At 67.2% G+C, this 109,322-nt stretch carries 106 protein-coding genes and 1 tRNA gene (2 of these 107 running past the window's edge); 45 read left to right on the forward strand and 62 right to left on the reverse strand.

Annotated features, from left to right (window positions below):
• The 3 genes from ACODTJ_RS16275 to ACODTJ_RS16285 form a co-directional block, all read right to left on the reverse strand.
• Window positions 1-414: the start of a magnesium transporter CorA family protein gene (locus ACODTJ_RS16275; RefSeq protein ID WP_454657795.1), read on the reverse strand. Its footprint begins 576 nt before the window's first position; 414 of the gene's 990 nt are visible here — the first part of the coding sequence; the start codon lies at window positions 412-414; the stop codon falls past the left edge of the window.
• 103 nt (window positions 415-517) lie between these two features.
• Window positions 518-1,378, reverse strand: coding sequence for an SDR family oxidoreductase (locus tag ACODTJ_RS16280; protein WP_454657796.1), 861 nt, complete (start codon window positions 1,376-1,378; stop codon window positions 518-520).
• Complete coding sequence (locus ACODTJ_RS16285; protein WP_454657797.1) at window positions 1,362-2,234, reverse strand: SDR family NAD(P)-dependent oxidoreductase; 873 nt, start codon at window positions 2,232-2,234, stop codon at window positions 1,362-1,364. Before ACODTJ_RS16285 ends, ACODTJ_RS16280 begins: the two co-directional genes overlap by 17 nt.
• 242 nt (window positions 2,235-2,476) lie before the next feature.
• On the opposite strand from ACODTJ_RS16285, the gene ACODTJ_RS16290 reads away from it, so the two are divergent.
• The gene (locus tag ACODTJ_RS16290) at window positions 2,477-3,271 is read left to right on the forward strand and encodes a class I SAM-dependent methyltransferase (protein WP_454657798.1); all 795 of its coding nucleotides are present in this window, start codon (window positions 2,477-2,479) and stop codon (window positions 3,269-3,271) included.
• 17 nt (window positions 3,272-3,288) lie between these two features.
• On the opposite strand, the gene ACODTJ_RS16295 is transcribed toward ACODTJ_RS16290, so the two are convergent.
• A complete protein-coding gene (locus ACODTJ_RS16295; protein WP_454657799.1) occupies window positions 3,289-5,064 on the reverse strand; it encodes an acyl-CoA dehydrogenase family protein in 1,776 nt (591 codons plus the stop codon).
• 175 nt (window positions 5,065-5,239) lie between these two features.
• Here ACODTJ_RS16295 and ACODTJ_RS16300 point away from each other — a divergent pair, with 175 nt between their 5' ends.
• A complete protein-coding gene (locus tag ACODTJ_RS16300) occupies window positions 5,240-6,220 on the forward strand; it encodes an L-threonylcarbamoyladenylate synthase (protein ID WP_454657800.1) in 981 nt (326 codons plus the stop codon).
• A gap of 218 nt (window positions 6,221-6,438) precedes the next feature.
• Entirely contained in the window at window positions 6,439-7,338 is a 900-nt protein-coding gene (locus ACODTJ_RS16305) for a LysR family transcriptional regulator (RefSeq protein WP_454659024.1), read from the forward strand.
• 185 nt (window positions 7,339-7,523) lie between these two features.
• Here ACODTJ_RS16305 and ACODTJ_RS16310 read toward each other — a convergent pair whose 3' ends face one another.
• Complete coding sequence (locus ACODTJ_RS16310; protein ID WP_488849435.1) at window positions 7,524-8,756, reverse strand: MFS transporter; 1,233 nt, start codon at window positions 8,754-8,756, stop codon at window positions 7,524-7,526.
• 316 nt (window positions 8,757-9,072) lie between these two features.
• Between ACODTJ_RS16310 and ACODTJ_RS16315 the strand changes: the two genes are divergently transcribed.
• On the forward strand, window positions 9,073-10,383 hold the full coding sequence (locus ACODTJ_RS16315; protein WP_488849437.1) for a cell wall hydrolase: 1,311 nt from the start codon (window positions 9,073-9,075) through the stop codon (window positions 10,381-10,383).
• A gap of 55 nt (window positions 10,384-10,438) precedes the next feature.
• Here the strand turns inward: ACODTJ_RS16315 and ACODTJ_RS16320 are convergent, their stop codons facing one another.
• Window positions 10,439-10,621 carry a hypothetical protein gene (locus ACODTJ_RS16320; protein WP_454657802.1) on the reverse strand — a complete coding sequence of 61 codons (183 nt, stop codon included), beginning with the start codon at window positions 10,619-10,621 and terminating at the stop codon, window positions 10,439-10,441.
• Between the two features lie 330 nt (window positions 10,622-10,951).
• On the opposite strand from ACODTJ_RS16320, the gene ACODTJ_RS16325 reads away from it, so the two are divergent.
• Window positions 10,952-11,545 (forward strand): hypothetical protein, encoded by a 594-nt coding sequence (locus ACODTJ_RS16325; RefSeq protein WP_454657803.1) that lies wholly within the window; start codon window positions 10,952-10,954, stop codon window positions 11,543-11,545.
• 240 nt (window positions 11,546-11,785) lie between these two features.
• On the opposite strand, the gene ACODTJ_RS16330 is transcribed toward ACODTJ_RS16325, so the two are convergent.
• The 7 genes from ACODTJ_RS16330 to ACODTJ_RS16360 all read right to left on the reverse strand — a co-directional run bounded on the left by ACODTJ_RS16330 (window position 11,786) and on the right by ACODTJ_RS16360 (window position 18,926).
• Window positions 11,786-12,052 (reverse strand): hypothetical protein, encoded by a 267-nt coding sequence (locus ACODTJ_RS16330; protein WP_454657804.1) that lies wholly within the window; start codon window positions 12,050-12,052, stop codon window positions 11,786-11,788.
• Between the two features lie 8 nt (window positions 12,053-12,060).
• Window positions 12,061-12,330 carry a translation initiation factor IF-1 gene (gene infA, locus ACODTJ_RS16335; protein ID WP_061964687.1) on the reverse strand — a complete coding sequence of 90 codons (270 nt, stop codon included), beginning with the start codon at window positions 12,328-12,330 and terminating at the stop codon, window positions 12,061-12,063.
• Between the two features lie 80 nt (window positions 12,331-12,410).
• A complete protein-coding gene (locus ACODTJ_RS16340; protein ID WP_454657805.1) occupies window positions 12,411-13,925 on the reverse strand; it encodes a DEAD/DEAH box helicase in 1,515 nt (504 codons plus the stop codon).
• Between the two features lie 281 nt (window positions 13,926-14,206).
• Window positions 14,207-14,416: a cold-shock protein gene (locus ACODTJ_RS16345; RefSeq protein ID WP_454657806.1), complete on the reverse strand. Its 210-nt coding sequence runs from the start codon at window positions 14,414-14,416 to the stop codon at window positions 14,207-14,209.
• 229 nt (window positions 14,417-14,645) lie between these two features.
• A complete protein-coding gene (locus tag ACODTJ_RS16350; protein WP_454657807.1) occupies window positions 14,646-15,356 on the reverse strand; it encodes an HAD family hydrolase in 711 nt (236 codons plus the stop codon).
• Window positions 15,357-15,365: 9 nt separating this feature from the next.
• Window positions 15,366-18,050 (reverse strand): pyruvate, phosphate dikinase, encoded by a 2,685-nt coding sequence (ppdK, locus tag ACODTJ_RS16355; protein ID WP_488849441.1) that lies wholly within the window; start codon window positions 18,048-18,050, stop codon window positions 15,366-15,368.
• A gap of 381 nt (window positions 18,051-18,431) precedes the next feature.
• Window positions 18,432-18,926, reverse strand: coding sequence for a YcgN family cysteine cluster protein (locus ACODTJ_RS16360; RefSeq protein WP_454657809.1), 495 nt, complete (start codon window positions 18,924-18,926; stop codon window positions 18,432-18,434).
• 239 nt (window positions 18,927-19,165) lie between these two features.
• Here ACODTJ_RS16360 and ACODTJ_RS16365 point away from each other — a divergent pair, with 239 nt between their 5' ends.
• From ACODTJ_RS16365 to ACODTJ_RS16375, 3 genes are all read left to right on the forward strand, one after another.
• A complete protein-coding gene (locus ACODTJ_RS16365; RefSeq protein ID WP_454657810.1) occupies window positions 19,166-21,388 on the forward strand; it encodes a transglycosylase domain-containing protein in 2,223 nt (740 codons plus the stop codon).
• A 204-nt stretch (window positions 21,389-21,592) separates the two neighbouring features.
• A complete protein-coding gene (locus ACODTJ_RS16370; RefSeq protein ID WP_454657811.1) occupies window positions 21,593-22,168 on the forward strand; it encodes a DUF1214 domain-containing protein in 576 nt (191 codons plus the stop codon).
• On the forward strand, window positions 22,165-22,797 hold the full coding sequence (locus ACODTJ_RS16375; RefSeq protein WP_454657812.1) for a DUF1254 domain-containing protein: 633 nt from the start codon (window positions 22,165-22,167) through the stop codon (window positions 22,795-22,797). The genes ACODTJ_RS16370 and ACODTJ_RS16375 overlap by 4 nt, the downstream gene beginning before the upstream one ends.
• Before the next feature lie 151 nt (window positions 22,798-22,948).
• Here ACODTJ_RS16375 and ACODTJ_RS16380 read toward each other — a convergent pair whose 3' ends face one another.
• Entirely contained in the window at window positions 22,949-23,710 is a 762-nt protein-coding gene (locus ACODTJ_RS16380) for a hypothetical protein (RefSeq protein ID WP_454657813.1), read from the reverse strand.
• Complete coding sequence (locus ACODTJ_RS16385) at window positions 23,707-23,916, reverse strand: hypothetical protein (RefSeq protein WP_454657814.1); 210 nt, start codon at window positions 23,914-23,916, stop codon at window positions 23,707-23,709. The genes ACODTJ_RS16380 and ACODTJ_RS16385 overlap by 4 nt, the downstream gene beginning before the upstream one ends.
• A gap of 168 nt (window positions 23,917-24,084) precedes the next feature.
• On the opposite strand from ACODTJ_RS16385, the gene ACODTJ_RS16390 reads away from it, so the two are divergent.
• Window positions 24,085-25,218: a DUF2336 domain-containing protein gene (locus ACODTJ_RS16390; RefSeq protein WP_454657815.1), complete on the forward strand. Its 1,134-nt coding sequence runs from the start codon at window positions 24,085-24,087 to the stop codon at window positions 25,216-25,218.
• Window positions 25,219-25,242: 24 nt separating this feature from the next.
• Here the strand turns inward: ACODTJ_RS16390 and ACODTJ_RS16395 are convergent, their stop codons facing one another.
• The 3 genes from ACODTJ_RS16395 to ACODTJ_RS16405 are packed head-to-tail and all read right to left on the reverse strand — an operon-like array spanning window position 25,243 to window position 27,975.
• Complete coding sequence (locus tag ACODTJ_RS16395) at window positions 25,243-25,578, reverse strand: DUF1491 family protein (protein ID WP_454657816.1); 336 nt, start codon at window positions 25,576-25,578, stop codon at window positions 25,243-25,245.
• Window positions 25,579-25,593: 15 nt separating this feature from the next.
• Window positions 25,594-26,151 carry a hypothetical protein gene (locus tag ACODTJ_RS16400; protein WP_454657817.1) on the reverse strand — a complete coding sequence of 186 codons (558 nt, stop codon included), beginning with the start codon at window positions 26,149-26,151 and terminating at the stop codon, window positions 25,594-25,596.
• Between the two features lie 15 nt (window positions 26,152-26,166).
• Window positions 26,167-27,975: a PAS domain-containing sensor histidine kinase gene (locus ACODTJ_RS16405; protein ID WP_454657818.1), complete on the reverse strand. Its 1,809-nt coding sequence runs from the start codon at window positions 27,973-27,975 to the stop codon at window positions 26,167-26,169.
• A 325-nt stretch (window positions 27,976-28,300) separates the two neighbouring features.
• On the opposite strand from ACODTJ_RS16405, the gene ACODTJ_RS16410 reads away from it, so the two are divergent.
• Entirely contained in the window at window positions 28,301-28,570 is a 270-nt protein-coding gene (locus tag ACODTJ_RS16410; RefSeq protein WP_454657819.1) for a hypothetical protein, read from the forward strand.
• Between the two features lie 40 nt (window positions 28,571-28,610).
• Window positions 28,611-29,039, forward strand: coding sequence for a SufE family protein (locus ACODTJ_RS16415; RefSeq protein WP_488849446.1), 429 nt, complete (start codon window positions 28,611-28,613; stop codon window positions 29,037-29,039).
• Between the two features lie 6 nt (window positions 29,040-29,045).
• Here ACODTJ_RS16415 and ACODTJ_RS16420 read toward each other — a convergent pair whose 3' ends face one another.
• From ACODTJ_RS16420 to ACODTJ_RS16430, 3 genes are all read right to left on the reverse strand, one after another.
• Window positions 29,046-29,840: a DUF6456 domain-containing protein gene (locus ACODTJ_RS16420; protein WP_488849448.1), complete on the reverse strand. Its 795-nt coding sequence runs from the start codon at window positions 29,838-29,840 to the stop codon at window positions 29,046-29,048.
• Window positions 29,837-30,205 carry a helix-turn-helix domain-containing protein gene (locus ACODTJ_RS16425; protein WP_454657822.1) on the reverse strand — a complete coding sequence of 123 codons (369 nt, stop codon included), beginning with the start codon at window positions 30,203-30,205 and terminating at the stop codon, window positions 29,837-29,839. Before ACODTJ_RS16425 ends, ACODTJ_RS16420 begins: the two co-directional genes overlap by 4 nt.
• 203 nt (window positions 30,206-30,408) lie before the next feature.
• Complete coding sequence (locus ACODTJ_RS16430; protein ID WP_454657823.1) at window positions 30,409-30,825, reverse strand: Ros/MucR family transcriptional regulator; 417 nt, start codon at window positions 30,823-30,825, stop codon at window positions 30,409-30,411.
• Between the two features lie 331 nt (window positions 30,826-31,156).
• Between ACODTJ_RS16430 and ACODTJ_RS16435 the strand changes: the two genes are divergently transcribed.
• On the forward strand, window positions 31,157-33,328 hold the full coding sequence (locus ACODTJ_RS16435) for a S9 family peptidase (protein WP_454657824.1): 2,172 nt from the start codon (window positions 31,157-31,159) through the stop codon (window positions 33,326-33,328).
• Here the strand turns inward: ACODTJ_RS16435 and ACODTJ_RS16440 are convergent, their stop codons facing one another.
• The gene (locus tag ACODTJ_RS16440; RefSeq protein WP_454657825.1) at window positions 33,329-34,714 is read right to left on the reverse strand and encodes a hypothetical protein; all 1,386 of its coding nucleotides are present in this window, start codon (window positions 34,712-34,714) and stop codon (window positions 33,329-33,331) included. It abuts the gene before it with no gap.
• Window positions 34,715-35,004: 290 nt separating this feature from the next.
• On the opposite strand from ACODTJ_RS16440, the gene ACODTJ_RS16445 reads away from it, so the two are divergent.
• The gene (locus ACODTJ_RS16445) at window positions 35,005-35,601 is read left to right on the forward strand and encodes a superoxide dismutase (protein WP_454657826.1); all 597 of its coding nucleotides are present in this window, start codon (window positions 35,005-35,007) and stop codon (window positions 35,599-35,601) included.
• A gap of 220 nt (window positions 35,602-35,821) precedes the next feature.
• On the opposite strand, the gene ACODTJ_RS16450 is transcribed toward ACODTJ_RS16445, so the two are convergent.
• Both ACODTJ_RS16450 and ACODTJ_RS16455 read right to left on the reverse strand, forming a co-directional pair.
• On the reverse strand, window positions 35,822-37,507 hold the full coding sequence (locus tag ACODTJ_RS16450; RefSeq protein WP_488849452.1) for a methyl-accepting chemotaxis protein: 1,686 nt from the start codon (window positions 37,505-37,507) through the stop codon (window positions 35,822-35,824).
• A 112-nt stretch (window positions 37,508-37,619) separates the two neighbouring features.
• Entirely contained in the window at window positions 37,620-38,453 is an 834-nt protein-coding gene (locus tag ACODTJ_RS16455) for a ChbG/HpnK family deacetylase (protein WP_454657828.1), read from the reverse strand.
• A gap of 226 nt (window positions 38,454-38,679) precedes the next feature.
• Between ACODTJ_RS16455 and ACODTJ_RS16460 the strand changes: the two genes are divergently transcribed.
• Together ACODTJ_RS16460 and murJ are read left to right on the forward strand one after the other, a co-directional pair.
• On the forward strand, window positions 38,680-39,678 hold the full coding sequence (locus ACODTJ_RS16460) for a glycosyltransferase family 2 protein (RefSeq protein ID WP_488849454.1): 999 nt from the start codon (window positions 38,680-38,682) through the stop codon (window positions 39,676-39,678).
• A 9-nt stretch (window positions 39,679-39,687) separates the two neighbouring features.
• Window positions 39,688-41,214, forward strand: a complete 1,527-nt coding sequence (murJ, locus tag ACODTJ_RS16465; protein WP_454657830.1) for a murein biosynthesis integral membrane protein MurJ — start codon at window positions 39,688-39,690, stop codon at window positions 41,212-41,214.
• An 82-nt stretch (window positions 41,215-41,296) separates the two neighbouring features.
• Here murJ and ACODTJ_RS16470 read toward each other — a convergent pair whose 3' ends face one another.
• The 4 genes from ACODTJ_RS16470 to ACODTJ_RS16485 all read right to left on the reverse strand — a co-directional run bounded on the left by ACODTJ_RS16470 (window position 41,297) and on the right by ACODTJ_RS16485 (window position 44,326).
• On the reverse strand, window positions 41,297-42,274 hold the full coding sequence (locus ACODTJ_RS16470; protein WP_454657831.1) for an NAD(P)H-dependent flavin oxidoreductase: 978 nt from the start codon (window positions 42,272-42,274) through the stop codon (window positions 41,297-41,299).
• 17 nt (window positions 42,275-42,291) lie between these two features.
• The gene (locus ACODTJ_RS16475) at window positions 42,292-43,164 is read right to left on the reverse strand and encodes a branched-chain amino acid aminotransferase (protein WP_291652406.1); all 873 of its coding nucleotides are present in this window, start codon (window positions 43,162-43,164) and stop codon (window positions 42,292-42,294) included.
• A gap of 126 nt (window positions 43,165-43,290) precedes the next feature.
• Complete coding sequence (locus tag ACODTJ_RS16480) at window positions 43,291-43,608, reverse strand: AzlD family protein (RefSeq protein ID WP_454657832.1); 318 nt, start codon at window positions 43,606-43,608, stop codon at window positions 43,291-43,293.
• Window positions 43,595-44,326, reverse strand: coding sequence for an AzlC family ABC transporter permease (locus ACODTJ_RS16485; RefSeq protein ID WP_454657833.1), 732 nt, complete (start codon window positions 44,324-44,326; stop codon window positions 43,595-43,597). The genes ACODTJ_RS16480 and ACODTJ_RS16485 overlap by 14 nt, the downstream gene beginning before the upstream one ends.
• A gap of 227 nt (window positions 44,327-44,553) precedes the next feature.
• Here ACODTJ_RS16485 and ACODTJ_RS16490 point away from each other — a divergent pair, with 227 nt between their 5' ends.
• Window positions 44,554-45,090: a 4'-phosphopantetheinyl transferase family protein gene (locus ACODTJ_RS16490; protein WP_488849456.1), complete on the forward strand. Its 537-nt coding sequence runs from the start codon at window positions 44,554-44,556 to the stop codon at window positions 45,088-45,090.
• On the opposite strand, the gene ACODTJ_RS16495 is transcribed toward ACODTJ_RS16490, so the two are convergent.
• From ACODTJ_RS16495 to pheS, 8 genes are all read right to left on the reverse strand, one after another.
• Window positions 45,059-45,802: a TerC family protein gene (locus tag ACODTJ_RS16495; protein WP_454657835.1), complete on the reverse strand. Its 744-nt coding sequence runs from the start codon at window positions 45,800-45,802 to the stop codon at window positions 45,059-45,061. The two genes, ACODTJ_RS16490 and ACODTJ_RS16495, sit on opposite strands and share 32 nt — an antisense overlap.
• A 26-nt stretch (window positions 45,803-45,828) precedes the next feature.
• A complete protein-coding gene (locus ACODTJ_RS16500) occupies window positions 45,829-46,533 on the reverse strand; it encodes a TerC family protein (RefSeq protein ID WP_454657836.1) in 705 nt (234 codons plus the stop codon).
• A gap of 50 nt (window positions 46,534-46,583) precedes the next feature.
• Window positions 46,584-47,660, reverse strand: coding sequence for a tartrate dehydrogenase (locus ACODTJ_RS16505; RefSeq protein ID WP_488849459.1), 1,077 nt, complete (start codon window positions 47,658-47,660; stop codon window positions 46,584-46,586).
• Complete coding sequence (locus ACODTJ_RS16510) at window positions 47,657-48,559, reverse strand: alpha/beta fold hydrolase (protein ID WP_454657838.1); 903 nt, start codon at window positions 48,557-48,559, stop codon at window positions 47,657-47,659. The genes ACODTJ_RS16505 and ACODTJ_RS16510 overlap by 4 nt, the downstream gene beginning before the upstream one ends.
• 244 nt (window positions 48,560-48,803) lie before the next feature.
• The gene (pheT, locus tag ACODTJ_RS16515) at window positions 48,804-51,227 is read right to left on the reverse strand and encodes a phenylalanine--tRNA ligase subunit beta (RefSeq protein ID WP_454657839.1); all 2,424 of its coding nucleotides are present in this window, start codon (window positions 51,225-51,227) and stop codon (window positions 48,804-48,806) included.
• Window positions 51,224-51,649 carry an ASCH domain-containing protein gene (locus tag ACODTJ_RS16520; protein ID WP_454657840.1) on the reverse strand — a complete coding sequence of 142 codons (426 nt, stop codon included), beginning with the start codon at window positions 51,647-51,649 and terminating at the stop codon, window positions 51,224-51,226. The genes pheT and ACODTJ_RS16520 overlap by 4 nt, the downstream gene beginning before the upstream one ends.
• Window positions 51,639-52,820 carry a ceramide glucosyltransferase gene (locus ACODTJ_RS16525; RefSeq protein WP_454657841.1) on the reverse strand — a complete coding sequence of 394 codons (1,182 nt, stop codon included), beginning with the start codon at window positions 52,818-52,820 and terminating at the stop codon, window positions 51,639-51,641. The genes ACODTJ_RS16520 and ACODTJ_RS16525 overlap by 11 nt, the downstream gene beginning before the upstream one ends.
• A 28-nt stretch (window positions 52,821-52,848) precedes the next feature.
• Window positions 52,849-53,931, reverse strand: a complete 1,083-nt coding sequence (pheS, locus tag ACODTJ_RS16530; protein ID WP_454657842.1) for a phenylalanine--tRNA ligase subunit alpha — start codon at window positions 53,929-53,931, stop codon at window positions 52,849-52,851.
• A gap of 139 nt (window positions 53,932-54,070) precedes the next feature.
• Here pheS and ACODTJ_RS16535 point away from each other — a divergent pair, with 139 nt between their 5' ends.
• Window positions 54,071-54,790 carry an LOG family protein gene (locus tag ACODTJ_RS16535; RefSeq protein WP_454659026.1) on the forward strand — a complete coding sequence of 240 codons (720 nt, stop codon included), beginning with the start codon at window positions 54,071-54,073 and terminating at the stop codon, window positions 54,788-54,790.
• Window positions 54,791-54,965: 175 nt separating this feature from the next.
• On the opposite strand, the gene rplT is transcribed toward ACODTJ_RS16535, so the two are convergent.
• From rplT to ACODTJ_RS16550, 3 genes are all read right to left on the reverse strand, one after another.
• Complete coding sequence (gene rplT, locus ACODTJ_RS16540; protein WP_454657843.1) at window positions 54,966-55,340, reverse strand: 50S ribosomal protein L20; 375 nt, start codon at window positions 55,338-55,340, stop codon at window positions 54,966-54,968.
• Window positions 55,341-55,368: 28 nt separating this feature from the next.
• Window positions 55,369-55,569, reverse strand: coding sequence for a 50S ribosomal protein L35 (gene rpmI / locus ACODTJ_RS16545; RefSeq protein ID WP_047575639.1), 201 nt, complete (start codon window positions 55,567-55,569; stop codon window positions 55,369-55,371).
• Window positions 55,570-55,760: 191 nt separating this feature from the next.
• Window positions 55,761-56,969, reverse strand: a complete 1,209-nt coding sequence (locus tag ACODTJ_RS16550; RefSeq protein ID WP_454657844.1) for an MFS transporter — start codon at window positions 56,967-56,969, stop codon at window positions 55,761-55,763.
• Between the two features lie 106 nt (window positions 56,970-57,075).
• Here ACODTJ_RS16550 and ACODTJ_RS16555 point away from each other — a divergent pair, with 106 nt between their 5' ends.
• On the forward strand, window positions 57,076-57,672 hold the full coding sequence (locus ACODTJ_RS16555; RefSeq protein ID WP_454657845.1) for a TetR/AcrR family transcriptional regulator: 597 nt from the start codon (window positions 57,076-57,078) through the stop codon (window positions 57,670-57,672).
• A gap of 60 nt (window positions 57,673-57,732) precedes the next feature.
• Here the strand turns inward: ACODTJ_RS16555 and infC are convergent, their stop codons facing one another.
• Both infC and ACODTJ_RS16565 read right to left on the reverse strand, forming a co-directional pair.
• Window positions 57,733-58,326 carry a translation initiation factor IF-3 gene (gene infC / locus ACODTJ_RS16560; protein ID WP_257732516.1) on the reverse strand — a complete coding sequence of 198 codons (594 nt, stop codon included), beginning with the start codon at window positions 58,324-58,326 and terminating at the stop codon, window positions 57,733-57,735.
• A gap of 67 nt (window positions 58,327-58,393) precedes the next feature.
• Window positions 58,394-59,611, reverse strand: coding sequence for a glycosyltransferase family 4 protein (locus ACODTJ_RS16565; protein ID WP_454657846.1), 1,218 nt, complete (start codon window positions 59,609-59,611; stop codon window positions 58,394-58,396).
• A 107-nt stretch (window positions 59,612-59,718) separates the two neighbouring features.
• On the opposite strand from ACODTJ_RS16565, the gene ACODTJ_RS16570 reads away from it, so the two are divergent.
• Window positions 59,719-60,495: an alpha/beta hydrolase gene (locus tag ACODTJ_RS16570; RefSeq protein WP_454657847.1), complete on the forward strand. Its 777-nt coding sequence runs from the start codon at window positions 59,719-59,721 to the stop codon at window positions 60,493-60,495.
• A gap of 18 nt (window positions 60,496-60,513) precedes the next feature.
• Here the strand turns inward: ACODTJ_RS16570 and ACODTJ_RS16575 are convergent, their stop codons facing one another.
• The 5 genes from ACODTJ_RS16575 to ACODTJ_RS16595 all read right to left on the reverse strand — a co-directional run bounded on the left by ACODTJ_RS16575 (window position 60,514) and on the right by ACODTJ_RS16595 (window position 63,067).
• The gene (locus ACODTJ_RS16575; RefSeq protein WP_454657848.1) at window positions 60,514-60,780 is read right to left on the reverse strand and encodes a BQ00720 family protein; all 267 of its coding nucleotides are present in this window, start codon (window positions 60,778-60,780) and stop codon (window positions 60,514-60,516) included.
• Window positions 60,781-60,889: 109 nt separating this feature from the next.
• Complete coding sequence (locus ACODTJ_RS16580; protein ID WP_454657849.1) at window positions 60,890-61,318, reverse strand: Hsp20 family protein; 429 nt, start codon at window positions 61,316-61,318, stop codon at window positions 60,890-60,892.
• A 188-nt stretch (window positions 61,319-61,506) separates the two neighbouring features.
• A tRNA-His gene (locus ACODTJ_RS16585) sits at window positions 61,507-61,583 on the reverse strand.
• Between the two features lie 151 nt (window positions 61,584-61,734).
• A complete protein-coding gene (locus ACODTJ_RS16590) occupies window positions 61,735-62,574 on the reverse strand; it encodes a phasin family protein (protein ID WP_454657850.1) in 840 nt (279 codons plus the stop codon).
• 97 nt (window positions 62,575-62,671) lie between these two features.
• Window positions 62,672-63,067 carry a phasin gene (locus ACODTJ_RS16595; RefSeq protein ID WP_454657851.1) on the reverse strand — a complete coding sequence of 132 codons (396 nt, stop codon included), beginning with the start codon at window positions 63,065-63,067 and terminating at the stop codon, window positions 62,672-62,674.
• Between the two features lie 223 nt (window positions 63,068-63,290).
• Between ACODTJ_RS16595 and ACODTJ_RS16600 the strand changes: the two genes are divergently transcribed.
• Window positions 63,291-66,245, forward strand: coding sequence for a sensor histidine kinase (locus ACODTJ_RS16600; protein ID WP_454657852.1), 2,955 nt, complete (start codon window positions 63,291-63,293; stop codon window positions 66,243-66,245).
• 60 nt (window positions 66,246-66,305) lie between these two features.
• Here the strand turns inward: ACODTJ_RS16600 and mgtE are convergent, their stop codons facing one another.
• On the reverse strand, window positions 66,306-67,673 hold the full coding sequence (gene mgtE / locus ACODTJ_RS16605; RefSeq protein ID WP_454657853.1) for a magnesium transporter: 1,368 nt from the start codon (window positions 67,671-67,673) through the stop codon (window positions 66,306-66,308).
• A 330-nt stretch (window positions 67,674-68,003) separates the two neighbouring features.
• Between mgtE and ACODTJ_RS16610 the strand changes: the two genes are divergently transcribed.
• The 7 genes from ACODTJ_RS16610 to ACODTJ_RS16640 all read left to right on the forward strand — a co-directional run bounded on the left by ACODTJ_RS16610 (window position 68,004) and on the right by ACODTJ_RS16640 (window position 74,592).
• Window positions 68,004-68,666, forward strand: coding sequence for a glutathione S-transferase family protein (locus ACODTJ_RS16610; protein ID WP_454657854.1), 663 nt, complete (start codon window positions 68,004-68,006; stop codon window positions 68,664-68,666).
• A 91-nt stretch (window positions 68,667-68,757) separates the two neighbouring features.
• A complete protein-coding gene (locus tag ACODTJ_RS16615; RefSeq protein ID WP_454657855.1) occupies window positions 68,758-69,693 on the forward strand; it encodes a DMT family transporter in 936 nt (311 codons plus the stop codon).
• A gap of 180 nt (window positions 69,694-69,873) precedes the next feature.
• Entirely contained in the window at window positions 69,874-70,857 is a 984-nt protein-coding gene (locus ACODTJ_RS16620; protein WP_454657856.1) for a LysR family transcriptional regulator, read from the forward strand.
• The gene (locus tag ACODTJ_RS16625) at window positions 70,857-71,375 is read left to right on the forward strand and encodes a tripartite tricarboxylate transporter TctB family protein (RefSeq protein ID WP_454657857.1); all 519 of its coding nucleotides are present in this window, start codon (window positions 70,857-70,859) and stop codon (window positions 71,373-71,375) included. The genes ACODTJ_RS16620 and ACODTJ_RS16625 overlap by 1 nt, the downstream gene beginning before the upstream one ends.
• 3 nt (window positions 71,376-71,378) lie before the next feature.
• On the forward strand, window positions 71,379-72,878 hold the full coding sequence (locus ACODTJ_RS16630; protein ID WP_454657858.1) for a tripartite tricarboxylate transporter permease: 1,500 nt from the start codon (window positions 71,379-71,381) through the stop codon (window positions 72,876-72,878).
• Window positions 72,879-72,943: 65 nt separating this feature from the next.
• Entirely contained in the window at window positions 72,944-73,918 is a 975-nt protein-coding gene (locus ACODTJ_RS16635) for a tripartite tricarboxylate transporter substrate-binding protein (protein ID WP_454657859.1), read from the forward strand.
• A gap of 242 nt (window positions 73,919-74,160) precedes the next feature.
• On the forward strand, window positions 74,161-74,592 hold the full coding sequence (locus ACODTJ_RS16640; protein WP_454657860.1) for a DUF1236 domain-containing protein: 432 nt from the start codon (window positions 74,161-74,163) through the stop codon (window positions 74,590-74,592).
• Window positions 74,593-74,697: 105 nt separating this feature from the next.
• Here ACODTJ_RS16640 and upp read toward each other — a convergent pair whose 3' ends face one another.
• The 6 genes from upp to ACODTJ_RS16670 all read right to left on the reverse strand — a co-directional run bounded on the left by upp (window position 74,698) and on the right by ACODTJ_RS16670 (window position 81,841).
• Entirely contained in the window at window positions 74,698-75,339 is a 642-nt protein-coding gene (gene upp / locus ACODTJ_RS16645) for a uracil phosphoribosyltransferase (RefSeq protein ID WP_257732500.1), read from the reverse strand.
• A 161-nt stretch (window positions 75,340-75,500) separates the two neighbouring features.
• Window positions 75,501-76,718 (reverse strand): URC4/urg3 family protein, encoded by a 1,218-nt coding sequence (locus ACODTJ_RS16650; protein ID WP_454657861.1) that lies wholly within the window; start codon window positions 76,716-76,718, stop codon window positions 75,501-75,503.
• 25 nt (window positions 76,719-76,743) lie between these two features.
• Window positions 76,744-78,006: a GTP cyclohydrolase II gene (locus tag ACODTJ_RS16655; RefSeq protein ID WP_454657862.1), complete on the reverse strand. Its 1,263-nt coding sequence runs from the start codon at window positions 78,004-78,006 to the stop codon at window positions 76,744-76,746.
• Between the two features lie 102 nt (window positions 78,007-78,108).
• On the reverse strand, window positions 78,109-78,270 hold the full coding sequence (locus ACODTJ_RS16660) for a Thivi_2564 family membrane protein (protein WP_176168593.1): 162 nt from the start codon (window positions 78,268-78,270) through the stop codon (window positions 78,109-78,111).
• A gap of 326 nt (window positions 78,271-78,596) precedes the next feature.
• Window positions 78,597-80,939 (reverse strand): glycine--tRNA ligase subunit beta, encoded by a 2,343-nt coding sequence (gene glyS / locus ACODTJ_RS16665; RefSeq protein ID WP_454657863.1) that lies wholly within the window; start codon window positions 80,937-80,939, stop codon window positions 78,597-78,599.
• Window positions 80,939-81,841, reverse strand: a complete 903-nt coding sequence (locus tag ACODTJ_RS16670; RefSeq protein WP_454659027.1) for a glycine--tRNA ligase subunit alpha — start codon at window positions 81,839-81,841, stop codon at window positions 80,939-80,941. Before ACODTJ_RS16670 ends, glyS begins: the two co-directional genes overlap by 1 nt.
• A 256-nt stretch (window positions 81,842-82,097) precedes the next feature.
• Here ACODTJ_RS16670 and ACODTJ_RS16675 point away from each other — a divergent pair, with 256 nt between their 5' ends.
• The 3 genes from ACODTJ_RS16675 to ACODTJ_RS16685 all read left to right on the forward strand — a co-directional run bounded on the left by ACODTJ_RS16675 (window position 82,098) and on the right by ACODTJ_RS16685 (window position 83,237).
• Window positions 82,098-82,370, forward strand: a complete 273-nt coding sequence (locus ACODTJ_RS16675) for a hypothetical protein (protein WP_454657864.1) — start codon at window positions 82,098-82,100, stop codon at window positions 82,368-82,370.
• Between the two features lie 118 nt (window positions 82,371-82,488).
• On the forward strand, window positions 82,489-82,773 hold the full coding sequence (locus tag ACODTJ_RS16680) for a hypothetical protein (protein WP_454657865.1): 285 nt from the start codon (window positions 82,489-82,491) through the stop codon (window positions 82,771-82,773).
• Between the two features lie 155 nt (window positions 82,774-82,928).
• Window positions 82,929-83,237 carry a hypothetical protein gene (locus tag ACODTJ_RS16685; RefSeq protein WP_488849471.1) on the forward strand — a complete coding sequence of 103 codons (309 nt, stop codon included), beginning with the start codon at window positions 82,929-82,931 and terminating at the stop codon, window positions 83,235-83,237.
• On the opposite strand, the gene ACODTJ_RS16690 is transcribed toward ACODTJ_RS16685, so the two are convergent.
• Complete coding sequence (locus tag ACODTJ_RS16690) at window positions 83,228-84,013, reverse strand: tRNA1(Val) (adenine(37)-N6)-methyltransferase (RefSeq protein ID WP_454657867.1); 786 nt, start codon at window positions 84,011-84,013, stop codon at window positions 83,228-83,230. The genes ACODTJ_RS16685 and ACODTJ_RS16690 overlap by 10 nt on opposite strands.
• The gene (locus ACODTJ_RS16695) at window positions 84,006-84,230 is read right to left on the reverse strand and encodes a putative signal transducing protein (protein ID WP_454657868.1); all 225 of its coding nucleotides are present in this window, start codon (window positions 84,228-84,230) and stop codon (window positions 84,006-84,008) included. Before ACODTJ_RS16695 ends, ACODTJ_RS16690 begins: the two co-directional genes overlap by 8 nt.
• Before the next feature lie 254 nt (window positions 84,231-84,484).
• Between ACODTJ_RS16695 and ACODTJ_RS16700 the strand changes: the two genes are divergently transcribed.
• Both ACODTJ_RS16700 and ACODTJ_RS16705 read left to right on the forward strand, forming a co-directional pair.
• On the forward strand, window positions 84,485-85,420 hold the full coding sequence (locus tag ACODTJ_RS16700) for a polyprenyl synthetase family protein (protein WP_454659028.1): 936 nt from the start codon (window positions 84,485-84,487) through the stop codon (window positions 85,418-85,420).
• A 10-nt stretch (window positions 85,421-85,430) separates the two neighbouring features.
• Window positions 85,431-86,012 (forward strand): NUDIX domain-containing protein, encoded by a 582-nt coding sequence (locus ACODTJ_RS16705; RefSeq protein ID WP_454657869.1) that lies wholly within the window; start codon window positions 85,431-85,433, stop codon window positions 86,010-86,012.
• A gap of 19 nt (window positions 86,013-86,031) precedes the next feature.
• Here ACODTJ_RS16705 and ACODTJ_RS16710 read toward each other — a convergent pair whose 3' ends face one another.
• The 3 genes from ACODTJ_RS16710 to ACODTJ_RS16720 all read right to left on the reverse strand — a co-directional run bounded on the left by ACODTJ_RS16710 (window position 86,032) and on the right by ACODTJ_RS16720 (window position 91,041).
• Window positions 86,032-86,901 carry a 4-(cytidine 5'-diphospho)-2-C-methyl-D-erythritol kinase gene (locus ACODTJ_RS16710; protein WP_454659029.1) on the reverse strand — a complete coding sequence of 290 codons (870 nt, stop codon included), beginning with the start codon at window positions 86,899-86,901 and terminating at the stop codon, window positions 86,032-86,034.
• 32 nt (window positions 86,902-86,933) lie between these two features.
• Window positions 86,934-88,700 carry a tetratricopeptide repeat protein gene (locus ACODTJ_RS16715; protein WP_454657870.1) on the reverse strand — a complete coding sequence of 589 codons (1,767 nt, stop codon included), beginning with the start codon at window positions 88,698-88,700 and terminating at the stop codon, window positions 86,934-86,936.
• A gap of 661 nt (window positions 88,701-89,361) precedes the next feature.
• Complete coding sequence (locus tag ACODTJ_RS16720) at window positions 89,362-91,041, reverse strand: electron transfer flavoprotein-ubiquinone oxidoreductase (protein WP_454657871.1); 1,680 nt, start codon at window positions 91,039-91,041, stop codon at window positions 89,362-89,364.
• A 171-nt stretch (window positions 91,042-91,212) separates the two neighbouring features.
• On the opposite strand from ACODTJ_RS16720, the gene ACODTJ_RS16725 reads away from it, so the two are divergent.
• The 4 genes from ACODTJ_RS16725 (at window position 91,213) to ypfJ (ending at window position 95,594) form a co-directional block, all read left to right on the forward strand.
• Window positions 91,213-92,037 (forward strand): uracil-DNA glycosylase, encoded by an 825-nt coding sequence (locus tag ACODTJ_RS16725; RefSeq protein ID WP_454657872.1) that lies wholly within the window; start codon window positions 91,213-91,215, stop codon window positions 92,035-92,037.
• A 115-nt stretch (window positions 92,038-92,152) separates the two neighbouring features.
• Window positions 92,153-93,583, forward strand: a complete 1,431-nt coding sequence (locus ACODTJ_RS16730) for a cytochrome ubiquinol oxidase subunit I (protein ID WP_454657873.1) — start codon at window positions 92,153-92,155, stop codon at window positions 93,581-93,583.
• Window positions 93,584-93,594: 11 nt separating this feature from the next.
• A complete protein-coding gene (gene cydB, locus ACODTJ_RS16735) occupies window positions 93,595-94,599 on the forward strand; it encodes a cytochrome d ubiquinol oxidase subunit II (protein ID WP_454657874.1) in 1,005 nt (334 codons plus the stop codon).
• Between the two features lie 107 nt (window positions 94,600-94,706).
• Window positions 94,707-95,594, forward strand: a complete 888-nt coding sequence (gene ypfJ, locus ACODTJ_RS16740; RefSeq protein ID WP_454657875.1) for a KPN_02809 family neutral zinc metallopeptidase — start codon at window positions 94,707-94,709, stop codon at window positions 95,592-95,594.
• A 134-nt stretch (window positions 95,595-95,728) separates the two neighbouring features.
• On the opposite strand, the gene ACODTJ_RS16745 is transcribed toward ypfJ, so the two are convergent.
• The gene (locus ACODTJ_RS16745) at window positions 95,729-95,854 is read right to left on the reverse strand and encodes a hypothetical protein (RefSeq protein WP_454657876.1); all 126 of its coding nucleotides are present in this window, start codon (window positions 95,852-95,854) and stop codon (window positions 95,729-95,731) included.
• Window positions 95,855-96,004: 150 nt separating this feature from the next.
• Window positions 96,005-96,490 (reverse strand): hypothetical protein, encoded by a 486-nt coding sequence (locus tag ACODTJ_RS16750; RefSeq protein WP_454657877.1) that lies wholly within the window; start codon window positions 96,488-96,490, stop codon window positions 96,005-96,007.
• Window positions 96,491-96,702: 212 nt separating this feature from the next.
• Here ACODTJ_RS16750 and ACODTJ_RS16755 point away from each other — a divergent pair, with 212 nt between their 5' ends.
• The 4 genes from ACODTJ_RS16755 to ACODTJ_RS16770 all read left to right on the forward strand — a co-directional run bounded on the left by ACODTJ_RS16755 (window position 96,703) and on the right by ACODTJ_RS16770 (window position 100,928).
• Window positions 96,703-97,809: a PA0069 family radical SAM protein gene (locus ACODTJ_RS16755; RefSeq protein WP_454659030.1), complete on the forward strand. Its 1,107-nt coding sequence runs from the start codon at window positions 96,703-96,705 to the stop codon at window positions 97,807-97,809.
• Window positions 97,810-97,890: 81 nt separating this feature from the next.
• A complete protein-coding gene (rnhB, locus tag ACODTJ_RS16760; RefSeq protein ID WP_454657878.1) occupies window positions 97,891-98,502 on the forward strand; it encodes a ribonuclease HII in 612 nt (203 codons plus the stop codon).
• A gap of 391 nt (window positions 98,503-98,893) precedes the next feature.
• Window positions 98,894-100,096: a site-specific DNA-methyltransferase gene (locus ACODTJ_RS16765; RefSeq protein ID WP_454657879.1), complete on the forward strand. Its 1,203-nt coding sequence runs from the start codon at window positions 98,894-98,896 to the stop codon at window positions 100,094-100,096.
• Between the two features lie 103 nt (window positions 100,097-100,199).
• Complete coding sequence (locus ACODTJ_RS16770; RefSeq protein WP_454657880.1) at window positions 100,200-100,928, forward strand: peptidoglycan-binding protein; 729 nt, start codon at window positions 100,200-100,202, stop codon at window positions 100,926-100,928.
• Here the strand turns inward: ACODTJ_RS16770 and mutY are convergent.
• Entirely contained in the window at window positions 100,907-101,983 is a 1,077-nt protein-coding gene (gene mutY / locus ACODTJ_RS16775; RefSeq protein ID WP_454657881.1) for an A/G-specific adenine glycosylase, read from the reverse strand. The genes ACODTJ_RS16770 and mutY overlap by 22 nt on opposite strands.
• Window positions 101,984-102,205: 222 nt before the next feature.
• Here mutY and ACODTJ_RS16780 point away from each other — a divergent pair, with 222 nt between their 5' ends.
• Entirely contained in the window at window positions 102,206-102,598 is a 393-nt protein-coding gene (locus tag ACODTJ_RS16780) for a thioredoxin family protein (protein WP_454657882.1), read from the forward strand.
• A gap of 9 nt (window positions 102,599-102,607) precedes the next feature.
• Window positions 102,608-103,330, forward strand: coding sequence for a cytochrome c biogenesis CcdA family protein (locus ACODTJ_RS16785; RefSeq protein WP_454657883.1), 723 nt, complete (start codon window positions 102,608-102,610; stop codon window positions 103,328-103,330).
• A 231-nt stretch (window positions 103,331-103,561) separates the two neighbouring features.
• On the opposite strand, the gene ACODTJ_RS16790 is transcribed toward ACODTJ_RS16785, so the two are convergent.
• Window positions 103,562-104,386: a hypothetical protein gene (locus ACODTJ_RS16790; RefSeq protein ID WP_454657884.1), complete on the reverse strand. Its 825-nt coding sequence runs from the start codon at window positions 104,384-104,386 to the stop codon at window positions 103,562-103,564.
• Window positions 104,387-104,592: 206 nt separating this feature from the next.
• On the opposite strand from ACODTJ_RS16790, the gene ACODTJ_RS16795 reads away from it, so the two are divergent.
• The 3 genes from ACODTJ_RS16795 to smc all read left to right on the forward strand — a co-directional run.
• Complete coding sequence (locus ACODTJ_RS16795; RefSeq protein WP_454657885.1) at window positions 104,593-105,090, forward strand: DUF721 domain-containing protein; 498 nt, start codon at window positions 104,593-104,595, stop codon at window positions 105,088-105,090.
• Between the two features lie 92 nt (window positions 105,091-105,182).
• A complete protein-coding gene (locus ACODTJ_RS16800; RefSeq protein ID WP_454657886.1) occupies window positions 105,183-105,803 on the forward strand; it encodes a DsbA family protein in 621 nt (206 codons plus the stop codon).
• Between the two features lie 183 nt (window positions 105,804-105,986).
• Window positions 105,987-109,322, forward strand: partial view of a chromosome segregation protein SMC gene (gene smc, locus ACODTJ_RS16805; RefSeq protein WP_488849479.1) — the 5' portion only. 120 nt of this gene lie beyond the right edge of the window; only the first 3,336 of its 3,456 coding nucleotides appear in the window; its start codon is at window positions 105,987-105,989; the stop codon falls past the right edge of the window.

Below are 109,322 nucleotides of genomic sequence, written 5' to 3' on the forward strand. Positions count from 1 at the left end.
GTCCAGCACCGCTTCCGGCTGTTGGCCGCAGCCTCCCGGCTTGGTCGCGCGGTTGAGGAAGATGTTGAAGGCGCCCGGCTCGTCATAGCGTACCGTCACCAGCGCCTTGTCGGTGAGGATGAAGGTCACATCCGCCAGCAGCGGGACGATGGTGTCGGACTGGCAGATGATCCGCGCGGTCATGTAGCGCGCGCCGTTCTCGGTATAGATGATCTCGGACGGCTCGAGATCGTGCATCTCCTCGCGCGTCGGGATCGAGATGCCCAAATGCTTCTCGACCCGCTTGTCCTCCTCGGGCGTCGGATTGAGCAGGTCGATCCAGACCACGTCGTCGGGAAAGTCCCCGTAGGCGTCGAGCTTGCCGGGGCGGAGCTTGTCGCGCGTGTCGGGGCACGAGCCGTGGATCGTCAGCATGGGCGCGAATCTCGCTGCACGGTCGGGATGGAAACCGGCAGGAACTCCGATCCGAGCCGCGTGTCAAACCGATGACGGCGCGGATCGACGCGTTGCCGAGCCGTCAGACCCCACCCTTCACGCCCTGCGGCGGCAGGCTGTCGGCCGGCACGAAGAAATCCGGCATCAGCGGCACCGAGGGGTCGACGCGGTACGGGGTGAAATCGGTGACGCCCTCGCCAGCCATGAAGCTGTCGTCGATCAGGAAATGGCCCGAGAATTCGCGGGAGGGCTTCGAGAAGATCATGTGGGCGGCGTCGGCAAGGATCTCCGGCGTGCGGCTCGCCTGCACCATCTTGTCGCCGCCGAGCAGGTTTTGGACAGCCGCCGTCGCGATGGTGGTGCGCGGCCAGAGCGCGTTGACCGCGATCCCCTGGCGCGCCAGCTCACCGGCGAGGCCGAGCACGCACAGGCTCATGCCGTATTTCGCGATAGAATAGGCTAGATGCGGCGCGAACCACTGCGTCTTCATGTCCAGCGGCGGCGACAGCATCAGGATATGCGGATTCTCGGCCTTCTCCAGATGGGGAATGGCATATTTCGAGACCATGAAGGTGCCGCGCGTGTTGATCTGGTGCATCAGATCGAAGCGCTTCATATCGGTCATCTGGGTGTTGCTGAGCTGGATCGCGCTGGCATTGTTCACGACGATGTCGATGCCGCCGAAGGTCTCGGCCGTCTTGGCGATCGCTTCGGCGACGCTCTGCTCGTCGCGGACATCGACCATCAGCGGCAGGCACTTGCCGCCGGCTGCCTCGATCTCGGCGGCCGAAGTGTAGATCGTGCCGGGGAGCTTGGGATGCGGCTCGGCCGTCTTGGCGGCGATGGTGACGTTGGCGCCGTCCCGCGCCGCCCGGAGCGCGATGGCGAGACCGATGCCGCGCGAGCCGCCGGTGATGAAAAGCGTCTTACCCTTGAGCGACATCGCCGCCTCCCTCCTGATTGTCGATGACGTAGCGGGCCGGCTGCGAGCCATCCCGGTCGGTGAAGCCATAGGCGCGCGCCAGATCGGCGACATGGAGAACCTTGCCGGAATGGCGCATGACATCGGCATCAGCCGCCAGTGCCGCGACGGCACGGCCGGCATAGAGTGGCGTTTCGGTGGTCTGGTCGCCGAGCCCCGCGTCGCGAACGCGCTCGGTCAGGACGTGGCCGGGCGACAGGCCCAGTGCGGTGACGCCGAAGGGCTTCAGCTCGTTCGCCATCGCGAAGCTCAACCGGTTCATCGTCGCCTTGGCGAGGTCGTAGAAGACATCGCCGAGATAGGCGCCCGCCATGTCGAAGCTCAGCGTGACGATGAGGCCAGAGCGGGCCTGCACCATGGCCGGCGCCACCGCCCGCGCCAGCAAAAGCTGCGCATAGACGCCGCTCTCGAAGCTCTCGCCCAGCCGTGCCGCGGGGCGGCGCCAGAACGGCGTGCCGAACCCGGAACCGTCGGGATAGCGCTCGCCGTCATAGCCTTCATTGCCACCCCAGACCGCATCGACGACGCAGTCGAGCCGGCCGAAGCGGCGCAGTGTCCAGGCGACGAGCCCGTCGACATCACGCTCGCTGGTATGGTCGCAGCGATACGGATAGCCCTTGCCGCCGGCCGCCTCGACCTCGCGAGCGGCGTCCTCGAAGGTCTCGGAACGCTGATCGGTGCGCGGCCCGGCCTCGCTGGAGCGGCCGGTGACGATGACGGTCGCGCCGGCCTCGCCCAGGGCCTTGGCGATACCGCGTCCGAGGCCGCGCGAGGCACCCGCGACGAGGCAGATGCGGCCGGAGAGAGAGACGGTCATGCCAACACTCTCGGCCCTGATGGGCCAATCCGCCTCATCCCTCCAGGGTCACCCCGGACAAGCCGCATCAGCGGCGCCGATCCGGGATCCATGCCTGAACCTTTGCGGGGAGCGCTCCGGCATGGATCCCGGGTCTCCGCTTCGCTGCGCCCGGGATGACTCGTGGAGGGGGACAGGAAATCCGCTAGCCACTCGCCACCCGCTGCTCTATAGCCCCGCTCCCCTCGCAACGGAGCAGCACCATGGACAGCACCGATGTCGCCGCTTGCTGGGAGGCCAATGCCGAGACATGGACCCGGCATGCGCGGGCCGGCTACGACCTCTATCGCGACGCGCTGAACAGCCCCGTCTTCTTCGCTAACCTGCCAGATATCGCTGGGCTCGATGGCCTCGATATCGGCTGCGGCGAAGGCTCGAACACGCGCAAGCTGGCCGAAGCCGGCGGGCGCATGATCGCCGTCGACATCGCACCGACCTTCCTGCGTCACGCGCAGGAGGCGGAAGCCGCGAAGCCGCTCGGCATCGACTACCTGTTCGGGGACGGCACCGCCCTGCCCCTCCCGGACGAACAGTTCGACTTCGCGACGGCCTTCATGTCGCTGATGGACATGCCGTTTCAGGACAAGGCGCTGGCGGAGGCCGCGCGCGTGCTGAAGCCGGGCGGCTTTTTGCAGTTCTCTATTCTCCACCCCTGCTTTGCTCCGCCCTATCGCAAGGTGTTGCGCGACGATGACGGCAACATCCGCGCGATCGAGGTCGGCCGCTATTTCGACGGCGTCGACGGCGAGATCGAGACCTGGCGCTTCGGCGCCGCCCCGACCGAGGTCAAGGTCAGCGTCGAGCCGTTCCGGGTGCCGCGCTTCCACCGCACGCTGAGCGAATGGGTGGCGATGATCGTCGCGGCGGGGCTGACCATCGAGCACATGGCTGAGCCGCATGTCGATGCCGAGACGGCGCGCGCCATGCCCTATCTCGCCGACACGCATATCGTCCCGCTGTTCCTGCATATCCGCGCCCGCAAGGGCGCGGCGGCCTGAACGGGGCGCGGCTGCGCTCACGCGGCGAAGACCGCTGCCGCATCGGCGATGGCGCCGGCGCCCTCCGTCACCGCGAGTTCGAGAGCCGGAGCCTCGGTCGCGATGCATTCGGCATAGAAGCGGGCCGTGGCGAGGTCGGCGGTGCCATCCGCTTCGGAGCGCGTGGCAAGCGCCTTCCTGGCCAGTCCCGTGCCGCCCTGCGCCAGCGCGAAGAGCTTGAGATAGGGCGTGGCCCCGGCCAGCGCGTCGGCAGGCTTGCTGCCGAGCGCACCGAGCATCCATTCCGTGGCTCGCTCCAGCGAATCGACGGCAGCACCGAGGCGGGCGGCGGCATGGCCGAAGCCCGGATTGTTGGCGCGCTCGACCTCGGAGACGATGCCGCGCATCTCGTTGATGAGGGCATGCACCGCGTCGCCGCCGGATAGCGGCAGCTTGCGGGTGACGAGATCGATGGCCTGGATGCCGTTGGTGCCCTCATAGATCGCGGCGATGCGGGCATCGCGCAGATGCTGGGCGGCGCCGGTCTCCTCGATGAAGCCCATGCCGCCATGGACCTGCACGCCGGTCGAGGCGACATCGATGCCGATATCGGTGGCATAGGCCTTGGCGATGGGCGTGAGGATCGCGGCGCGCTCGGAGGCGGCCTTGCGCCTGGCCTCGTCGGTCTCGCGATGCGAGCGGTCGAGCGCCTCCGCGACCTGATAGGAGATTGCGCGGGCACCTTGCGTCTTGGCGCGCATGTCCATCAACATGCGGCGCACGTCCGGATGGACGATGATCGGGCTCATCGGCGCGCCCTTGGGCGCATCGAGCGCTGCGCCCTGCTTGCGCTCATGGGCGAAGGCGAGCGCCTGCTGATAGGCGCGCTCGGCAATGGCGACGCCCTGCAGAGCGACGTTGAGGCGAGCATTGTTCATCATCGTGAACATGCAGGCGAGGCCGCGATTCTCCTCGCCGATCAGCCAGCCGATCGCACCGTCATTGTCGCCGAAAGCCATCGAGCAGGTCGGCGAGGCATGGATGCCGAGCTTGTGCTCGATGCCGGAACAACGCAGGTCGTTATGGGCGCCGAGCGAGCCATCGGCATTGACCAGGAATTTCGGCACGAGGAAGAGCGAGATGCCGCGCGTGCCGGGAGGGGCATCGGGCAGACGCGCCAGCACGAGATGGATGATGTTCTCGGTCAGGTCGTGCTCGCCATAGGTGATGAAGATCTTCTGGCCGGTGATGCGGTAGGTGCCGTCGCCCACCCGCTCGGCCTTGCTGCGGAGCGCGTTGAGATCGGAGCCGGCCTGCGGCTCGGTCAGGTTCATCGTGCCCATCCATTCGCCGGAGACGAGCTTGGCGAGATAGGTCTCCTTGAGATGGTCGGAACCATGGGCATGGAGCGCCTCGATCGCGCCGACCGTCAGCAACGGGCCGAGCGCGAAGGCGAAGGCGGCGGAGTTCCACATCTCGATGCAGGCCGATTGCAGCAATGCCGGCAGGCCCTGCCCGCCATAGGCTTCCGGTGCCGGCAGCGCGTTCCAGCCGGCCTCGGCCCAGGCCTTGTAGGCTTGCTTCCAGCCCGGAGGCGTGGTGACGGCGCCGTCCTTCAGCTTCGAGCCGTTGAGATCGCCGACGCGGTTCAGCGGCGCGATGACGTCGGCGGCGAATTTCGCGGCCTCGTCGAGCACGGCTTCGGCGACGCCGCCTTCGAGCTCCGGCGCTAGCCCGTCGGCAATCAGCCGGTCGAGCCCCGCGACGTGGCGCATGGTGGAGAGCATGTCCGAAACCGGGGCGCGATAGCTCATAGGTCGTCTCCCTGAGGCTCGCGCCCGCCCGAAAGGCGGCCGCAGCCTGCATTTGCCGTTGCCGCGATGGTAGCGAGGAACTATCGCCTAAGCCACGCGCAAGCGAGCGCGACCTTCGTCCCGTGCCGCACCCGTCAGTTAGTTTATATATAAACCATCATCGGTCAATCTCGCCGTGAATCACTCCCTGCCCGCTCCGCGCCATACGAAGCTCCTCGTCCCCGATGCGTCCGGCATCGCTGAGGCTGCGGCACTGCTGCGTGCGGGCGGGCTCGTCGCGATGCCGACCGAAACGGTCTACGGGCTCGCGGCCGACGCGACCTCGGGCACGGCCGTTGCCGGCATCTACGCCGCCAAGGAGCGGCCGAGCTTCAACCCGCTGATCTCGCATCTGCCCGATCTGGCGAGCGCGCGCCGGCAGGGCCTCTTCGATGCGAACGCGCTGGCGCTGGCGCAAGCCTTCTGGCCGGGGCCGCTGACGCTGGTCGTTCCAACCTCGTCAGGCTGCACGGTGAGCGATCTGGCGCGGGCGGGACTTCCTTCGGTCGCACTGCGCGTTCCGGCGCACCCCGTCGCGCATGCCGTGCTGGAAGCGGCGGGACGGCCGATAGCGGCACCTTCCGCCAATCGCTCCGGCCGGATCAGCGCGACCAGCGCTGCGCATGTTCTGGCCGATCTGGAAGGCCGTATCGACGCTGTCCTCGATGCCGGCCCGACGGAGGTCGGCGTCGAATCGACCATCGTCGCCTGCCTCGACGGCGCGCCGCGGCTGCTGCGCCCCGGCGGGGTGCCGCGCGAGGCGATCGAGCACGTGATCGGCCGGCCGCTGGTGATTGCGGGCGATGCCGGCCATGCGCCGATCTCGCCCGGCATGCTCGCCTCGCATTATGCGCCTGCGGCACGCGTGAGGCTTGATGCCGACGCTCCGGACGATGGCGAGGCCTGGCTCGGCTTCGGTCCCGAGACGCATGAGCATCCGGCCTCGCTCAATCTCAGCCCGAGCGGCGACCTGCGCGAGGCCGCCGCCCATCTCTTCGGCTATATGCGCCGGCTCGACGAAATGGGGCGGAGAACCATCGCCGTCGCCCGCATTCCCGAGCATGGGCTCGGTGAGGCGATCAACGACCGGCTGCGGCGCGCCGCGGCACCGCGCTGACGGCCTCATAGCCCTCATCCTGAGGAGCGAGCCGAAGGCTCGCGTCTCGAAGGATGCTCCAGATGTCACCAGAGCCTCCTGAAGCATCCTTCGAGACGCGCCTGCGGCGCTCCTCAGGATGAGGGCTCGGAGATGGTTCGCTCTCCCGAATTTGAATTCCTCCAACTTGCATCACTGCAAGATATCGGCTTGCGTGCGCGCAGGAGGATGCCTTGCCGATGAATGCCAAGCTCGCCTGGGACGATTTCCGGCTGATCAAGGCCATTGCCGATCATGACGGGCTGACCGGGGCGGCGGCGGCGCTCTCGGTCAATCATTCGACCGTGTTCCGGCGTCTCGGCCAGATCGAGGAACTCGTCGGCCTGCCGCTCTTCGAGCGGCGCAAGACCGGCTATGTCGCGACGGTCGCTGGCGCCGAGATGGCTGCGCTGGCAAGCCGGATGGACGAGGACGTCACCGCCTTCGCCCGGCGCCTCGCCGGGCGGGACGTCGCGCCCTCCGGCGAATTACGGATCACCACGACCGATACGCTCTATCAGAACGTGCTGCTGCCGATCTTCGCCGCCTTTCGCAAGGCGCATCCGCTGATCCGGCTCGATGTCGTCATCGGCAACCAGGCGCTCAATCTGTCGAAGCGCGATGCCGATATCGCGATCCGCGCCAGCGACACGCCGGGCGAGACGCTGGTCGGCCGCCGCATCGCCACCATCGCCTGGGCGATCTATGGCCGCGCCGCGGACGGGATCACGCCCGAAGAGGAAGCCAGCCCCGCCCTGCTCTACCAGCGCGACTGGGTCGCACTCGGCGACCAGCTCTCGCATGTGAAGGCCGCCCGCTTCGTGCGCGAGCATGTCGCGCCGGAGCGGATCGCGCTGAAGAGTTCGGCCGTGCTGGGGATCGCGGAGGCGGTGGCGCAGGGCCTCGGCATCGGGCCGCTGCCCTGCTTCATCGCCGACCAGCGGTCGGACCTGATGCGTTTACTGCCGCCCAATCCGGATTTTGCCACGGGCTTATGGGTGCTGACCCATCCCGATATCCGGCATGTGCCGCGCGTGCGCGCCTTCATGGATTTCTGCAGCAACGAACTCACGCGGCAGCGGACGCTGTTCGAGGGGTAGGCTTCAGCCCATCTCGACGACGCCGCGCAGGATGCGGGGGCCCGATCAGGGGCGGCAGTTCCATGCCCCGCGCAGCCCGCAGGCAGCGATGACGCCGCCGTATTTCGTCACCGGGAACAGGCTCGCCAGTGCCTGCGAGCCGACGGCATCGACGCCATCGGCCGCGCGAGGAAACGTCTTCCCGCTCAGGCGGGCTGCGCTGCCGGCCTGTGCACCGGCCGCTCGACGATCGGCAGGTTGATCAGGGCCGACGCGACGCCGAGCGCGACCGAGAGCCACCAGACGAACTGATAGTTGCCCATCGATTCGTAGAGCACGCCGCCGAGCCAGACGCCCAGAAAACCGCCGACCTGGTGCGAGAAGAAGGCGAAGCCGTAGAGCATCGCCATGTACTTGGTGCCGAACATCAGCATGACCAGCGAAGAGGTCGGCGGCACGGTCGAGAGCCAGAACAGGCCGATCACGATACCGAAGGTGATCGCGGTGGTCGGGCTCGGCGGCAGCAGGATGAAGGCGGCGATCGCCACGGCTCGTCCGAGGTAGATCCAGGCGAGGAGATGGCGCTTCGGCATTCGCGTCGAGAGCCAGCCCGAGGAGAGCGAGCCCACTGCATTGGCGAGACCGATGACGGCCAACGTCCAGCCGCCGACCCAGGCCGGCAGGCCGGCATCCTTGAGATAGGCCGGCATATGTACGGTGATGAAGGCAAGCTGGAAGCCGCAGGTAAAGAAGCCGAGCACAAGCAGAACATAGCTGCGATGCTTGAAGGCCTCGCTCAGCGCCTGCACGATGGTCTGGTTCGGCAGGTTGGCCGCAGCCGCGCCCGCGGCGGCGCCGGTCTTGCGCGTCGCCATGACGATCGAGATCGGCAGGATCGGCAGCAGCGTGAAGGCGAAGACGATGAGCGCCTGCTGCCAGCCCAGCGTGTCGATCAGGATGTTGCCGATCGGCGGGAACAGGAATTGGCCGAAGGAGCCGGCGGCCGTGCCGGCGCCGAAGGCCATCGGCCGCCACTGCTCCGGCAGGAGCTTGCCGAAGGCGGCGAGCACGAGATTGAACGAGCAGGCCGAGAGGCCGAAGCCGATCAGCACGCCGGCGCCGAAATGGAGCTGCAGCGGCGTCGTCGCATAGGCCATCATGACGAGGCCGCCAGCGTAGAGAAGCGCGCCGACGCAGAGCACACGCACCGTGCCGTAGCGATCGGCGATGGCGCCCGCGAAGGGCGCGCCGAGACCCCAGAGCAGGTTCTGGATCGCCAGCGCCAGGCCGAAGATGTCGCGGCCCCAGTTGAACTGGATCGTCATCGGGATCTGGAACAGGCCGGCGCTGGCACGCGGGCCGAAGGTGATGAGCGCGATGAGGCAACCGGCGGCGACGATGATCTCCGGAGCGTAGCTGCGCGCTGGCGTGGACGTCATGGCTGTCTCCGAAGCCTCGAATGTGTGGCTACACGTTAGCGCCCTGCCCAGACGGCAACCAACGCGATTTCGTGAAACCTCGCATCACGGCGACGCATGAAAGGCAAGACGCGTTCTCGCTTTCCCCGTATGGTAGAAAGCCGCTCGGCGATGCCCAGACGATGAGGAGTCGTGCGCCCTCGCACCGTCATGGCGCGCGATTCTCCGCCGCTGTTAACCGGTGCTCAACCTTACCGAGGTGATAACGGATTCCAACGAAGGCGCGCGAGTACCGACTGCGTTTTTCGTTCCGTGCGATCGGGACGGGTGTGTCGCTTTGAGTCATTGGCGTGTGCACAGGCATGGGCGGAAGGCGCCCCCCCTCGGCATCAAATGGGCCGCGAGCACCGTCGCGCCCTGGGCCCTGTCCGTCGGCATGCTCGTGTCCTTCACTGCCTCCGCCGGCCAGAATTTCGGGCCGACCGGCCTGCCGTCGAGCACGATTCCCCGCGTCGCTCCGGGCCCTGTCTCCGAACTGGCGGAAGGTCCCTCGATGCTGGTCGCGGCCAGCGCCTTCCGGCTGCCCGGCCTCGCCCTGACCTCCGCCGTCACGCAGGCCAAGCTCTCGTTCGAGGATCCGGAGCGCCGTATTGTCGTCGACCCGCGCGCGCCGCGCGAAGACATGAAGCGCTCCGCCGCCGCGGCCTTTCCCGAGGTCGACCGCACCGCCAAAGGCGACATGCTGCCGAGCCTGCGGCCGGGCCTCACCGAGCATCCCTCCATCGAACTGGAGCGCGTCGTCTTCGGGGACACGCAACCCAAGCTCATCTCCGGCGGCTTCTCGATCGACGCCATGCGCGCGGCCGAAGCCGTCGACGGGCCGCAAACCGGCTTCGAGCCCTACGCCAATGACGAGGGCCTGACCGATCCGGCCCTGTCGGATTCCTCGCCTGTCTCGCCGCTGAAGCCCAAGATCACCTCGGCGCGCCAGGCTGAACTCCATCTGGAAAGCATCGACGGCTCGTCGCCCTCGGTGCCGCAGGCAAGCCAGGTTTCATCCTCGACGCCGCTCGTCGGCTCGATCATCGGCACGCTGACGCCGTCGGCCCTGCCCGCCCACTCCGCGCCGCAGCAGCAGCGCGGGCGGATCGCGCTCGCGTCGGCGCCAGCCAATCGCGACCTGCGCCTGGCCGAGCCCGGCGTGAAGCAGGACTACACCAAGCTGATCGCGCCGGAGAGCATGGCGAAAGAACAGCGCTGCCTCGCGGAAGCCGTCTATTTCGAAGCCCGTTCCGAGTCGCTCCAGGGGCAGGCGGCGGTGGCGCAGGTCGTGCTCAACCGCGTGAAGAGCGGGCTCTATCCGAGCAGCGTCTGCGGCGTGGTCTACCAGAACAGCAACCGCTACCTGGCCTGCCAGTTCACCTTCACCTGCGAGGGCAAGTCGCTGCGCATCACCGAGCCGGCTTCCTGGCGCGACGCGGTCAGGATCGCGCGCGAGGTCTATGACGGCACGACCTATCTGCCGGAAGTCGGCGCCTCGACCCATTATCACGCCAATTACGTGCGGCCGTACTGGGCGAAGAAGCTCAGGAAGATGGACACGATCGGCCAGCACGTCTTCTATCAGCTGCGGCCCGGACAGACCTGACGCGGCAGAACGCCCGCGGTCTCATCCTCCCTGAAGCGGCAGGCCGGCGCGACCGCTACCCGAACAGGAAATGCCAGACGCCGTAACCGACGACCCCGACCCAGCCGAGCGTCACGACCGCAGTCAGGCCCAGATAGAGCGCGATGAACGCGTTGTCCTTGATATCGCCCATGTAACCTTCCGGAAGGTGCGCCCGACGATCCTGCCCGGCATCGAACCGGCCGGCGGGCTTCGGCATGAGCCGAGCCGCGCCTCGCATATGTCGTAGCGAACTCTGCGCGGCCCGCATCCTGCGTTCGAAGGGTTCGGCAGCAAGGGATGTGCTTCCGGCAGCAATCCCAGCCGTTAAGAAGACAGGCCTTCTCCGCTGCTTGGACAGCCGGCATTCAAATTTCTAAAAATTGAACGTTCTCATTAGCTTGAGTGCAATCTGCGTGAATACGCGCGCCAGCACCGAATTGGTTAATTTTACCTTGTTTTAGCGTTTACCTTGCGTTCATCACTTCCAGCAGGCTTCCTGTCCCCAACGAACGGCGCCTGGCGCCGAAACCGACAGGTCAGGTCCAACATGGTGCGCTCGCTTTCCTCAGGGGTCATCGCCGCTTCCAGCCTCGCAGCCGCGCTCGTGCTCGGCGCCTCGGTCGCCCAGGCCGGTGGCGGCTGCCGCGGCTCCGCCTGCTACAACCTCGTGAATACGCCGCCGGTCTACGGCTCGATCAACGAAACCTACCAGGTCCGTCCGGCTCAGGTTCAGCGCCGCGTCGTCCCGGCCGAATACGAGACGGTCACCGACAACGTGATGATCGCCCCCGAGCGCCGCATCCCGCACCACCGCGCCGCCGTCTACGAGACGGTGACCGAAAAGGTGATGATCTCGGCCGCCACCCGCCGCTGGGAAGTGACCCGCGACGCTTATGGCAACACGGTCGGCTGCTGGGTGGATGTGCCCGCCCGCTACGGCTACCAGAGCCGCCGCGTCGAGGTTTCTCCGGCCACCATCGATTACGAGACGGTCCCGGCCGTCTACACACAGCGTCAGCGCCAGGTGATGGTGCGTCCGACCCAGGTGGTGCGGGAAGAGATCCCCGCCGTCTACGAGACACGGCAGCGCCAGGTGATGGTCAGCCCCGGCTCGCAATATTGGTCCCGCTCCCGCTACTGAGCGGACCGGGACAGAGTTTCACGCAGACCCTTTTTTACCACGGAACGACCACTTTCACCCCGGCCTCGCGCCGGGGTTTTTTCTTGGGCGGTTTTCTGGTGGAAGGATCGCGCCACTCTCGGGCGCAGCGGAGCGCAAATCCGAGGATGTCGAGAAGACAGCGGCGCCGGAGTCTCCTCGGTCACGCGATGCCCGGGTCAAGCCGGAGCACGACGCACGGGGAGAGGTGTGGCTCGCCCTTCAGGCGATCCTGCCGCCGAGCAGCAGGATGCAGACACCGACCGCGAAGGCGAGGAAGCGGACGGGCATGCCGACCAATGAGCCCGGAGGGCGCCCCGTCGCAAAGCCGACGAGCAATTCGACGATCCCCAGCCCGAACAGCACGATGGCGAAGGGCGGCAGGGCTCCGTCCGGGGCGATGAGGCCGGCCCGAACCGCCCAGGCGACGACAGCGCCGAGAGCGGCGCCCAGCGCGACGAACAGCAGCTCGCTTCGCGACGGGCGCATCGCTCTTATCAGCGCCGGCGGAAGTTCTGGCGCGGCGGACCGCCCGGAGCCGGACCAGCCGTCTTCTGACGGAAGTTGATGCGGCCGCGATCGAGGTCGTAGGGCGACATCTCGACGATGACACGGTCGCCCGCGATGGTGCGGATGCGGTTCTTCTTCATCTTGCCGGCCGCATAGGCCAAGATGATGTGCTCGTTGTCGAGCTTCACCCGGTAGTTGCCGTCCGGGAGCACTTCGACCACGGTGCCGTCGAATTCAAGCAGTTCTTCTTTCGCCATCTGTCGTCCTTCGTGAGCCCTAGGGCGCGTGGGCGAGCCATCTTCAAAGAGGCTCGCCCCTGGTTCTGGTCGATCGCGCGTCAGCGCGCGCGCCGCCGGGCGCCGTTGGTGCGTGGTTGCTGTGTTCTTTGCTGCAAGAACGCGACGCCGCCAAGCCCTTCTTTTGCGGAAACGCCGTCTTTTCGCTGCGCCGCCTGCTCAGGACGCGGGCCGCGCTCGGGATGACGGGGGCGCTCGTGACGCTCCTGACGCTGGCCGCCATTGGCAGGCTGGTTGCGCTGGCCGCCCTCGCCGGGCTTGCCGCCGCGCGGCTGCTGCTGCCCTTGCGGGCGAGCCTGCTGGCCCTGCGGACGAGCCTGCTGGCCCTGCGGGCGGCCTGGACCGCCACGTCCGCCACCGTTCTGCTGCTGGCCACGCCCGCCACCGCGCTGGTTCTGCGGCGGCTTCTTCGGCGTGCGGCCGTCCCAGTAAGGAACGGCGCCGATCGGAGTGATCGCGACCTTGGTCAGCTTCTCGATGGCAGCGAGATCGCCGCGCTCTTCCGGCGTGCAGAAGGCGATGGCGAGGCCCGACGCGCCAGCGCGTGCCGTGCGGCCGATGCGGTGGACATAGGTCTCGGGCACGTTCGGCAGGTCGAAATTCACAACATGGCTGATGCCGTCGACATCGATGCCGCGCGCGGCGATGTCGGTCGCGACGAGGATGCGGAGCGAACCGTCGCGGAAGGCGCCGAGCGCCCGCTCGCGCTGGCTCTGGCTCTTGTTGCCGTGGATCGCGGCCGCCTCGATGCCGGACGTGCCGAGCTGGCGCACGACCTTGTCGGCGCCGTGCTTGGTGCGGGTGAAGACGATGGCGCGCTCCAGCTCGGGCACGTTCAGCGTCTTCGCCAGCAGCGCCGGCTTGTCGTGAGCTTCCGTGAAGATGACGCGCTGGTCGATCTTCTCGGCGGTGGTCGCGACCGGTGCCACAGCGACCTCGACCGGATCGGTCAGGTAGGCGGAGGCGATCTCGCGGATCGGCTTCGGCATGGTCGCCGAGAAGAGCAGCGTGTGGCGCTCCTTCGGGATCAGGGTCGCGATGCGGCGCAGCGCATGGATGAAGCCGAGGTCGAGCATCTGATCGGCCTCGTCGAGGACGAGGAACTCGATCTCGCGCAGCGAGACGGCGCGCTGGTCGACGAGGTCGAGCAACCGGCCGGGCGTAGCAACGAGGATATCGACCTTTTCGCCGAGCGCGCGGATCTGCTTGCCGACGGGCACGCCGCCGAAGATCACCGTCGATTTCAGCGAGGTGTAGCGGGCGTAGGTGCGGATGCTGGCTTCGATCTGGGCCGAGAGCTCACGCGTCGGCGACAAGATGAGCGCGCGCACCGAGCGGGCCGGCATCTGGCGCGGCTTGGCGAGCAGCCGATGCAGCATCGGCAGCGAGAAGGCAGCCGTCTTGCCGGTGCCGGTCTGGGCGGCACCGAGGAGGTCGCGGCCCTGCAGAATATGGGGGATCGCCTGCGCCTGGATCGGCGTCGGCGTTTCATAGCCCTCGGCCGCGAGCGCCTTGAGAAGGGGCTCGGCGAGGCCGAGATCGGTAAACTTGGTCAAGAAGGATCTTTCCGGACGCCGCGATGCGAGGGGCGCATGTGGGTTTCGGCTGCGCCGCAGGCTCGCATCCGGCCTGAATTCAAAAATAGTCGGACCTGCCGGCGAACCGCTAGCCACAGCGCCGGCAGGCTTGTCGTGGACCGGGGCCGCTATAGCACCGGACCGAAAAGTGGGTTCCACTTTTCGGAGAACTTCGATGCGATAACTAAGAGATCGATCATCGTGGCCGCGTCCTATCGGACGCGCGATGATCCGGGCTCTCCCGGTCGATCGGTATCAGCTCAGGCGACGACGAGGTTGCCGGCCGAGGTCTTGCCGGTCTTGCGATCGGCAACGAGTTCGTAGGAGACGACCTGGCCGTCGCGCAGCTCGCGGAGACCCGCGCGCTCGACAGCGGAGATGTGGACGAACACGTCCTGGCCGCCGTTCTCAGGGGTGATGAAGCCGTAACCCTTGGTGGAGTTGAACCACTTCACGGTGCCTTTTTCCATGGCATGGAATCCTTACGTTTCAGATCCGCGTATCGTTGCGACCCAGAGCTCGACGCGCGGACGCCTTGCAGTGGTCTTGTAGCGATGTGTGGTGGATCTGAATCGTGCCCGCCGACCGGATTACCCGCGCGGAGGATTGGCCAGAACCCGGCCGCATCTCGTCATACATCGGTGCGGATAGCACGAAATGCAAGAACCGTCCAGCAAGGGCCTCCCAGGCCCGCCGCAATCACTTGGCTGGGCCGAGCTCCCGCAGGATTTCAGTGAGCCCGCCGAGATCGCCGATCCTGCGATAGCGATCATGCCCCGCCGGCTCCTCGGCATGTTCCAGCACCCAGGTCAGTTCATGCGGAACATGGACAGCCCAGGAACCGGCCTCCAGCGCGGGCAGGATGTCGGATTTCAGGGAGTTTCCGACCATCATCGCCCGCCCTGCCCCGTCGCCATGACGGGCGAAGATGCGGCCATAGGTCTCCGGCTTCTTGTCGCTGACGATCTCGACCGCGTGGAAGAAGTCGCCGAGACCGGACTGGGCGAGCTTGCGCTCCTGGTCGAAGAGATCACCCTTGGTGATCAGCACCAGCCGGTAATCGCCGGAGAGTACCGCAAGCGTCTCCTGGACATGCGGCAACGTCTCGACCGGATGAGCCGCCATCTCGCGCCCGGCAGCGAGGATCTCGCCGATCACGGCAGCCGGGACCTGCCCGCGCGTGATCTCGATCGCCGTCTCAATCATCGAGAGCACGAAGCCCTTGATACCGAAGCCGTAGAAACCGAGATTGCGCTTCTCGGCTTCGAGCAGGCGCCCGGAAATCTCGGCCGCCTCGCCATGCTCGCCAAGCAGCGCGACGAAGCGATCCTCCGTCATCCGGAAGAACTGCTCGTTCTGCCAGAGCGTGTCGTCGGCATCGAAGCCGATGGTGGTCAGCTTCGATGCCATGACCGGTTCTCAGCCATCCTTCGGCTTGATCGCGCCGAGCGCCGCCTGTGCGGCGGCGAGGCGGGCGATCGGCACGCGGAAGGGCGAGCAGGAGACGTAGTCGAGCCCGACGCTCTCGCAGAAGCCGATCGAGGCGGGGTCGCCGCCATGCTCGCCGCAGATGCCGAGCTTGATGCCGGAACGCGTCTTGCGGCCGCGTTCGGCGGCGAGCTTCACCAATTCGCCGACACCGTCCTGATCGATAGTGACGAAGGGGTCGGCATCGAGCAGGCCCTTGGCGGTGTAGGAGCCGAGGAAGGAGGAGGCGTCGTCGCGGCTGATGCCGAGCGTCGTCTGGGTCAGGTCGTTGGTGCCGAAGGAGAAGAACTCGGCACTCTCCGCGATCTCGGCGGCGCGCAAGGCGGCGCGCGGCAATTCGATCATGGTGCCGACCTGATAGTCGATCTTCGTGCCGCTCTCTTCGATCACGGCCTTGGCCATCGCATCGATGCGGCCCTTGACCAGATCGAGCTCCGGCTTGCCCATGACGAGCGGCACCATCACCTCGGGGATCACCGGCTTGCCGGTCTCCTTGGCGGCGATGACGGCGGCCTCGAAGATGGCGCGCGCCTGCATCTCGGCGATCTCGGGGAAGGCGACCGCCAGGCGGCAGCCGCGGAAGCCGAGCATCGGGTTGAACTCGTGCAGCTCGGCAGCGCGCTGGCGCAGCGCGTCTGACGTAACGCCGAGCGCGGCCGCGACCTCGCCGATCTCCTTGTCGCCCTGCGGCAGGAACTCGTGCAGCGGCGGATCGAGCAGACGGATCGTCACCGGCAGGCCGCTCATGATGGTGAAGAGCTGGACGAAGTCCTGGCGCTGCACCGGCAGGAGCTTGGCGAGGGCGGCGCGACGGCCCTTGTCGTCCTGGGCGAGGATCATCTCGCGCACCGCCTGAATGCGGCCCTCGTCGAAGAACATGTGTTCGGTGCGGCAGAGCCCAATGCCCTCGGCGCCGAACTCGCGGGCGGTCCTGGCGTCCTCCGGGGTCTCGGCATTGGCGCGGACCTTGAGGCGCCGGACCTTGTCGGCCCAACCCATCAGCGTCGCGAACTCGCCGGAGAGCTCCGGCTTCTGCATCTTGATCTCGCCGAGCAGCACCTGGCCGCTGCCGCCGTCGATGGTGACAAAATCGCCGGCCTTCAACGTGGTCGGGCCGACCGTGAGCGTGCCTTTGGCGTAGTCGATGCGGATCTGGCCGGCGCCGGAGACGCAGGGCTTGCCCATGCCGCGCGCCACGACCGCCGCATGCGAGGTCATGCCGCCTCGCGAGGTCAGGATACCCTCGGCTGCGTGCATGCCATGGATGTCCTCGGGCGAGGTCTCGACGCGGACGAGGATGACCTTCTTGCCGGCCTTCTTGGCGGCTTCCGCATCATCGGAATTGAAGACGATCTCGCCGGCGGCGGCGCCGGGCGAGGCCGGCAGGCCAACGGTCAGCACGCGGCGCTCGGCCTTGGGATCGATGGTCGGATGCAGGAGCTGATCGAGCGCGCCGGGCTCGACGCGGCCGACGGCCTCCTCCTGCGTGATCAGGCCTTCGCTGGCGAGCTCGACCGCGATCCTGAGCGCCGCCTTGGCGGTGCGCTTGCCGGACCGGGTCTGCAGCATCCAGAGCTTGCCCTCCTGGATGGTGAACTCCATGTCCTGCATGTCGCGATAATGCTTCTCGAGGATGCCGTAGATGCGGCAAAGCTCGGCATAGGCCTCCGGCATCTCCCGTTCCATCGAGGGCTTGTCGGAGCCGGCCTCCTTCTTGGCGGCCTCGGTGATGTCCTGGGGGGTGCGGATGCCGGCGACGACGTCCTCGCCCTGGGCGTTGATCAGGAACTCGCCGTAGAGCGCGTTCTCGCCGGTCGAGGGATTGCGGGTGAAGGCGACGCCGGTCGCCGAGGTGTCGCCCATATTGCCGAACACCATCGACTGGACGTTGACCGCCGTGCCCCAGCTCGCGGGGATGCTGTTGAGTTCGCGATACTTGATGGCGCGGTTATTCATCCAGGAGGAGAACACGGCGCCGACAGCGCCCCAGAGCTGCATCTGCGGCTCCTGCGGGAAGTCGGAGCCCAGCTCCTTCTTCACGATCTCCTTGTACTTGCCGACCAGCACCTTCCAGTCGGCGGCCTTGAGGTCGGTATCGAGATGGAGGCCCTTGCGCTCCTTGTAGTCCTCCAGCGCCTCCTCGAAGAGGCCGTGGTCCACGTCGAGCACGACATTGGAATACATGGTGATGAAGCGGCGGTAGCTGTCCCAGGCGAAGCGCTCGTCGCCCGAGGCCTTGGCGACGGCCTCGACCGTCTCGTCGTTGAGGCCGAGATTGAGGACAGTGTCCATCATGCCCGGCATCGAGGCGCGCGCGCCGGAACGGACCGAGACGAGAAGCGGATTGGCGGGGTCGCCGAAGGTCTTACCCGTGAGCTTGGCCATGCCGGCGAGCGCGGCCTTGACCTGCCCGTCGAGCTCGGCCGGGAAGCTCCTGCCGTTGTCGTAATAGGCCGTGCAGACCTCGGTGGTGATGGTGAAGCCGGGCGGAACGGGCAGGCCCAGATTGCTCATCTCGGCGAGGTTCGCCCCCTTGCCGCCGAGCAGGTTCTTCATTCCCGCCTCACCCTCGGCCTTGCCGTCGCCGAAGGTGTAAACCCACTTCCCGCCTGCCATCACATAGCCTCTTCTGTTCAACCGGACGAGGCAAACGCCGCGCCGGCGCGAAAATTTCGTGTGCGTGCCGCCAATGACTCATGGTCATCGACCGCTGGGATGAGGCGCTCATGCCCAAAACGACATGAACAATCAATGAGCGTGTGCAGCATCGACTGATGCAGCGCAATAGCACCCGATCGCAGCGGCTTCGAGCCATCTTCCCTTGTCCTTCCGGGGCGCGCCGCAGGCGCGAACCCGGAACCCACGACCGGGTGAGACAGTCGATGCTGCGTAATTCAAGACCCACCCAGTCGTGGGTTCCGGGTTCTTCGCTGCGCGAAGCCCCGGAAGGACAAGGTTGGTTCCGACCCGGATCGATCCAGCGATGGCCCACACTAGCTAGGCGCCCTTCCCCCGTGCAGCCCGGGGCCAGCGCAGCGGCCAGTTGACGACGCGCTCTGCGACCTCCTCCTCGGGCACCTCGTCCTCATTGGCGAAGACTCGGCCGCGCACGGAGACACCGGCCGCGACCACCGTCTCGGGATCGCCCGAGACCAGCGGATGCCACCAGGGCAGGTCCTTGCCTTCGGCAACGAGGCGATAGCCGCAGGTCGGCGGCAGCCAGGGCAGCGTGCGCACCTCCTCGGGCGTCAGCGTCACGCAATCCGGCACCTTCTGCGAACGGTTCGGATAATCCCGGCAGCGGCAGGTGCCGGCCTCGAACAGGCGGCAGCCGACATCGGTGGCGAAGATGCGCCCGGTATCCTCGTCCTCGAGCTTGACGAGGCAGCAACGGCCGCAGCCGTCGCAGAGCGATTCCCACTGCTCCGTCGACATCGCCTCCAGCGGCGTCGTCAGCCAGAACGGCTGCTGTTTCGGCGGGATCTGCGTCATGGCAGGCTTATGCGCCCGCCGGCGCGAAGATGGAAGACCATTCCCGCTCGGCTTGCGTGCCGAAAAGGGACGGCCGCCCCGACACATTCCCTGCTCGCGCCGATGGAATTTACCACCTCGCCTCTTATCCAGGCGCGGGGCACGCCTATGTCTCCATTACCGGGCGCTCTCCTGTTGCCAAGACGGCAAGCACGCGGCAGGACTTATCGTCGGGGCCATTCGGGAAGCCGGGAACGGCCATGGAGTTCAGGAAGGCGGGCTGGAGGACGCGGTTGAAGCGCTTCGCGCTGGCCGCCGATTCATGGCTGGATGCCGGCCTGTGGGGCGCCGGGCGCCGCGCCGGCGAAATCCATGAGCGCATCCGCAGCGTCGCCGACCGCCTGACCGTCACCGGCGGCAAGCGCCTCGCCGCCGAGTTGGCCAGCGAAGGGCTGAATATCGGCATCGTCGGCGCCATCTTCGTCCTGATGCTGGCTCTGCCGGCCTTCCGGATCGGCAATGACGAGGCCCTCCGGAACCAGGTCTTCGCCGTTACCTTCCTCGACCGCTACGGCGCCCCGATCGGCCATCGCGGTGCCCGGCACGACGATTCACTGAAGCTGGAGGAGATGCCGGACCATCTGCTCAAGGCCGTGCTCGCGACCGAAGACCGCCGCTTCTACGATCATTTCGGCATCGACCTGATCGGCACCTCGCGGGCGCTGATGGTCAATACGCGCGCGTCCGGCGTCGTCCAGGGCGGCTCATCGCTGACCCAGCAGCTCGCCAAGAACCTCTTCCTCAACAACGAGCGCTCGCTCGACCGCAAGATCAAGGAAGCCTTCCTGGCGCTTTGGCTGGAGACCCGGCTGACCAAGAACGAGATCCTCAAGCTCTACCTCGACCGCGCCTATATGGGCGGCGGCACTTTCGGCGCCGCGGCGGCGGCGGAATATTATTTCGGCAAATCCGTAAGGGACGTTTCGCTGGCGGAGGCCGCGATGCTCGCCGGCCTGTTCAAGGCGCCGACGAAATATGCTCCTCACGTCAACTTGCCGGCGGCTCGTGCGCGGGCCAACGACGTGCTCAACGCCATGGTCGATGCCGGCTTCATGACGGCCGGCCAGGTCGACAGCGCCAAGCGCAACCCGGCGACGCCGATCGACCGCAAGCGCGATTCCAGCCCCGACTACTATCTCGACTGGGCCTTCGAGGCGATGAAGGAGCTCGCTTCAGAAGGCAAGCTCGGCGCCGACCGCGTGCTGACGGTGAAGACGCCGCATGATTCCGCGATCCAGCAACGCGCCGACGAGGCAATCGAGACGATCCTGCGCCAGCATGGCCCGGCCTATCGGGTGAGGCAGGCGGCAACCGTCGTGATGGACCCGGACGGTGCCGTGCGCGCCATCGTCGGCGGCCGTGACTACGGCGCGAGCCAGTTCAACCGGGCGACCGCCGGCCAGCGCCAGCCGGGTTCCTCGTTCAAACCCTTCGTCTATGCCGCCGCGCTCTCGGCCGGGCTCTACAAGCCGAATACGATCGTCACAGACCGGCCGGTCTGCATCGGCAACTGGTGCCCGAACAATTACGGACGCTCCTATGCCGGCTCGATGCCGCTCACTGTCGCACTGGCGAAGTCGATCAATACCATCCCCGTCCAGATGTCGATCGCCATCGGCCGCGCCACCGGCGAGACGCATGAGGCACGCGCAGCCACGATCGGCCGCAAGAAGATCATCGAGACGGCCCATGCCATGGGCCTGACCACGCCACTCACCGACACCGTCTCGCTGCCGATCGGCGCGGGCGAGGTCACCGTCATCGACATGGCCGCCGGCTATTCCGCCCTCGCCAATGGCGGGCGCCGGGCCAAGCCCTATGCCGCGATCGAGATCGCCAATTCGCAGGGCGAGGTGATCTACCGCCACGACCGCGACGAGCCCGAAGCGAAGCAGGTGCTGAGCCCGCAGGTGGCGCAGGACATGAACTTCATGCTCTCCAAGGTGCCGACCGAGGGCACGGGCCGGCGCGCCGCACTCGACGGCGTCGTCACCGCCGGCAAGACCGGCACCACCAACGGCTACAAGGACGCCTGGTATGTCGGCTATTCCGGCAATCTCGTCGGCGCGGTCTGGTTCGGCAACGACAATTCGTCCGAGACCGCGAACATGACCGGCGGCTCGCTGCCCGCGATGACCTGGAAAGAGATCATGCAGTTCGCCCATCAGGGGCTGGAGCTGAAGCCGATTCCCGGCGTGCCGGTCGTCGATCCCAAGGGGGCAGCGATCGCCAAGGCCGGCACCACCACGACGCCTGCCGGCCCAGCATCCGGCCCCGGCGCCGGCCATATGCCGCGCCAGTCCTTCGAGGTGCTCTCGGCGGTCGGCTCGTTGTTCAAGGCCGTGGAACCACGGCGCGTCGCGAGCCGTCCCATCCAGGTCGGCATCCGCGAGATATCGGGCAGCGAACCGCGGGTGCGTTGAAGCGCAGGCGGTTGACGATAGCGGGTGCGGGCGGTCAACTCTCCCTTGTCATGGAGGCGCGGGTCATCCCGGACGGAGCGTAGCGGAGATCCGGGATCCATGCCCGAACCTTGACCGGAAGCGCTCCGGAATGGATCCCGGGTCAAGCTTGGGATGACGGTGTGTTTCTGTAGACAATCAGCGGCCCCCAGGCGGAAGGACAGCGTGCGGATTCTCGACCTCGCCTATATCCTCGCGCTCGGCGCCGGACTTGGCCTCGGCTCCGCCCATTGGGCGGTGGCCGGACGGTCCGCGATCGGCCGGGTCGAGGTCGGCGCCTGGACGGCCTGGCCACGCAGCGGCAGCCGCGAGGTCGATCCCTATATGCGCGCCTATCTCGCCCGCGGCGTCCATCTGCCGTTCGGCTCCGGCGAGGGGCTTGAGCTGATCGCCGAGCGGGACGATGCAGGGCAAGCACTGGACGGGCGCTGCCGCTACAGGCTCTCCGGCGCGACGCCGACGGCGCGCGGCTGGACCATCGGCATCACGGACGGCGACGGCCTGCCTTTCCGCCTGCCGCTGGAGCGCACGAGCTTTACCGATTCGGAGATCGTCCGCCCCGAGGATGGCGGCCTGGCCATTCTCGCCTCGTTCACGCCGGAGGCCGGCAACTGGCTGCCGCTGCCGGCGAGCGGGCGCTTCCAGATCCGCCTGCGGCTCTACGATACGCCGATCTCCAGCCAGACCGGCGAGACGCGGGCCGGCAACCTGCCGCGCATCACCCGCGTCGACTGCCGATGAGCGCCGTCAGCCACGACCCGCCGGAACGGCGCGGCGCGCCCTTCGCCGGCTGGCGGCAGCGCCTGCGCGCGGGGTTCACGCGCTTCGTCATGGCGACGCTGGCCGGGCTCATCCTCGCGGCGATCGTGCATATCGTCACCGTGCTGGCGATCCCGGCGCTCTCGCAGCGCGACGCCGCCCATGCCTATCGCGAGCTCGGCACCGAAGGTCATGCCGAAATGGCCCCCTCCCCCGGCAATGCCCGCGGCCTGCCTGCCCTGCGAGAAGCCGATCCCAATGTCGTCACCGCCATCTGCAGCTACGATCTCTCGACTGGGCCGATGCGGATTGTCGCCCGCACCGGCACGTTGCTGCTCGGCCTGACGCTGCATCGCCAGGGCGGCGGCGTGCTCTATGCCATCACCGACCGGGCTGCGATCCGCGGCACGCTCGAGTTCCTGGTGATGACCGAAGCGCAGCGCGACGAGCGCATCGCCGCCGACGAAGAGGGCGAAACCAGCCGCGAGCTGCGCATCGTCTCCGATACCGAACAGGGCCTGATCGTCGCCCGCGTGCTGCTGCGCCTGCCCTCGGACAAGGCCGATGCGGAGGCGCTCGCGACGGGCGTCGCCTGCGGGCTGGCGAATTGAAGCGGTTTTCGATTTTCAGGCGCGTGTCATCCCGGGCGTAGCGCAGCGGAGATCCGGGATCCATGCCTGAACCTCAATCGCCGGCGCTCCGGAATGGATCCCGGGTCAAGCCCGGGATGACGGCGCGTTTCCGCGAGTCATCACGCAGCTCTTACCCCTTGTAGACGACCGGGCGCTTGCCTTCGCCGAAGGCGCCGTTGAGCTGCATCTGGCAGAGCGGCTTGGCTTCCATCTCCAGCGCCATGATCGCCCGCTCGGCCTTCACGGCTTCGCGCGACGGCATCTCGACGACGAGATTGGCCAGCGCGTAGCGGTAGCTTCGGATGCGGAAATCGACGCGTTCGCAGACCCAGAAGACCAGCCCCTCGTTCTCGACGACGCGCGCATAAGCAGGAGCCTGCTTGTCGACGGGCACATCGGGGGAACCCTCGGCGGCCCGTATCCGGACCCGGTCCATGTTCACGACGCGCCCTGCGTTGGCGCGGAACGGACCGATCAGCAGGCGGTCGGCATTGGCATCCTCGGCCAGCCGGTTGTAGCGCGAGGCCTGCGAGGCGAAGGATATCGAGGTCAACCCGCGGAAGTAGTCGGAAACATCGGTCGACTGGGCCGCGACAGGCATGATGCGGGCATGGGCGAGATTGGAAACTTCACCCTGGAAGACGCTGTTGGGACTGGACGGCATAACGAAGCGCCAGGCGCGGTCGCGCATCTGCTCCTCGTCGTCGGTCAGGCGGAAATAGGATGCCTGTTCGCCGCGCGCGGTCGCGGACCAGAAGCCGGTTTCGGGCGCGATCAATTGCGACCACACCGTCGGCCGCGGCCGGCCGAGATCGCCGGTCGTGGCGGTGCAGGCCGAAACGGCCACGGCCGCCAGCATGGCGAGCAGCAGCTTGGACGGCCCTTGTGTCACGCAGGCTGCCTGCGGGCGCTTTTCCGCGCAGCGACCTTGCGCGGCCGTGTGCCGGTGGAGGCCTTCGCGGCCGGCGGCCGGGCCTCGGGCGCGCGCTCGTAGCGGACGCCCGTGAAGAACAAGATGTCTGCCGTCTGCGGCGGGAGGGAGCATGCCGAAGCCGGCTGCGGGCGCCGCTGCGGCGCAAAGGGGATGACGACGGCCATGATGCGCCTCCTTATCCAGCGCCAGAGTTGCAACGCGAGAATCGGCGAGGTGCGGGCAGCACCAGGTCGCAGGCCCCGCAAGCCCATCAGGCCCGGACATGGTTAACGCAGCCTTAACGGTCGGGGATTAATGCTGCTCCACCATCGGTTTTCCAGCCCGAGCCTGCCATGCCCGCATCCGTTTCCAAGGAACTCGCCGATCTCGCGCGCCTGGCGCGAGAAGGCGGGCTCGATCTCAGCCCGATCTCGTTGCGGGTCAAAGCCGATCTCCTGCTCTCGACGCCACGCCCCTCTTCCGGTGATCTGGCTGCCTTCAGCGAGATGGCCGAGGCGCTGCTGCCCGGCATCGACGAGGCGACCGCCCTCATCCTGGCGCGCAAGCTCGCCGGCTGGGCCCATACGCCCGCGCCGGTTCTCGCCGGGCTCGCCGCCAAGGGCGGGCTCGTGCTGGCCGCGCTTTTGCGCCATGGGATGCCCGTTCCGGAAGCGGAGATCGAGCGTCTCGTCGAGACCGGAGACGAGGCGATGCGCGCGGCGCTGGCCGTTCGGTCCGACCTCACCGCCCAGGCCGTCACCATGCTCGTCGCGAACGAACGTCGCGAGCTCGACCTCGCCCTGATCGCCAATCACAACGCCCCGATGCCGCGCGCCGCCGTAGACCTGCTGATCGCGCGGGCGCGAATCGAGCCCGCCTATCGGCCCGGCCTGCTCGCTCGTCCCGACCTGTCCAACATGGAACTAGCGCCGCTTTTCCTGCATGCTGGTGCGGAGCGACGCCTTGCGATCCTCGAATCGTTGATGGCGCGCGAAGCACTGCACCCCAGCGACAGGCGCCCGGCCCTGTCCGGTCCGGCCTTCGCCGGCTGGCTCGACCTTGCCGCCGAGGATCGTGACGCCGCCTTCTCCGCCATCGCCGACCATCTCGGCGGCGGCAAAGCTCTTGCGGCTGCGATGGCCGGCGACGCGTCGCGGGATCTTGCGGCACTCGCGCTGACCGCGAGCGGCACCACGGTCGAGGAAGCGACGCGCTTCCTGATCCGGCTCGGCGACGATGCCGCCCATTCGGTCGAGCGCATCTTCGCACTGGTCACGCTGATGCGCTCGGTAAGGCCCGCCATCGCCTTCCGCCTGGCGATGCATATCGCCGGCACGGGGGTAGCCACGCCGCAGCGGCGGGGCCAGCACCTGCCGGCGATGGATCCGAGCGGCACGCCATCGCGCGCCGGCCATGTCCGGCCGGAAGCGCAACCGGCCATGTCGGACGTCCTCGGAAAGATCGGGGCGAAGCGCGAGCGCGGCTGAGCAGGCGCGCTCAGGCAGGCCGTATCAGGCCTCGACGAGCGCGAGTCTCGGGTCGCCGGCGCGGTTCTCGATCTCGACCAGCCAGAGATCGCCATCGAAGCGCAATTCACGCTCGACACGGTCCTCGATCGCCAGCGGATCGGCATCGAGCAGGAGCTGGAAGCGACGCTCGCCATCGTCCTCGGCCAGCGCCTGCGGTGCCGGGCCGTAGAGCGCGGCAGTGCCGTCGAGCCGGTCGAGCTTGACGAAGATGGCGCCCGCCTCGCGCGCGCCGCGGCGGCGCAGCACGGCAACGAGGCCGTCGAAAGCTGCCTGCCGCAGATAAGCCGAAACCCAGAAGTCGCTGGTCAGGCGCGCCATCTCCGGCGCCGCCGATCAGGTACGCGGTGTTGCGGCGGAACGGTTGGCGGACCTGACATCCGCCGGCGGGCGCAGGTCACCATTGATCAGATCCGCGATCGGATCACGCGCGGGAGCGGCGGCAGCGCGGGGCGCAGGAGCCGGGGCGGCGGCGCGCGGCGCAGCCGGGACGGCAGCCGGCGGACGGGGCTGCGCCTCACGGGCGGCCTGCGTCTGCGAAAGATCGGTCGGGCGCGCCGGGGGCCGGATCGGCTGCGCCGCCGGTGCCTCAACGGCCGCGGCGGGCGTCGGGTCGGCACGGCGCTCGGCGGCGGCCCGCGGCTGCGAGACCGGCGCGGGAGCGGAGAGCATCGGGGCCGGATGGCGCGCCTTCTGGAACATCAGAGCATTGGCGACGATGGCGACCGAGACGATGCCGAAAGCCAGCAGGACCAGCGCCCTGCCCGGCCGCTGCCCGGCAATGCGGGCGACCCGGCCGAGCCAGGATGTCTTGCGGCGCGCCGGCTGGGCGCGGCGCACCGGAGCGGACAGGGAGGCGCCGGAATGGGCGCGGGCGGCCATGGTCACGGACATTGCGTCAGCTCGTCTTCAGGCGGTCAGGCGGAGAGGTTCTTTGGTGTCGAGACCCCGGCGGGGGGCTCGGGCGAAAGTCACGATCTTGGCAGGCTGCTCGACGCCCTCCACGCCGCCAACCGGCAAGCGAACAGAGACGCGCGTGCCGATGCCCGGCGCGCTCTCGACCGTCAGGCGGCCGCCATGCAGGCCGACGAGGCCGCGCACGACGGACAGGCCGAGGCCGGTGCCTTCATGGGCCCGATCATAGGCGCCCTTGGCCTGGAAGAAGGGATCGCCCAGCCGGGGCAGATCGGCGGCGGCGATGCCGATGCCGGTATCGGAGACGGAAAGGTCGATCGTGTCGCCATCGCGCACGACCGCAAGCGTCACGCGCCCACCGGCCGGGGTGAACTTGATGGCGTTCGAAAGCAGGTTGAGCACGACCTGCTTCAGCGCACGCCGATCGCCTTCGACCGCCGGAAGGCCCGGGCCGACCACGCGCTCCAGCGCGATGCCGCCGGTCTCGGCCCGCAGCGCCATCAGCGTGCAGCAGTCCTGTGCCATCGCGGCAAGGTCGAGCGGCTCGCGCTCGATGGTCATGGCGCCGCTCTCGATCTTCGAAATGTCGAGCAATGTGTTGACGACATCGAGCAGGTGATGGCCGGAAGCGTGGATGATGCGCGCGTATTCCAGGCGCTTCTGCGCGTCGAGCCAGCCATTGTCCTCGGCGCTCAGCATCTCGGAAAAGCCGATGATCGCGTTGAGCGGCGTGCGCAATTCATGGCTCACGGTCGCCAGGAACTGGCCCTTGACGTCGTTCGCGCGCAGCGCCTCGGCATGGCCGCGCTCGCGGGCTTCCTCGGTGGCGCGACGCGCCGTCACGTCGCGCATCACGCAGACGACGGCGGCACCGTCCGCGGCAGCGGCACCTGCGACACGGCAGGCCTGCATCTCCAGCCAGAGCGAAACCGGCAGGCGGCTCTCGCCGGCGCCCTCGCGCGGCACGAAGAGCGTCCGGAAACAGGCAGTCACCCCCTCCTCGCCATGAGCGGCATCGCTCAGGGCTTTCAGGAAAAGCGGCCGGTCGGCGATGTGGACGCGCTCGAACAGGCCGCGCCCGAGCAGTTCGCGCGGATCGGCGCCGGCCAGCGTGCGCGCCGCGGCATTGGCGAAGACGACCGCGCCGCCGGCATCGTGCCAGGTGACGAGATCGCCGACATGATCGAGCAGAAGCTGCGAGCGCGCATCCGAGACGCGCTGCACGCGCTCCTCGGCATGGCGCCGGCGCAGCAGGACAGCCGTCACCACCAGAGCCTGGACGAGCGCGGATATCGCCAGAAGCGGCATCGCTTCACCTGTCCATGGCGAGGCTTCGGCGAACAGACCGAGCGACTGCAATCCGATGGCGGCGAACAGCGCGCCCACTGCGATCCAGCCGGCCCGCAGCATGAAGCCGCGCGAACCGAAAAGCGCCGCCTCGACCGGCACGACCGCCAGCCAGAGCAGCAGGGGTGAGGACATGCCACCGGTCGCGCCGGCCAGCGCCACGATGAAGAGAGAGAGCGCAGCGGAGGACAGCGCATGCGCCGCATCGAGACGGCCAGTGCGGGCAACCAGCGCGACGGAGAAAACCGCAAGCGCGGCGGCGACGATCATGGCGGCCTCGAAGGCGCCGGGTGCGCCGCGCCAGGCCAGATAGGCCGGAGCGAGGCCGAGCATGCCTGCGCCGACGAGCAGGCGCGACAGAACGAAACGTTCGTGACGCTGCCTTTCCGCCGGGTTCGACTGCACCGATGCATGCACCAGTGCCGCCGCCTGTGTCCTCAGTGCCGTGATCGCCATACGGAACGCAACGCCTTACTCTCGCGGATACCCCCATCCGCTTGGCGCATCTCGCCATGGTCGGTTTAAGCGGGGCTTAAGGCGAAGACGGACGAAAGCGCCCGCCAGATCGACCTGTTAGATTTTTCTAATATTTTTCATATAGTTATCTCAAATACGATCGATTTTCCGACGGCCGGCGATGTTCGCGGCAAGGTGAATGGAAACTGAAGATCACCTGCGGTATTCGACTCGCATTTGAGCGTTTGGAATGACGCGATTTTTCGAGATCCCGGTCTAGGTTGTCCTCGCGGCGCACAGGAAGGCGCCGGCGACGGAGACAGAGATGGCCCACCTGCTGCGCAAGATCGCGATCATCGGCCTGATCGCCGTGAATTCGCCGGTGCACAGCGGCAAACCGGCCGACGACGCCCCGCCTCAGGCCATGCGGCAGGCCGCAGAGACCGTCCGGACCGAGGCGCGCAGCGTGGCTGGCAGCCTGACGGCCGCGCGCGAGGCTGCCGAAATCCTGGCGGGGATGGACCCGGTCCTGCGCGAGCGCATCCTGAACGCCGCGGCGACGGCCGTGATCGGTAAGCCTGCGCCTCAGCGCTGAACGCTTGACGCTCCCCCGCAATCGCGGGAAGAGGCCGGACATGACCACAAGCCTCGACGACATCGTCGCGAATTTCGAACTGCTCGACGAGTGGGACGATCGCTATCGCTATCTCATCGAACTCGGCAAGAGCCTCGAGCCCCTGCCCGAGGACGCGCATGTCGACGCCAACAAGGTGCGCGGTTGCGCCAGCCAGGTCTGGCTCGTATCCCATCGCGAGGGCGGCGGCGGACCGCAGACCCGGCTCCGCTTCGTCGGCGACAGCGACGCCCATATCGTGCGCGGGCTGGTGGCGCTGGCGCTGGCGATTTTCTCCGGGCGGGAGGCCGCCGACATCCTCGCGACCGATGCCTTCGCCATCTATGAGCGCCTCGGCCTCGCCGCCCATCTCACGCCGCAGCGCTCGAACGGCGTGCGCGCCATGATCGACCGGATCAAGCGCGACGCTCAGGCTGCAGTCGCCGCCTGAGCGTTTTCAGCCGGATGCCGGGAATTCGCGCGGCCGGGCATCGGCCGCCTGCCAGCTCCGCATTCCCTGCTGCCGGGCGCGGCGGTCAAGACCGTAATGCGTCACCAGTGCCGCCAGCGCGACCCGCAGCACGACCTTGGCCGAGCGCGGCGGCCAGCGACGCTCCTTCTCGACGAGATCGAGCCCCTTGAGAAAGCCGCAGATATCGATCGCGAGGCCTGACAGCTCAGGCCCCAGCCTGTCGCAAGCCAGCCTGATACGCTGACGCGCCGCGAGCGCGGTGTCGGAGGAGCCTGCGACATCGCGCGGCCCGGTTACGGCCGGCTCCGGCGAGAGCGCCGCGTCCCAGTTCATCGTCACGCGCGGCAGCATGCCGGCCAGGGTGATATCGGCCCGGAAGCGCTCGCCCGCCGCGAATTCCTCGCTGCTGATCTGCGGCCTGCCGTCTTTTCCGGGGCGGCGATACAGCCAGAGCAGCGGGCTTTCGCGGTCGTCCACGACGGGAGCAGACCGCACTGCAGCCCCGGATCGCGCCTTCTCTGCAGCCGAAGCGCCCGAAACGGATGGAGCGAGCCCGAGCCGTGCCGGCTTTTCGTCCCGCGCCCAGGACACGCGCCCCTCGGCCACGAGGGCCTGCACCGTTTCCGCAGCAACATAGCCGGCGCCCAGGCTCGTGCCGTTCACCGTCCGGAACAGCGCGATGCGGCCGCAGCCCAAGGGCGAAACCAGGCCGTAGCATCCAGGCCCGGCAAGGTGCTTCAGAAGGCGAGCGCCCTCATTGCCTGCGATCCCGGCGGTCATCGGCAGGCCTCCGCAGGCGATTCGACCAGCCTCGCCATCGCCGCCAGAAGCGCGGCCTCCATAGCGGCCAGACCGAATTCGAGGGCTGGATCGTCGCGGCGATCCTCGATCAGCGCGCAGGCGTGGCGCACGGTCGTGCGGTCCCGGCCGAAACAGATGCCGACGCGGGTGAGACTGAGCCCGAAGGCGACATGAGCCAGATACATCGCCGTCTGCCGGGCCAGCGCGATCGGTTTCCGGCCCCGGCTCGCAGCCCGCAGACCGACCAGGGGAATGCGGATCGCGGCGACGGTCGCCACTTCCGCCAGTCGCGCCCCGGCGGTCGCTCGCAGGATCGGTTGCGATTGGTCACGCGATATGTTCATGTTATGTTCCTATCCAGCGCCACCCGCCTTTCCGGGAAGCCTCGCGCTAATAGGATTATATTCTTATAACTCGACTGACAAGCCCGGACCCGGTTTTATCCCCGCCGCTGCCGTGCGCGCGAGATGCGCAAGAAAAAAGCCGCCGAGATCATCGGCGGCTTTTTTCTTCAGGGTGGCGCGTCCATTCGGCGCCGGCCAGTTGCTCAGCGGCGCTTGCGGCGCTGCTGGCCCAGGCCCATCTTCTTCGCAAGCTGAGAGCGTGCCTCGGCATAGTTCGGCGCGACCATCGGATAGTCCGGCGGCAGGCCCCACTTCTCGCGATACTGCTCGGGCGACATGTTGTACTGCGTGCGCAGGTGCCGCTTCAGCGACTTGAACTTCTTTCCGTCTTCCAGGCAGATCAGGTAATCGGCCGTGATCGACTTCTTGACGGGAATGGCAGGCTTGGGAGCCTCGACCTGCACCACCGGTGCAGCGCCGCCGATCACGCGGCTCAACGCCGAGTGTACTTCGCTGATCAGAGCCGGCAGGTCGGAGGCCGGCACCGAATTGTTGGAGACGTAAGCGGAAACGATATCCGCCGTCAGCTCAATGAAATCAGCGCCCTCATTATCAGCCATGGCGATGTCTCTCCTTATCGTTCTTGGTAGCGTTCTGCGCTGATCGTCCACCGCCTCGTATCCGATAGCCTGATCAATATTGCCAATAATGGGTCAAGCACCATCGGCTCAGAATCGGATAACGCGGACTGATCACAATATGCGTTTAGTCGATACTGTTTATTCGTGCAAGCCAGCAATTCCCAACAATTCATGAATGCAAAGCTCAACAATTCATCCATGGGATGCTGCAATGCACTGAGCAGAAAAATTCAAAGCCGGGGCGCCCCGCACTGTCTTGCAAGCTGTTGCCGCCGCCTCTACCTGTCGGCTCCCCATGCCGGAGATCGCCATGCGTCAGGATCAGGCCCCTCGCTCCTCGAGCACCGCAGCACGCCGGCGCAAGCCTGCGCCGTTGCCGCCAAAGGCCGAGATTCGCACGACGGAAACGCAGGTCCATGGCGTCACGCTGCGCGACGACTATGGCTGGCTGCGCGCCGATAACTGGAAGGACGTGCTGCGGGAGCCCGACGTCCTGCCCGCCGACATCCGCAACTATCTCGAAGCCGAGAACACCTATTGCAAGGCGCTGATGGCGCCGACCCGGGCCTTGCAGAAAGAACTGGTCAAGGAAATGCGCGGCCGGATCAAGGAAGACGATTCGAGCGTTCCGCAGCCGGATGGCCCCTTCCTGTACTATTCGCGCTATCGCAAGGGTGCCGAGCATCCGCTGATCTGCCGCAAGCCCCGCAGCATGGCGGGCAAGAGCGGCCGGGCGGGCGAGCAGATCATGCTCGACGCCGATGCGTTGGCCGAGGACAAGGATTTCTTCGATCTCGGCGACGCCGCGCATAGCCCGGATCATCGCCTGCTCGCGTGGAGCGCCGACGAAGCGGGCTCGGAACTGCACAGTATCCACGTCAAGGACCTGGAGAGCGGCGCCGACCTGCCCGACCTCGTCAAGGACACGACCGGCGAGATCATCTGGGCACGCGATTCCCGCTCGTTCTTCTATGTCGCGCTCGACGACGACCATCGCCCGTCACGGGTGAAGCGCCATCGCCTCGGCACGCCTGCCGAGGCGGACGACTTGCTGCATGACGAAACCGATGCCGGCATGTTCGTCGATATCGACAAGACCCAGTCCGGCCGCTTCCTGCTGATCACCATCGGCGATCACGAGACATCGGAAACGCGCATCCTCGATCTCGACCGCCCGGAGGCGAAGCCGGTGCTCGTCGCAGAGCGCGAGCCGGGGCGCCAGTACAACCTGGAGCATCACGGCGACGTCTTCGTGATCCTGACCAATGCCGACGGCGCCGAGGACTTCAAGATCGTCACGGTCCCCGTCGATGCGCCTGATCCGGCGAACTGGCGCGACCTGATCGCGCACAAACCGGGCCGCCTCATCCTCGACCATGTCTGCCTGAAGGGGCGCCTGATCCGGCTGGAGCGCGAGGACGGGCTGCCGCGCATCGTCATCCGCCACCTCGCCGATGGCGTGGAGAGCAACATCGCCTTCGACGAGGAAGCCTATGGGCTCGGCATGGATGCGGGCTACGAATTCGAGACCGATACGCTGCGCTTCATCTATGCCTCGATGGCACGGCCGGCAGAAACCTATGATTACAACCTGATTACCGGCGAACGGACCTTGCTGAAGCGGCAGGACGTGCCCTCCGGGCATGATCCGGCCAGCTACAAGGTGCGCCGCATCTTCGCCACGGCGCCGGACGGCGCGCGCGTGCCGATCTCGATCCTGCACCGGGCCGATCTCGCGCTCGACGGCAGCGCGCCCTGCCTGCTCTACGGCTACGGCTCCTACGGTTCGGCGATGTCGGCCTCGTTCCGGACGCGGCCGCTCAGCCTGGTCGATCGTGGCTTCGTCTATGCCATCGCCCATGTGCGCGGCGGCACGGACAAGGGCTGGCGCTGGTATCTCGACGGCAAGCGCGAGAACAAGCGCAACACCTTCACCGATTTCATCGCCGCCGCAGGCGCGCTGGCCGATGCCGGCTTCACGACGCGCGGGCGCCTCGTCGCCGAGGGCGGCAGTGCCGGCGGCATGCTGATGGGGGCCGTCGCCAACATGGCGCCGGAGCTCTTCGCCGGCATCGTCGCGGAAGTGCCCTTCGTCGACGTGCTCAACACGATCCTCGACGACACCCTGCCGCTGACGCCGCCGGAATGGCCGGAATGGGGCGACCCGATCCGCGACGTGAAGGCCTTCGAGACCATCCGCAGCTACTCGCCCTACGACAATGTCACGGCGCAGAATTATCCGCCGATCCTCGCCATGGCCGGGCTGACCGATCCGCGCGTGACCTACTGGGAGCCGGCGAAATGGGTCGCACGCTTACGCGCCACGATGACCGGCGGTGGCCCCATCCTGCTGCATACCAACATGGAAGCTGGCCATGCCGGTTCGGCCGGCCGCTTCGACTCGCTGAAGGAGACCGCCCTGGCTTATGCCTTCGCCATCCATACCGTCGGCGAAGGCTGGGATGCGGCGAAGGGCGCCTGATCAGACGCCGAGCCGGCTCTTCTCGCTGGCGAGATAGACCTTGAGCTCGTCCATCGAGCCGAAGCTGTATTCGCCCTCGGGCGTGCGGGCGCAGATCGAGCCATCGGCATAGATGGTGAAATGCGCGTCGCCGACCTGATAGGCACCGACGATGCCCTCGTCGGACGCCGCTCGGCTGTCAGCAGGGGCCGGAGGCTCCTCGGCCTGCGGCTCGTCGACTGTGGCAGGCTCGGGCAACGCTTCTGCGTGCGGGGTGTCCGGCTCCTCATGAACAGGCGCTTCGACCGGGTAGGCAAACGTTTCAGCTTCGGCGCCGATGGCCTCGGGCTCGGCCCGCTCATCGAAGGCATGAGCCTCGGTTCGCGGCGGCCAGAGCGGAGCGGTCTCTTGCACCGGGGCCAGCGCTTCGGCCGGCGGCGTATCGAGCCAGGGCTCGCGGCGCGGCGAGGCTTTGTCCATCCAGGACTCCGCCGCGGCGAACGGATCCGGTTCCGGGGAGAAGGATGGCTCGATGCGGCCGGTTTCGGGCTCCGGCTCGTTGAGATGGCCCGCCAGGCTCGCGCGCAGGGCGCTGAACTCGTCGAGCTCATCCTCGTCGGCAGCCGGCGCCTCTACGGGTTCGTCCGGGATGGCCTCACGTTCCGCGACCGGCTGCTGCTCCGGAAGCGAGGCCCCGAAGGATTCCGGCTCGTCATGTCCAGCGGGAGCTTCCTCCTCGGCGGTGGGCTGGACCTTCGCGGTAACCGGCTCGGCCGACTCATGCCCTTCCGCTTCGAATGCCGCAGGATACTCGAGAGGCTCCGGCGCCGCCACGGTCGACGGCGCCTCTTCGAACATGTCGAGCAATGGCCCGGCGCTTTCCGCCACGGGTTCGGCAGCCGTCTCGGGCGCGTCCTCGACGGCGGGCTCCGGTTCCTCCAGTTTCTGCGCGACGAGCGCGCCGAACAAATCCCTGTCTCCGGATGAGGCCGGCGCCTCGGCAGGAGCCGGCGTGCGCTCGTCGTCGGATACCGCGAGGGCCTGCGCCACGATGCCCGTTGCCGCAGCGCCCGCAACCGCGCCGATCGCAGCCGGAGCCACGGAACGCGAGAAGACCGTGGCTTCGGGCCGCGCCGGCACGGCAAACGGCGCCTGCTCAACGGCGGCGGCCGGAAGCGGCGCCTGCGCCCGAAGCTCGATCGCCTCGATCAGCGCGCGCCGGGTTGCGCGGACTTCCTTCAGGACCCAGGCGAGCGAAAGCATGATCAGACCAACGCCGCTTGCGATCGAGCCGATGATGACCTGCGTGAAGCCACGCTCCAGCACCATATAAGGCCAGCCGTCATAGATGGCGTAGGCGCCACCGCCGAACAGAAGCAGACCCAGAACGGTAAAAATCGCGATCAATTCGGTATCCTTGGCAGGGCCGTGACAGCTCTGGGCTGAGGCGACCGTCGCGTCACTATCTAACGTATTGAATAAGGGAGAGTTTCCAATCCAGACCGCTAAGGGAGAGAAATCTGGCGCGATTGTGGCGACCTGTCGAGAACACATATGCTTTTCGCAACCGGAGCGGTTGTCGACCGGCGCGCGGGCGCTTAACTATCGCAGGGAATGGCAAGGTCTCCACGGCCTCGCCTGCCCCAACGGCAGGCCATTCTCATTTCAAGCGATTTCACAGCCCAAGGAGAGGCCTCATGTCCTTTACCCTTCCCGATCTTCCCTACGCCCATGATGCGCTCCAGCCCTTCATGTCGAAGGAGACGCTCGAGTACCATCACGACAAGCACCACCTCGCCTATGTGACCAACGGCAACAATGCCATCAAGGGCACGGAGTTCGAGGGCAAGTCGCTGGAGGAGATCGTCAAGGGCTCCTACGGCAAGAACCCCGCCGTCTTCAACAACGCTGGCCAGCACTACAACCACCTTCACTTCTGGAAGTGGATGAAGCCGAATGGCGGCGGCAAGATCCCGGGCGCGCTGGAGAAGGCGATCGTCGACTCGTTCGGCTCGGTCGAGAAGTTCAAGGAAGACTTCGTCGCCGCCGGCGTCGGCCAGTTCGGCTCGGGCTGGGCCTGGCTCGAGGTCAAGGGCGGCAAGCTCGCCGTCAGCAAAACCCCGAACGGCGAGAGCCCGCTCGTCCATGGCGCGACCCCGATCCTCGGCGTCGACGTCTGGGAGCACTCCTACTACATCGACTACCGCAACCGTCGCCCCGACTATCTCAAGGCCTTCCTCGAGAGCCTGGTGAACTGGGACTACGTGGCCGAGCGCTTCGACGCCGCCAAGTAATCGGCAGGTTGCCGGAAACGAAAACGGGGCCTCACGGCCCCGTTTTTTTTGTTTGTGGGTGTCTTCCCGCATGCGCTGCGGCGCGAAGTGCCGCTGCGCATGCGGGACCGTCATCACGAAGAGGCGCCTTCTCGTCTCACGGTCCCGTGTCTGCGGCGCATCGCTTCGCGCTGCACCGCGCACGGGATGACCCGCGCCCTATAACCTGCCGGACCGGTGCTCAGGCGGCGACGTTGCGCAGAAACTGATCGACGGTCGAGTCAAGGCGCTGCGCCTGGTCGGCGACCTCGCCGGCCGCGCCGCGCACCTGCTCCGCCGAGCGACCGGTCTCCTCGACGCTGTCGGCGAGCACGCTGAGATCGCTCGACACCGAGAGCGCCGAGGTGCTCGCCATGGCGACGCCGCTGGCGATTTCGCCGGTCGCAATGGCCTGCTGCTCGATCGAGGTGGCAACCGAGTTCGCAAATTTCTCGATGGCATTCATGCGCTCGGCGATTTTCTGGATCGAACCGACGACCTGACCCGTCGCGCCCTGGATCGCGGCGACCTGCGCCACAATGCGGTCAGTCGCATCGGCGGTCTGCGCCGCCAGCGACTTGACCTCGTTGGCCACCACGGCGAAGCCGCGGCCTGCCTCGCCGGCACGCGCCGCCTCGATGGTGGCATTGAGGGCGAGCAGGTTGGTCTGCGCGGCGATGTCGCGGATCAGGTTGACGACCTCGCCGATGGCGCGGGCGGTCTCGTCGAGCGCCTGCACCGAGCCGGCCGTATCGCGCGAGACGGACGCCGCCTCGACGATCTCAGTCCGGACACGGCGCACCTGGAACTCAACCTCGCGGATGGCCGCGCCCATCTCTTCGGCCGCCTGCGCGGCGTTCTCGACATTGCCCGAGGCGCCGTGGGCGTTGTCGGCCGCGCGCGCCGCACGCTCGGAGGATTCCGCGGCGACGCGGGCGAGACCGTCCGAAGCCTCGCGCATGCGCTCCGCATTGTTCTTGAAGGCTTCGAGCGCCAGACCAACCTCGCTGCGGAACGAGGTGATCGCATGGTCGACGCCCTGCTGGCGCGCGACCCTCTCGACCTCGGCCACGCTCTGCTTCTCCTCCAGCGTCGCCCGTTCGGCGAGGCGGATCTTGAGGACGCCGAGCGCCCGCGCGATCGCGCCGATCTCGTCGCGCCGGCCCAGCGCGTCGATCGGCGTCGAGAGATTGCCGTCGGAGATGCTGACGATCGCCTTGGTCATGCTGCGCAGGGGGCGCATCGCCCGCGACAGCGAGAACCAGAGCAGCGGGCCGAGCACCAGCAGGATGACCAGGCCGAGCCCGATCGTCACGAACTGCTCCCAGGCGGCGCGCGCCACGAGACGCGTCTTGTCGAAGCGCAGAGCGACATAGCCGATCTGCATATTCTGGGTGCCGACGCGCACGGCATGGATCTTCGTCAGGTAGACGTCGTCCTCGATATCGATCTCGATGCGCGTCTCCAGTGCTTTCCACGGCTCCTCGCCGATCGCATTGGCGAGCCAGCGCGGCGTGAGCGACAGGCGCGCCTCCATCGTGCGCCCGGCGGAGGCCAGGGCAACGAGATCGTCGCCAACGATACCGGCATCGAAATCGGGGTCGCGCTGCAACGAGGAGAGAAGATCTCCGAGCGTGCTGTTGTCCCGCGACAGGATCAGGGACGGCGAGGCGTTGACCACCATCAGGGTCAGCGCCGTGACCTTCTGGTCGAGATCGGCACGCGTGCGGGTCTCATTGTAGCGGGCGATCGCCATCACCACGAAGACGATGGCAATGGCGACAATCGCCACGGCCGCCGTTGCGATCTGCCGGCTGAGGGAACCCAGGCTCTGCCCGCCCGGCTGCGCCGGCTCTCCCGCTCCGGCTGCGCGCCTGAACATCTTCATCGAGCCGATCATCTCCGAAACCGGCGCATGCTGCTGCGAAGAGCGGCGCCCCCAACCCGCTGTCACAATGGCCGATCCCGGTAAACAAATCGCTTGCGCGCGCGGCGGGCGATCAAGCGTCCAAAGCAGAGAAGCGGCTCAACGGCAGGCCGGGTGGAGGCACGAAGGCGGCGATGGCCGCATGCTCGACAGGCCGCGAGGCCACCACCGGGTCGAGCGTGGCCAACTCGTCATCGACAAAGCCCGGATGGCACATCACCAGATGGCACGGGCCCGGCTCGATCAGGAAACCGGCGAGGTCCGCAACGAAATCCCGTTGCGGATCGAACGGCGCCACGCCGGAGAAACCCCGGTTGACGCGTAGGCCCCGCTTCAGCGCCGCACCGCGGAAGCCGGCGGCGAGGCCGGCAATGACGAGCGCCTTGCCCACCGCCACGCCTCGCGCGCGAATCGCAGCCGGGCGATCCGCAGTGTCGCGGACATAGAGGGCGCCCGCGGGATAACGTCGTGCGAGGCTATCCAGCAATGCGCGGCGCACGCCGGGCAGCACATGGACATGCTGGTGTCCGTCGACGAAATCCGGCGGCCGGCCCAGCGCCTCCTCGAAAGCGTCGAGCTGGCGCGCGATCTCGGCTGCAATCTCCTTGCGCACGGCCGGAGAGGTGGCGGCAGCGCGCGCGACATCCTTCAGGCTCGGAAAGGTGCCGCCGGGTGCGAGCCGCGGCATCGCCGAGAGCGGCGCGGCGCAGGTCAGGTTGAGATGCAGGCCGAGATCGGCCTTGCCGGTGAAAGCTGCGAGTTCCGGTGCGAGCCGGCGCCAATGCGGGCGATTGGTCATCGCCCCCGTTGCGGTCAACTTGCCTTGCCGGAGGAGGTCGAGAATCGCGCGGCTGACGCCCTCCGTCATGGCGAAATCATCGGCGCACAGGATAAAGCCCTTCGCCATCGCGCGTATTGTCCCTCGTTGACCGGGTTCGCGCTATAGCGCGACGCCGTCATGATGGAAACGCGCCGCCATGAAGCCGCGCGTTTTACCAAAGCCGTTTTGCCGCGCGGGCTTGTCGCCCGGCAAGCTTTGCGGTTCTGTGCGTCGCGCATCGCCCCGAGAGGCGAATGCGCCCGCAATTGAAAGGTCGTTCGTGTCGGATATCGGGTCTCAGCCGGTTCAACCTGTGCCTCGGGCTTCGCGCTGGCCAGAGCTTTCCATCGTCGTGCCCGTGCACAACGAGGCCGACAATCTGCCCCTGCTCGTCGAGCGACTGCGGACGACTCTCAACGGGAAAGTCGAATCCTGGGAGGTCGTCTTCGTCGACGATGGCAGCCGCGACGAGACGCTCGCGGTGATCCGCGACCTCAACCTGGCCGACCCGCGAATCAACGCCGTCTCCTTCAGCCGCAATTTCGGCAAGGAAATCGCGATCGCTGCGGGGCTCGACCATGCGCTGGGCGATGCCGTCATCATCATGGACGCAGATCTCCAGCATCCGCCGGAAACCATCCCCGCCTTCCTCGCCAGATGGCGCGAAGGCTATCTCAACGTCTACGGCCAGCGCACCGACCGCGAAGGTGAAACCCGGATGAAGCGCGGTTTCGCCAAGCTGTTTTACCGCATCTTCGGCTATTTCGGCGAAACGCCGCTGCCGGAAGGCGCCGGAGATTTCCGCCTGCTCGACCGCAAGGCCGTCGATGCCCTGCGGGCGCTGCCGGAACGCGCGCGGTTCTCGAAGGGCCTCTATGCCTGGGTCGGCTTCCGTTCGATCGGCGTGCCCTTCCAGGTCGCGGAGCGCGAGCACGGCCAGTCCAAGTTCAAGTATCGCAAACTGTTCTCCTTCGCTTTCGACGGCCTCTCCTCGTTCTCGACCGTGCCGCTGAAGATCGCGACATGGTCGGGGGCGGTCATCGCTGTGATTGCGACGTTCTCGGCGCTCTACTTCATGCTGCGGACACTGCTCTTCGGCACCGACCTGCCCGGCTTCCCCTCGCTGATCGTCTCGATCATGTTCTTCTCGGGAATCCAGCTCGTCTCGCTCGGCATGATCGGAGAGTATGTCGGGCGCATCTTCGCCGAGGTGAAGCGCCGGCCGCTCTACCTGATCGGCGAGCGCGTCGGCTTCGACGCCCGCACTGTCGAACATCCGCGCGGCGACGCCCTGCCGCCGCTGATCCGCTAGATCACCTCCATGCTCAGAAACATCCTGTCGGTCGGCGGCTACACGCTGATCTCGCGGATCACCGGGTTCGCGCGCGACATCGTGCTCGCCGCCGTGCTCGGCGCCGGCGCAACGATGGATGCGTTCTCGGTTGCGCTGCGCCTGCCCAACCATTTCCGCGCCATCTTCGGCGAAGGCGCGTTCAACCAGGCCTATGTGCCGACCTATGCCCATGTTGCCGAGAAGCAGGGGCAGGAGGCGGCCAATCTCTTCGCCGACCGGCTCTTCACAGTGCTGCTGATCGTGCAGGTCGCGCTGCTGGCGCTGGCGCTGCCCCTGATGCCCTGGCTGGTGACGTTGCTGGCGCCGGGTTTCAGCAAGGACCCGGCGGTGTTCGAGCTTGCGGTCGCGCTGACGCGGATCACCTTCCCCTATCTGCTGTTCGTGACCATGGTCACGTTCCTCGGGGCAACGCTCAATGCCGTCGAGCGCTATGCCGCCTTCGCCGCCGCGCCGATCCTGTTCAACCTCTTCGTCATCGCCGCGCTGGCCGTGCCCTTCCTGTTTCCGAGCGCAGCCCATGCCGCCGCCTGGGGGGTTGCGATCTCAGGCGTGGCGCAATGGGGCCTGCTCTATGTCGCGGCCAAGCGGGCCGGCGTTTCGAGCAAGCTGGTGCGGCCACGGCGGGATGCCGGGGTCCAGCGTTTCCTGAAGGCTTTCGGCCCGGCCGTGATCGGCTCGGCCGGCGTGCAGATCGCGATCTTCGCCGACACCATCATCGCCTCGCTGCTGCCCCGCGGCGGCTATGCGGCGCTCTACTATGCCGAGAGGCTCTACCAGTTGCCGCTCGGGCTGATCGCGATCGCTGTCGGCACCGTCGCGCTCTCGGCGATGAGCCGCGCCGTCGCGCGGGGCGACGAGGCCGCCGCCAACCGCGCGCAGAACCGCGCCATCGCGATCTCGCTCGCTGCCAGCGCGCCCTTCGTCGCCGCCTTCGTCGCCGTACCGGAACTGATGGTCGCCGGCCTGTTCCAACGCGGCGCCTTCGATGCGCCGGCAAGCGCGGCGGCCGGTGCCGTGCTCTTCGCCTATGCGCTCGGCTTACCGGCGATCGTGATGATCCGCACGCAGGTCTCGGCTTTCCAGGCGCGCGGCGACACGACGACACCGATGCTTGTCTCGCTCGCGGCCATCGCGTGCAATCTCGCGCTGAAGCTCCTGCTCTGGCGCGACTGGGGCGCGCCGGGCCTGGCGCTCGCGACCGCCGCCGGCGCCTGGGTCAATCTGATCGCGCTGTTCGTGCTGGCGCGGCGACGCGGCTTGACCGAGCTCGACCGGCGCCTGCCCGGCTTCGCGGCGATCATCTGCGGCGCTGCGGCGATCTGCGGCCTGCTGGCCTGCTGGGGGAAGCCGACGGCGCTCAAGCTGACGGCGGCCCTGCCCTTCGAACCGATTTTGATGGCGGTGCTTCTCGTGTCCGGGATTGCGGCCGTGCTTTACGCCGTGCTGGCCGGCGGCTTGCTCAAGGTGACGGGGCTGCTCAGGTTGTTGCACTGAAGCGGACAGCCTGTGCCCTTTGTCATTCCGGGGCGCCCGAAGGGCGAACCCGGAATGACAAAGGGCAGTTCCCAAGGGACGATCAGGCGACGAAGCCCCCTGCTCCGCCGAGCAGGGCCACGGCTTCGGCAACCATGCGCTCGACGATCTCGCCAGCGCCGGGAATATCCGTGATCAAGCCGGCGGCCTCGCCGAAGATGACGGCGGCCTTGTCGGGATCGCCGGCCATGAAAGCTTCGCGATAGGCCGGCCCCTCGGCTGCGATGGCGTCCTTCAGAGCGGCGTCGCGCCCGGCCCATTTCGCGATGAAGGCATTGTCCGAGACGCGGATATCGAAGGGCTTCGGCCAGTCGAGCTGGCGGGCGATATCGGGCAGCGAGGAGCGCACGGTCTGGTCGCCGGTCGCGGCGACGGCCACCGCGTGATGGCGCTCGTGGACCATCGCCTCACGGCTCGCCCAGAAGCGCGTACCGGCCAGCACGCCATCGGCACCGAGCATCAGGGCTGCGGCAAGCCCACGGCCATCGGCGATGCCGCCAGCGGCAATGAGCAGGGTATCGGGGCTTTCGCGGGCGATCAGGTCGACCGCCTCGGGCACGAAGGGCAGCGTCGCGCGCCTGGCACCATGCCCGCCTGCCTCGGAGCCTTGCGCGACGATGATGGTCGCGCCCGCCGCGATGGCGTCCCGGACATGGGCAAGCGTCTGGCACTGGCAGATCAAGGGCACGCCCGCCGCCGCGATCTCGGTGGCGAAGGGGCGCGGGTCGCCGAAGGAGAGCATCAGCGCGGCCGGCTTGTGGGCCAGAGCCTGCGTCAGAAGCTCCGGTTTCTTGGCCATCGACCAGGTGATGAAGCCGCAGCCGACCTGGGTATTGCCGGCTGCCGCGAACTGCTGCTCGATCCAACCGGCGTCGCCATAGCCCCCACCGATGAGGCCGAGGCCGCCGGCACGGGTGACCGCAGCGGCGAGTGCCCCGCCGCCTGCCAGCGCCATCGGCGCCGACAGGATGGGATGGGCGATGCCGAGGCGTTCGGTCAATCGCGTAGCGAGGCGCGCCATGGATCAGGCCTTTCGGCTCAGGCCGCCTTCGGCTTGCTGTGAGCGTAGTCCATGTAGAGCTCGCGGGCGCGGCGGAAGAGCGGGCCGGGCTGGAGCGTGCGGTTGTCGATGCGGGTCACCGGCATGCACTTGGAATAGTTGCCGGACATGAAGATCTCGTCGGCCTGCTCGAAATCCTCGTAACGCAGGCTGCATTCCTCGACCGGAATGCCGCTCTCGCGCATCAGCTTGATGACGCGCTGGCGGGTGATGCCGTTCAGGAAGGTGCCGTTCGGAACGGGGGTCTTCACGACGCCGTCCTTGGCAAGGAAGATATTCGAGGTCGCGGTCTCCGCGACATTGCCTTGCATGTCGAGCACCAGCGCGTTGTCGAAGCCGGCGGCCTTGGCCACCTTCAGCACGCGGGCATTGTTCGGGTAGAGGCAGCCGGCCTTGGCGTCCGTCGGGGCGGTCTCGTAGCTCGGGCGGCGGAAGGCGCCCTTGGTCACCGAGAAGCCGGCGGTCGGCTGCGGCATCGCCGCCTCGAACAGGCAGAGCGCGAACTGGGTCGATTCGGGATCGGGCATGATGGTGGACGGGCCGTCCGCCTCGCCCCAGTACATCGGCTTGACGTAAATCGCCGTGCCGGGAGCGAATTTCTTGACGCCCTCGAACATCTTCCCGACGATGAAATCCGCCTCGACGGTCGGCTTCAGGCCGAGCGCCGTGGCCGAGCGATTCACGCGGGCGGCATGCAGGTCGATATCGGGCGCGACGCCGTCGAAATAGCGGCCGCCGTCGAAGACCGAGGAGCTCTGCCAGAGCACATGGCTGCGCGGACCGACGATGCCGGGGTTGCCCTCATGCCAGGCGCCATCGAACCAGGTCCACGTCTGAGAATACCATGCCATGACGGCGCTCCATTGTAGGCGATTTAACTCAGCCGCACCGTCCTCCCCCCACCGCTCGCCGTCAACATGCGGCAATGCATATCGGGATGACGTGATGTGATGGAAGCAATCGGCCCGCGTGATGGATCAGTAGCCCAGCGCGCGCAGGCCCGAGATCGCCGCCATGCCGACCAGCAGCGCCAGCAATTCGCTGCGCCGCAGGATCATGGTGCCGACGGCGGCCAGCAGCGCGACCGCCGCAGCCCAACCCAATCGCTCGATCAGGGGCAGCACCGTCGCCACCACGATCGAGCCGGGCAGCGCCGCAAGCCCGCGCCGGACATGCGGGGTCAGCGGGATGATGCTCATCAGCGCCACGCCGGAGATGCGGCAGAGATAGGTCGCGGCCGCCATCGCTGTGATGGCGATGATCGCGCCCCAGGCGCCGGGATCAGGCAGTGTCATCGCTGAACGCCCCCGTGACCGCGCCGGCGAGCGAGCCGACGATGATGAAGGCATAGCCGTCGACGAGACGCGCCGTGACCAGCGCGACGAGGCCGGCGACGACCCATGGCACCATGCCGCGCCGACCGCGCCAGAGCGGCACGATCATCGCGGCGAAGAAGATCGGCATGACCAGGTCGATGCCGTAACGGCGCGGATCGCTCACCAGCGCGCCGAGCATATAGCCGCCGCCGGTCGCGATCACCCAGACCAGCCAGAGCGCGAGCCCCGCGCCGACCAGCACGCCGAGATCGCGCCCGCCCTCGGCCCGGTAGCGCGTGCCGATCAGCCAGTTGGCATCGGTGAAGAAGAACAGATGGAAGGCGTTGAGCGTCTTCGGATATTTCGCGAACCAAGGCTGCAGCGAGGCGCCCTGCAGCACCATACGCGCATTGACGGTCGCGGTGACCACGGCGATGCCGGCAATGGCGCCCCAGCTCCATTCGGGGCGCCAGAGTTCCAGCGAGACGAGCTGGGCGACGCCCGCATAGACGAAGCCGCTCATCAGCATGGTCTGGAAGAAGGACAGTCCCTTGGCCGACGCGGCCGCGCCGAAGGCGACGGCGAAGACGACGATACCCGGCATCAGCACGGAGACCTTGCGCAGTCCGAGCATCATACCCGCAGCGGTGATCGGCGCTTCCGGGCTAACCGGTGGCGTGTTCGGGTCGTCTGACATGATCCTTCCAAAAGCGGGAAAGCCCGCGCGAAGGTCAACGCGCGCGAACGGTGCGCCTGCATGAATTCCGCGCAGGGCGCGACAGCCTTCGGCAGGAGCATTACAGATGGGCGATGCACTGGTTCGACGATGCCGACGCCATCGCCCCTGCCCTTCCCGCGATCTGGCTCGTCCGGACGGATGCCAATCCGCACAACCTGACGGAGCGCTCGGCGCTCAGACGTGGGATGGCGCGGTCGATCCTGGCGCGCCAGCTCGGCTGCCGCGAGGGCGATGTCGCCATCGCGCACGACGCGGCCGGACGTCCGTTTCTCGATCTCCCCCGAGAGACCGGTCTCCATCTCTCGCTGGCGACGCGGGCCGGCGTCGTCGCCGTCGGCCTGGCATGCCAGCCGCTGGGGGTCGACGTGGAGCAGGTCGACGAGCGGACCGCGCCGCCGCTCGACCTGTTGCATCCCGATGAGCGCAGCGCCCTCGCAGCAGCGGGCGCTGCCCAACAAGCCCGGAACTTCGCCCGCCTCTGGGCTGCGAAGGAAGCCTATGTGAAGGCGCTGGGATCGGGCTTTCGCAGGGCGCCGGAGAGTTTCGCGGTATCGCTCCTGTCGGAGACAGCCTTTCGGGTGACCGACGCCTCCGCACCTGCCGACATCGCCGGCGCTCTGCGCGCCATGAAAAACGGCGGCCATGAGATCATGGCCGCCGCAATTGTCGTGACCCGTCAGGCTGAACGCATCAGCCCAGCTGATCGATCGGCTTCTTCTTGAGGGCGTAGCCGACGATGCAGACGAAAGCCGCACCGAGCACCGCCGCCGTATAGAACGGCACCTTCGCAGGCAGGAGACCGGCCGGGTTGGTGTCGGAGACCGGCACGGTCTGGACCCAATTCGGCATGTGCACCTGAAGCCACTGCATCACCGCCATGTCGCTGAGCAGCATCTCGCCGGCGATCCAGCCGAGCAGGGCCGCACCGAGCCAGATCAAGATCGGGAAGCGTTCGAGAATGGTCGAGAGCATGCGGGCGCCGAAGATGATGAGCGGGATCGTCAGCAGCAGGCCGAACACGAACAGCTCGAAATGGCCACGCGCCGCGGCAGCGATCGCGAGCACGTTGTCGAGGCTCATCACCGCGTCGGCGATGGCGATGGTGCGTACCGCCTTCCAGAGATTGTCGCTGGCTGCGACCTCGCCATGCGCCTCTTCCTCACCCTTGGCGAGCTTGATGGCGATCCAGAACAGGAGCAGCGCGCCGACGACCTTCAGGAACGGGATGTTCAGGAGGTAGCTGACAACCACCGCGAAGATGATGCGCAAGCCCACCGCCGCAGCGGCGCCGAGCCAGATGCCGACCTTGCGCTGCTTCTCCGGCAGCGAGCGCACGGCGAGCGCGATCACGACCGCGTTGTCGCCCGAAAGCAGCAGATCGATCCAGATGATCTGGAGCAGCGAAGTCCAGAAGGCGGAAGATGCGAAATCCATAGGTCAGGTTGTCCCTTTGCAGTTTGTCAGAGAGCCGGATCGGGCCGGCGTGATTTGATGAGGTAGCCGAGGCCGAGCACGAGCAACGCGCCCAGGATCGCGGCCGGGTATTCGAACTTGTGCAGCAGTTCTTCGCCGAAGCGGGCGATCAGCCAGGGATCGCTCTCGAACATCTCGCCCGCGACCCAGCCCAGCAGCGCGGCGCCGGCCCAGACCAGGACCGGGAAGCGAGTCAGCAAGCTGGTGATCAGCGAGGCGCCGAGCACGATCAGCGGGATCGAGATGACGAGACCGGCGATCAGCAGTGGAATTGAATCCTTGGCAACGGCGGCGATGGCCAGCACGTTGTCGAGGCTCATGACGATGTCGGCGATCGCGACGGTCTGCACCGCCTTCCAGAGCTTGCTGCTGGCGGTGATCGAATCCTCGTCCTGGCCCTCGTCCTCGACGATCAACTTGACCGCGATCCAGATCAGAAGGCCCGCGCCGACGATGCGCAGGAGGGGCGTGTTCAGGAGCGAGGCGATCAGCACGGTGAAGAGCACACGCAGCACGACCGCGACACCGGCGCCGAGCGCGATGCCCTTGGTGCGCTGCGCCGGTGCCAGCGCCCGGCAAGCCAGCGCGATGACGACGGCGTTGTCACCCGAGAGCACGATGTTGAGCAGGATGATCTCGGCCAGCTTGCCCCAGACAAGCGGGTCGACGATCGAAACCGACGACAAATCCATGATCATCAAACCTTTGAATACGTATTGCGCATGACGCCCAGCCGACCGTCCTAAAGCGCCTGCTCGACGGCCTTGCCGGCTGCTTCCGTGCCGAGCGAGCCACCGAGATCGCGCGTGCGGGTCCGGGCGTCGCCGAGCGCGCGCTCGATCGCGGCCTCGATGCCCTTCGCGGCCTCGTGCTCGCCGAGATGGTCGAGCATCATCGCGCCGGACCAGATCATGCCGACGGGATTGGCGATGCCCTGCCCGGCGATATCCGGCGCCGAACCGTGAACCGGCTCGAACAGCGAGGGATGGTCGCCGGTCGGGTTGATGTTGCCGGAGGGCGCGATGCCGATCGTGCCCGTGCAGGCCGGGCCGAGATCGGAAAGGATGTCGCCGAACAGGTTGGAGGCGACGACGACGTCGAAACGGTCCGGATTGAGCACGAAATGCGCGGTCAGGATGTCGATATGGTACTGGTCGACGGCGACGCCCGGATAGCTCTTCGCCATCTCCTTCACCCGTTCGTCCCAGTAGGGCATGGTGATCGAGATGCCGTTCGACTTGGTGGCGGAGGTCAGCTTCTTGCGCGGGCGGCGCTGCGCCAGATCGAAGGCGTATTTCAGCACGCGGTCGACGCCGACGCGGCTCATCACCGTTTCCTGGATGACGATCTCACGCTCGGTGCCGGCATACATGCGCCCGCCGACCGAGGAATACTCGCCCTCAGTGTTCTCGCGCACGACGAAGAAGTCGATATCGCCGGGCTTGCGACCCACGAGCGGGCCGGGCACGCCCGGCATCAGGCGGACGGGGCGCAGGTTGACGTATTGGTCGAACTCGCGCCGGAACAGCAGCAGCGAACCCCAGAGCGAGATATGGTCCGGCACCTGCTGGGGCATGCCGACGGCGCCGAAATAGATCGCGTCATGGCCGCCGATCTTCTCTTTCCAGTCGCCCGGCAGCATCTTGCCGTGCTTGGCGTAGTAGTCGCAGGAGGAGAAATCGAACGAGTCGAGGCGCAGCTCGAAGCCGTATTTCTTCGAGGCGGCCTCCAGCACGCGCAGGCCCTCGGGCATGACTTCCTTGCCGATGCCGTCACCGGCGATCACGGCGATGCGGTAAACGCGGTTGGTCCCGGTCATGCGGTTTCTCCGAAGAAAGCCCTGAACTCGGCGGCGACGAGATCGGGGACCTCCTCCGCCAGATAATGTCCGCCGGGCAGAGCCCGGCCGCGCACATCCTGCGCACGCTCGCGCCACAAGGCCAGAGGGTCGAAGCACTTGCCGATGACGCCGCGCTCGCCCCAGAGCGCCAGCAGCGGGCAGGCGAGCTTCCGGCCGCCATCGGCCTCGTCATGGGCGATGTCGATCGTCGCGGCGGCGCGATAATCCTCGCAGCTGGCATGGATCATGGCGGGATCGCGGAAGCAGCGCAGGTATTCGGCAAGTGCCTCCGGCTCGAACAGGCGCATGTCGGAGGCGCGCCGGCTCGTCCAGTAGAAATCCGGATCGCTCTCGATCATGCGCTCCGGCATCGGCGCCGGCTGGATCAGGAAGAACCAGTGCCAGTAGGCGCGGGCGAAGGCGTCGGTCGTGTCGCGATACATCTCGCGCGTCGGCGCGATGTCGAGGGTGGCGAGCTTCAGGACGCGCTCGCCATGGTCGAGCGCCAGACGATGCGCGACGCGGGCGCCGCGATCATGCGAGCCGACGAAGAAGCGCTCGTGCCCCAGCACGCTCATCACCTCGGCCATGTCCTGCGCCATCGCGCGCTTCGCGTAAGGCGCGTGCCCGGCGTCGCTCGGCGGCTTGTCGGAATCGCCGTAGCCGCGCAGGTCCGGGCAGATCAGGGTGAAGTGCGGCGCGAGCAGCGGGGCGATCCGGCGCCACATCACATGCGTCTGCGGATAGCCGTGCAGCAGCAGGAGTGGCGGCCCCTCACCGCCGATCCGCGCGCGAATCCGCGGGCCCGACGTCGCGACGTCGAGCAGACGAAAACCGGGGAACAGATTGTCCGTGACGGGACGTTCGGTGAGAAACATAGAACCGCAGGAATGCAAGAATGCGTCAGCGCATACCCCGATAGCTTAGGGATTTCGCGCACGGATTATTACATAATATCGATAAATGGTGAGGGGCCTTCCCTTCTCCCCTTGCGGGAGAAGGTGGCAGCGCGAAGCGCTGACGGATGAGGGGTCACGCAGTAATGACGGCAAGCGCCGCGAGACCCCTCACCCCAACCCTCTCCCGCAAGGGGAGAGGGGGTAGGTCGAGGCGCGCGCGCCGTCAGCCGCGCAGGGTCGCGCCGTAGCGCTTGCCGATCTCGGCGACGATCTTGCTGCCGACGGCCTCGATCTCGGCCTCGGTCAGCGTCTTCTCGGTCGGCTGCAGCGTCACCGCCAGCGCGACCGACTTCTTGCCGGCCTCGACGCCCGCGCCTTCATAGAGGTCGAAGACGCCGACATTGGCGATCAGCGCGCGGTCGGCGCCCTGCGCCGTCTTGACCATGTCGCCGGCCGCCACCGCCTTGTCGACGATGAAGGCGAAATCGCGCGTCACCGGCTGGAAGTCGGAGAGCACGAGCTTCGGCTTGACCTTGGTCGGCTTGGCCTTGGGCAGCGGCAGCGCGTCGAGATGGATCTCGAAGGCGACCAGCGGCCCCTTCACGTCGAGCGCCTTGAGGATCTTGGGATGAACCTCGCCGAAGGCGCCGATCACGCCCTTGGGGCCGAACTGGAGCGTGGCCGAGCGGCCGGGATGGGCCCAGGCCGGGCCACCCGCGACGATCTGGAGACCGCCGGTCGGAATGCCGAGCCCAGAGAGCAGGCCGAGCACATCCGCCTTGGCGTCGAACAGGTCGACGGGTTTTGCGCCGCCATCCCAGTGGCGGCCGGTGCCGTCGAGGCGAGCGGTGCCGCGGCGCAGGCCGGTCGCGGCGATGAGCTGGCCTTCCGGCTCGTCGCTCTTGAAGACCTGGCCGACCTCGAACAGCGCGACATCCGGGAAGCCGCGATCGGCGTTGCTCTGCGCGGCGCGGATCAGCCCCGGCAGCAGCGAGGGGCGCATATCCGAGAGATCGGCGGCGATCGGGTTGGCAAGCGCCAGCTTCGGCGAACCGCCGCCGAAGAGCTTGGCCTGATCATGCGAGATGAAGGACCAGGTCACGGCCTCGACGAGGCCGCGCGCGGCGAGCGTGCGCTTGGCGGTGCGGGTGCGCTTCTGCAGCACGGTGAGCACCGGCTTGACGACCTCGCCCTTGATGCGGGGCAGCGGCGTCGAGGCGACGCGGTCGAGCCCGGCGATGCGGACGATCTCCTCGACAAGATCGGCCTTGCCGCCGACATCGGCGCGCCAGGACGGCGGCGCCACCTTCACTCGGTCACCCGGGCCAGAGACCTGGAAGCCGAGCGAGGTGAGAGCCGCCTGCATCTCCACCTGCGGCAGGTCGAGCCCGGTCAGGCGCTTGACCTCGGACCAGGGGAAATCGATCACGGCCGGGCTGCCGGGTAACTCGCCGACGAATTCCATCTCGGAGGCTTCGCCGCCGCAGAGTTCGATCACCATGGCGGTCGCGAGATCCAGGCCCGGCCGGGCGAAATCGGGATCGACGCCGCGCTCGAAGCGATAGCGCGCATCCGAATTGATGCCGAGCGCGCGGCCCGAGCGGGCGACGTTCAGCGGGTCCCAGAGCGCGCTCTCGATCAGCACATCGGTGGTGGTCTCGCTTGAGCCCGAGGCCTCGCCGCCCATGATGCCGGCGAGCGATTCAACGCCGTGCTCGTCGGCGATCACGACCTGCTCGTCGGTCAGCGTATAGGTCTTGCCGTCGAGGGCGAGGATCGTCTCGCCAGCCTTGGCGCGGCGGACGGTGAGATTGCCCTTCACCTTGGCGGCGTCGAAGACGTGCAGCGGCCGGTTGCGGTCGAGCGTCATGAAATTGGTGATGTCGACCAGCGCGTTGATCGGACGCAGGCCGACAGCGCGCAGGCGCGCCTGCAGCCAGTCCGGCGAGGGGCCGTTCCTGACGCCGCGCACGAGGCGCAGCGCGAAGGCCGGGCAGAGCTTCTTGTCCTCGCCAGCGAAGTCGAGCGTGACCTTGACCGGGCACGGGAAGGAGCCAGGGATCGGCTGGATGGCCTTCGATTTGAGCTTGCCGATGCCGGCGGCGGCGAGGTCGCGGGCGATACCGGCAACGCCGAGCGCATCGGCCCGGTTCGGCGTCACCGCGATCTCGATCACGGCGTCGTCGAGCCCGGCATAAAGGGCGTAGGGCTGGCCGACCGGAGCATCCGCCGGCAGTTCGATGATGCCGTCATGATCGTCGGACAATTCGAGCTCGGCTTCCGAGACCAGCATGCCGTTCGATTCGATGCCGCGGATCACGCCCTTGCCGAGCGTGACCTTCTTGCCGGGGATGTAGCTGCCCGGCGGCGAGAACACGCCCTTCATGCCGGTGCGGGCGTTCGGCGCGCCGCAGACGACCTGCACGGGCTCGCCCGCGCCGGTATCGACCATGCAGACGCGCAGGCGATCGGCATTCGGGTGCTGCTTCGCCTCGATGACATAGGCGATGGTGAAGGCCGACAGCGCAGCGGCGCGATCCTCGATCGCCTCGACCTCAAGGCCGACGCGGGTCAGGGTCTCGGCGATCTCCGCAACGGAGGCGTCGGTGTCGAGATGCTCTTTGAGCCAGGAGATCGTGAACTTCATGCGTCTGCGTCCATCGGGGCGAGCACTTCCACCAGACGGAAGCGTTCGCAAAGCAAGGGCATGTCGGGGCTGAAGACACCGATGCGCCGGAAATAGGATTCGTGGGCCTCCCGCCAGAAGGCCAGTGAGCGGTCGCCCTCCCCTTCGTCGAAGGCGAAGGCCTCGTCAACTTCGTCGAAGCGTCGCGGGATGAGCTCGATCGTCTCTATGACGCAGATCGGCCGCCCGGCGCCATCGAGCACGATCCAGAGCTCGTTGAGCTTGGGGCAATCGGGCGCCCCGAGCGTGTTCACCGTCGCGATCTTGCGGCCGCTGATGACCAGCGCCGCGAGTTCGTTCGCGAGTTCCGGGCTGTCGCCGAAGGAAAAGCTCGGGCAGCCGCGATAGCGCTCGGGCAGGGAGGCGACGAGGTCAGCGTCCATCGTGCCCCGCCTGTGCCGACGCCGCCGGCCGCGCATCGTTGAGCTTGTTGGCGCCGTCCGTGCGGATCTTCATGGCATTGCCGCGCCAGCTCACCTCGCCGCCGACGAAGGCATAGGCCCAGATGCCGGGGAAGGCGATGTCGCGTGCCAGCATGGCGAGCGGCGTACGCCAGTTCAGGAACCAGCCGACGCTGGCGGACAGCACGATATCGCCGACATACCAGACGAGCAGGACGAGGAGCGGCGCGAGCCAGACCGACAACCCCAGCGCGGAGGCGCCGAAAGCAGCGAGCACGGCGGCAAGGAAAGGCGTGGAGAGGATCTCCAGCGCGAAGAAGGGCAGGAAGGTCACGCGCCGCAGACGCGCCCAGCGGAACTGGCGCTGCACGACGTCCCTCAGTCGGCGCCGGCCAAGCGGCTGCTCGAAGGGCTGGCCGACGAGATGGACCTGCCGGCCGGTATTGCGCACCAGCTTGGTCGAGGCCGCATCCTCGGCGATCTCGGCACCGAGCGCGGCGATGCCGCCATTGGCGTCGAGGAAGGGCTTGTTCCAGAGCATCGACTTGCCCTGCGCGAAGCCGAGGCCCAGCGCCTCGCCGACATATTGCCAGCGCGCCTGGAAGGCGTTGAGGAAGGCGCATTCGACTTCGGCGCCAATGCACAGAGGCCGGGAGCCGGCCGGCGTCGAGCAGACGAGGCCGGTCGTGGGCTGCCAGGCGGCCAGCATGCGCTGAATGTAATCCTTGGGCATCAGCACGTTGGAATCGGCGAGGATGACCCAGTCGGTCGGAGCCGCCTCCCAGCCGCGCACGCAGTTGTTGAGCTTGGGATTGGCGCTGACCGGCACGTCGCCGACGATCAGGCGAACCTTCTCGGCGCCGTAGATGCCGACCAATTCCTCGATCAGCGGGATGATCGGGTCATGGGCATCGGCGACGCAGAAGATCGTGCTGTAGCGGGGATAGTCGAGCTCCAGCCCCGAGACCGCCGTCTCGCGGCTGAAGGCCTCGATGCCGCGCACCGGGCGGACGATCGTGACCGGCGGCAATTCGTCGAGCAAGGCCGAGCGCTGCAGGGGCCGGCGCAGCCGCCAGAGCGCGATGGCCTGGCTGACCAGGTTCATCACGACCAGCAGCACGGCGATCGCCACCGCCCAGCCCGCAGGCGTCATCGCGCCCTCCCCTGCCCGGTCGATGCCGTCATGAGGAGAGGCCGCCCGTCAGCGTCGGCAGGTCGAGCGGGCGGAAGCCGTAATGCGCGAGCCAGCGCACATCGGCCTCGAAGAACGGGCGCAGGTCCGGCATGCCGTATTTCAGCATGGCGATGCGGTCGATGCCCATGCCCCAGGCGAAGCCCTGATAGACCTCCGGGTCGAGCCCGCAATTCTTCAGCACGTTCGGGTGGACCATGCCGCAGCCGAGGATTTCCAGCCAGTCGTCGCCCTCGCCGAAGCGGATTTCGCCGCCCTTGCGCGAGCACTGGATGTCGACCTCCATCGAGGGCTCGGTGAAGGGGAAGAAGGACGGGCGGAAGCGCATCTTCACGTCGTCGATCTCGAAGAACGACTTGCAGAACTCTTCCAGGATCCACTTGAGGTGGCCGAGATTGGCCGACTTGTCGATGACGAGCCCCTCGACCTGATGGAACATCGGGGTGTGGGTCTGGTCGGAATCGTTGCGATAGGTCCGGCCCGGGCAGATCACGCGGATCGGCGGCTGCTGCGCCAGCATCGTGCGGACCTGGACCGGCGAGGTGTGGGTGCGCAGCAGCTTGCGCTCGCCGTTCTCGTCAGGCGCGAAGAAGAAGGTGTCGTGCATCTCGCGGGCGGGGTGGCCGACCGGGAAGTTCAGCTTGGTGAAGTTGAGGTCGTCGGTCTCGACATCCGGACCTTCGGCAATCGCGAAGCCCATATCGCCGAAGATCGCGGTGATCTCGTCGATGACCTGGCTGATCGGGTGGATGCGGCCGCGCGCCTCCGGGCCGTCCTGCACCGGCAGCGACACGTCGACGCGCTCGGAGGCGAGCCGGGCTTCGAGAGCGGCTTCGCCGAGCGCTTCCTTGCGGGCCGCAATCGCGCTCTGAACCCGATCGCGCAGGCCGTTGATCTGCGGCCCCTTCTCCTTGCGCTCGTCCGGCGTCATTCCGCCCAAGGTCTTGAGCAGGCCCGAGATCGAGCCGGACTTGCCGAGGGCGCCGATGCGCACATCCTCGATGGCGGCTTCATCGGCGGCAGAATCGATCGCGGCGAGGACGTCGCGTTCCAGGGTGGCGATATCGGTCATGAATTCAGTCGCAAGCGTTTGAAGGCGTGGGAACGGGCGCGTTCTAGCGGGAACGGCCGGCATATGCCAGAGCGAAGCGACGAGACAGGAGGATGCCTTGCCCGACAACACCGCCCAGAAGGAATCGCCCTCTTACCGGATGGCCGCGCTCGACCCGGATTTCATCCTCGGCGATTCGATGCGCGGCGCGCGCTTCATGCTGGAATACCAGAAGGCAGAGGACAGCCTGAGGGCCCGCGGCGTCGTCTCGACCATCGTCGTCTTCGGCTCGGCCCGGGTGCGCGAGGGCAATCCCTGGTACGAGGCCGCCCGCACCTTCGGCCGCATCGCCTCGGAGCGCGGGGGCGCGCTGCGCGATGGCGAGGCCGGGCGCCATCACGTCATCGCCACGGGCGGTGGGCCGGGCATCATGGAAGCGGCCAATCGCGGCGCGACGGAAGCCGGCGCGATCTCGATCGGCTTCAATATCACCCTGCCGCACGAGCAGGAGCCGAATGCCTGGTCGACCCCGGACCTGACCTTCCTGTTCCACTATTTCGCGATGCGGAAGATGCATCTGGCGATGCGCGCCTCGGCACTGGTCGTCTTCCCCGGCGGCTTCGGCACGCTCGACGAACTCTTCGAGATCATGACGCTGGTCCAGACCGGCAAGATGGGGCCGGTACCGATCGTGCTCTACGATTCCGGCTACTGGAAGGGCCTGCTCAATCTCGAGCGGATGGCCGAGGCCGGCTTCATCCGGCCCGACGACCTGAAGCTGTTCGCTTACGCGGATTCGCCGGAGGAGGCTTACGACCGGATCGCCGAAGGCGCCGGCGACGGCTGGAACCAGCCGAAGAACGGCAGCGTACAGACGTAGGGCACCCATCGCATCGTCATGGTCGGGCTTGCCCCGACCATCCACGTCTTCGCTGGTCGAAGCTCGTGCTCAAGACGTGGATGCTCGCCACAAGGGCGAGCATGACGGAGGAGCAACCCAAAGAAAAAGGCCAGCGTCACCGCCGGCCTTTTCCAATTCAGCACTGCAAGACTGCTCAGGCAGCCTTGGCCTCGGCGCCCAGCACGCCCTTGACCGTCTCGACCACGGCAGCGAACGAGGCTGCGTCGTCGATGGCCATGGCCGACAGGGTCTTGCGGTCCAGCTCGATGCCCGACTTGATCAGGCCGCCGATGAAGACCGAATAGGTCAGGCCGTGCTCGCGCACCGCAGCGTTGAGACGCTGAATCCAGAGCGCGCGGAACGTGCGCTTCTTGTTCTTGCGGTCGCGATAGGCGTACTGCATCGAGCGATCGACGGCCGCCTTGGCGGCGCGGATCGTATTCTTGCGGCGGCCATAGAAGCCCTTGGCGGCCTTGAACGTCTTCTTGTGCTTGGCGTGGGCGGTAACGCCCCGTTTCACGCGAGCCATGTCATGATCTCCGGAATGTCAGGTGGCGTCAGCCGTTGGGAAGGAAGAACTTCTTCACGTTGGCAGCATCGCCCTCGAAGAGGGTCGTGGTGCCGCGGTGATTGCGGATCTGCTTGTTGGTCCGCTTGATCATCCCGTGACGCTTGCCGGCCTGGGCGTAGAGCACCTTGCCGGTTCCGGTGATCTTGAACCGCTTTTTGGCGGCCGATTTGGTCTTGATCTTGGGCATTTGAGCTCCTCAATGGTCGTGGCTGCGCGTCTTTTGAACGCGTTGCCAATGTCTTGCTTTCAGGAAGCAAAGCACGATCGCCACGGCAGCCCTTATCAGCCGGGCGATCGAAGGCCGGGCCTATCGCAGAAATCAGCGGCTTTTGCAAGTGCGAAGCCGGCAATGCCGCGCAAGGTGCCCCGCTCTTATCCTCAGGCGGCTTCGCAGACCAGGGTCTCCGCCCGCGCGCCGAGCAGGCGGCTGTAACCGATGAGCACGACCAGCAGCGCGGCGACGCCCGCCCCGACCGAGACCCAGAAGCCGCTATGGGCGCCATGGATGTCGATCAGGATGCCGGCGGCCGAGGCGCCGGCCGCCATGCCGATATTGATGCCGGTGATGGCCCAGGTCATGCCCTCGGTGAGCTGGCGCGGCGGCACCAGACGCTCGACCAGGCCCATGGCGATGATGATGGTCGGCGAAACCGCCGCGCCCGCCATGAAGAAGACCAGCGCCAGCGAGTAGAGCCCGGTTACCGCCAGCAGCGGCAAGGTGGTCGCCGCCGCCAGCGCGATCGCGGCGAGGAACTGCATGGCGAGCGAAGCCTTGAGCCTCATCGTGCCAAAGACGAGGCCAACGATGAGCGAACCCGTCGCATAGACGGCGAGAGGCAGGCTCGCCGCCGCCTTCTGCCCCTGCGCCTCCGCGAAAGCGACGGCGGTGATCTCGGCCGTGCCGAAGATCGCACCGATCGCGATCATGACGAGGACGACGGTCTGGACGCCGCCGACGCGGATGACCGAAGTGTCCGTGCCGGCGACATGCGCACGAACGGGCGGCTCGGTGCGCCGCTGCGCGCAGAGCAAGGGCACACCGACGACGAGGAAGATCAGGGCGGCAAGCGGCCCGGCCTCGGGAAACAGCCCGACGCTCAGCCCGATCGCGACGATCGGCCCGATGATGAAAATGACCTCGTCGACCACCGATTCGAAGGCGAAGGCCGTACGCAATTGCGGGGTGTCGCGATAGAACTCGGTCCAGCGCGCCCTGACCATCGCGCCGATGCTCGGCATCAGGCCGGCCAGCAGCGCGAAGACGAAGAGCAGCCAGCTCGGCGCGCCCGTCCAGGTCGCGACCATCAAGCCGCCGAGCGCGAGCGCTCCGGCGGCCGCGGTCGGCATCAGCACCCGGCGCTGGCCATAACGATCGACGAGGCGCGAGACCTGCGGGGTGATCAGCGCGCTCGCGAGCGCGAAGGTCGCGGCGACGGCGCCCGCGATCGCATATTCCCCGCGCCGCTCCGACAACATGGTGACGATGCCGAGCCCGACCATCGAGGCCGGCAGGCGGGCAATGAAGCCGGCCGAGGAAAAGGCGAAGGCGCCAGGCACCTGGAAGATTTCGCGATAGGGGTTAGGCATGATTCAGACCGTGCAGTGCGGACATACGCCGCGTATGTAAGCGAATGCGTAATTGCATACACCTCGTATGTCAATTAACATACGGGGCGTATGTGATGAGGATATGATGGCCCGCAGACTTCGTGCCGACATGATCGCAGAGACCCGCGCCAGCCTGATCGCCGCCGCGCGCGCGGCCTTCGGCACGGTAGGCTATGCGGCGGCCTCGATGGACGAGATGACCGCTGCAGCAGGGCTGACGCGCGGCGCGCTCTATCACCATTTCGGCGACAAGAAGGGGCTATTCGCCGCCGTGATCGACCAGATCGACGCGGAGATGACGGTGCGGTTGCGCGCCGTCTCGGCCAGGGCCGGGGATCGCTGGACCGGCTTCCGCGACGAATGCGCCGCCTATCTCGCGATGGCGCTGGAACCGGAAATGCAACGCATCATGTTGCGCGACGGCCCGGCCGTACTCGGCGATCCCTGGAGCTGGCCGATCCAGAACGACTGCATCCGCATGATGGCCCAAGGCCTCGACGCACTCGTAGCCGAGGGCGTTCTGGCACCGCTCGATCCCGAAGCGGTGGCGACACTGATCTTCGGTGCGACCCAGCATGCAGCACAGTGGATCGCCCATGCGCCCGACCCGGAAGCCGCGCTCAAAGGCGCGACCGATGCCTTCGACGCGATGCTCGACGGGCTGCTGAAAAAAGCGAAATGAAAAAGGGCGCCAGCGGCGCCCTTTTTCTCGATCCGTAAGCGATCGTGGATGACGCGCGCCTCAGCGCGGCGCGAGCACCATCACCATCTGGCGGCCTTCGAGCTGCCAGTCGCTCTCGACCTTGGCAATCTCGGCGGTATCGACCTTGACGCGCTCCAGCACCTTCACGCCGAGATCCTGATGCGCCATCTCGCGGCCGCGGAAGCGCAGGGTGACCTTCACCTTGTCGCCTTCCTCGAAGAAGCCGTGCATGGCCTTCATCTTCACGTCGTAGTCGTGCTTGTCGATGCCGGGACGCAGCTTGATTTCCTTGATCTCGATGGTGCGCTGCTTCTTGCGCGCCTCCGAGGCCTTCTTCTGCTCGAGAAAGCGGAAGCGACCATAATCGAGGATCTTGCAGACCGGCGGAACAGAGTTCGGGGCGATCTCGACGAGGTCGAGGCCGGCATCCTCGGCAAGCTTCAACGCATCGAAGAACGAGACCACGCCACGGTTGGCGCCGGTATCGTCGATGAGCTGAACCTCGCGAACTCCGCGGATATCGCGGTTCGAGCGGGGACCTTCCTTGGTCGGGGTCGGGGCAGCGCGGTAGGGACGACGAATGGGGGTATTCTCCTGTACTTGGCGCGCTTCGCGCCGTTGTTGCAGACACATTGCACAAAGACGGGCGATGTCAATGCATGACACCGCGATGGCGGGCATCTCCCACCGCAGAAGCCGGTCAGCGCTCCAGCAACGCGCAATAGACGTCGAGGGTTTCCGCGACCATCGCTTCGAGCGAGAAATGCCGCTCGACATGGACCCGCGCCCGCCGCGCCAGCGCATCGCGGGCGGAAGGGCGCAAAGCCAGCGCCTCGTTCAATCCGGCCGCAAGAGCCGCGGCATCGCCCGGAGGCACATGCCAACCGGTGCGCTCGCTCGGCGCGGTCTGCGGCGGCGCCAGCACCGTCTCGGGCACGGCACCGAGATCCGAGACCACGACGGGCGTGCCCATCGCCTGCGCTTCGACCGCGACGCGACCGAAGGCTTCCGGATCGGTCGAGGGCACGGCGACGACGGCTGCCGAGAGCATCGCCGCCGGCATGTCGGTGCAGTGGCCGACGCGCTTCACGCGGCCTTCCAGCCCGGCCTTGGCGATCAGCGCATCGAGTTCCCGGACATAGCCGTCCCTGCCCTGCGCATCGCCGGCGAGGATGAAGGCCGTGTCGGTATCGCCGCCGTCGCGCATGATGCGCGCCGCCTCGATCAGCACGCGCTGGCCCTTCCAGTTGGTCAGACGGCCGGGCAGCAGCACGATGCGCTGGTGAGGCTCGACGCCCCAGGCCTTGCGCAGGGCCTGCACCCGCTCGGCACCGACCGCCGCAGGCGCGAAGGCCGAGAAATTGGTGCCGCGATTCACGACCCTGACCCGGTCACCCGCCACCGGATGCTTCGCCTGGATCAGGCCCGCCGTGTAGTGGGAATTGGCGATGACGACATCGCCGCGCGCCATCACCGAGTTATAGAGCGTCTTCACCGCAGAGCGGCTGTTATAGGAGCCGTGATAGGTGGTGACGAAAGGCAGCTTCAGCAGCCGCGCCGCGCCGAGCGCGACCCAGGCCGGGGCGCGCGAGCGGGCATGGATCAGCTCCACCCCCTCCTGCTTGCAGAGCCGCGCGAGCTTGCGGATGTTGAAGAGCATCGCGACCGGGTTCTTGGAGGCGGCCGGAAACGGCAGCCAGACCCCGCCCTTGGCCTGCAATTCGGCGACGAGGCGCCCGCCCTCGGTGGCGACCAGCGCGCGGGCGCCGGCATCGGTCAGCCCCTTGGCGATGTCGACGGCAGTGCGTTCGGCTCCGCCGGCTTCCAGCTCGGGGATGATCTGCAGGATCGTCCGCCCCGCCAGCGGATGCGTTTCGGTCGAAGGCAGAGAAAGATGGGCACCCGGCTTGAAGGACATTCGCTCTCGGTCTGGAATTTCGTTAACAGGGGCGAATATGCCCCCATCGGTTGACTGCCGCAGCCTCTAATCGGCGCGGCCGGATGATTCGCCACAGGAGATTTGCCTTGGAGCGCCAGCCGCCGCAATGGCTCGAGGTCGGAGAAGGCCCTTCAAAGCGCCGCCTCGCCTATCTCTTGCAGGAGGGAACCGGCGCGCCGGTCGTCTGGCTCGGCGGCTTCCGTTCCGACATGCGCGCGACCAAGGCCGAGGCGCTGGCCGATTGGGCGCGCGACGCAGGCCGGACCTGCCTGCGCTTCGACTATGGCGGCCATGGCGAGAGCGATGGCGACTTCGGCAACTTCACCCTGTCGGACTGGCTCGGCGACGCGGTTGCGACGATCGAAAGCCGGTGCCGCCAGCGCCCGATCCTGGTGGGGTCCTCGATGGGCGGCTGGATCGCTCTGCTAGCTGCACGCCGCCTCTTCGGCACGCCGTTGCAGCCGGCCGGGCTCGTCCTGATCGCGCCGGCCGTGGATTTCTCCGAAGACCTGATGTGGGCGCAGATGCCCGATTCGATCCGTCGGACGATCCTCGAACAGGGCGTCTGGCTGCGGCCTTCGGAATATTCGCCCGAGCCGACGCCGATCACCCGCGCTCTGATCGAGGACGGGCGCCGGCACCTGCTCTTCGGTGGCGAGATCAAGGCCGGCTGCCCCGTGCATATCCTGCAAGGGATGCGCGACCCCGACGTGCCCTGGCGCCAGGCGCTGAAGCTCGTCGAGCATCTCAGCGGCGATCCGGTCGTGCTGACGCTGATCAAGGACGGCGATCACCGCCTGTCCACGCCGGACGATATCGTGAGGCTGCAATCGGCGGTCGCCGGAATCGCGACCGCGCCCTGAGGATCGGGCTGGCCAGCGTCAGTGGACGCTGACCATCCTCAGATCATGCTCCCAGGCATTGGCCGTGGCGGCCTCGCGCGAATCCGTGACGAGGATCGGCGCGCCGTCGGCCGAGAGCAGGGTGAAGAGCTGCAAGCCGGACTCGATCTTGGGAGCCTGCGGGAAAATCCGCATTAGCTCGTCCGAGCTCATCGACTTGATGTAAGCGACCTCGCCGGCGCCGAGCGCGGCGAATTCCGCAGGGGTCAGCGGGCTGGTCTGGATGAGATTCCTGTCCTGTTTCATCGCGCCCTCCTTCAGAGCAGTGCGAATGCGGTTCTGATACTGCGCCTTCAATTATGAACAGATGCGAAAACCGCTGGCGCATCCTTCAAAGCTGGACGGTGTCCGTCCTCTACTCGCGGCTCATGATATCGATACGCCGGATGAGCCGTTCCGGTTCCGGCCTGATGAGATCAATCGCGAGCAGGCCGTTCGACAGATCGGCGCCGAGGACCTGCATGCCGTCGGCCAGCAGGAAGCTCCGCTGGAACTGACGAGCGGCGATGCCGCGATGCAGGAACTGGCGATTCTTGTCGTCGCTCTGGCGCCCCCGGATCGTCAGCTGGCTCTCTTCCAGCGTGATCTCGAGCTGCTCCCGCGCGAAGCCCGCGACGGCCAGCGTGATGCGCAGGCGGTCGGGCTCATCCTCCGTCCGGGGCAGCCGCTCGATATTGTAGGGCGGATAACCCTCGCTCGCGCCCTTGGCGACGCGATCGAGCGCGCGCTCGATATCGTCGAAGCCGAGCAGGAACGGATGGGACAGGCTAGGTGGACGCGTCATCACTCCAGGCCCTCGAAAGGCGCCTCACAATCATCGGGACCCGCCGCCGGGCAGCATCCCGCAGGCGAGAGGCGAACCCTCCCGCTTGAACAAGATATGGCGAAGCGCAGAGGTCGCTTCAAGGGGAGCGGCACTGAGCCGGCAACCCGGAAGGGGGCGGAGATGTCCGACGATGTCCGGGAAAGGAATGGTACAGCCACCCCGGCTTGAACGGGGGACCTCTAGATCCACAATCTAGCGCTCTAACCAACTGAGCTATGGCTGCCCGTACCGAGGGCTTCGCGACCGGCCGCCGTGGCGGGGGTCGTCAGCGGCGCGGACCCTAGTGCCGACTCTCCGCTTTTGCAACCGCGTAATTCAACTCCGGCTGCGGAATTTCGGCGCGGCCTTCGCACGCGCCGAATCCGGTCGCTCGATCAGTCCTTGCGCAGGGCCGCGTTGGCGGTGCGCGCCAGCTCCTTCAGGTGCTCGGCATAGGACTCGTAGCTGCGGCGCACCGCCTTGGCCTGCAAGGCGATCGCCTCCGAGGCGCTCTGGGTGCGCGCGAGCGACTGCGCATCGCCGAGTGTCGCCTCCAGCTCGGCACAGGCATGATCGAGCATGCGGGCCTGCAGGGCACCGAAGGCGCGCGCCATGGTGAGCGCCTGGCTCATTGCCGTCGCCGTGACGACGGCAGCGGCCTCGGGCGGGCGCGGCAGAGGCAGCGAATCGAGGGACGCGGGCTGCGGCGGCGGCGCCTTGGCGGCCGGCGCGGGCGCGGGCTCCGCCGGCTTCGCAACCGGGGCGACCGGCGCGGGCCGAACAGGCTCCGGCTTGGCGACGGCGGCCTTGGCGGGAGCCGATTCGGATACGGCAGGCTTGGCCAGCGCCGGCTTCGTTTCGGCGATCACCGGCCCGGACACCGCGACAACAGGCTTGGCGGCCTTCGCGGCCAGCCTCGGCCCGGCGACCTTGGTCGCGGGCTTCTCGACCCGGACCTTGACCGGCGCCGCCTTTTTCGGAGCGCTCGCGAGGGCGGGCTTGCTGACGGGAGCCGGCTCGGCTGCCGCGGCGGGAGTCGGCGACGGCGCAGAGGCCGCAATCTTGACAGGCGCCGGCTTGGCAGGAGCGGCAGCAACGGGCTGCGCGGGGGCCTTCGGCTTCTCGGGTTCCACGGCGGATGGCGGCATCGCGGCGGGCGCGGGCGTCAGCGCCTTGACCGGGGACAGGCTGACCGGAACCTTGGACTTGGTCCGGGTCGGAGCAGGCTTGACCATGACAGCTCTCCTTCGGCGGCAAACAGCGAAGGCCGGGCTCCGTGGCCCGGCCGAACTATGATGTGGCGCCCCCGGGGCGCGCCAGATCGGTCAGGCTTCAGCGACCCTTGGTCGCCTTGCTGACGGTCTCGGCGGCCTTGGTCGCGGCATCCTGCGCGGCGGTGCCGAGGTCCTTGAGCTGATCCTGGAGCGCGGCGACCTGCGACTTCAGGAAGTCGGACTGATGCTGCATCACCTCGGTCAGGTCCTTCGACTTCACCAGCTTCTGGGCGAAATCGAACGCGGCCGCGACATTGTTCTCGGCATAGGCGATGGCCTTGCGGGTCGCGTCCTGAGTGTTGGCGCGGGCGCTCTCGGCCGAACCATGGGCATTGTCGACAGCCTTATGGGCAGCGCCCATGAATCCGTCGAACGCCTTGCGGGCCTGCTCGACGCTGCGCTCGGCGAACTCGCGCATTTCTGTGGGCACTTCATAAGGCAGCTTGCCGTTCATCGAATCCTCCTGTCGTGTGGCGATCCATCCCTAGATCATTGTGCACTGCAATATCATTGTTGCACCGCAATGACAACAGCGTGACATTCGGTGACAGCCGCCATGTTAACGCTGTTTCGATGAGAAGCGGGAGAGCGATCTTCGGCTCCATGGATTTGCCGCCGTTTGGGGTCTATTAAGGCTTTGTTAGGCATAACAGGCGCGATCGAACGAGCGGGCAGGCATGAACGAGGCCGGAGAGGACTGGGCGAAGTGGAGCGTGGCGGCGGCTGAAGACGCCGCCCTTGCAGCCTTTGCCGCCGGCGGAGCCCTGCTGCTCTGGGACCCGGCCACCGAGCAGCCGTATCTGGTCAACGCCGCCGCGCAAGCGCTGCTCGGCGGACAGACGAATCTGCCGGCGCCGACGCGGCAGCGCCTGAACCTGCTGGCCGGCGGCCTGGCCTCGGCCAACGGCATCCGCCTCGAGCGCCTGCGCCTGACCGCGAGCTTCGCCGCGGTGCCGGTCACCTGCGGCAGCAAGCTGGTTTCGCTCGCCGATGGACGCTCTGCGCTGGCGCTCGCCGTGCAGGCTTCCGAACTGCGCCGCCTCGGCGTCTCGGTTCCTCAGACAGCTCCTTCCGAACGTGCCCCTATCGCCGCTCCGGCTGCCGTTGCGGCGCCGCCCCGTGAAAAGGCGCCCTCCCCCGCCAAGCCGGCCATGGTCCGCTTCCTCTGGCAGAGCGACCGCGAGGGCAGGCTGACCAAGCTCTCCGACAATATCGCTGTCCTGACCGGGCAAGCGGCGGCGGCCGGGCTGATCGGCCAGCGCTGGCAGGACCTGCCCGGCACCACCCTTGCCGACAGCGATGGCGGCCTGATCGAGCGATTCGCCAAGGCCACGACCTGGAGCAGCCATAGCGTGCTCTGGCGCACCGATTCGCCCGGCGAGGCCGCACCGGTCGAGATCTCGGGCGTGCCGGTGCTCGATGCCGCGCGCCAGCTTGCCGGCTTCCGTGGTTTCGGCATCGCCCGGCTCAACGAGCGCCGCCCCTTCCCGGAAACTGCGGCGCCGGGTGGCGATGCCAACAGACAGGCGGAGCAGGTTCCGCCTGTCGCCGAGACCGCGCAGGACGATGCGCTGCTGCCTGCCGCCAATCTCGCCGCCATGAGCGACACGCCTCCGGCTGCGTCGCCCATCGCCGAAGATTCGACGGCCTTTGCCTCACCCGGCCCGATCGACGCGAAAGCGCCGGTCGTCAGCACGCTTGAGACGGACGAGCTGCCCGAGGATAATGACGAGGGCGCGGAAGAAACCGCCTCGCACGTTCCCGAGCCGCCACCGGAAGAGGCTTCTGCTGAGCCCGTTCCCGAAGTGCCCGAGTCCGATTCGCCGCCCGGCAAGATCGTGCCGCTACGCAACGGCCACCTGACCGCGATCAGGCCGGTTCTCGAACCGTCGAAGCCGCATCTGAGCTCGGCCGAGCGCAACGCCTTCCGCGAGATCGCCAAGGCGCTGGGTGCGCGACTTGCCGGTGACGACGAGCCGAGCGCGCCGCGCCTGCCGCCGGTCGCGCCATTGCAGGTCAAGGAGAAGGACGAGGCATCGGCCGCGAAGATGGCCGCGGAGGCGGACACAGGCCTTGCCCCCGCCCGGCAGCGCAACTCCCATGCCGACGTGCTCGACCGGCTGCCGATCGCCGTCCTCGTCAATCGCGGCGACGAGGCGCTCTATGCCAACCGCACGCTGCTCGAACTGCTTGATTATGCCGATCTCGCCGACCTCAAGGCCGGCGGCAAGGTCAGCCGCCTGATCAAGGAGGCCACGCGCACCGACGGCGGCACGATGACGCTGATCGACCGCCTCGGCCATCTGGTCCATGTCGATGCCGTGCTGTCGAGCGTGAGCTGGCAGGACGAGCCGGCGACGCTGATGGCCTTCCGCCATCCCAATGGCGACGGCAGCGAAGTGCCGGTGCTGACGCCGGAAGAGGCCGAGGAAGCCGAGCTGGCGGCCGAGTTCGCGGCTGAGGAAGCCGAATCGGCGGCCCGGGTCGAAGCGCTCCGCCTCGATGCCGATGCACGCGATGCTCGTATCGGCGAACTCACCGCCATGCTCGATACGGCGACGGACGGCGTCGTCACCGTCGACGATCGCGGCCGCATCCTGTCGCTGAACAAGGCGGCCGAGGCGCTGTTCGGCTATGACCAGCGCGAGGTCACCGGCGAATTGTTCACCCTGCTCTTCGCAGGCGAGAGCCATGCGCCGGCGCTCGACTATCTCGAAGGGTTGAAGGGCGGCGGCGTCGCCTCGGTGCTCAACGACGGCCGCGAGGTACAGGGCCGCGTGCGGCAGGGCGGCAAGATCGCGCTGTTCATGACGATGGGCCAGATCGCCCATGGCAACGAGCCACGCTTCTGCGCCGTGCTGCGCGACCTGACCGCCTGGAAGAAGACCGAGGGCGAGCTGGTCGAGGCTCGCAAGGCGGCGGAGACGGCGAGCGCCCAGAAATCCGACGTGCTCGCCAAGATCAGCCACGAAATCCGCACGCCGCTCAACGCGATCATCGGCTTTGCCGAGGTGATGGCCGAGGAGCGCTTCGGGCCGATCGCCAACGAGCGCTACAAGGAATACCTGCGCGACATCCACCAGTCGGGCGGCTACGTCATCAGCCTCGTCAACGACCTGCTCGACCTCGCCAAGATCGAGGCCGGCAAGCTCGATCTCGACTTCGTCAGCGTCAACCTCAACGAGATCGCGCTGTCGACGGTGTCATTGCTCCAGCCGGAAGCGCAGCGCGGCCGCGTCGTGCTGCGCTCGGGGCTCTCGCCGAAGCTGCCGCCCGTCGTCGCCGACGAGCGCTCGATCCGCCAGATCGCGATCAACCTGCTCTCGAACGCGGTGAAGTTCACCGATGCCGGCGGCCAGGTCATCATCTCGACCGCGCTCGGCGACCAGGGCGAGGCGATCCTCAGGGTCCGCGACACCGGCATCGGCATGGACGATGACGAGCTCCGGCTCGCGCTCGAACCCTTCCGCCAGGTGCCGACGACGCGGCGTGCCGGCGGCACCGGGCTCGGCCTGCCGCTGACCAAGGCGCTGGTCGAAGCCAACCGCGCCGCCATGGCGATCACATCAGTCAAGAAAGAGGGCACGCTGGTCGAGATCACCTTCCCGCCGCAGCGCGTGCTGGCGAGCTGATCGAACAGCGATGCTGATCCGAAAAAGCCCGGAGCTACCGCTCCGGGCTTTTTCTTTTTGTCAGAGCAGCGTCCCGGTCAGGATCGCGGCGGCGACGCCGAAATAGATCACCAGGCCGGTGACATCGACCAGCGTCGCGACGAAGGGCGCCGAGGCGCTGGCGGGATCGAAGCCGAGCCGCTTCAACGCGAAAGGCAGCATCGAGCCCGCAAGCGAGCCGAAGGTGACGATGCCGACGAGCGCGCCGCCAACCGTCGCCGCGATCAGGATCCAGTGCGGCCCGTAATCGTAGAGGCCGAGCCATTGCCACGCGACGATCCGAACGACGCCGATCAGGCCGAGAATGCTGCCGAGCGTGAGGCCGGTCGGCAATTCGCGCAGCGCGATCCGCCACCAGTCCTTCAGCGTGACCTCGCGCAGCGCCAGCGCCCGGATGATCAGTGACGTCGCCTGCGAACCGGAATTGCCGCCCGAGCTCATGATCAGCGGAATGAAGAGCGTCAGTACCAGCGCCTTCTCCAGCTCGCCCTCGAAGAACTGCATGACGGAGGCCGTCAGCATCTCGCCGACCAGCAGGATCGAGAGCCAGCCGGCGCGCTTGCGGATCATCGCGACGAAGCCGATCTCGTTATAGGGCTGGTCCAGCGCCTCCATGCCGCCGAGCTTCTGCACGTCCTCGGTGGTCTCGGCGATCATCGCGTCGATGACGTCGTCGAAGGTGACGATGCCGATGATCTGCTCATCCGCATCGACGACGGGAACGGACAGCAGGTCGTACTTGGTGATGAGGCGGGCGACCTCCTCGCGATCGACCTCGGCGGTGACGCAGATCGGCTTGTGCGCGGGCACGACCGACTCGACCGGCGCCTCCGGGTCACCGCTGATCAGGCGGCGCAGCGAGACGGCACGCACCAGCTTGCGGGTCACCGAATCGAGCACGTAGATCGCGTAGACCGTCTCGCGCGAGCGCTCGACGCGGCGGATATGGTCGAGCGTCTGCTGCACCGTCCAGTTCGAGGGCACGCTGACGAACTCGGTCGTCATGATCGAGCCCGCGCTGTGCTCGGGATAGGCCAGCAGCTTCTTGAGGTCGGACCGGGTCTGGCGGTCGATGCGGCCGCTCAGTCGTTGTCGAACCTCCTCGTCGAACTCCTGGAAGACGTCGGCCGCGCGGTCCGCCGACATGGCGGAGAGCAGCGCACCGGCGCGTTGGTCCGGCAGCAGCGCCACGGCGTCGGCTGCTGCGGTGAGTTCGGGCTGATCCAGCACCTCGACGGCGCGTTCGAACGGCAGTTCGGCCAGGACATGCGCGATGGTCGCGTCGTCCTGGTCGTTCAGCGTTTCGACGATGTCGGCGACGTGTTCCTGTGCCAGCGTCTGGGCCAGCGTCACGGCAAGGAGGTCCGTGGTGGCGGCGGTATCATTCATGGCTCTGTTCCTTGCGATCGGGCCGTCGTGGCCGGATCGCAGGCGAGCCGGGAAACCCGGTCAGGCGCGCGAGGCGGCGGCGGACGGCTTCGACTGTCGGCTGGGACTGTCGCTGGGCATCGGGTCGGGATTTCCTGTGAGCAGCCGGCCGCAGAGGCCGGAAGCAGGAGGCCAATGCACCCGCAAGGCGCGCGCGTCAAACGGTTTTTTGCTCCGCGCGCCGCGATGATTGGCATTGGCCGATGCCAGGCGCTCAGCCTATTGTCGCGCTGACGAACCGGCGTGTGCCGGTCGCGTCGCCGTTCCACACTTTGTCGCTGGATCCCGCCGATGTCCCTGACCATCTATGGCTGTTACCGCTCGCGCGCCTCGCGCAACATCTGGCTCGCCAACGAGCTCGGCCTGGCCTTCACGCATGTGCCGGTGATCCAGGCCTATCGCCTGCCGGACCCGAACGCGCCCGGCGTGCCGCTGCATACCCGCAGCGCCGACTTCCTGAAGATCAACCCGAACGGCCATATCCCCAGCATCGACGACAACGGCTTCAAGCTGCACGAATCGCTGGCGATCAACCTCTATCTCGCGCGCAAGCATGGCGGCCCGCTCGCTCCCAAGGACGCGCAGGAGGAAGGGCTTGCGGTGATGTGGTCGCTCTGGGCCGCGACCGAATGCGAGACCCATGCGCTCAACCTGCAGTTCCACCTCGCGGCCTATCCGCCGGAGAAGCGCAAGCCGGAGCTGGTCGAGGCCGCCCTCGCCGCCCTGCCCGGCCCCTTCGGCGTGCTCGAAAAGACGCTGGCCGAGAACGGCGGCTATGTGATGGGCAACCGCTTCACCGTCGCCGACATCAACCTCGCGGAGATCTTCCGCTACGCCAAGCCCGCGACCCAGCTCTTCGACGCCCATCCGCGGGTGAAGGCCTGGCTCGACGCCTGCCAGGCACGGCCCGCCTTCCAGGCGATGTGGCAGGCGCGCGACGCCGAGGCCGCCTGAGCGGAAGAGCCTGCACAGAATACGGGTGGCCGGGTCTCGCCCGGCCACCTACTGACGCGGAATGACCCGGCCCAAGAGCAGAGCTTCCGCCATGACACAGCCGACACCCGCTCCCGCGCTGCGCATGGGCCTGCTCGAATGGCTCCTGCTGATCATCCTGTCGGTGTTGTGGGGAGGCTCGTTCTTCTTCAACAAGCTCACCGTGGCGGAATGGCCGCCCTTCGCCGTGGTGCAGGTGCGCGTCGGCCTCGCCGCGCTGGCGCTGCTGCTCGCCGTACGAATCGCCGGGCAGTCGATGGCGGTGGGGCGTGAACTCTGGCTCGCCTTCTTCGGGATGGGCATCCTCAACAACCTGATCCCGTTCAGCCTGTTTCTCTGGGGCCAGCAGCAGATCGCGAGCGGCCTCGCCTCGATCCTGAACGCGACCACGCCGATCTTCGCGGTGCTGGTGATGCACTGCTTCGGCAACGAGAAAGCGACCGGGCTGAAACTCGGCGGCGTGCTGGCCGGCCTGATCGGCGTCGCCATCCTGATGGGGCCGGACGCGATCAGCGGGCTCGGCTCCAATCTGGCGGCGCAGATCGCCTGCGTCCTCGCCGCGGTCTCCTACGCCTTCTCCGGCCTGCTCGGCCGGCGCTTCCGCGGGGTGTCGCCGCTGGTCGCTGCCACCGGCCAGCTCTCGGCCTCGACGCTGATGATGATCCCGATCGTCTTCGTGATGCATCCGCCCTGGACGCTGCCGGTACCGTCCCAGACGGCATTTCTCGCTCTCGTCGGACTGGCGCTGATCTCGACGGCGCTGGCCTATCTCCTGTTCTTCCGGATCATGCGCACCGCCGGGCCGAGCAATGTCATGCTGGTCACCTTCCTGATCCCGGTCAGTGCCATCCTGCTTGGCTCGGGGCTGCTGGGGGAGGATCTGCTGCCGCGCCATTTCGCAGGCATGGCTGCGATCTTCGTCGGACTAGCCCTCATCGACGGCCGCATCATGCGTATTGCGCGGGCGAGTCCGGCTCCGACCTCCTGACCCCACACGCATTCTCCGGAGCTTCAACGGCTGAGCGCCTTGTCCCGTGCTCAGCCGAAAGGCTTTGTTGCCTAAAGATTATGAATTTCTGTAAGGTCGACACCTTGGCCGGAACCGTTATTGGCCACGGCCACCGATAGAGATATCGCGGCAAGCGATACACGGGACAGGGGACGGCTTATGGATGTGCGGCAACTGCGATGCTTCATCGCGGTGGCAGAAGAGCTGCACTTCGGCCGCGCGGCCGAACGGCTCGGCGTTGCGCCTCCTGCGCTATCGCGCCAGATCAGCGCCCTCGAAGACGAACTCGGCGTCGCCCTTTTGACCCGCACCACCCGGCAGGTCGCGATGACGCGCGCCGGGCTGATCATGCTGGAAGAAGCCAAGGGCATCCTCGTCAAGATGGAGCATGCCTCGCGCGCCGTGCGCGAGGCCTCGCTTGCCTCCGGCAAGGTGTTGCGCGTCGGTGCGATCGACGCGGCTTCGTCGAGCTTCGTGCCGGAAGCGCTGGTGACCTTCCGCGCCCGCTTTCCCGGCGTCGAGATCAAGTTCGTCGAGGCGATCACCACCGCCCTGATCCAGATGCTGGAAACCGGCAAGCTCGACATGGCGCTCACCCGCCCGCCGCGAAAGCCGACCGATTGTGCCTTCGAGATTCTACGGGTCGAGCGGCCGGTCGTGGTGCTGAACGAGAACCATCCACTCGCCGCCCGCGAGCACCTGACCATGCTGGACCTCGTCGGCGAGCCCTTCGTCGTGCCCTCCAAGCGCCTGCGGCCTTATGCCTACGATCTGGTCATGGCCTATTTCGAGAGCGTCGGCGCGGTGCCGAACGTGACGATCGAGGCCACCGAAAAGCCGGCGATGATGTCGGCGGTCGCCGCCGGGCTCGGCATGGCGCTCGCACCGGACTGGGTCTCGCGCTTGTCCTTCCCCGGCGTGACGATGCGACGCCTGCGCGGCGCGATGCTCGACCCGCCGCCGGCGGGCGCCCTGGTCGGCGTCTCCTGGCGGCCGCAGCAGAAGCTGCCCTCCCGCGACGATTTCCTCGCGATCCTCAGGGAAAGCGTGACGCTGCTCGACGACCGCCACGTCCTGCCCTTCGTCCCACCGAAACCGCAGCAACGAACCGCCCGCACCGGGCCGCCAATCGGAGGTTCCTGATGAGTTTGAACCAGATGGAGCGGGCGCAGGGTCTGCGCATAAGATCGTCGCAGGACCTGGCCGGCGGCCTGTTCATGATCCTGATTGCGCTCGGCGCCTTCGTCTTCTCCTGGGAGCTGCCGGCCGGCACGCTGCGCCAGCTCGGACCCGGCATGCTGCCCAAGGCCTTCGCGGTGATCTGCGGCGCGCTCGGCGTGATGCTGGCGCTCGCTTCGCTGCGCTACAACGGCGAGAAGCTATCAGGCTGGTCGTGGAAGGGCATCTTCTTCGCGCTCGGCGGCGCCTGCCTGTTCGCGCTGACCATCCGCGGCTTCGAGTTCGGCCCGATCCGGGTTCCCGCGCTCGGCCTGCTGGTCTCCGGTCCGCTGCTGATCTTCTTCGCCGGGCTCGCCGCGGACGACCGCAAGATCAAGGAATTGCTGATCTTCGCGATCGCGATGTCCGCCGGCTGCATCCTGCTGTTCAAATACGCGCTGTCGCTGCCGATCCCGCTCGCGCCCTGGCTGCTGGGGATCTGACCGATGGATATGTTCTCCAATCTCGCGCTGGGCTTCGGCGTCGCTCTGACGATGAAGAACATCGCGCTCTGCTTCGCCGGCTGCCTCGTCGGCACGCTGATCGGCGTGCTGCCCGGCGTCGGGCCGATCGCGACGATCTCGATCCTGCTGCCGATCACCTTCGGGCTCGATCCGACCGGCGCGCTGATCATGCTCGCCGGCATCTATTACGGCGCGCAGTACGGCGGCTCGACCACCGCGATCCTGGTCAACATTCCTGGCGAGGCGACCTCGGTCGTCACCACACTGGACGGCCACCAGATGGCCAAGCAGGGCCGCGCCGGCATCGCGCTCGGCACCGCGGCGATGGGCTCCTTCTTCGCAGGCTGCGTCGCGACCCTGATCATCGCCGCGCTCGGCGCGCCGCTGACCAAGATGGCGCTGCTGTTCGGACCGGCCGAATATTTCTCGCTGATGGTGATGGGCCTGTGCTTCGCGGTCGTGCTGGCGCGCGGCTCGATCCTCAAGGCCTTCTGCATGATCATGCTCGGCCTGCTGTTCTCGACCGTCGGCACCGACCTCGAAACCGGGCAGGAGCGCCTGACCTTCGGCATCGCCTCGCTCTCCGACGGCATCGACTTCTCGGTGCTGGCGATGGGCGTGTTCGGCTTCGCCGAGGTGCTGCGCAATCTCGAGAGCCCCGAGGCGCGCGACGTCGTCAAGGGCAAGATCGGCCGACTCCTGCCGGACTGGAACGATATCAAGCAGGCGACCGCGCCGGTGCTGCGCGGCACCGCGATCGGCGGCATCCTGGGCATCCTGCCGGGCAACGGCGCGGTGCTCGGCCCCTTCGCCAGCTACACCATGGAAAAGAAGATCGCCAAGGACCCCTCGCGCTTCGGCAAGGGCGCGATCGAGGGCGTGGCGGGGCCGGAATCGGCCAATAATGCCGGCGCGCAGACCGCCTTCATCCCGCTGCTCACGCTCGGCATTCCGCCGAATGCGGTGATGGCGCTGATGGTCGGCGCGATGACGATCCACGGCATCATCCCCGGCCCGCAGGTCATGACCCGCAACCCCGAGCTGTTCTGGGGCATGATCGCCTCGATGTGGGTCGGTAACCTGATGCTGCTGATCATCAACCTGCCGCTGGTCGGCCTCTGGGTGCGGCTGCTGCAGGTGCCCTACCGGCTGATGTTCCCGGCGATCCTGATCTTCTGCTGCATCGGCATCTACTCGGTGAACAACCAGCCGCTCGACGTCGCCTTCACGGCGCTGTTCGGCCTGTTCGGCTATCTCCTGATCAAGCTCGGCTTCGAACCGGCGCCGCTGCTGCTCGGCTTCGTGCTCGGCAAGCTGATGGAGGAGAAGCTCCGGCAGGCGCTGATCATCTCGCGCGGCTCGTTCTGGACCTTCGTCGAGCGGCCGATCTCGGCCGGGCTGCTGGCTGTGGCCGTGCTTGTGCTCGTCATCGCGCTTCTGCCCTCGATCTCGAAGAAGCGCGACGAGGTCTTCACCGAATGACGGGGTTGCCGCCCCGGCGGCAGCCCCCCAGTTTCATCTCAAGCTAATCCTAGGGAGGAATACGCATGAAGAAGCTCGTTCTCGGCCTTGCCGCGGCCGCCACGCTGGCTTTCGCCGGTGGCGCACAGGCGCAGGGCTACCCGACGAAGCCGATCACCATGATCGTGCCCTTCGCGGCCGGCGGTCCGACCGACATCATCGCCCGCATCGTCGCCGACAACATGTCGAAGACGCTCGGCCAGCAGATCGTGATCGAAAACGTCGCCGGCGCCGGCGGCACCACCGGCATCACCCGCGCCGTGACCGCCGCGCCCGACGGCTACACCATCGCGATGGGGCATCTCGGCACCTTCTCGGCGGCGCCCGCCACCTATCCCGGCCTGAAATACGACCCGATCAACGGCATGCAGACGATCGGCCTCGCCGGCGGCACGCCGATCCTGATCGTCGCCCGCAAGAACCTCGAGGCGCCCGATCTCAAGGCCTTCGTCGCCGCCGTGAAGGCCAACCCGGACAAGTTCAACGAAGCCCATGCCGGCCTCGGCTCGGTCTCATGGACGACCTGTACCCTGCTCAAGGGCATCCTCGGCACGCCGAAGATCAACGCCGTCGCCTATCGCGGCACGGGTCCTGCCCTGAACGACCTCGTCTCCGGCCAGGTCGACTTCATGTGCGACCAGATCGTCTCGGTCGCCGAGCAGGTTCGCGCCAACACGATCAAGGCCTATGCCATCGCCTCGGCCCAGCGCTCGCCGGCGCTGCCGGATGTGCCCACCACCAAGGAAGCCGGCCTGCCCGACTACCAGATCGAGGCCTGGAACGGCATCGCCGGCCCGAAGGGCATGCCGAAGGAGGCCGTGGACAAGCTGGTCGACGCGCTGAACAAGGCGCTCAACGACGAGGGCACCAAGAAGCGCCTGCTCGATCTCGGCACCGTGCTGCCGACGGCCGAGGAGAGGACACCCGCCGGCTTCGCAGCCCTGATCAAGCGCGACGCCGACAAGCTGACACCGGCGCTCTCGGCCGCGCCGAAGCAGTAAGCTTCCAGCGCGTTCAGACGATAATGCGGCGGGCCTTCGGGTCCGCCGTTTTCGTTTCCGACATTGATCTCGCAAGGCAAGGGCCAGGTCAGGCCATTGTCATGACCTGCCAAACCTCTGTTTCGGAAAGAATTTCTTCGATCTGTTTCCGACCATTAATATCTCGTGACCCGATTTCCGGGAACTGTTCCGACACGTTGCGGTTGTCCTCGCCGAAGGTTCGCTTCGAAAGGAGACATACCATGTTCAAGAAGCTTGCTCTTGTTGCCGCCCTGGCCATCACCCCGGCGGTCGCCTTCGCCCAGAGCCAGCCCTCGGGTGGCGCGGTCGGCGGTGCGACCAGCGGTGCCGCGGCTGGTGCGGTCGGCGGCGCGGTTGTCGGCGGCCCTGTAGGCGCGGTGGTCGGCGGTGTCGGCGGTGCCGTGGTCGGCGCGATCGTCGGCGATGCGGCCGAGCCGCGCTTCCGCACCTATGTCGTCGAGCAGCGCGTGCCGTCCTACACCTATGCCGAGCCGGTCGCGGTCGGAACGGTCCTGCCGCAGCAGGGCGTGGTCTACCACCAGCTGCCGGCCGATTACGCGCCGAACGCCTCGAACTATCGCTACACGGTCGTGAATGACCGCACGGTTATCGTCGAGCCGCAGACGCGTCGTATCGTGCAGATCATCGAGTAACGCCGCCACGATCCGAAAGACCGGCGCTTTCAACCCCAGACACGCCTGTCTCTCAGGCCAGGCCCGCTCCGGAAACGGGGCGGGCCGCTTTGCGTCGGGGAGAGTTCAGCGCGTGCCGAACATCCGGTCGCCGGCATCGCCGAGACCGGGAACGATATAGCCGTGATCGTTCAAGCGTTCGTCGATCGCCGCCGTCCAGATGCGGACATCGGGATGGGCGCCGCGCAGGCGGGCGATGCCCTCGGGCGAGGCCAGAAGGCAGACGAAGCGCAAGTCCTTGGCGCCACGCTCCTTCAGGCGCTCGACCGCCGCGACGGCGGAATTGGCCGTCGCCAGCATCGGGTCCATCACCACGATCATGCGGTCTGCGATATCGGAGGGCGCCTTGAAGTAATACTCCACGGCCTGGAGCGTGTCGGGATCGCGATAGAGCCCGATATGGGCGACGCGGGCGGCCGGGACGAGCTCGAGCATGCCGTCGAGAAAGCCGACGCCGGCGCGCAGGATCGGGGCGAAGACCATCTTCTTGCCGGAGATGACCGGCTGCATCGACTTTTGCAGCGGCGTCTCGATCTCGATCAGCTCGGTCGGCAGGTCGCGCGTCACCTCGTAGCAGAGCAGCATGCCGATCTCGTTGAGGAGCTGGCGGAAGCTCTTGGTCGAGCGATCCTTCTCGCGCATCAGCGTGAGCTTGTGCTGGACCAGCGGATGGTCGACGACGGTGACGCCGTCCTGGCTCGAAGTCATACGCCGTTTCCCTCTCGTTATCAGGTCTCTTGCGTCATCCCGGACAAGCCGCGGAGCGGCGCCGATCCGGGATCCATCGAAGGGCGGCATGCGCTACGATGGATCCGGGTCTCCGCTTCGCTCCGCCCGGAATGACGGCGCTTTTGCACGTAACTCGTGGATCAAAATACCGTGCCATCGCTGACGATGGTCAAGGGCGGGCCGCCATCCACACGCTTTTCGCGCGCGATCCGGCGCCCGGCCGCCCAGGTCCCGCCTTCGAGCACCTTGGCAAGCGGCAATTCCTCGCGCGAACGGCCCAGCCGCTGGCGGATCAGCGCCCCGACCTCGTCGAGCAGGGCGACCGTCAGCGCCCGCCATTCCACGACCAGCGGCGATGAGACCTCATGCGCACTCGCCCGATCCGCCTCGTCCTTGAGCGCGATGACGCCGCTGTCGAGGAAGAGCCCGCCATTGCGGTATTCCGGCAGGCCGGTCATCTCGTCGATATCGACCACGGTGATACCAGCCCATTCCAACGGCTCGATCAGCGAATAAGTCAGCCATTGCGAGAGCTTGTGGAAGGGCACGAGCCCCTCGGTCGGCTTGCCCGGCGCGATCAGCGGATGGCGCCAGGTGTCGCCGAGCGCCACGCCGGCCAGCGTTAGGCGCGAGGGCCAGATGCCGCCGAAGGTGCCGAGCACCTCGCCCAGCATATGCGGCGCCCGCAGCGACCCGGTATCAGCTGAGGCGGCGAAGCGATCGAACAGCGCGCCCGGGCGCGACAGGCCCTGCCGCTCCAGCTCCTCGCCGAGACGGTTGAGCAGAGCGGCGCGGCCTTCGAGCGCGAGCAGTGGATTGCCCGGCCCGGCCTGGAAGCCGTGCGCCAGCGCCGCCGCATCGAGTCGCTTCAGGCCGGCTGCATCGGCCTGCAACGGGGTCGCCGGATCGCTGGAGAACAGGCCGGCGGCGAACATGTCGAGCGAGGCGAGCGCCAGCCCTTCCGAACGGCCGATCTCGCGGCCGGTCGCGGCGTCGCGATAGCGCCAGTCGGGACCGGCACCCGCATCGAGCAGAACGCTGACCACCGCGAGATCATAGGCGGCGCGGCCGCGCGCGGCGGGATTGGCGAAGCCTGCGGCCTGGTCGAGCTTCTGCCAGCGATCCGCGCCATCGACGCTGAAATGGCGCCAGCGCGCATGGAAGGGGATGTCGAGGGTCGGATAGTTCGCGCGGATCGTCTCCAGCACATAATCGGCGCAGGCTTCGAGCCGTTCGGGATGAACGCTGAAATGGAGGAGTTGGCCGGCGAGCCCGAGCTCCAGCATCTCCTGCGCGCGCTCGCGTACGGCAGCGGGTTTCAACAGGGCGCGGAACGCCTCGGGATCGCGGTCGGGCATCATCAACTCGGTAAGCGTGACGGAATCAGAACTTGTCGAGGTCGCGGCCGACCGTCGATTTCAGGGCGTTGTCGCCGGGCGCACCGTCGGGCGAGTAATAGCCTGCGGCCTTCTTGGCCTCGATCTCGACGGAAGCATCGGGCGGGACCAATTCGGGCGGGATCGCGACGCGCTCGCCGATGGTGATGCCGCTCTCGACCATGGCATCGTATTTCATGTTCGACATCGACATCAGCCGGTCGATATGGGTGACGCCGAGCCAGTGCAGCACATCCGGCATGAGCTGCTGGAAGCGGGCATCCTGCACGCCGGCGACGCATTCGGTGCGCTCGAAATAGGTCGCGGCGGAATCGCCGCCCTCCTGGCGCTTGCGGGCGTTGTAGACGAGGAACTTGGTGACCTCGCCGAGCGCCCGGCCCTCCTTGCGGTTGTAGACGATGAGGCCGACGCCGCCACTCTGGGCCTCCTTCACGCATTCCTCGATGCCATGCGTGAGATAGGGCCGGCAGGTGCAGATATCGGAGCCGAAGACGTCCGAGCCGTTGCATTCGTCATGGACGCGGCAGGCGATGCGCGCCTTCGGATCGGCAAGCCGCGAAGCCTCGCCCATGACATAGGCGGTGATCGAGCCGATCGGCGGCAGGAAGACCTTGAGGTCCGGCCGCGTCACCAGTTCGGGATACATGCCGCCGGTCTGCTCGAAGAGCGTGCGGCGCAGGTCGCTCTCGGTCGCGCCGAAGCGCTCGGCGATGCCCGGCAGATACCAGACCGGATCGACCGCGATCTTGGTGACGCTGATATCGCCGGAAGCGTGCAGGATATGACCGTCCGCGGCGAGGCGATGCGCACCCATCGCGGCGAGGATCTCGGGCAGGTTGAGCCTGGCCTTGGTGATCGCGATCGAGGGGCGGATATCGATGCCCTCGCCGATCAGCCGACCGAAATCCTGCGCGACCGTGTGGCCGAACGGATCGAGCGAGACGATCTTCTTCGGGTCTGCCCATTGCGGCTGGGGCAGGATCTCCGCCGTCGGGTAGGTATTGGTCAGGTCCGGGCGCTGCTGCGGGTTCATCGCGCGGGCCGAGATCGCCAGCGCCCGATAGACCGAATAGGAGCCACCATGGGCGCCGATGACGTTGCGATCGGCGGGATTGGTCGTGGAGGCGATGATCGGGCCGCGCTCGGTGGCGGTTGGAGCGCCCCATCGGATCGGAAAGCGCGCGGCGGCGCTGCCCGGCTCGGGATGGGAGGTCAGCCTGATATGGCCGTTGCGGTTCGGCGCGTTCATCGCGGTCACGTCCTGAAACGGAAGAAGGCCCCGGGACGGGATCGTCCGGGGCCCTCTGGACCTCATGAAGTCTGAACCAGCGCGATGGCGCCGTCAATCGCCTTAGAAAACAGCGAGATAGCGCAGCAGCGAGATGATGCCGATCACGATCACGATGATCTGGACGACGTTCTTGATCTGCCCGTCGAGCGGCAGCATCCGCACGAGGTAGAGCACGAGGCCGATGACGAGAACGGTGATCAGCAGCGAAATCAGAATGCCCATGCTTTCAGCCCTTTGTCTCGGCCGGTAGCCGGCCCCCCGGAGCCCAGCCGCGACGCATTCGCGGCCTGTCAGCCCCGGCGAAAGAACGTCGCAGGGCGGGAATTGGTTCCGGGGGCGGGTTTGGGGGCGAAGGGGCGGGCAAGGGCGTACGCAGGAACCACAACAGAAAACCCCTCTCCCGAATGGGAGAGGGGTAGGGGTGAGGAAAGGCCAGAGAACCAGTTCCGCTCGATGGCAACAGCATCGGTAGAGAGCGTAGAGCAAGGGTGATTGGCGGCCCTGCCCCTCTCCCATCCGGGAGAGGGGTTCCCCGCGCTGTCCGCGCCTTATCCGGCGATGCGGTCGAAATCCGCGACGGCGCGCGTCGCCTGGCGGAGCTGGTTGAGCAGCTTCAGCCGGTTGGCGCGCAAGGCCGGATCGGGATCGTTGACCGTGACCTTGTCGAAGAAGGCATCGACCGCCGGGCGGATTTCGGCGAGCGCGGCCATGGCGCCCTCGTAATCCTCGGCGGCGACGGCAGCCTCGGCCGTCGGCGTCGCCTGCGCCAGCGCGACGGCAAGCGCCTTCTCCTCGATCAAGCCGGCATCGGCGATGAGGTGCAGGTCGGGAGCGGCGGCGAAGGCGCCCTCCCCGTCCTTCTTCTCCTCGGCCTTGAGGATATTGGCGGCGCGCCTGTAGCCCGCGAGCAGGTTCCTGCCGTCCTCGGTATCGAGGAAGCGGCCAAGCGCGGCGACGCGACGGGTGATGAGGAGCAAGTCGTCATTGGCCGAAGCCCCCTCGCCCAGCACGGCGTCGGCGAGATCATGTCGCGCGCCCTGGTCGCGGAGCATGACCTTCAGGCGGTCGTGGAAGAAGGAGAGGAGATCGGTAGCCGCACTTTGCAGACGCTTTGGCAAGCCATGCGCCAACATCCAACGCACGATAAACGCCCGCGTATCGTCACCTTCCGCCAAGGAGACGAAATGCTGGTGATCAATCTCAAAGCGTTCTTGCAGATCGATGAATCGTACAGGGTAACCGGCTTTGGCAGTCGCCAGCGCTAATAGCCTAAGCTCTACACCTACGATTGATCGCACAAGCGCGGTGCCGAGAGGCAGCTTGACCCCATTCTCAACCACCAACCGGATCACACCCAACGCCGCGCGGCGCAGCGCATAGGGGTCCTTGCTGCCGGTCGGCTTCTCGTCGATGGCCCAGAAGCCAACGAGCGTGTCGAGCTTGTCGGCCAGCGCCACCGCCACCGAAACCGGATCGCTCGGCACGCGGTCGGAGGGCCCGAGCGGCTTGTAATGCTCCTCGATCGCCGCAGCGACCGAAGCGTCCTCGCCCTGCAGTTCGGCATATTTCCGGCCCATCAAGCCCTGCAGTTCCGGGAACTCGCCGACCATCTCGGTCGGCAGGTCGGCCTTGGCGAGCTTGGCGGCGCGCTCGGCCTTGGCCGGATCGGCACCGACGATCGTCGCCAGTTCCCGCGCCAGCGCGGCGATGCGCTGAACGCGCTCGCCTTGCGTGCCGAGCTTGGCGTGGAAGACGACGCCGAGCTTGTCGAGCTTGGCCATGCGCTGATCGAGCGGCTTGGCGAGATCGAGCCCGAGCTTTTCGGCGCTGTCCTTGAGGGTATCGAGGTCAGGCAGCGCGCCGCGATCGGTCTGCCAGAAATAGGCGGCGTCCGAGAGGCGCGCCCGCACGACGCGGCCATTGCCGGCGGTGATCGCCACGCCGCCATCGCTGGCGGCGAGGTTCGCGGTCAGCAGGAAGCGGTTGGCGATATTCCCGGTCACGGGGTCGCGCAGCACGAAGCATTTCTGGTTGGCGCGGATGGTGGCGCGGATCGCTTCGCCGGGGATGTCGAGGAAGCGCTCCTCGAAGGAACCCATCAGCACGACCGGCCATTCGACGAGGCCGGCGACCTCCTCCAGAAGCCCCTCGTCCTCGACGAGATCGAGCCCCTGCGCGAAGGCGAGGTTGCGGGCGTCGGTGAGGATGATCTCCTTGCGCCGGTCGGCATCGAGCACGACCTTCGCTTTTTCGAGCGAGGCGACGTAGTCCTCCAGGCGTTTCACCGTGATCGGGCCGGGCGCATGGAAGCGGTGGCCGTAGGTGACGTTACCCGAGATGATGCCGTCGACCTCGAAGGGCACCACCTCCGGGTCCTCAACCTCCGCGGCGCCGAAGGTACAGAGGATCGAATGCAGCGGGCGGACCCAGCGCAGGCTGGCGCCAGCCGCCGAGGCCTTGCCCCAGCGCATCGATTTCGGCCAGGGGAAGGCGCGGATCACGGCCGGCACGATCTCGGCGATGGCCGCGACGGTTTCCTGACCGGGCTTTTCGATGATGGCGACGTAGCTGTCGCCCTTCTTCGGATCGCTGACGATGGTCGCCTGATCGAGCGAGGTCAGGCCCGCAGCCTTGAGAAAGCCCTGCACGGCAGCGTCGGGGGCGCCGACGCGCGGACCCTTGCGCTCCTCGCGCACGTCGCGGCCGCGAACGGGGAGACCGGCGATGTGCAGCGCGAGCCGGCGCGGCGTCGCGAAGGCCTTGGCGCCCTCATAGACGAGGCCGCGCTCGACCAGCGCATCGGTGACGAGCTTCTTCAGGTCGTCAGCCGCCTTGCGCTGCATGCGCGCGGGGATTTCCTCGGAAAAGAGTTCAAGCAGAAGATCGGGCATCAGTTCGCTCCCCCGCCGTCGGTCTTCAACCAGGCCGCGCCGCAGGCCTTGGCGAGCTCGCGCACGCGCAGGATGTAGCTCTGCCGCTCGGTGACCGAGATCACGCCGCGCGCATCGAGCAGGTTGAAGGTATGGCCGGCCTTGAGGCACTGGTCGTAAGCCGGCTGGACCATGAGGTGCCGGTCGCCGGCCTCGCCCTTTTGCAGGAGGGCGCGGCATTCGGCCTCCGCCTCGGCGAAGCGCCTGAACAGGGCATCGGTATCGGCGTGCTCGAAATTGTAGCGGGAATATTCCTGCTCGGCCTGCAGGAAGACATCGCGATAGGTGACCTTCTCGTCGCCCTCGAGCCCGTTGAAATTGAGCTCCATGATGCTCTCGACGTTCTGCAGATAGCAGGCGAGGCGCTCGAGCCCGTAGGTCAGCTCGCCGGATACGGGCGCGCATTCGATGCCGGCCACCTGCTGGAAATAGGTGAACTGGCTGACTTCCATGCCGTCGCACCAGCATTCCCAGCCGAGGCCCCAGGCGCCCAGGGTCGGGTTCTCCCAGTCGTCCTCGACGAAGCGGATGTCGTGCAGGAGCATGTCGATACCGATCGCTTCGAGCGACTGGAGATAGAGCTCCTGCAGGTTCGGCGGGTTCGGCTTCAGGATGACCTGGAACTGGTAATAATGCTGCAGCCGGTTGGGGTTCTCGCCATAGCGGCCGTCCTTGGGCCGGCGCGAGGGCTGGACATAGGCGGCCCGCCAGGGCTTCGGCCCGAGCGAACGCAGCATCGTGCCGGGGTGAGAAGTGCCGGCGCCGACCTCCATGTCGTAGGGCTGCAGCACCACGCAACCTCGCTCGGCCCAGAAGCGCTGCAGCGTCAGCAGCAACCCCTGGAAGGAGCGGGTCGGGTCCATCGCCGGGGAGGAAGCCGGGATGGCGGAATGCGAGAGTGGCGCGGGGGCGGACAAGTGCCTGCAACCTTCCGATAACGAGGGAATGCTGCGGTGATTAGGGTTCGGGCCTGCCATGGTCAAGCGCGAGCCGGAACCGGACGCGGACAGGTTTCGTTCATAACCGGTCTGATATCGACACAGGCAACCGCACGGTTCGCGATGTTCGGGGCGAGCATTTGATGCCGGGCCGGCGGCTGCAAAACCAAGGAGTAAGCCCATGTTGACAACCCGCATCATTGCCGCCGCCTTCGGCGCCGCAACCTTGCTCGGTGCCGCCATGAGCAGCGCCCCGGCCTCCGCGGCCCCGATTTCCGCCGGCACGACCTTTGCCGCCGGCGCCGAGACCGGCCTCGTCCAGCAGGCCTGGCACTACGGCCGCCCGCATTACCGCCCGGGCCGCCCGCACTACCGCCCGCGCTGCTGGACCGAGTCCCGCCGCGTCTGGAACGGCTATCGCTGGATCCGGCGGACCGTGCGCGTCTGCCGCTGACGGCAGTGCATATCGCTGAAGGCGGACAGAACGGCGCGGGATCGCGCCGTTCACCTCCCAAGGGCCTGAGGCGATGAAGGACGACGGGCCTCCAGCGGCTGGACCGCTGGAGCGATCCATGGAGACGACGATGTTCCGGGCAGCCATCCTCGCAGCAGCAACGGCCGTCGTCCTCGGCGGCGGCGCCCTGATGGCGACATCGCCCGCTGCTGCGCCGGTCGCAGCTGCGGCAGGACAATCCGCCCAGGCGGGGCAGGACCTCGTCCGGTTGGCCCAGTACTACGGACCGCGCCGTCCTTACCGGGTGCGGCCTTCCTATCATCGCCCGCGCTGTTTCTGGTCCGAGCGTCGCGTCTGGGACGGCTGGCGCTGGGTGGTCCGCCCGGTGCGCATCTGCCGCTGAGCGGCGCCAAGCATGGCCGCAATGCGGCCATTGGCTGTAGGCAAACTGAACGACGCGCTCCTGTGCCGTTCAGGTTCGGGGTCCTAGTGTTCAATTCAAGGGCGGCGTTTTCATCCGACGGCAGGGACTGCCGACGCCATCTCATGGAGGTTTTCATGTTTCGGACAATGATCGTCACCATGGCGACCGCCGGCGCGCTCGGCGTGGCCGGCGTCGCCGCCACTCCCGCCTCCGCCACCCCGATCGGGGCTGCGCCGATCGCAGCCGTTTCTGCGGTCGCGAGCGAAGGCATGGTCCAGCAGGCGCAGTATTATTACGGCCAGCGCCGCTATTACGGGCCGCCGCGTTATTACGGACCCCGCTATTACGGGCCGCGGCGCTATTATGGTCCGCCGCGCTACTACGGCCCGCGACCCTATTACGGCCCGCCGCGCTTCTACGGCCCGCGCCCCTATTACTGGTAATCGGGCGCGAGGCGCTCGCGGCCGCGATGCACCGCATCGCTGAACGGGGTCAGCCTGCCATCGGCGCCATTGATCACGAAAGCCGGCAGCAGCGTTGCCGGCTTTCTGCTGTTCAGGATGGCGGTGACGATGATGCGGATCGCGGGCTTGTCGGCAAAGGCATGGATCGGGCGGACCGCGATCGCGCCGAAACCGGTTTCGAGACCGGCCAGCACCTCCGGCAGCGCCTCGACCCGGTGTATCAGCGCGAGATGCCCGCCCGGCCGAAGCAGGCGCCGGGCCGTGCGCAGCCAGGGCGCGAGCGCCCCTTCGGCGACATGGGCCGCCTTGCGATTGGGGACAGGCGAGGCCCTGCTGCCGCCCGGCGGATAGAAGGGCGGGTTCATCGCGACGGCGTCGAAGGAGGCCGATGCAAGGCCCAGCTCACCAAGAATGGCGGCGCGCGCCGTGACATCTCCGGCCACCACCGTCACGCGCCCTGCCAGCTCGTTTTGTCCGGCATTGCGTGCAGCCAGGGCTGCAAGCTCCGGATCGCGCTCCAGCAATGTGACGCGGAGGCCCGGTTGCAGCAGGGCCGCAGCAAGGCCGATCGTGCCGACGCCGGCCCCAATATCGAGCAAGGCCCGCTGCCCCAATTCCGGCAGGGCCGCCGCCAACAGAATCGCATCGCTGCCAGCGCGGTGCCCCTTGCGCGGCTGAAGCAGCTTCAATCGACCATCGAGCAGCCTGTCCTCGACGATCTCGCCCAGCGCCGAACCCGGTTCCATCTCACTCATCGCGCAGTTCTGCGCCGTAGCCGGCCTCGATCAGCAATGCACGCGCGCGCCTGCGATCGGCCTCGCGCACCAGCAAGCGGCGCGGGAAGGCGCCGATCATGCCCTCGAGCGAGCTGATATGCTGATCGGCGATCAGGCAATCGAGATTGGCCGAAGCCAGCAGGGCCTCGACGGCTCCGAGCAGGATGAGATCATTGGTGCGCATGAGTTCGTGCATGGCTCCATGGAGCCCAAGCACCCCACCCTGCGCAAGAGCCGAGCGCTTTCAGCCCCTCGCTCACGAAAAGGTGCGGCGTCACGCCGGTTTGCAGGGGCTGGCGTCCCATGCGACGGTTGTGGCATTGCACAAGCGCGCCGCCCGGCGCGAGAATCTGACCCGGAGTGTTTTCAGTGGGCGTCGTCGTCTCCCTCGAGGAACGGGAATCGAATCAGGCGAGCATCGAGCCGCTGGTCGCGCTGACGCGCACGGACATGGAACGCGTCAACGCGATGATCCTGTCGCGCACCGGCTCCGACGTGACGATGATCCCGGAGGTCGCCAACCACCTGATCTCCTCGGGCGGCAAGCGTTTGCGGCCGATGCTGACACTCGCCATGGCCGATCTCTGCGGCTATGCCGGCGACGGCCACGTCAAGCTCGCGGCCTCCGTCGAGTTCATGCACACCGCGACGCTGCTGCATGACGACGTCGTCGACGAGAGCGACATGCGCCGCGGCAAGCTCGCCGCCCGCATGCTCTGGGGCAACGAGGCGAGCGTGCTGGTCGGCGACTTCCTGCTCGGCCAGGCCTTCAAGATGATGGTCGAGGTCGGCTCGCTGCGCGCGCTCGACATTCTGTCGACGGCCGCCTCGGTGATCGCCGAAGGCGAGGTGCTGCAGCTCTCGGTCGCCAAGAACACGGAGACGACCGAGGACGAATATCTCTCGGTGATCCGCGGCAAGACGGCCGAGCTCTTCGCCGCCGCCTGCGAGGTCGGGCCGGTGATCGCCGGCTCCTCCAAGGCCGATGCCGCCGCCTGCCGCAGCTACGGCCTCAATCTCGGCATCGCCTTCCAGCTCATCGACGACGCGCTCGACTATGGCGGCGTCGCGGCCAAGCTCGGCAAGAATACCGGCGACGATTTTCGCGAGGGCAAGATCACCCTGCCGGTCGTGCTCTCCTTCCGCCGCGGCGACGAGGTCGAGCGTGCGTTCTGGAAGCGCACGCTGCAGGACGGCGAGATTCGCGATGGCGACCTGGAAGAGGCACGGACGATCATGCGCCGGCACAAGGCGCTCGACGACACGATCGCCCGCGCCGAGCACTATGCCCGGATGGCCAAGGATGCTCTCGGCCTGTTCCCGGCCTCGCCGATGAAACAGGCGCTCAACGCCGCCGTCGATTTCTGCGTCGCGCGGGCGCACTGAGCGGGCCGGCATGGCATCAGGTGACGAGCCTGAAATCGAGACCTTATCGTCGCGGATCGTCTACCAGAACCGCTGGATGAGCGTGCGCGAGGACGCCATCCGGCGGCAAGACGGCTCGCATGGCATCTACGGTGTCGTCGAGAAGACCGATTTCGCGGCGATCGTTCCCGTCGAGCCGGATGGCAGCATCCATCTCGTCGAGCAATATCGCTACCCTGTCGGAGGGCGCTTCTGGGAAGTGCCGCAGGGCTCGTGGGAGTCGAACCCGGAAGCCGATCCTCTGACAGTGGCCCAGGGCGAGCTGCGCGAGGAAACCGGCCTTCAAGCGGCTGACATGGTCAAGCTCGGCTATCTCTTCGAAGGCTACGGCTATTCGAACCAGGGGTGCCATATCTTCCTGGCCCGGCAGCTCACCCAACAGGCCCGCGATCTCGACCATGAGGAACAGGGCCTGATCTGCCGCCGCTTTCCGGCCTGCGAAGTCATGGCCATGATCGCGAGCGGCCAGATCCGGGACGCCATCACGGTCGCCGCCATCGGCCTGCTCGTGATGCGAGGCCTGCTGCCACAAGCCTTCGATTCGCCGCGCTGAAGCGGGCGACAAACCCTGATCACCCCAGCAGCGTCGGCTTGATCCACCAGTCCGGGCGCTCGCGCTGCAGCGCCTTCGCCGCGGCAGCGCTGGCCGTGCAATCGTCGAACAGCGCGTAACAGGTCGCGCCGGAACCCGACATCCGCGCCAGCCGGCAACCCGGCAGCGCCACGAGACGCTCCAGAACCTCGTCGATCACCGGCGCGACGCGCTGCGCCGGCGCGGCGAGATCGTTCGTCGTCGATGCAAGATATCCCGTCAGCTCCGCAGCCGATGCAGGCGCCACAAGCTCCGTCGCGCGCGCGTCGGCCAACGTCTCGCCGGCCTTGAGCCCGAGCGCGCGGAACACCGGAACCGTCTCGACACCGACGCCCGGATTGGCCAACACGGCGAAGAGCGGCGGCAACCTGAGCACCGGGCCAAGCTTCTCGCCGATCCCCGCCATCAGCCGCGCCCGCGAATCGAGGCAGACCGGCACGTCGGCGCCGACGCCCGCAGCGACCTCCGCCAGGAGCGGATCGGCCGGGGCGATACCGTTCAGGCGCGCGAGCAGGCGCAGCGCCGCAGCCGCATCGGCCGAGCCGCCGCCGATCCCGGAGGCGACCGGCAGGCGCTTGACGAGATGGAAACGCCCGAGGCGTAGGCCGGGGCGCGCGGCAGCTAGAGCGCGGGCGGCACGCAGAACGAGATTGCCGTCATCGACGGACAGCCCTTCGGCGCGGGGCCCGGCGAGCGTGAGGGAGAGCGGCGCGCCGGGATCGAGCGACAGCGTATCGCCCACACTGGCGAAAGCAACGAGGCTTTCGAGCTCGTGATAACCGTCGGCGCGCCGGCCGAGCACGCGCAGGTCGAGATTGACCTTGGCGCGGGCGCGCGTCGTCAGCGGCAGGGCCACGGCGTCAGGCCGGCGACTCGACAGCGTCAGCCGCCATCCTTCTTCGGGGCTTCGGTCGCATTGGCCGAAGGCTCCTCAAGACCGCGATCGATCTTGCGCAGGATCTTCTCTAGGTCCTCGGGCTCGGGCTTGAGATCGCGGGCATGGTTCCACTGGAACTTCGCCTCGAGCTGGCGGCCGGTGCGCCAATAGACGTCGCCGAGATGGTCGTTGATCACCGGATCGGAGGGGCGCAGCTCCGAGGCGCGCTCGATCTCGCGCGAGGCATCCTCGTAGCGGCCGAGGCGGTAATAGGCCCAGCCGAGCGAATCGATGATGTAGCCGTCGCGCGGGCGCAGTTCGACGGCGCGGCGCAGCATGTCGAGCGCCTCGTCGAGCTTGAGGTGCTTGTCGACCAGCGAATAGCCGAGATAGTTCAGCACCAGCGCGCGCTCGCGGCCGAGCGGATCGGGCAGGAGTTCCAGCGCCTTGCGCAGGTCGGCCTCGGCCTCGGGCCAGCGGTTGGTGCGCTCGCGAGCGATGCCACGGAAATAGAACAGGTCCCAGTTGGCACGGCCGGGCGAAGCAAGCTTTGCGATAGCCCTGTCATAGGCCGTTGAGGCCTCAGCGAACTGCTTGCGCGAGCGATAGATGTTGCCGAGCGCGGAGAGCGCGTCGACATCGTCCGGGCGCTCCGCGATCACCTTGTCGAGATGCTTCACGGCCTCTTCGGGCTTGCCGAGATTCTCCAGCGCCAGACCGGCCTGGATCTCTGCATTCGGACGCAACGGCGAGGTCGCCGGCATCTTGTCGTAGACGGCGACGGCGTCCTCCGGCTGGCGGGCGCGCTCCAGGATGTCGCCGAGCGTCAGGATGGCGAGGTCGTGGCCGGGGTCGAGATAGATCGCCATGCGCAAGTAGAGCAGAGCGGCCGCCTCGTCGCCCTGGCGGTTGCCGGCGCTGGCGAGGCCGTAGAGCACCTCGGCGGCGCCCTGCTGCGGGGTCGAAATCTGGCGCGACGGCGCATCCTTCTTGCCGACGAGCGCCATGCCCTCGCGGATGACGGGGTGATTCGGCAACAGGCGGTCGAAAGCGGCATAGGTTTCGGCCGCGCCGTTGAAATCGCCACTGCGGGCCTGGAAGCGCGCCCAGAGGTCGACCAGCCGGAGCGTGGTCTTCTCGGCATCGTAGGCCGATTTCAGCCGCTTCTCCGCATCGGCCTTGCGGCCGGCGGCATCGAGGATCAACCCGGCGTGATAATCGCGGAAGAGGTTGTAGGACGGCTCGCCCTTGAGACGCTCCAGCGTCTCGATCGCGCGGCGGGAATTGCCCGAGCCGAGATAGGACCATGCCGAGAGCAGCGTCGCGGTGATATCGGCCGCGCGGCCCCTGCCCCCGCGCTGGAGGTGGTTGCGCGCGGTCTGGTAGCTCTTCTGCTTGATCGAGCGGATGCCGATGACGAGCTGAGCGAGGCCGTTGCTCGGGTCCTGCTGGATCAGCTTGTCGGCGGCCCGGAAGGCGTCCGGCATGGCGCCGTCGGCCAGGAAGGCGACGAAGGCGCGCTCGGTCAGGTCGTTGTTCTGCGGGTCTTCCTTGATCGCCTCGCGCAGATAGACGGAAGCCGCGCCGAGATCGCGCGAGGCGCCGGCGACGATGGCCGCGAGGTAATTGCCTTCCAGGCTGTCGCCCGGCTCAAGCGTGTCGGCCGCACGCGGTTGCGTCGCGCCCTGGGCGACGGCCACGGCTGGCAGGAACATCAACAGCGACAGCGCAGCAGCCGTGCCGGAGGCACGCACCTTCTTCAAAAATGTCACGACTGCCATTCTCCCTCGGTCCGCGGATTCACCATCTCGGGGCGCACTTTTCCAGCGGACCGTGATCACTTCGCGTAGGCCGCCAAGATGGCGGTTTCCGGGCGGGCGGGCAAGCCGGCCAGCTACTCAATGCGCCGGTTTCGTAGCAACCGCGCAACACTCGCCGAAATCCGCATGACGGAAGGGTCGACACCGAAAAACAGCCACCATTGCGCAGGGATATCAGGCCATATTCGCCCTTGTCTGCAGATATTGCAGCGATTCCACTGGGACTGTTCCAATGAAGAAGATCATTCTGAGCGTTGCCGCCGTCGCGCTCCTCGGCGGCTTCGTCGCCGGCTGCGCCAAGACCGAGACCAAGCCGGCCGCCCCGATCGTCCGCAAGGGCTGATCGGCCCCAGGCCTGACGACAAAGGGCGCGCCTCCCGGCGCGCCCTTTTTGTTTCAGCGGATGGGCATGCACGCCGATTGTCATTCCGGGGCGCACTGTAGGTGCGAACCCGGAACCCACGACCGGGTGAGACACTCGATTCGCGTTTGTTGGCGGCTCACCCAGTCGTGGGTTCCGGGTTCTTCGCTCCGCGAAGCCCCGGAATGACAAGAGCAGCGTCCACTCAGAACGACCAGACCGTCGACCGCACCGGAGGCAAGCCGAGCAGGATCACATATTCGCGTAGCCGGGCCCGCCGCCGCCTTCCGGCACCGTCCAGGTGATGTTCTGGGCGGGGTCCTTGATGTCGCAGGTCTTGCAGTGGACGCAGTTCTGCGCGTTGATCACGAAGCGCGGATTGCTCTTCGTCTCGGCGTTCTCATAAACGACCTCGTAGACGCCCGCCGGGCAGTAGAGCCGCGCCGGCTCCCCATAGAGCGGCAGGTTCTGCGAGATCGGGACCGACGGGTCGGTCAGCTTCAGGTGCGCCGGCTGGTCTTCCTCGTGATTGGTCGAGGACAGGAAGACCGAGGAGAGCTTGTCGAAGGAGATCTTGCCGTCCGGCTTAGGATAAGTGATCGGCGGGACTTCGGAGAGCGGCTTCAGCGTCGCGAAATCCGGCTTGCCGTGCTTGAGCGTGCCGAAGGGCGACCAGCCGAAAAGCTGGTTCAGCCACATATCGATGCCACCGAGCCCGATGCCGAGGAAGGTGCCGAACTTGGACCAGAGCGGCTTGACGTTGCGGACGCGCTTCAGGTCCTTACCGATAGCGCTGCCGCGCCAGCTCGCCTCGATCTCGACGACCTCATCATGCTTTCGGCCCGCCTGCAGCGCCGACACCAGCTTCTCCGCTGCCAGCATGCCCGACAGGATGGCGTTGTGGCTGCCCTTGATGCGGGGCACGTTGACGAAGCCCGCCGCGCAGCCGATCAGCGCGCCGCCTGGGAAGGTCAGCTTCGGCACGGACTGCCAGCCGCCCTCGGTGATCGCGCGCGAGCCGTAGGCGATGCGCTTGGCGCCCTCGAAGGTGTCGCGGATCAGCGGATGCGTCTTGAAGCGCTGGAACTCGTCGAAGGGCGAGAGCGTCGGGTTCTGGTAGTTCAGGTGCACGACGAAGCCGACCGAGACCAGGTTATCGTCGAAATGGTAGAGGAAGGAGCCGCCACCCGTGCTGTTGTCGAGCGGCCAGCCGAAGGAGTGCTGGACGCGGCCCTTGTGGAACTTCTCCGGCTTGACCTGCCAAAGTTCCTTCAGGCCGATGCCGTATTTCTGGGGCTCGCGACCCTCATCGAGGGCAAACTTCCTGATGGCGATCTTGGAGAGCGAACCGCGCGCGCCCTCGCCCAGGAGCGTATAGCGACCACGCAGCTCCATGCCGCGGGTGAAGCGATCCGAGACCGTGCCGTCCTTGGCGATACCCATGTCGCCGGTGGCGATGCCGGCGACGGAGCCGTCCTCGTTGAAGAGGAGTTCGGCGGCGGCGAAGCCCGGATAAATCTCGACGCCGAGCGCCTCGGCCCGCGCGCCCAGGAACTTCGCGACCAGCCCGAGCGAACCGACGAAATTGCCGTGATTGTTCATCAGCGAGGGCATGCCGAAATTCGGCAGGCGGATGCCGTTCGGCTGCGTCAGGAAATAGAAGATGTCCTCCTTGACCTCGGTGGTCAGGGGGCGATCGGGGTCCTCGCGCCAATCCGGCAACAAACGGTCGAGGCCGATCGGATCGATGACCGCGCCGGAGAGGATATGGGCGCCGACCTCGGCGCCCTTCTCGACCACGACGACGGAAATGTTCTCGTCGAGCTGCTTCAGCCGGATCGCGGCGGCCAGGCCCGCGGGGCCCGCACCGACGATGACGACGTCATAGTCCATGCTCTCGCGCGGTTCGCTCTGCGCTTCCTTGAGATCCATCCTGCCCTCCGCCTCAGCGACCACGCCGCATGATAGTTTATATATGAACTATTTTGCCGGGTCGTTCAATGCCGGCTTTCGTCCAGTCTGGAACCCCTCTATCCAAGCGCGCGTTCCATTTTGCAACTGCGTCGGCTCGCGAAGCAGCCTTGCACGGTATAGGATGCGCCAATGAGCCTGTCCGATGCAGTCGGCCCCGACGCGCCCGATCCCTATGAGTTGCTGAGCTGGTACGCCGAGATGGGCGTGACCGAGGCGCTCGACGAGACGCCGCGCAACCATTTCGCCGATCCGGTTCCCGCTGGGGGCAATGGACAGCCGCGCCTGCGCGCCCTGCCCGGCCGCCCGGCTGCGCCGGCACGGCCGATGGCGGCTGCAGCGACGGCACCGGACGATGCGGCGGTCAGCGCCAAAGCACTAGCACGCGAAGCGCGCACGCTCGACGAGTTGAAGACGGCATTGGCCGGTTTCGAGGGCTGCGCGCTGAAGGCCACCGCAAAGAACCTCGTCTTCGCCGATGGCAATCCCGAAGGCCGGGTGATGATGGTCGGCGAGGCGCCGGGCGCCGACGAGGACCGAATCGGCCTGCCCTTCGTCGGGCGCTCCGGGCAATTGCTCGACCGGATGCTCGCCGCCATCGGGCTGAGCCGGAAGGAAGACGTCTATATCGCCAACCTGCTGCCATGGCGTCCGCCCGGCAACCGCACGCCGACGCCGCAGGAGGTCGCGATCTGCCTGCCCTTCATCCAGCGCCAGATCGAACTCGCCGATCCCGACATCCTGGTCTGCGTTGGCGGCCCCTCGGCGCAAGGCCTGCTCGGCTTCACCGGCATCCTGCGCTCGCGCGGCAAATGGGTGGAATACGACACCGGCGCGCGGCGCATCCGGGCGATCGCGACCCTGCACCCAGCCTATCTGCTGCGCCGGCCGCTCGACAAGCGCCTCGCCTGGCGCGACCTGCGTGCGCTCAAGGCCGCGCTCGACGGGAAGAATTGACGCAGCGACGTTGCGCGCAGGCGCAGCACAAGGCAGACTTGCATTAGATCACATCCAGAAGCGCCCCTTTGGGCGGAACCCAGCGCCTTGGCAGTGCGGCCGACGGAGTTCTGCGATGGTCATCGATGCATTCCTGCTCTCACGCATCCAGTTCGCCTTCACGGTTTCCTTCCACATCGTCTTTCCCGCCTTCACGATCGGGCTTTCGGCCTATATCGCGACGCTGCTCGGGCTGTGGCTGAAGACGGGCGATGCGAAATTCCATCTGCTCGCGCGCTTCTGGACCAAGATCTTCGCAGTCTCCTTCGCCATGGGCGTGGTCTCCGGCATCGTGCTGTCCTACCAGTTCGGCACCAACTGGAGCCGGTTCTCGACGGCGGTCGGCAACGTCATCGGACCATTGATCGGCTACGAGGTGCTCTCGGCCTTCTTCCTCGAGGCCTCCTTCCTCGGCGTGATGCTGTTCGGCTGGAAGCGCGTACCGCCCTGGCTGCATTTCTTTTCCGCCGTCATCGTCGCGGGCGGCACGGCGCTCTCGGGCTTCTGGATCCTCTCGGCCAATAGCTGGATGCAGTATCCGGCCGGCCATGAAGTGCGCGACGGCATCGCCTATCCCGTCGACTGGATGAAGATCGTCTTCAATCCGACTTTCCCCTTACGCTTCGCCCATATGATGACGGCCGCCTATCTGACGACCGCCTTCGTCGTGCTCGCGACCGGGGCGCGACACCTGCTCGCCGGGCACCGCACCGAATCGGCCAAGACGATGGTGCGGATGGCGATCCTGATGATCGCCCTGACCGCGCCGCTCCAGGCCGTGATCGGCGATTTCCATGGCCGCGACACCGCGACCTACCAGCCGGCTAAGCTCGCCGCGATCGAGGCGCACTGGGATTCGTCGAAGCCCGGCGCGCTCGTGCTCTTCGCCTGGCCCGACGAGAAGGCCGAGCTCAACCGGTTCGAGATCTCGATCCCCGGCGTCGCCAGCCTCGTCACCCATGGCAGCATGAACGCGCTTTTCCCAAGCCTGAAGGATTTCAAGGTCGAGGATCGCCCGCCCGTGCTCATCCCCTTCTTCGCCTTCCGGGCGATGGTCGGGATCGGCGTGCTGATGATCCTGTTCGGCTGGGTCGGCGCCTGGCTCTGGCGCAAGGGCACCGTCTTCGAATCGCGGCGCTGGCTCTGGATCGCGCAATACACCTGGCCGGCCGGCTTCATCGCCATCCTCTCCGGATGGTTCGTGACCGAGGTCGGACGCCAGCCCTGGCTGGCGACGGGCATCATCCGCTCAGCCGACGCCGTCTCGCCGGTCACGACGCTCCAGGTCGCAATCTCGCTCGCCCTGTTCGTCTGCGTCTATTCCGTCGTCTTCACAGCCGGGACCCTGCTGATCAACCGCCTGATCGACAAGGGGCCGGACGAGATATCCGGCGAGGATGCGCCGGAGCAGCCGTCGCAGCGTCCGCTCAAGGCGGCGCAGGGGGAGGCCGCCGCGATCTTCGGCGACGGCAAGCCCGGCGACGACAAGATCCAGCCCGCGATCTGAGGAGACAATCCATGGAATGGTATCTCCCCGTGATCTGGGCCGGGCTGATCGGCACCGCCGTGATGCTCTACGTCGTGCTCGACGGTTTCGACCTCGGCATCGCCATCCTCTTCCCGACGACGAAGGACGAGGGCGAGCGCGACCAGATGATGAATTCGGTCGCGCCGTTCTGGGACGGCAACGAAACCTGGCTGGTGCTGGGCGGCGGCGGGCTCTGGGTCGCCTTCCCGCAGGCCTATGCCATCATCATGCCCGCCTTCTACATCCCGGTCATCCTGATGCTGCTGGCGCTGATCTTCCGCGGCGTCGCCTTCGAGTTCCGCTGGGTCGCCAAGCCGCATCACCACCGCTGGGACCTCGCCTTCTGGCTCGGCTCCACAGTCGCCGCCTTCTCGCAGGGGCTGATCCTCGGCGGGCTGATCCAGGGCGTCACGGTCGCGAACGGCCAGTTCGCCGGCGGCCCGTTCGACTGGCTGACGCCCTTCACCGTGATGTGCGGCCTCGGCGTTGTGGTGGGCTATGCCCTGCTCGGCGCGACCTGGCTGATCTTCAAGACCGAAGGCCCGGTCGCGGAGCGGGCACGCCGGCAGGCCAGGACGTTGCTGCTGGCGCTGATGGGCTTCGCCGCGCTGGTTTCGCTGTGGACGCCCCTCGCGCATCCGCGCATCGCCGAGCGCTGGTTCACGCCGGGCAATCTCGCCCTGCTCTGGCCCTTCCCGGTGCTGACGGCGTTCTGCGGCTACATGGCCTGGAAGCGGCTCCACGGCGCGCATGAATTCACGCCCTTCGCCTTCACCATCGCGATCTTCCTGCTCTGCTTCCTCGGGCTGTCGATCTCGAACTTCCCCTATCTCGTGCCGCCCTCGGTGACGATCTGGGATGCGGCGGCCGCGCCGTCCTCCCATATCTTCGTGCTGATCGGCGTCGCCTTCCTGCTGCCGATGATCCTGTTCTATACCGCCTTCGTGTACTGGACCTTCCGCGGCAAGGTCAGGATCGACAGCGGCTACCACTGAGCGGAACCTCCGCAGTCACCGGGCGTTCAGGAGCAGCCTGCAAAGACGACTTGAGTTCCCCGCATCTCCCGGCGAGATTGCGGGGGAGCTTCGCCAGGGATGCCTTCATGCAGTGGGAAGATTACCGCCAGTCCGACAATCTCGAGGACCGGCGCGGCAGCGGTGGTGGCGGCGGCTTCGCCGGCATGCCCGGCGGACGCGGCGGCGTCGGCATCGGCACGATGGTGGTGCTCGGCCTGCTCGGCTGGGCTCTCGGCATCGACCCGCGCCTGCTCATCGGCGGCGCCGAACTGATCGGCGGCATCGGCGGACGCCCGCAGACGCAGGAGACGCGCCGGTCCTCCGGCCCGCCACAGGACGAGATGGGCCGCTTCGTCTCGGCCGTTCTGGCGCAGAACGAGGATGTCTGGTCGAAGATCCTGCCGCAGCAGGCCAATACCCGCTATCAGCCCCCCCGGCTCGTGCTGTTCTCCGGCGTCGATCGCTCGGGCTGCGGCACCGCGCAATCGGCGATGGGGCCGTTCTATTGCCCGGTCGACAAGAAGGTCTATCTCGACACCTCCTTCTTCCAGGAGATGCAGCGCAAGCTCGGCGGCGGCGGCGACTTCGCCTATGCCTATGTCGTCGGCCACGAGGTCGGCCACCACATCCAGAACCTGCTCGGCATCCTGCCCAAGGCCAATCAGCTCCGCGAGCGCTCCTCCGAGCGCGACGCGAACGCGATCTCGGTCCGGATCGAGTTGCAGGCCGACTGCTTCGCCGGTGTCTGGGCCCACAACATCCAGGCCATGGGCCGGCTCGACCAGGGCGATATCGAGGAAGCGCTGCGCTCGGCTGCGGCGATCGGCGACGACAAGCTGCAGCAGGCGTCGCGGGGCGTGGTCGTGCCCGATTCCTTCACGCACGGCTCCTCGGCGCAGCGCACGCGCTGGTTCAATGTCGGCTTCCAGTCGGGCTCGATGCAGCGCTGCGATACGTTCCGGAACCCGGTCTGACGCGACACCCGCTGTCCCGGGCGGCCATTCCGGCAAGACCCGGAAAACAGAACGGGCCCGAACCGGGCCCGCGACTTCCAACATTCGGCGCGGAGGGCTGAAATCCAGCCCTCCGCTTCGTTTTCATGGAGCCTTCAGCTCCAGAATCCTTCCTGATGCACGCGAGGCGAGAACGTATCCTCGTCCTCCTGCTGTTCCTCGCGCTTGTCCTCGTCGCGCTCGGCTTCGAACGCAGAACAGGGATCGTGCCGTTCAAGCATGGGTCTCTCCTTTCGAGGGTCTGAGGGAGGTGCTTTGGCAATCGTCTACATACGAACTTATGCTGAATCGCACAAGTTTCCGAGAAAAATGCGCCCAGCCATGCATTCCAAGCATAACGAATCCAGGACATCGCAGCTTGCCGAAACGGCCTAGCCCGCCCGCTCCCGCTGGACCGGCAGTCGCACCGGAGCCCGGTCTAGACGGCCGACCAGCGCCATCGCCTTTGGCATGACCAGCCCTGCCCCGAGCGCGCGCCCTCCCATAGAGAAGGCGACCCGCTCGCGCAGCGATGCGGCAACCCCGCGCGACGGAATCAGGGCCGGCTTCCCCGCTGCGAGCAGCAAATGGCGCTCCACCGCCTGGACCCAATGGGCCTGCGGCACATCGCCGGCCTCGAACAGAACGAGGCGATCGCCGCGGGCCCCGGCGGCGCCATTGCGCCAGGCGCTGTTCTTGTCGGCACGCAGATAGCGGGCACCAGTCGCGTCGGCCGCCCGCTCGATCTCGGGCGAGCCCGTCGTGTCGACGATGACCGCATGGCCGAGAAAGCCCTCGGCGACCGCCGGAATCAGCACCGCAAGCGTCGCGGCAAGCGCCTGCTGGGAACCATCGCTGCGGATCACGGCTGTGAGCATGAGCAAAACCCTATGCCGCAACGCAGCATGCCACAATCCCGCCGCTTGCCTTTTGTTCCCTATATGTTCACTCTACATGAGACCAAAAGGCACCGATTCCCGGTGCGCGACCCGGTTCGAAAACCATGCCACAGGCCAGCCCCACTTCCCGGCCCTTCCCGGCGGCCCAGCCCCTGCGGCGGGCCGACAGGGAGCCGAGCGTCTCGGCGCCCATGGTCGCACCGGCCGACCCGATGGCCTATGCCGGTCACCGCATCGATCCCGACAGGCGGCGCGGGCGCGGCGCCACGATCAATCCGGGCGGCCGATTCGAGGCCGAGCAACGCGTCGCCGACGACGACGGCTGGGGCTCGCTGGAGGAGCTGCCGCCGTTCTCGACCGAGATCGCCTATGAGAAGGCGCGCACCATCATCACGCGCAACGACTCGCCCGATATCTCCTTCGACCGCTCGATCAATCCCTATCGCGGCTGCGAGCATGGCTGCGTCTACTGCTTCGCCCGGCCGACCCATGCCTATCTCGGCCTGTCGCCGGGGCTCGATTTCGAGAGCAAGCTGACGGCCAAGCCCGATGCGGCGGCGCTGCTGGAGAAGGAACTCTCCTCGCCATCCTACCAACCGCGCACGATCGCGATCGGTACCAATACCGACGCCTACCAGCCGATCGAGAAGAAGCTCAGGATCATGCGGCAGATCCTGGAGGTGCTGGCGAAGTTCAACCACCCGGTCGGCATCGTCACGAAATCGGCGCTGGTGCAGCGCGACATCGATATTCTCGCGCCAATGGCGGAGAAGGGGCTGGTCAAGGTCGCCCTCTCGGTGACCACGCTCGATCCCAAGACCGCACGCGGCATGGAGCCGCGCGCCGCCTCGCCCGCCAAGCGGCTGGAGACGATCCGCAAGCTCTCCGAGGCCGGCATACCCGTCACGGTGCTGGTCGCGCCGATCATCCCGGCGATCAACGAGCACGAGATCGAGCGCATCCTCGACGCGGCGAAGGCAGCGGGCGCGGAGGCTGCCGGCTACGTCCTGCTCCGGCTGCCGCTCGAAGTCCGCGACATCGTGCAGGAATGGCTGCTGACGCACCATCCCGACAAGCTCAGGCATGTGATGTCGCTGATCCGCTCGACGCGCGGCGGCAAGGATTACGATTCGCAATGGGGCCAGCGCATGGTCGGCTCCGGCCCCTATGCCTGGATGATCGGGCGGCGCTTCGAGATGGCTGCCGAGCGCATCGGCTTCAACACGACGCGCCTCCGGTTGCGGACGGATCTTTTCGTGAAGCCGGAGAAGGAGAAGGCACAGCTGAGCCTGTTTTGAAGGTTGGTTTCGCGGCTCTCAGCGGTGGAGCACGCTTTTACCGCTCTGGCCCGGCGACTTAACCTGCTGCATAACCCCGCCATGCCCGCCGATTTCAGCCGCGAGACCTCCGCCATCGCCCAAGGCCTATGGCCGCTCGCCGGCATCGACGAGGTCGGGCGCGGGCCGCTTGCGGGCCCCGTGGTTGCCGCTGCGGTGATCCTCGACCCGGCTCGAGTGCCAGATGGACTCGACGATTCGAAGAAGCTTCCAGCCGCGATCCGCGAAGAGCTGTTCGGCGAAATCATGGAACGGGCTCTGGCCGTCGCCGTCGCCAGCGTCACGGCGGTCGAGATCGACGCCATCAACATCCGCCAGGCGACGCTGCTCGCGATGCGCCGGGCCGTGGCGGCGCTGCCGCTGACGCCATTGCATATCCTGGTCGACGGCAACGACCCACCACAATTCGCCTGCTCCTGCGAGGCGATCATCCAGGGCGACGGGCAGATCGCCTCGATCGCGGCGGCGTCCATCATCGCCAAGGTGACGCGTGATCGGATGATGGCGCGGCTGTCCCAGCGCTACCCCGCCTATGACTTCTCCAGCCATGTCGGCTACGGCACGCCTGCGCATCGCAAGGCGATTGCCGCGCACGGCCCCTGCCCCGAGCACCGCTATTCCTTCGCGCCGGTGAAGGGCGTCTGGTTCCGGTAAAGACGCGCATCCTCGCGCCTCGGTTCTCGATGGGCAGGGAGCCCCGGCCTGCCTCCTGTGAACTCGACCGTATTTCACTCCGTCATGCTCGCCCTCGTGGCGAGCATCCACGTCTTGAGCACCGCCCCGTCGAAGGAAGGCGTGGATGATCGGGACAAGCCCGACCATGACGGGAAACACCGCTCCCGGGCCCCATCGAGCCCCCCGCCCGAGCTGCCGCAACGGCAGCCCCAGACGTTAACCGCCGTTTACGAATTTCGCTTGATTCACAATGGGCTAGGCAAAAATTGCAGCCCCAGAATGACACGCATTTTTTTCAAAGCAGAAACCCGACCTTTACCCTGTCTGACCAATATCGCCCTCGTTGAAGTTGCGTAACGGTCTTGGCGTCATGGGTATTCTGCGTACCGGGACCGCCAGTGCTCCCGTCCGGATTCAGGTTTCGCGTACCGGACGGCCTGCACTGGGGGCTCGGATGAAGGCCAAGAGCCTTCCCGAACAAATCGGCATCCCTCGGGAGCTGCCGCTCGATCAGATCCTCGTCGGCGACTGCGTCGCGGCGATGAACGCGCTGCCGCCGGCAAGCGTCGACCTGATCTTCGCCGATCCTCCCTATAATCTCCAGCTTGGCGGCGATCTGCGCCGGCCCGACGACAGCCTCGTCGATGCCGTCGACGACGACTGGGACAAGTTCGCCTCCTTCTCCGACTACGACCGCTTCACCCGCGACTGGCTGTCGGCCGCGCGCCGCATCCTGAAGCCGGACGGAGCGCTGTGGGTCATCGGCAGCTACCACAACATCTTCCGCGTCGGCGCGACGCTGCAGGATCTCGGCTTCTGGATGCTGAACGACATCGTCTGGCGCAAGGCCAATCCGATGCCGAATTTCCGCGGCCGGCGCTTCACCAACGCGCATGAGACGCTGATCTGGGCTGCGCGTGGCGAAAGCTCGAAATACACCTTCCACTATGAAGCGCTGAAGGGCGGCAATGACGACCTGCAGATGCGCTCGGACTGGTATCTGCCCCTCTGCACCGGCGACGAACGCCTGAAGGACGACAACGGCGCGAAGGTCCATCCGACGCAGAAGCCGGAGGCGCTGCTCGCCCGCGTGCTGCTCTCGGCCTCGAATCCCGGCGACGTCATCCTCGACCCGTTCTTCGGCACGGGCACGACCGGCGCCGTCGCCAAGGCACTCGGCCGCCATTTCATCGGGCTCGAGCGCGATCCGGTCTATGCCAAGGCGGCGCGCGAGCGCATCGCCGCGGTGACGCCGCTGGCGCCGGAAGCGTTTTCGACCGCCCCCTCCAAGCGGAGCGAGCCGCGCGTGCCGTTCCTCAGCCTGGTCGAAGCCGGGCTGGTGAAGGCGGGCGAGACCGTCCACGACGAGAAGCGCCGCTACAAGGCCACGGTGCGGGCCGACGGCACGCTGCTGCTCGGCCCGGCGGTCGGCTCGATCCACAAGGTCGGCGCGCTGGCCCAGGGCCTGCCGGCCTGCAACGGCTGGACCTTCTGGCACGTCGAGCGCGATGGCGGATTGACCGTCCTCGATGCCCTGCGCGGCGAGATCAGGGCGCAGATGGCGGCTGCCTGAACCGGCGGGCGCCAGCGCCCGGCCCTCCCGTCATTCGTTCAGAGGATGCACGCCCGCCGCCCGCGAGCGCATGTTCGCCCGCATGACATAGTGGGGCGGCGACATGGCGACGATCCTCAAGAACGGCTCCCGTGGACCCGAGGTCAAGGCGCTCCAGGAAGCGCTGAACGCCAAGCTCAAGCCGGTGCCCAAGCTCGTGCCCGACGGCCAGTTCGGCACCTTCACACATAACGCGGTCGTCGCCTTCCAGCGCAAGAACTGGCTGGTCGAGGATGGCCAGGCGGGGCCTGCGACCCAGGCCTGCCTCTACGATACCGAGGCCTTCGCGCCGATCCTGCACAACGTCCCCTTCATCGCGCAGCCGACCAACACGACCTGTTGGGCGACTTCGACGGCGATGATGAAGAAATCGACCGTGCCGATCATAATCGCCAAGACGCCGCCGGATATGATCGCCTCCGATGGCGGGCTCTTGAACTCCTCAGAAAGCGACCAGGCGATCGTGACTGGCCAGCGTTATGGCCGCATCCACGGGCTGCGCTGCAACGCGCCGCAATCCTGGTCGGTGGAGCAGCTCAGGCAGGCCGTTTCGCGTGGGCCGCTGATGTTCGACATGCTCTGGCGCGTCGACGAGTACACCGCCGGCCGCGGCAGCCCCGGCCATATGATCGTGATCGTCGGCATGCGCGGCGACGGCAATCCGGACGGCACCGGCACGACGCTGCGCATCCATGATCCCTGGCCGCCGAACCGTGGCAAGATCTATTCGAAGGGCTATTTCAAATGGTCCGTCGAACTGCCGACGATGACCTATCGCGTCTTCGAGCTGTAGAGCCCGGCGCGCTCGACCACCTTCAGCATCAGGCTCGGCAACGGCTCGCCGGCCAGGTTCGCCAACGGCGTGAAGCGCATGCCGGCCGGTGCTGGCGTGCGAGCCGGAACGCTGCCGGTGAACACGGTCAGTTCCAACGGGAAATGCGTGAAGACATGGCGGACCGGCTCTGCCGCCTGCGTCCAGCTCAAGGGCAAGGGCGCGTCCTGCGCGGCACCGTCGAGTTCGTAATCGGCGCGCCATTCGCTGGTCGGCACCTCGGCCATGCCCCCGAGCAGGCCCTTGGCCGGCCGCGTGCGCAGCAGGATCGCGCCATCCTGCCGGATCAGCACGAAGGCCGCGCCATAGCGCGTGACGCCGGCCTTCTTCTTCGCCTTGCGGGGAAAACTCTCCTGCGTTCCGGCGATGCGCGCCCGGCACGGCTCGCGCCAGGGGCAGAGGCTGCAGGCGGGATTGCGCGGCGTGCAGATGGTGGCGCCGAGATCCATCAGCGCCTGGGCGAAGTCGCCCGGCCGGCCGTGCGGCAGCAGCGCCAGCACGCGCTCGCGAATCAAAGGACGAGCACCGGGCAATTCGTCCGCGATCGCGAAGAGCCGGGTCATGACGCGCTCGACATTGCCGTCCACGGCTGCGGCCGGCCGGTCGAAGGCGATCGCCGCGACGGCGCCGGCCGTATAGGCGCCGATGCCCGGCAGGTCGCGTAGCCCCTCCTCCGTATCGGGGAAGCGGCTGCGATGGTTCTCCACCACCGCCTTGGCGCAGGCATGGAGGTTGCGGGCGCGGGAATAGTAGCCGAGCCCGGCCCAGGCCTGCATGACCTCCTCGGACGGCGCCTCTGCGAGCGCCTTCACGGTCGGGAAGCGGGCCATGAAGCGCTCGTAATAGGGCTTCACCGCCGTGACCGTGGTCTGCTGCAGCATGATCTCGGAGGCCCAGACCCGGTAGGGATCGGGCCGCTCGCCCGCATTCGCGCGCCATGGCAGCGCCCGGCGATGGCGGTCGTACCAGGCGAGAAGGGCGGCGGCGCAGGCGGGAGGGGCGGCTTCCAGGCTCATCAGGTTCAAACTACAGCCTTCAAGGACGGGATCCACACCTGTTCATCGCGAACCGCGACCACCGCGGATCGGCAACGCCCTCGCCTTTCAACGAAGCACGACGGCCAAGGCGAGACGCGCTGTGTTCACGTCGCCGTGAACAGCTTCGCGCCAGCGTAACCTCGGAGCACTTCGTCGCGAAATCACAGCAGTACCCCACGAGCACAAGGACAGGAACCGCTCATGCTCTCGCGCCGTCATCTCCTCGCCGTCGCGGCTTTCGCCGGCCTCGTCTCATCTGTTCCCAGCCACGCCGCCGAGAACATTCCCTACACGCCCGGAGCCTTCGGCGAGGCGCAGAAGGCCGGAAAGCCGATCCTCGTCGAGATTCATGCCGATTGGTGCCCGACCTGCCGCGCACAGGCCCCGATCATCTCCGATCTGCGCAAGAATCCGCGGTTCAAGGATCTCGTCGTGTTTCGCGTCGATTTCGACGGCCAGAAGGATGTCGTCAAACAGTTCGGAGCGCGCATGCAAAGCACGCTGATCGTCTTCAAGGGCTCCCGCGAAGCCGGACGTTCGGTCGGCGACACGAACGGAAAGACGATCGAAACCCTGCTCGTCAAAGCGCTCTAGAGACGTCCAATGGTTCTCGGCAGCCTGGGTCTTGCCTTCCTGGCCGGCCTTCTTTCGATCCTGTCCCCATGCGTGTTGCCGCTCCTGCCGATCGTGCTGGGCAGCGCGGCGACCGAGCATCGTTTCGGGCCCCTGGCGCTTGCTGCCGGCGTGGCGCTGTCATTCGTCGCGGTCGGTCTGTTTGTCGCGACGATCGGCTATGGGCTCGGTCTCGATGCCGATGTCTTCCGGACCGCTGCAGCCATCCTGATGATCGCGGTCGGCGGCGTTCTCGCCATTCCGCCGCTTCAGGTCCGCCTCGCCGCAGCCGGCGGCCCGGTCAGCGACTGGGCCGAGCGTAATCTGTCCGGCTTCTCCACGCAGGGGATCTCCGGGCAATTCGGTGTCGGGCTGCTCCTTGGAGCCGTATGGGCGCCTTGCGTCGGCCCGACGCTGGGAGCCGCGTCCGTGCTGGCCGCGCAAGGCGAAAACCTCGGTCAGGTCGCCGGGATCATGGCGGCGTTCGGCTTCGGCGCGGCTATTCCCCTGATGGCTCTTGGCCTGATGTCGCGCCAGGCAATGTTGCGCTGGCGGCAGCAGATGCTCCAGGGTGGCAAGACGGTGAAGATTCTGTTGGGGATCGTGCTGATCGTCGTCGGCCTCTTGATCGTCAGCGGCTACGACAAGGCGATCGAAGCCGAACTGGTCAGTCGCTCGCCGGCCTGGCTGGTCAATCTAACCACGCGCTTCTGAGATGCGGTTCGCCCTCGCGGGGAAGCTCTTGCGAGCCGGCGGCCCAGGCCCAGACCCGATAGGGACCGGGCCGCTCGCCCGCATTCGCGCGCCATGGCGGCGCCCGGCGATGTCGGTCGTACCAGGCGAGAAGGTCGGCGGCGCGAGGCAGGGGAACAGGAATGTCGATGCAGCGGGTTTGACGCGAGAGGTCGATGCTGTGGAAGGGTTGGGCGCCCACCTCGCGAGCTGCTACTTCAGCGTTGCGATAATCGCGTCGATATCCCCGCAATCCCGCGCGGAAGGCGCCTGCCCGGCACGCTCGTCGACCGCCCTTATCGCCTCATGAGCCTTCCTGAGGCGCTCGATCGTCGCCGGCGACTGATCCTTCATCATCATGTTGGAGGTGATCTCCATCACCTGCATGGAACGCCTGTTGAGTTCCTCCTTGGTGCAGGCTCCGGCGGTGGGAGGAGCGGCCCCGACATCATCCTTGGCGCCCGCAGGCTTCGCCTTCGCGGCAGCATCCTGCAAACGGACCGTCGAGACGGCGAGATCGCAGGCCAGCGCGAATTGCTCGGCCTTGTCCGCCCGGTAGATGCATTCGAAATTATAGGCCTTGCCGTTCACGATCGTGAAGACATAGCGCTTGAGCTGCGGACGCTCCTTGCTGAAGGGCATGCGAACGTTCTGGAAGACCATGTCGACGGCGGGCCCACCGAGCATCGTGGTCATGGTCGAGGATCTGAGCGTGGTCGAGGGCAGACGCGCGATCGCCTTGGTGAATTCGTCGGTGATCTGCGGCCGCGTTGCCTCGCTCGCCTCCTTGATATCGCCCGCGTCACGCGGGCCGAGGAAGGTCACGATGACATCGCCATTCGTAGACGAGGATGCGGTCACACCCGTCACATCGCCGGTTCCATCGGCGAATTCGTGATCCAGCGTGAAACTCTGGGGATAGCTGAACGTATAGGAGCCGTCGGGGGCGTCGAAAGCCCGCGTGCCCTGAGCGGCAACGGCGGTCGGCATGGTCAATGCAAGGGCCACTAGCAGGCCGGCACGTGCAAAAAGCGACATCATCTTCTTTCTGTCTTGCTACGGGTGGCCTATCGCGGCGGCGCGATCCTGATGGATCGTTCGCGTTCGACGGCCATTTCGGTATGGTGGAACGTCTTCACGACAGAATTCGCCTCACCGCGCTGCGCCACCGATCGGTGGCGATTGCGCAGCCCATTCCTAGGCAACCGCTTGCAGCCCACAAGCGCCGCGCCCACAATGCAGCCATGTCCGCCAAACCACTCGCAGAGCTGATCGACGACTGCATCGCGCCCGCGCTCGCCGCGCAGGGTTTCGCGGGGCGCGCCATCGTCTCGCTCTGGCCGGAGATCGTCGGCGAGCGGCTGGCGGCGCGTTCGCGACCGCTCAAGATCGACTGGCCGCGGCGGCGGCCGGCGCCGGGCGAGGCCTCCGAGCCGGCGACGATGGTGGTGCGGGTCGAGAGCGCCTTCGCGCTGGAGATGCAGCATCTCGGACCGCTGCTGGTCGAGCGCGTGAACACCCATCTCGGCTGGCGGGCTGTCGGCAAGCTCGTGCTCAAGCAGGGACCGGTCGCGGCGCCGGTCGTGGCGAAGCCGGTACCGAAGCTGGATGGAGAAACCGTGGCGCGCGTCGAGGCTCAGGTCGCCGGCGTCGCGGATGAAGGACTGCGCGAGGCCTTGGCCCGGCTCGGCCGGGCGGTGGCGCTACGCACGAAAACGCAAGGCGACGACACGGCTTCGTGAGCGGAGCGGTACGCGGCACGATGCGCTCTTGCCACAATCGCGATGGCCTCTATAGCTCCAACCGATTTCGACCTTTCCGAGGATATCTCACGATGACGAACAGGCGACAGCTCCTGACCGGCGCAGCCGGCATCGCCGCTGCCGCGCTCGCCGGCGGCACCGCCGCGCGGGCCCAGACCAAGCTGCCCGATGCCGGCCCGCTGGGCGACGTCTGGCTCGGCACGGCCGATGCCAAGGTCACCATCGTCGAATATGCCTCGCTGACCTGCTCGCATTGCGCGACCTTCCATGCCGCCACCTGGCCGGAGCTCAAGAAGAAGTACATCGACACCGGCAAGGTGCGCTTCACCCTGCGCGAGTTCCCGCTCGACCCGCTGGCGACGGCCGGCTTCATGCTCGCCCGCTGCAACGGCAACGACAAATATGTCCCGATGACCGATCTGCTGTTCGCGCAGCAGCGCAACTGGGCTTTCACCGACAAGCCGGTCGATGCCCTCTCGTCGCTGGTCAAGCAGGCCGGTTTCACACAGGAATCCTTCGAAGCCTGCTTGAAGCGCCAGGATATCTATGACGCCGTCACGGTGGTGAAGGATGGCGGGGCCAAGGCTGGCGTGGATTCGACGCCGACCTTTTTCATCAACGGGCAGAAGCGGTCAGGTGCGCTCACGATCGCCGAATTCGACAAGATCCTGGAGCCGCTCCTCGGCAATTGAGGCGGCGGTTTTCCGCTCGCGCTCTCCAAGCGCGGCATTTGTCTCAGCCCTCATCCTGAGGAGCCGCGGAGCGGCGTCTCGAAGGATGGTTCCAGTGCGCTCTGGAGCATCCTTCGAGACGCAGCCGAACTGGCTGCTCCTCAGGATCAGGGCTGAGGCATTTCGGGCCTGCGCGGTGGCTTCATGCATCTGACGCGCCTCAAGCTCGCCGGTTTCAAGACTTTCGTCGAGCCGACGGAGTTCCCGATCGAGCCGGGGCTGACCGGCGTCGTCGGTCCCAATGGCTGCGGCAAGTCCAATCTCGTCGAAGCCCTGCGCTGGGTGATGGGCGAAAGCTCGTTCAAGAACATGCGTGGCTCGGGGATGGACGACGTCATCTTCGGCGGCTCGAACGAGCGCCCGGCCCGCAACATGGCCGAGGTCTCGCTCACCCTCGACAACAGCGACCGCAAGGCGCCGGCCGCCTTCAACGAAGCCGATGTGCTGGAGGTCACGCGCCGGATCGAGCGCGAGGAAGGCTCGACCTATCGCATCAACGGCAAGGAGGTGCGGGCCAAGGACGTGCAGCTCCTCTTCGCCGACGCGGCGACCGGCGCACGCTCGCCGGCCCTCGTCCGGCAGGGGCAGATCAGCGAGATCATCTCGGCCAAGCCGCAATCGCGCCGCCGGATCCTCGAGGACGCTGCCGGCATCGCCGGCCTGCACAGCCGCCGCCACGAGGCCGAACTGCGCCTGCGCGGGGCCGAGGACAACCTGACCCGGCTGGAAGACGTGCTCGGCGAGATCGACGGGCAGATCGACGCCCTGCAGCGGCAGGCGCGGCAGGCCGGGCGCTATCGCAGCCTTGCCGCCGATATCCGCCGGGCCGAGGCGACGCTCGCCGTCATAGCCCTGCACGATGCCCGCGCCCAGGAGGCGCAGGCGGCGCATGTGCTGGAAGAGGCCGTGCGCGGCGTCGCCGACCAGACCAGTCTCCAGGCCGAGGCCGCCAAAAGGCAGGCAGTCGCCGCCCATGAACTGCCGGCGCTGCGCGAGGGCGAGGCCAACGCCGCAGCCGCTTTGGTTAGGTTGAAGCGGGGTTTGGACGAGCTCGAAGCCGAGAACAAGCGGGCCCGGCAGCGCACCGAGGAACTCGGCAAGCGCCTCAGCGAATTGCAGGCCGATCTGTCACGGCAGGAGACAATCGGCCGCGATGCGTCCGAGAGTCTGGCACGGCTCGCGGAAGAAGACGCTGCGCTGACCCGGGAAGGCGATGGCGCCGGAGCGGGCGCTGAGGCGGCGACGACAGCGCAGCGCGCGGCGGAAGCGGCGCTCGCTGCCGCAGAAACCGAGCAAGCCGCCGCGCAAGCCGCGCTGTCAGACCTTGCCGCGCGGCGCGGCGCGCTGGAGCGTTCACTACGCGAGGCGCGCGAGCGGCAGGATCGCGCCGGGGCCGAGCGCGACAAGCTGCGCCGCGAGTTGGAGGTTCTCGATGCCTCCGATGCGAAGACGCTGCTCGACAAACTGCGCGAAGCTTTGATCGCGGCCGAGAAGACGCTGAAGACCGCCGATGCCGATGTCGCCAAAGCGCGCAATGCGGTCGCTTCAGCACGCGAGCGCGAAACTGGGCAGCGTGGCCCCCTCGCCGAAGCCGACCGCCGGGCGCAGCGCCTCGACACCGAGATCGGCACGTTGCGCAAGCTGCTTGCTCCGGCCGCAGGCGACCGCTGGCCGGCGGTGCTCGAAGCCGTCAGCGTCGCCAAGGGTTACGAGATCGCGCTCGGCGCTGCGCTGGGCGACGATCTCGACGCTTCGACCGAAGCAACCGCCCCGGCCCACTGGGACGATACCGGCGAAGGCCAGGATGATGCTGCCCTGCCCGCCGGCGCCGAGCCGCTGCTCACCCATGTCAAGGCACCGGCGGCTCTGCGGCGGCGGCTGGCGCAGATCGGCGTCGTCACACGCGACCAGGGGGACGCCCTGCGGGGTGCGTTGAAGCAGGGCCAGATCCTGGTGTCGCAGGCGGGCGACCTCTGGCGCTGGGACGGCTTCACCAGCGCGGCCGATGCCCCCTCGCCCGCGGCTCGGCGGCTCTCGGAGAAGAATCGCCTTGCCGATCTCGAACGCGAGGCGAAAGCGGCGCGAGAGGCTGCTGAGGCCGCGCGCCGGTCTCTGGAGGCCGAGAGCGCGGCGGCAAGACAGGCCGCGCAGGCCGAAAGTGCCGCGATCGAGGCTGCGAAGCAGGCACGACGCGGCGTCGATCAGGCCCGCGAGCAGCTGACCGTTGCCGAGCGCAAGGCAGCCGAGACGCTGGTAAAACGCTCGACGCTGGCGGAAGCGATCAAACGCCTCGGCCAGACCGTGTCCGAGACATCGCAACAGGCCGCGACTCAGGAGACCGGGCTTTCGGCCCTGCCCGCCTCCGCCGAGCTAGAGAACACCCTGCTCAAGGCCCGCGTGCTGCTCGGCGAGGCGCGCACCGCCGCCTCCGATGCGCGGGCCCGGGTCCAGACCCTGGCGCGGGAGGCGGATCTGCGTGCGCGCCGCCGCGAGGCCATCGCCGCCGATATCAAGGCCTGGCAACTGCGCACGACTGCCAGCCTCCAGAGCGCCGAGGAGACGCAGCGCCGAATCGAGGCTGCCAGCGCCGAGCAGAAGACGCTTCTCGAAGCCCCCGATACCTTCCTGACCGAGCGGCGGCGCCTCGTCGCCGAGATCGAGCAGGCGGAAGGCGCCCGCCGGGAAGCCGCCGACAGGTTGGCTGCCGGCGAAACCACACTGGCGGAGGCCGACCGGCAGGCGCGCATCGCGCTTGAGGGCCTGTCCGGCGCCCGCGAACGCCGCGCCTCGGCCGAAGCGCGACTGGAAGCCGCCCGCCAGCGCCTCGGTGACATCATCCGGCAGATCGAGGATGGGCTCGAGACCGGGCTGGACGGCTTGCAGACGATCGCAGGAATCAAGCCGGGCGATGCGCTGCCCGAGCCGGAGGCGATCGAGCGGCGGCTTGCCAATCTCAAGGGCGAGCGCGAGCGGCTCGGCGCCGTCAATCTGCGCGCCGAGGACGAACTGACCGAGGTGAAGGCCAAGCGCGAAGGGCTTTCGGGCGAGCGCGACGACCTCACCGAGGCGATCCGCCGCCTGCGGCAGGCGATCGGCGCGCTCAACCGCGAGGGCCGCGAGCGCCTGATCGCCGCCTTCGACGTCGTCAACGGCCATTTCCAGCGGCTGTTCGGCGTGCTGTTCGGCGGCGGCGAGGCCGAGCTCAAGCTGGTGGATTCGGAAGACCCGCTCGATGCCGGGCTGGAGATCATCGCCCGCCCGCCCGGCAAGAAGCCGCAGGTGATGACGCTGCTTTCCGGCGGCGAGCAGGCGCTGACCGCAACCGCACTGATCTTCGCGGTGTTCCTGACCAATCCCTCGCCGATCTGCGTGCTCGACGAGGTCGACGCGCCGCTCGACGACGCCAATGTCGAACGCTACTGCGACCTGCTCGTCGACATGGCCCGCAACACCGAGACCCGCTTCATCCTGATCACGCAC

Source organism: Allobosea sp. FG18 (genome assembly GCF_057809495.1).

What these genes read in the sequence shown, in the direction of transcription:
- ACODTJ_RS16280 (WP_454657796.1), bottom strand. Translation starts at nt 1,378, where the DNA reads ATGTCGCTCAAGGGTAAGACGCTTTTCATCACCGGCGGCTCGCGCGGC.
- ACODTJ_RS16285 (WP_454657797.1), bottom strand. Translation starts at nt 2,234, where the DNA reads ATGACCGTCTCTCTCTCCGGCCGCATCTGCCTCGTCGCGGGTGCCTCG.
- ACODTJ_RS16290 (WP_454657798.1), top strand. Translation starts at nt 2,477, where the DNA reads ATGGACAGCACCGATGTCGCCGCTTGCTGGGAGGCCAATGCCGAGACA.
- ACODTJ_RS16295 (WP_454657799.1), bottom strand. Translation starts at nt 5,064, where the DNA reads ATGAGCTATCGCGCCCCGGTTTCGGACATGCTCTCCACCATGCGCCAC.
- ACODTJ_RS16305 (WP_454659024.1), top strand. Translation starts at nt 6,439, where the DNA reads ATGAATGCCAAGCTCGCCTGGGACGATTTCCGGCTGATCAAGGCCATT.
- ACODTJ_RS16310 (WP_488849435.1), bottom strand. Translation starts at nt 8,756, where the DNA reads ATGACGTCCACGCCAGCGCGCAGCTACGCTCCGGAGATCATCGTCGCC.
- ACODTJ_RS16320 (WP_454657802.1), bottom strand. Translation starts at nt 10,621, where the DNA reads ATGCCGAAGCCCGCCGGCCGGTTCGATGCCGGGCAGGATCGTCGGGCG.
- ACODTJ_RS16325 (WP_454657803.1), top strand. Translation starts at nt 10,952, where the DNA reads ATGGTGCGCTCGCTTTCCTCAGGGGTCATCGCCGCTTCCAGCCTCGCA.
- ACODTJ_RS16330 (WP_454657804.1), bottom strand. Translation starts at nt 12,052, where the DNA reads ATGCGCCCGTCGCGAAGCGAGCTGCTGTTCGTCGCGCTGGGCGCCGCT.
- infA (WP_061964687.1), bottom strand. Translation starts at nt 12,330, where the DNA reads ATGGCGAAAGAAGAACTGCTTGAATTCGACGGCACCGTGGTCGAAGTG.
- ACODTJ_RS16345 (WP_454657806.1), bottom strand. Translation starts at nt 14,416, where the DNA reads ATGGAAAAAGGCACCGTGAAGTGGTTCAACTCCACCAAGGGTTACGGC.
- ACODTJ_RS16350 (WP_454657807.1), bottom strand. Translation starts at nt 15,356, where the DNA reads ATGGCATCGAAGCTGACCACCATCGGCTTCGATGCCGACGACACGCTC.
- ppdK (WP_488849441.1), bottom strand. Translation starts at nt 18,050, where the DNA reads ATGGCAGGCGGGAAGTGGGTTTACACCTTCGGCGACGGCAAGGCCGAG.
- ACODTJ_RS16360 (WP_454657809.1), bottom strand. Translation starts at nt 18,926, where the DNA reads ATGACGCAGATCCCGCCGAAACAGCAGCCGTTCTGGCTGACGACGCCG.
- ACODTJ_RS16365 (WP_454657810.1), top strand. Translation starts at nt 19,166, where the DNA reads ATGGAGTTCAGGAAGGCGGGCTGGAGGACGCGGTTGAAGCGCTTCGCG.
- ACODTJ_RS16375 (WP_454657812.1), top strand. Translation starts at nt 22,165, where the DNA reads ATGAGCGCCGTCAGCCACGACCCGCCGGAACGGCGCGGCGCGCCCTTC.
- ACODTJ_RS16385 (WP_454657814.1), bottom strand. Translation starts at nt 23,916, where the DNA reads ATGGCCGTCGTCATCCCCTTTGCGCCGCAGCGGCGCCCGCAGCCGGCT.
- ACODTJ_RS16390 (WP_454657815.1), top strand. Translation starts at nt 24,085, where the DNA reads ATGCCCGCATCCGTTTCCAAGGAACTCGCCGATCTCGCGCGCCTGGCG.
- ACODTJ_RS16395 (WP_454657816.1), bottom strand. Translation starts at nt 25,578, where the DNA reads ATGGCGCGCCTGACCAGCGACTTCTGGGTTTCGGCTTATCTGCGGCAG.
- ACODTJ_RS16400 (WP_454657817.1), bottom strand. Translation starts at nt 26,151, where the DNA reads ATGTCCGTGACCATGGCCGCCCGCGCCCATTCCGGCGCCTCCCTGTCC.
- ACODTJ_RS16405 (WP_454657818.1), bottom strand. Translation starts at nt 27,975, where the DNA reads ATGGCGATCACGGCACTGAGGACACAGGCGGCGGCACTGGTGCATGCA.
- ACODTJ_RS16410 (WP_454657819.1), top strand. Translation starts at nt 28,301, where the DNA reads ATGGCCCACCTGCTGCGCAAGATCGCGATCATCGGCCTGATCGCCGTG.
- ACODTJ_RS16415 (WP_488849446.1), top strand. Translation starts at nt 28,611, where the DNA reads ATGACCACAAGCCTCGACGACATCGTCGCGAATTTCGAACTGCTCGAC.
- ACODTJ_RS16420 (WP_488849448.1), bottom strand. Translation starts at nt 29,840, where the DNA reads ATGACCGCCGGGATCGCAGGCAATGAGGGCGCTCGCCTTCTGAAGCAC.
- ACODTJ_RS16425 (WP_454657822.1), bottom strand. Translation starts at nt 30,205, where the DNA reads ATGAACATATCGCGTGACCAATCGCAACCGATCCTGCGAGCGACCGCC.
- ACODTJ_RS16430 (WP_454657823.1), bottom strand. Translation starts at nt 30,825, where the DNA reads ATGGCTGATAATGAGGGCGCTGATTTCATTGAGCTGACGGCGGATATC.
- ACODTJ_RS16435 (WP_454657824.1), top strand. Translation starts at nt 31,157, where the DNA reads ATGCGTCAGGATCAGGCCCCTCGCTCCTCGAGCACCGCAGCACGCCGG.
- ACODTJ_RS16445 (WP_454657826.1), top strand. Translation starts at nt 35,005, where the DNA reads ATGTCCTTTACCCTTCCCGATCTTCCCTACGCCCATGATGCGCTCCAG.
- ACODTJ_RS16450 (WP_488849452.1), bottom strand. Translation starts at nt 37,507, where the DNA reads ATGAAGATGTTCAGGCGCGCAGCCGGAGCGGGAGAGCCGGCGCAGCCG.
- ACODTJ_RS16455 (WP_454657828.1), bottom strand. Translation starts at nt 38,453, where the DNA reads ATGGCGAAGGGCTTTATCCTGTGCGCCGATGATTTCGCCATGACGGAG.
- murJ (WP_454657830.1), top strand. Translation starts at nt 39,688, where the DNA reads ATGCTCAGAAACATCCTGTCGGTCGGCGGCTACACGCTGATCTCGCGG.
- ACODTJ_RS16470 (WP_454657831.1), bottom strand. Translation starts at nt 42,274, where the DNA reads ATGGCGCGCCTCGCTACGCGATTGACCGAACGCCTCGGCATCGCCCAT.
- ACODTJ_RS16475 (WP_291652406.1), bottom strand. Translation starts at nt 43,164, where the DNA reads ATGGCATGGTATTCTCAGACGTGGACCTGGTTCGATGGCGCCTGGCAT.
- ACODTJ_RS16480 (WP_454657832.1), bottom strand. Translation starts at nt 43,608, where the DNA reads ATGACACTGCCTGATCCCGGCGCCTGGGGCGCGATCATCGCCATCACA.
- ACODTJ_RS16485 (WP_454657833.1), bottom strand. Translation starts at nt 44,326, where the DNA reads ATGTCAGACGACCCGAACACGCCACCGGTTAGCCCGGAAGCGCCGATC.
- ACODTJ_RS16490 (WP_488849456.1), top strand. Translation starts at nt 44,554, where the DNA reads ATGGCGCGGTCGATCCTGGCGCGCCAGCTCGGCTGCCGCGAGGGCGAT.
- ACODTJ_RS16495 (WP_454657835.1), bottom strand. Translation starts at nt 45,802, where the DNA reads ATGGATTTCGCATCTTCCGCCTTCTGGACTTCGCTGCTCCAGATCATC.
- ACODTJ_RS16500 (WP_454657836.1), bottom strand. Translation starts at nt 46,533, where the DNA reads ATGGATTTGTCGTCGGTTTCGATCGTCGACCCGCTTGTCTGGGGCAAG.
- ACODTJ_RS16505 (WP_488849459.1), bottom strand. Translation starts at nt 47,660, where the DNA reads ATGACCGGGACCAACCGCGTTTACCGCATCGCCGTGATCGCCGGTGAC.
- ACODTJ_RS16510 (WP_454657838.1), bottom strand. Translation starts at nt 48,559, where the DNA reads ATGTTTCTCACCGAACGTCCCGTCACGGACAATCTGTTCCCCGGTTTT.
- pheT (WP_454657839.1), bottom strand. Translation starts at nt 51,227, where the DNA reads ATGAAGTTCACGATCTCCTGGCTCAAAGAGCATCTCGACACCGACGCC.
- ACODTJ_RS16520 (WP_454657840.1), bottom strand. Translation starts at nt 51,649, where the DNA reads ATGGACGCTGACCTCGTCGCCTCCCTGCCCGAGCGCTATCGCGGCTGC.
- ACODTJ_RS16525 (WP_454657841.1), bottom strand. Translation starts at nt 52,820, where the DNA reads ATGACGCCTGCGGGCTGGGCGGTGGCGATCGCCGTGCTGCTGGTCGTG.
- pheS (WP_454657842.1), bottom strand. Translation starts at nt 53,931, where the DNA reads ATGACCGATATCGCCACCCTGGAACGCGACGTCCTCGCCGCGATCGAT.
- ACODTJ_RS16535 (WP_454659026.1), top strand. Translation starts at nt 54,071, where the DNA reads ATGGCCGCGCTCGACCCGGATTTCATCCTCGGCGATTCGATGCGCGGC.
- rplT (WP_454657843.1), bottom strand. Translation starts at nt 55,340, where the DNA reads ATGGCTCGCGTGAAACGGGGCGTTACCGCCCACGCCAAGCACAAGAAG.
- rpmI (WP_047575639.1), bottom strand. Translation starts at nt 55,569, where the DNA reads ATGCCCAAGATCAAGACCAAATCGGCCGCCAAAAAGCGGTTCAAGATC.
- ACODTJ_RS16550 (WP_454657844.1), bottom strand. Translation starts at nt 56,969, where the DNA reads ATGCCTAACCCCTATCGCGAAATCTTCCAGGTGCCTGGCGCCTTCGCC.
- ACODTJ_RS16555 (WP_454657845.1), top strand. Translation starts at nt 57,076, where the DNA reads ATGGCCCGCAGACTTCGTGCCGACATGATCGCAGAGACCCGCGCCAGC.
- infC (WP_257732516.1), bottom strand. Translation starts at nt 58,326, where the DNA reads ATGTGTCTGCAACAACGGCGCGAAGCGCGCCAAGTACAGGAGAATACC.
- ACODTJ_RS16565 (WP_454657846.1), bottom strand. Translation starts at nt 59,611, where the DNA reads ATGTCCTTCAAGCCGGGTGCCCATCTTTCTCTGCCTTCGACCGAAACG.
- ACODTJ_RS16575 (WP_454657848.1), bottom strand. Translation starts at nt 60,780, where the DNA reads ATGAAACAGGACAGGAATCTCATCCAGACCAGCCCGCTGACCCCTGCG.
- ACODTJ_RS16580 (WP_454657849.1), bottom strand. Translation starts at nt 61,318, where the DNA reads ATGACGCGTCCACCTAGCCTGTCCCATCCGTTCCTGCTCGGCTTCGAC.
- ACODTJ_RS16590 (WP_454657850.1), bottom strand. Translation starts at nt 62,574, where the DNA reads ATGGTCAAGCCTGCTCCGACCCGGACCAAGTCCAAGGTTCCGGTCAGC.
- ACODTJ_RS16595 (WP_454657851.1), bottom strand. Translation starts at nt 63,067, where the DNA reads ATGAACGGCAAGCTGCCTTATGAAGTGCCCACAGAAATGCGCGAGTTC.
- ACODTJ_RS16600 (WP_454657852.1), top strand. Translation starts at nt 63,291, where the DNA reads ATGAACGAGGCCGGAGAGGACTGGGCGAAGTGGAGCGTGGCGGCGGCT.
- mgtE (WP_454657853.1), bottom strand. Translation starts at nt 67,673, where the DNA reads ATGAATGATACCGCCGCCACCACGGACCTCCTTGCCGTGACGCTGGCC.
- ACODTJ_RS16610 (WP_454657854.1), top strand. Translation starts at nt 68,004, where the DNA reads ATGTCCCTGACCATCTATGGCTGTTACCGCTCGCGCGCCTCGCGCAAC.
- ACODTJ_RS16615 (WP_454657855.1), top strand. Translation starts at nt 68,758, where the DNA reads ATGACACAGCCGACACCCGCTCCCGCGCTGCGCATGGGCCTGCTCGAA.
- ACODTJ_RS16620 (WP_454657856.1), top strand. Translation starts at nt 69,874, where the DNA reads ATGGATGTGCGGCAACTGCGATGCTTCATCGCGGTGGCAGAAGAGCTG.
- ACODTJ_RS16625 (WP_454657857.1), top strand. Translation starts at nt 70,857, where the DNA reads ATGAGTTTGAACCAGATGGAGCGGGCGCAGGGTCTGCGCATAAGATCG.
- ACODTJ_RS16630 (WP_454657858.1), top strand. Translation starts at nt 71,379, where the DNA reads ATGGATATGTTCTCCAATCTCGCGCTGGGCTTCGGCGTCGCTCTGACG.
- ACODTJ_RS16635 (WP_454657859.1), top strand. Translation starts at nt 72,944, where the DNA reads ATGAAGAAGCTCGTTCTCGGCCTTGCCGCGGCCGCCACGCTGGCTTTC.
- ACODTJ_RS16640 (WP_454657860.1), top strand. Translation starts at nt 74,161, where the DNA reads ATGTTCAAGAAGCTTGCTCTTGTTGCCGCCCTGGCCATCACCCCGGCG.
- upp (WP_257732500.1), bottom strand. Translation starts at nt 75,339, where the DNA reads ATGACTTCGAGCCAGGACGGCGTCACCGTCGTCGACCATCCGCTGGTC.
- ACODTJ_RS16650 (WP_454657861.1), bottom strand. Translation starts at nt 76,718, where the DNA reads ATGCCCGACCGCGATCCCGAGGCGTTCCGCGCCCTGTTGAAACCCGCT.
- ACODTJ_RS16655 (WP_454657862.1), bottom strand. Translation starts at nt 78,006, where the DNA reads ATGAACGCGCCGAACCGCAACGGCCATATCAGGCTGACCTCCCATCCC.
- ACODTJ_RS16660 (WP_176168593.1), bottom strand. Translation starts at nt 78,270, where the DNA reads ATGGGCATTCTGATTTCGCTGCTGATCACCGTTCTCGTCATCGGCCTC.
- glyS (WP_454657863.1), bottom strand. Translation starts at nt 80,939, where the DNA reads ATGCCCGATCTTCTGCTTGAACTCTTTTCCGAGGAAATCCCCGCGCGC.
- ACODTJ_RS16670 (WP_454659027.1), bottom strand. Translation starts at nt 81,841, where the DNA reads ATGGACCCGACCCGCTCCTTCCAGGGGTTGCTGCTGACGCTGCAGCGC.
- ACODTJ_RS16675 (WP_454657864.1), top strand. Translation starts at nt 82,098, where the DNA reads ATGTTGACAACCCGCATCATTGCCGCCGCCTTCGGCGCCGCAACCTTG.
- ACODTJ_RS16680 (WP_454657865.1), top strand. Translation starts at nt 82,489, where the DNA reads ATGGAGACGACGATGTTCCGGGCAGCCATCCTCGCAGCAGCAACGGCC.
- ACODTJ_RS16685 (WP_488849471.1), top strand. Translation starts at nt 82,929, where the DNA reads ATGTTTCGGACAATGATCGTCACCATGGCGACCGCCGGCGCGCTCGGC.
- ACODTJ_RS16690 (WP_454657867.1), bottom strand. Translation starts at nt 84,013, where the DNA reads ATGAGTGAGATGGAACCGGGTTCGGCGCTGGGCGAGATCGTCGAGGAC.
- ACODTJ_RS16695 (WP_454657868.1), bottom strand. Translation starts at nt 84,230, where the DNA reads ATGCACGAACTCATGCGCACCAATGATCTCATCCTGCTCGGAGCCGTC.
- ACODTJ_RS16700 (WP_454659028.1), top strand. Translation starts at nt 84,485, where the DNA reads ATGGAACGCGTCAACGCGATGATCCTGTCGCGCACCGGCTCCGACGTG.
- ACODTJ_RS16705 (WP_454657869.1), top strand. Translation starts at nt 85,431, where the DNA reads ATGGCATCAGGTGACGAGCCTGAAATCGAGACCTTATCGTCGCGGATC.
- ACODTJ_RS16720 (WP_454657871.1), bottom strand. Translation starts at nt 91,041, where the DNA reads ATGGATCTCAAGGAAGCGCAGAGCGAACCGCGCGAGAGCATGGACTAT.
- ACODTJ_RS16725 (WP_454657872.1), top strand. Translation starts at nt 91,213, where the DNA reads ATGAGCCTGTCCGATGCAGTCGGCCCCGACGCGCCCGATCCCTATGAG.
- ACODTJ_RS16730 (WP_454657873.1), top strand. Translation starts at nt 92,153, where the DNA reads ATGGTCATCGATGCATTCCTGCTCTCACGCATCCAGTTCGCCTTCACG.
- cydB (WP_454657874.1), top strand. Translation starts at nt 93,595, where the DNA reads ATGGAATGGTATCTCCCCGTGATCTGGGCCGGGCTGATCGGCACCGCC.
- ypfJ (WP_454657875.1), top strand. Translation starts at nt 94,707, where the DNA reads ATGCAGTGGGAAGATTACCGCCAGTCCGACAATCTCGAGGACCGGCGC.
- ACODTJ_RS16745 (WP_454657876.1), bottom strand. Translation starts at nt 95,854, where the DNA reads ATGCTTGAACGGCACGATCCCTGTTCTGCGTTCGAAGCCGAGCGCGAC.
- ACODTJ_RS16750 (WP_454657877.1), bottom strand. Translation starts at nt 96,490, where the DNA reads ATGCTCACAGCCGTGATCCGCAGCGATGGTTCCCAGCAGGCGCTTGCC.
- ACODTJ_RS16755 (WP_454659030.1), top strand. Translation starts at nt 96,703, where the DNA reads ATGGTCGCACCGGCCGACCCGATGGCCTATGCCGGTCACCGCATCGAT.
- rnhB (WP_454657878.1), top strand. Translation starts at nt 97,891, where the DNA reads ATGCCCGCCGATTTCAGCCGCGAGACCTCCGCCATCGCCCAAGGCCTA.
- ACODTJ_RS16765 (WP_454657879.1), top strand. Translation starts at nt 98,894, where the DNA reads ATGGGTATTCTGCGTACCGGGACCGCCAGTGCTCCCGTCCGGATTCAG.
- ACODTJ_RS16770 (WP_454657880.1), top strand. Translation starts at nt 100,200, where the DNA reads ATGGCGACGATCCTCAAGAACGGCTCCCGTGGACCCGAGGTCAAGGCG.
- mutY (WP_454657881.1), bottom strand. Translation starts at nt 101,983, where the DNA reads ATGAGCCTGGAAGCCGCCCCTCCCGCCTGCGCCGCCGCCCTTCTCGCC.
- ACODTJ_RS16780 (WP_454657882.1), top strand. Translation starts at nt 102,206, where the DNA reads ATGCTCTCGCGCCGTCATCTCCTCGCCGTCGCGGCTTTCGCCGGCCTC.
- ACODTJ_RS16785 (WP_454657883.1), top strand. Translation starts at nt 102,608, where the DNA reads ATGGTTCTCGGCAGCCTGGGTCTTGCCTTCCTGGCCGGCCTTCTTTCG.
- ACODTJ_RS16790 (WP_454657884.1), bottom strand. Translation starts at nt 104,386, where the DNA reads ATGTCGCTTTTTGCACGTGCCGGCCTGCTAGTGGCCCTTGCATTGACC.
- ACODTJ_RS16795 (WP_454657885.1), top strand. Translation starts at nt 104,593, where the DNA reads ATGTCCGCCAAACCACTCGCAGAGCTGATCGACGACTGCATCGCGCCC.
- ACODTJ_RS16800 (WP_454657886.1), top strand. Translation starts at nt 105,183, where the DNA reads ATGACGAACAGGCGACAGCTCCTGACCGGCGCAGCCGGCATCGCCGCT.